Source organism: Orbus hercynius, assembly GCF_003634275.1.
Lineage (GTDB): Bacteria > Pseudomonadota > Gammaproteobacteria > Enterobacterales > Orbaceae > Orbus > Orbus hercynius.
In genome coordinates this window covers 852,968-968,310 of the sequence record NZ_RBWY01000001.1, presented here as the reverse complement: position 1 = coordinate 968,310, position 115,343 = coordinate 852,968, and the positions used below count along the sequence as shown (strand labels likewise).

General features: G+C 40.4%; 82 protein-coding genes, 1 tRNA gene and 1 pseudogene (2 of these 84 running past the window's edge). 45 read left to right on the top strand and 39 right to left on the bottom strand.

What is annotated here, in order from left to right; all coding sequences use genetic code 11:
* The 6 genes from DES39_RS04425 to DES39_RS04400 all read left to right on the top strand — a co-directional run.
* A protein-coding gene (locus DES39_RS04425) for an FAD-binding protein (protein ID WP_170143341.1) crosses the window boundary here: on the top strand, window positions 1-728 show its 3' portion. 598 nt of this gene lie to the left of the window's left edge; 728 of the gene's 1,326 nt are visible here — the last part of the coding sequence; its start codon lies off the left edge, out of view; its stop codon occupies window positions 726-728.
* Window positions 729-942: 214 nt separating this feature from the next.
* Window positions 943-1,890, top strand: a complete 948-nt coding sequence (locus tag DES39_RS04420) for a siderophore ABC transporter substrate-binding protein (RefSeq protein WP_121144527.1) — start codon at window positions 943-945, stop codon at window positions 1,888-1,890.
* A 4-nt stretch (window positions 1,891-1,894) separates the two neighbouring features.
* Window positions 1,895-2,860 (top strand): ABC transporter permease, encoded by a 966-nt coding sequence (locus tag DES39_RS04415; RefSeq protein WP_121144526.1) that lies wholly within the window; start codon window positions 1,895-1,897, stop codon window positions 2,858-2,860.
* Complete coding sequence (locus DES39_RS04410; protein WP_121144525.1) at window positions 2,847-3,830, top strand: iron chelate uptake ABC transporter family permease subunit; 984 nt, start codon at window positions 2,847-2,849, stop codon at window positions 3,828-3,830. The genes DES39_RS04415 and DES39_RS04410 overlap by 14 nt, the downstream gene beginning before the upstream one ends.
* 1 nt (window position 3,831) lies before the next feature.
* On the top strand, window positions 3,832-4,590 hold the full coding sequence (locus DES39_RS04405) for an iron ABC transporter ATP-binding protein (protein ID WP_121144524.1): 759 nt from the start codon (window positions 3,832-3,834) through the stop codon (window positions 4,588-4,590).
* Between the two features lie 239 nt (window positions 4,591-4,829).
* Window positions 4,830-7,004, top strand: coding sequence for a FepA family TonB-dependent siderophore receptor (locus DES39_RS04400; protein ID WP_121144523.1), 2,175 nt, complete (start codon window positions 4,830-4,832; stop codon window positions 7,002-7,004).
* A gap of 107 nt (window positions 7,005-7,111) precedes the next feature.
* On the opposite strand, the gene DES39_RS04395 is transcribed toward DES39_RS04400, so the two are convergent.
* From DES39_RS04395 to DES39_RS04365, 7 genes are all read right to left on the bottom strand, one after another.
* Window positions 7,112-8,944, bottom strand: a complete 1,833-nt coding sequence (locus DES39_RS04395) for an ABC transporter ATP-binding protein (RefSeq protein WP_121144522.1) — start codon at window positions 8,942-8,944, stop codon at window positions 7,112-7,114.
* Between the two features lie 458 nt (window positions 8,945-9,402).
* On the bottom strand, window positions 9,403-10,107 hold the full coding sequence (phoU, locus tag DES39_RS04390) for a phosphate signaling complex protein PhoU (protein WP_121144521.1): 705 nt from the start codon (window positions 10,105-10,107) through the stop codon (window positions 9,403-9,405).
* A gap of 76 nt (window positions 10,108-10,183) precedes the next feature.
* Window positions 10,184-10,951, bottom strand: a complete 768-nt coding sequence (pstB, locus tag DES39_RS04385) for a phosphate ABC transporter ATP-binding protein PstB (protein WP_121144520.1) — start codon at window positions 10,949-10,951, stop codon at window positions 10,184-10,186.
* Window positions 10,952-10,968: 17 nt separating this feature from the next.
* Window positions 10,969-11,832: a phosphate ABC transporter permease PstA gene (pstA, locus tag DES39_RS04380; RefSeq protein WP_121144519.1), complete on the bottom strand. Its 864-nt coding sequence runs from the start codon at window positions 11,830-11,832 to the stop codon at window positions 10,969-10,971.
* A gap of 1 nt (window position 11,833) precedes the next feature.
* Window positions 11,834-12,790, bottom strand: coding sequence for a phosphate ABC transporter permease PstC (gene pstC, locus DES39_RS04375; RefSeq protein WP_121144518.1), 957 nt, complete (start codon window positions 12,788-12,790; stop codon window positions 11,834-11,836).
* A 94-nt stretch (window positions 12,791-12,884) separates the two neighbouring features.
* The gene (pstS, locus tag DES39_RS04370) at window positions 12,885-13,919 is read right to left on the bottom strand and encodes a phosphate ABC transporter substrate-binding protein PstS (RefSeq protein ID WP_121144517.1); all 1,035 of its coding nucleotides are present in this window, start codon (window positions 13,917-13,919) and stop codon (window positions 12,885-12,887) included.
* 174 nt (window positions 13,920-14,093) lie between these two features.
* Complete coding sequence (locus tag DES39_RS04365; RefSeq protein ID WP_121144516.1) at window positions 14,094-15,053, bottom strand: aminoimidazole riboside kinase; 960 nt, start codon at window positions 15,051-15,053, stop codon at window positions 14,094-14,096.
* A gap of 209 nt (window positions 15,054-15,262) precedes the next feature.
* Between DES39_RS04365 and DES39_RS04360 the strand changes: the two genes are divergently transcribed.
* From DES39_RS04360 to DES39_RS04350, 3 genes are read left to right on the top strand one after another with little or no spacing between them, the layout of a single operon-like run.
* A complete protein-coding gene (locus DES39_RS04360; RefSeq protein WP_121144515.1) occupies window positions 15,263-16,516 on the top strand; it encodes an MFS transporter in 1,254 nt (417 codons plus the stop codon).
* Window positions 16,497-17,966 (top strand): glycoside hydrolase family 32 protein, encoded by a 1,470-nt coding sequence (locus tag DES39_RS04355; protein ID WP_121144514.1) that lies wholly within the window; start codon window positions 16,497-16,499, stop codon window positions 17,964-17,966. Before DES39_RS04360 ends, DES39_RS04355 begins: the two co-directional genes overlap by 20 nt.
* A gap of 2 nt (window positions 17,967-17,968) precedes the next feature.
* Window positions 17,969-19,144 (top strand): carbohydrate porin, encoded by a 1,176-nt coding sequence (locus DES39_RS04350; RefSeq protein WP_121144513.1) that lies wholly within the window; start codon window positions 17,969-17,971, stop codon window positions 19,142-19,144.
* An 82-nt stretch (window positions 19,145-19,226) separates the two neighbouring features.
* On the opposite strand, the gene DES39_RS04345 is transcribed toward DES39_RS04350, so the two are convergent.
* Window positions 19,227-20,228, bottom strand: a complete 1,002-nt coding sequence (locus tag DES39_RS04345; RefSeq protein WP_121144512.1) for a LacI family DNA-binding transcriptional regulator — start codon at window positions 20,226-20,228, stop codon at window positions 19,227-19,229.
* Between the two features lie 15 nt (window positions 20,229-20,243).
* Complete coding sequence (gene yccS / locus DES39_RS04340) at window positions 20,244-22,373, bottom strand: YccS family putative transporter (protein WP_121144511.1); 2,130 nt, start codon at window positions 22,371-22,373, stop codon at window positions 20,244-20,246.
* Between the two features lie 204 nt (window positions 22,374-22,577).
* Here yccS and DES39_RS04335 point away from each other — a divergent pair, with 204 nt between their 5' ends.
* The gene (locus DES39_RS04335) at window positions 22,578-22,907 is read left to right on the top strand and encodes a Grx4 family monothiol glutaredoxin (protein ID WP_121144790.1); all 330 of its coding nucleotides are present in this window, start codon (window positions 22,578-22,580) and stop codon (window positions 22,905-22,907) included.
* A gap of 66 nt (window positions 22,908-22,973) precedes the next feature.
* Here DES39_RS04335 and rnt read toward each other — a convergent pair whose 3' ends face one another.
* Window positions 22,974-23,606 carry a ribonuclease T gene (gene rnt, locus DES39_RS04330; RefSeq protein WP_121144510.1) on the bottom strand — a complete coding sequence of 211 codons (633 nt, stop codon included), beginning with the start codon at window positions 23,604-23,606 and terminating at the stop codon, window positions 22,974-22,976.
* Between the two features lie 168 nt (window positions 23,607-23,774).
* On the opposite strand from rnt, the gene dinB reads away from it, so the two are divergent.
* Window positions 23,775-24,839 (top strand): DNA polymerase IV, encoded by a 1,065-nt coding sequence (dinB, locus tag DES39_RS04325; protein ID WP_121144509.1) that lies wholly within the window; start codon window positions 23,775-23,777, stop codon window positions 24,837-24,839.
* Window positions 24,840-24,913: 74 nt separating this feature from the next.
* Here dinB and pyrE read toward each other — a convergent pair whose 3' ends face one another.
* Both pyrE and rph read right to left on the bottom strand, forming a co-directional pair.
* A complete protein-coding gene (gene pyrE, locus DES39_RS04320; RefSeq protein ID WP_121144508.1) occupies window positions 24,914-25,561 on the bottom strand; it encodes an orotate phosphoribosyltransferase in 648 nt (215 codons plus the stop codon).
* Between the two features lie 88 nt (window positions 25,562-25,649).
* Window positions 25,650-26,369 (bottom strand): ribonuclease PH, encoded by a 720-nt coding sequence (rph, locus tag DES39_RS04315; protein WP_121144507.1) that lies wholly within the window; start codon window positions 26,367-26,369, stop codon window positions 25,650-25,652.
* Window positions 26,370-26,533: 164 nt separating this feature from the next.
* Between rph and DES39_RS04310 the strand changes: the two genes are divergently transcribed.
* The 5 genes and pseudogenes from DES39_RS04310 to rbsR all read left to right on the top strand — a co-directional run bounded on the left by DES39_RS04310 (window position 26,534) and on the right by rbsR (window position 30,895).
* A complete protein-coding gene (locus DES39_RS04310) occupies window positions 26,534-27,400 on the top strand; it encodes a YicC/YloC family endoribonuclease (RefSeq protein WP_121144506.1) in 867 nt (288 codons plus the stop codon).
* 125 nt (window positions 27,401-27,525) lie between these two features.
* Window positions 27,526-27,876, top strand: a pseudogene (locus DES39_RS04305) (ABC transporter permease subunit); the annotation flags it as partial.
* Window positions 27,877-27,900: 24 nt separating this feature from the next.
* Window positions 27,901-28,791, top strand: a complete 891-nt coding sequence (gene rbsB / locus DES39_RS04300) for a ribose ABC transporter substrate-binding protein RbsB (protein WP_121144505.1) — start codon at window positions 27,901-27,903, stop codon at window positions 28,789-28,791.
* Window positions 28,792-28,903: 112 nt separating this feature from the next.
* A complete protein-coding gene (rbsK, locus tag DES39_RS04295; RefSeq protein ID WP_211324614.1) occupies window positions 28,904-29,827 on the top strand; it encodes a ribokinase in 924 nt (307 codons plus the stop codon).
* A gap of 60 nt (window positions 29,828-29,887) precedes the next feature.
* On the top strand, window positions 29,888-30,895 hold the full coding sequence (gene rbsR / locus DES39_RS04290) for a ribose operon transcriptional repressor RbsR (protein ID WP_121144504.1): 1,008 nt from the start codon (window positions 29,888-29,890) through the stop codon (window positions 30,893-30,895).
* 58 nt (window positions 30,896-30,953) lie between these two features.
* Here the strand turns inward: rbsR and zupT are convergent, their stop codons facing one another.
* The 3 genes from zupT to DES39_RS04275 are packed head-to-tail and all read right to left on the bottom strand — an operon-like array spanning window position 30,954 to window position 33,078.
* Window positions 30,954-31,748 carry a zinc transporter ZupT gene (zupT, locus tag DES39_RS04285; protein WP_121144503.1) on the bottom strand — a complete coding sequence of 265 codons (795 nt, stop codon included), beginning with the start codon at window positions 31,746-31,748 and terminating at the stop codon, window positions 30,954-30,956.
* A gap of 24 nt (window positions 31,749-31,772) precedes the next feature.
* On the bottom strand, window positions 31,773-32,333 hold the full coding sequence (locus DES39_RS04280; RefSeq protein WP_121144502.1) for a YggT family protein: 561 nt from the start codon (window positions 32,331-32,333) through the stop codon (window positions 31,773-31,775).
* Window positions 32,334-32,379: 46 nt separating this feature from the next.
* The gene (locus tag DES39_RS04275; RefSeq protein ID WP_121144501.1) at window positions 32,380-33,078 is read right to left on the bottom strand and encodes a YggS family pyridoxal phosphate-dependent enzyme; all 699 of its coding nucleotides are present in this window, start codon (window positions 33,076-33,078) and stop codon (window positions 32,380-32,382) included.
* An 18-nt stretch (window positions 33,079-33,096) separates the two neighbouring features.
* On the opposite strand from DES39_RS04275, the gene DES39_RS04270 reads away from it, so the two are divergent.
* Entirely contained in the window at window positions 33,097-34,059 is a 963-nt protein-coding gene (locus tag DES39_RS04270) for a type IV pilus twitching motility protein PilT (RefSeq protein ID WP_121144500.1), read from the top strand.
* A gap of 165 nt (window positions 34,060-34,224) precedes the next feature.
* Here DES39_RS04270 and cysK read toward each other — a convergent pair whose 3' ends face one another.
* From cysK to DES39_RS04250, 4 genes are all read right to left on the bottom strand, one after another.
* A complete protein-coding gene (cysK, locus tag DES39_RS04265; protein WP_121144499.1) occupies window positions 34,225-35,190 on the bottom strand; it encodes a cysteine synthase A in 966 nt (321 codons plus the stop codon).
* A gap of 152 nt (window positions 35,191-35,342) precedes the next feature.
* Window positions 35,343-36,428, bottom strand: coding sequence for a linear amide C-N hydrolase (locus tag DES39_RS04260; RefSeq protein WP_121144498.1), 1,086 nt, complete (start codon window positions 36,426-36,428; stop codon window positions 35,343-35,345).
* Window positions 36,429-36,633: 205 nt separating this feature from the next.
* A complete protein-coding gene (locus DES39_RS04255; protein WP_121144497.1) occupies window positions 36,634-38,154 on the bottom strand; it encodes a DHA2 family efflux MFS transporter permease subunit in 1,521 nt (506 codons plus the stop codon).
* 3 nt (window positions 38,155-38,157) lie between these two features.
* Window positions 38,158-39,333 (bottom strand): EmrA/EmrK family multidrug efflux transporter periplasmic adaptor subunit, encoded by a 1,176-nt coding sequence (locus DES39_RS04250; protein ID WP_121144496.1) that lies wholly within the window; start codon window positions 39,331-39,333, stop codon window positions 38,158-38,160.
* 402 nt (window positions 39,334-39,735) lie between these two features.
* On the opposite strand from DES39_RS04250, the gene DES39_RS04245 reads away from it, so the two are divergent.
* On the top strand, window positions 39,736-40,737 hold the full coding sequence (locus DES39_RS04245) for a YbgA family protein (protein WP_121144788.1): 1,002 nt from the start codon (window positions 39,736-39,738) through the stop codon (window positions 40,735-40,737).
* Between the two features lie 81 nt (window positions 40,738-40,818).
* On the opposite strand, the gene priC is transcribed toward DES39_RS04245, so the two are convergent.
* Both priC and yfbV read right to left on the bottom strand, forming a co-directional pair.
* Complete coding sequence (priC, locus tag DES39_RS04240) at window positions 40,819-41,361, bottom strand: primosomal replication protein PriC (protein ID WP_121144495.1); 543 nt, start codon at window positions 41,359-41,361, stop codon at window positions 40,819-40,821.
* A 35-nt stretch (window positions 41,362-41,396) separates the two neighbouring features.
* Window positions 41,397-41,834: a terminus macrodomain insulation protein YfbV gene (gene yfbV, locus DES39_RS04235; RefSeq protein ID WP_121144494.1), complete on the bottom strand. Its 438-nt coding sequence runs from the start codon at window positions 41,832-41,834 to the stop codon at window positions 41,397-41,399.
* A 221-nt stretch (window positions 41,835-42,055) separates the two neighbouring features.
* Here yfbV and DES39_RS04230 point away from each other — a divergent pair, with 221 nt between their 5' ends.
* The 4 genes from DES39_RS04230 to DES39_RS04215 all read left to right on the top strand — a co-directional run bounded on the left by DES39_RS04230 (window position 42,056) and on the right by DES39_RS04215 (window position 47,724).
* On the top strand, window positions 42,056-43,258 hold the full coding sequence (locus tag DES39_RS04230; protein ID WP_121144493.1) for an acetate kinase: 1,203 nt from the start codon (window positions 42,056-42,058) through the stop codon (window positions 43,256-43,258).
* A gap of 62 nt (window positions 43,259-43,320) precedes the next feature.
* Complete coding sequence (gene pta, locus DES39_RS04225) at window positions 43,321-45,462, top strand: phosphate acetyltransferase (protein ID WP_121144492.1); 2,142 nt, start codon at window positions 43,321-43,323, stop codon at window positions 45,460-45,462.
* 190 nt (window positions 45,463-45,652) lie between these two features.
* Window positions 45,653-47,236 carry a glutamine-hydrolyzing GMP synthase gene (gene guaA, locus DES39_RS04220; protein ID WP_121144491.1) on the top strand — a complete coding sequence of 528 codons (1,584 nt, stop codon included), beginning with the start codon at window positions 45,653-45,655 and terminating at the stop codon, window positions 47,234-47,236.
* A gap of 347 nt (window positions 47,237-47,583) precedes the next feature.
* Window positions 47,584-47,724, top strand: a complete 141-nt coding sequence (locus DES39_RS04215) for an entericidin A/B family lipoprotein (RefSeq protein WP_121144490.1) — start codon at window positions 47,584-47,586, stop codon at window positions 47,722-47,724.
* 387 nt (window positions 47,725-48,111) lie between these two features.
* Here DES39_RS04215 and DES39_RS04210 read toward each other — a convergent pair whose 3' ends face one another.
* The 3 genes from DES39_RS04210 to lolB form a co-directional block, all read right to left on the bottom strand.
* Window positions 48,112-48,855, bottom strand: coding sequence for a MipA/OmpV family protein (locus DES39_RS04210; RefSeq protein ID WP_170143340.1), 744 nt, complete (start codon window positions 48,853-48,855; stop codon window positions 48,112-48,114).
* A gap of 160 nt (window positions 48,856-49,015) precedes the next feature.
* Window positions 49,016-49,864, bottom strand: a complete 849-nt coding sequence (ispE, locus tag DES39_RS04205) for a 4-(cytidine 5'-diphospho)-2-C-methyl-D-erythritol kinase (RefSeq protein ID WP_121144488.1) — start codon at window positions 49,862-49,864, stop codon at window positions 49,016-49,018.
* 1 nt (window position 49,865) lies between these two features.
* Window positions 49,866-50,492: a lipoprotein insertase outer membrane protein LolB gene (gene lolB / locus DES39_RS04200; protein WP_170143339.1), complete on the bottom strand. Its 627-nt coding sequence runs from the start codon at window positions 50,490-50,492 to the stop codon at window positions 49,866-49,868.
* 176 nt (window positions 50,493-50,668) lie between these two features.
* On the opposite strand from lolB, the gene hemA reads away from it, so the two are divergent.
* From hemA to kdsA, 4 genes are all read left to right on the top strand, one after another.
* Window positions 50,669-51,952 (top strand): glutamyl-tRNA reductase, encoded by a 1,284-nt coding sequence (gene hemA / locus DES39_RS04195; protein ID WP_121144486.1) that lies wholly within the window; start codon window positions 50,669-50,671, stop codon window positions 51,950-51,952.
* Window positions 51,953-52,034: 82 nt separating this feature from the next.
* Window positions 52,035-53,120: a peptide chain release factor 1 gene (gene prfA, locus DES39_RS04190; RefSeq protein WP_121144485.1), complete on the top strand. Its 1,086-nt coding sequence runs from the start codon at window positions 52,035-52,037 to the stop codon at window positions 53,118-53,120.
* Window positions 53,117-53,953 (top strand): peptide chain release factor N(5)-glutamine methyltransferase, encoded by an 837-nt coding sequence (gene prmC, locus DES39_RS04185; protein ID WP_121144484.1) that lies wholly within the window; start codon window positions 53,117-53,119, stop codon window positions 53,951-53,953. The genes prfA and prmC overlap by 4 nt, the downstream gene beginning before the upstream one ends.
* Window positions 53,954-53,982: 29 nt before the next feature.
* Window positions 53,983-54,837, top strand: a complete 855-nt coding sequence (gene kdsA / locus DES39_RS04180; RefSeq protein ID WP_121144483.1) for a 3-deoxy-8-phosphooctulonate synthase — start codon at window positions 53,983-53,985, stop codon at window positions 54,835-54,837.
* A gap of 68 nt (window positions 54,838-54,905) precedes the next feature.
* On the opposite strand, the gene rraB is transcribed toward kdsA, so the two are convergent.
* Window positions 54,906-55,301, bottom strand: coding sequence for a ribonuclease E inhibitor RraB (gene rraB / locus DES39_RS04175; RefSeq protein WP_121144482.1), 396 nt, complete (start codon window positions 55,299-55,301; stop codon window positions 54,906-54,908).
* Between the two features lie 182 nt (window positions 55,302-55,483).
* On the opposite strand from rraB, the gene rnm reads away from it, so the two are divergent.
* The 4 genes from rnm to rluB are packed head-to-tail and all read left to right on the top strand — an operon-like array spanning window position 55,484 to window position 58,608.
* Entirely contained in the window at window positions 55,484-56,338 is an 855-nt protein-coding gene (rnm, locus tag DES39_RS04170) for an RNase RNM (RefSeq protein WP_121144481.1), read from the top strand.
* A 24-nt stretch (window positions 56,339-56,362) separates the two neighbouring features.
* Window positions 56,363-56,983: an L-threonylcarbamoyladenylate synthase gene (locus DES39_RS04165; protein ID WP_121144480.1), complete on the top strand. Its 621-nt coding sequence runs from the start codon at window positions 56,363-56,365 to the stop codon at window positions 56,981-56,983.
* A 21-nt stretch (window positions 56,984-57,004) separates the two neighbouring features.
* Window positions 57,005-57,709, top strand: coding sequence for a DUF3592 domain-containing protein (locus tag DES39_RS04160; protein ID WP_170143338.1), 705 nt, complete (start codon window positions 57,005-57,007; stop codon window positions 57,707-57,709).
* Between the two features lie 38 nt (window positions 57,710-57,747).
* Window positions 57,748-58,608: a 23S rRNA pseudouridine(2605) synthase RluB gene (gene rluB, locus DES39_RS04155; RefSeq protein WP_121144478.1), complete on the top strand. Its 861-nt coding sequence runs from the start codon at window positions 57,748-57,750 to the stop codon at window positions 58,606-58,608.
* Between the two features lie 87 nt (window positions 58,609-58,695).
* On the opposite strand, the gene DES39_RS04150 is transcribed toward rluB, so the two are convergent.
* Window positions 58,696-59,022: a YnfA family protein gene (locus DES39_RS04150; RefSeq protein WP_121144477.1), complete on the bottom strand. Its 327-nt coding sequence runs from the start codon at window positions 59,020-59,022 to the stop codon at window positions 58,696-58,698.
* Between the two features lie 259 nt (window positions 59,023-59,281).
* On the opposite strand from DES39_RS04150, the gene DES39_RS04145 reads away from it, so the two are divergent.
* A complete protein-coding gene (locus DES39_RS04145; protein WP_121144476.1) occupies window positions 59,282-59,563 on the top strand; it encodes a DUF6694 family lipoprotein in 282 nt (93 codons plus the stop codon).
* A gap of 213 nt (window positions 59,564-59,776) precedes the next feature.
* Here the strand turns inward: DES39_RS04145 and DES39_RS04140 are convergent.
* A tRNA-Arg gene (locus DES39_RS04140) sits at window positions 59,777-59,853 on the bottom strand.
* 171 nt (window positions 59,854-60,024) lie between these two features.
* Entirely contained in the window at window positions 60,025-61,986 is a 1,962-nt protein-coding gene (locus tag DES39_RS04135; RefSeq protein WP_121144475.1) for an FUSC family protein, read from the bottom strand.
* A 289-nt stretch (window positions 61,987-62,275) separates the two neighbouring features.
* On the opposite strand from DES39_RS04135, the gene msrA reads away from it, so the two are divergent.
* The 6 genes from msrA (at window position 62,276) to fabV (ending at window position 67,736) form a co-directional block, all read left to right on the top strand.
* On the top strand, window positions 62,276-62,806 hold the full coding sequence (msrA, locus tag DES39_RS04130) for a peptide-methionine (S)-S-oxide reductase MsrA (protein ID WP_121144787.1): 531 nt from the start codon (window positions 62,276-62,278) through the stop codon (window positions 62,804-62,806).
* Between the two features lie 22 nt (window positions 62,807-62,828).
* Window positions 62,829-63,368, top strand: a complete 540-nt coding sequence (locus tag DES39_RS04125) for a cytochrome b (protein WP_170143337.1) — start codon at window positions 62,829-62,831, stop codon at window positions 63,366-63,368.
* A gap of 17 nt (window positions 63,369-63,385) precedes the next feature.
* Window positions 63,386-64,402, top strand: a complete 1,017-nt coding sequence (gene lplA / locus DES39_RS04120; protein ID WP_121144473.1) for a lipoate--protein ligase — start codon at window positions 63,386-63,388, stop codon at window positions 64,400-64,402.
* 71 nt (window positions 64,403-64,473) lie between these two features.
* Window positions 64,474-64,914: a peptide-methionine (R)-S-oxide reductase MsrB gene (msrB, locus tag DES39_RS04115; RefSeq protein ID WP_121144472.1), complete on the top strand. Its 441-nt coding sequence runs from the start codon at window positions 64,474-64,476 to the stop codon at window positions 64,912-64,914.
* 35 nt (window positions 64,915-64,949) lie between these two features.
* Complete coding sequence (phrB, locus tag DES39_RS04110) at window positions 64,950-66,371, top strand: deoxyribodipyrimidine photo-lyase (protein WP_121144471.1); 1,422 nt, start codon at window positions 64,950-64,952, stop codon at window positions 66,369-66,371.
* A 162-nt stretch (window positions 66,372-66,533) separates the two neighbouring features.
* Window positions 66,534-67,736 carry an enoyl-ACP reductase FabV gene (fabV, locus tag DES39_RS04105; protein WP_121144470.1) on the top strand — a complete coding sequence of 401 codons (1,203 nt, stop codon included), beginning with the start codon at window positions 66,534-66,536 and terminating at the stop codon, window positions 67,734-67,736.
* A gap of 122 nt (window positions 67,737-67,858) precedes the next feature.
* On the opposite strand, the gene DES39_RS04100 is transcribed toward fabV, so the two are convergent.
* Entirely contained in the window at window positions 67,859-68,950 is a 1,092-nt protein-coding gene (locus tag DES39_RS04100; RefSeq protein WP_121144469.1) for a phospholipase A, read from the bottom strand.
* Window positions 68,951-69,189: 239 nt separating this feature from the next.
* On the opposite strand from DES39_RS04100, the gene dbpA reads away from it, so the two are divergent.
* The gene (dbpA, locus tag DES39_RS04095; protein ID WP_245959556.1) at window positions 69,190-70,569 is read left to right on the top strand and encodes an ATP-dependent RNA helicase DbpA; all 1,380 of its coding nucleotides are present in this window, start codon (window positions 69,190-69,192) and stop codon (window positions 70,567-70,569) included.
* Window positions 70,570-70,587: 18 nt separating this feature from the next.
* Here dbpA and dmsD read toward each other — a convergent pair whose 3' ends face one another.
* From dmsD to DES39_RS04070, 5 genes are all read right to left on the bottom strand, one after another.
* Window positions 70,588-71,196 (bottom strand): Tat proofreading chaperone DmsD, encoded by a 609-nt coding sequence (gene dmsD, locus DES39_RS04090; protein ID WP_211324611.1) that lies wholly within the window; start codon window positions 71,194-71,196, stop codon window positions 70,588-70,590.
* A 122-nt stretch (window positions 71,197-71,318) separates the two neighbouring features.
* Window positions 71,319-72,158 (bottom strand): dimethyl sulfoxide reductase anchor subunit family protein, encoded by an 840-nt coding sequence (locus DES39_RS04085; RefSeq protein ID WP_121144468.1) that lies wholly within the window; start codon window positions 72,156-72,158, stop codon window positions 71,319-71,321.
* Window positions 72,159-72,160: 2 nt separating this feature from the next.
* Complete coding sequence (locus DES39_RS04080) at window positions 72,161-72,775, bottom strand: DMSO/selenate family reductase complex B subunit (RefSeq protein WP_121144467.1); 615 nt, start codon at window positions 72,773-72,775, stop codon at window positions 72,161-72,163.
* 17 nt (window positions 72,776-72,792) lie between these two features.
* On the bottom strand, window positions 72,793-75,249 hold the full coding sequence (locus tag DES39_RS04075) for a DMSO/selenate family reductase complex A subunit (protein WP_121144466.1): 2,457 nt from the start codon (window positions 75,247-75,249) through the stop codon (window positions 72,793-72,795).
* 203 nt (window positions 75,250-75,452) lie between these two features.
* Window positions 75,453-76,349 carry a 1,4-dihydroxy-2-naphthoate polyprenyltransferase gene (locus DES39_RS04070; protein ID WP_121144465.1) on the bottom strand — a complete coding sequence of 299 codons (897 nt, stop codon included), beginning with the start codon at window positions 76,347-76,349 and terminating at the stop codon, window positions 75,453-75,455.
* Window positions 76,350-76,602: 253 nt separating this feature from the next.
* On the opposite strand from DES39_RS04070, the gene DES39_RS04065 reads away from it, so the two are divergent.
* A complete protein-coding gene (locus DES39_RS04065) occupies window positions 76,603-77,904 on the top strand; it encodes an NAD(P)/FAD-dependent oxidoreductase (protein WP_121144464.1) in 1,302 nt (433 codons plus the stop codon).
* Between the two features lie 195 nt (window positions 77,905-78,099).
* Window positions 78,100-79,158, top strand: a complete 1,059-nt coding sequence (locus DES39_RS04060; RefSeq protein WP_121144463.1) for an NAD(P)-dependent alcohol dehydrogenase — start codon at window positions 78,100-78,102, stop codon at window positions 79,156-79,158.
* A 174-nt stretch (window positions 79,159-79,332) separates the two neighbouring features.
* Here the strand turns inward: DES39_RS04060 and pepT are convergent, their stop codons facing one another.
* The 3 genes from pepT to DES39_RS04045 form a co-directional block, all read right to left on the bottom strand.
* The gene (pepT, locus tag DES39_RS04055) at window positions 79,333-80,574 is read right to left on the bottom strand and encodes a peptidase T (RefSeq protein ID WP_121144462.1); all 1,242 of its coding nucleotides are present in this window, start codon (window positions 80,572-80,574) and stop codon (window positions 79,333-79,335) included.
* Between the two features lie 12 nt (window positions 80,575-80,586).
* Window positions 80,587-82,131, bottom strand: a complete 1,545-nt coding sequence (locus DES39_RS04050; protein ID WP_121144461.1) for an AbgT family transporter — start codon at window positions 82,129-82,131, stop codon at window positions 80,587-80,589.
* Between the two features lie 102 nt (window positions 82,132-82,233).
* Window positions 82,234-83,250, bottom strand: a complete 1,017-nt coding sequence (locus DES39_RS04045; protein ID WP_170143336.1) for an FUSC family protein — start codon at window positions 83,248-83,250, stop codon at window positions 82,234-82,236.
* 306 nt (window positions 83,251-83,556) lie between these two features.
* Here DES39_RS04045 and DES39_RS04040 point away from each other — a divergent pair, with 306 nt between their 5' ends.
* From DES39_RS04040 to DES39_RS04015, 4 genes are all read left to right on the top strand, one after another.
* Window positions 83,557-85,284: a ShlB/FhaC/HecB family hemolysin secretion/activation protein gene (locus tag DES39_RS04040; RefSeq protein WP_425463981.1), complete on the top strand. Its 1,728-nt coding sequence runs from the start codon at window positions 83,557-83,559 to the stop codon at window positions 85,282-85,284.
* Between the two features lie 80 nt (window positions 85,285-85,364).
* A complete protein-coding gene (locus DES39_RS04035) occupies window positions 85,365-93,191 on the top strand; it encodes a two-partner secretion domain-containing protein (protein WP_121144458.1) in 7,827 nt (2,608 codons plus the stop codon).
* The gene (locus DES39_RS04030) at window positions 93,191-93,682 is read left to right on the top strand and encodes a DUF5376 family protein (RefSeq protein WP_121144457.1); all 492 of its coding nucleotides are present in this window, start codon (window positions 93,191-93,193) and stop codon (window positions 93,680-93,682) included. Before DES39_RS04035 ends, DES39_RS04030 begins: the two co-directional genes overlap by 1 nt.
* Before the next feature lie 432 nt (window positions 93,683-94,114).
* Window positions 94,115-94,606, top strand: a complete 492-nt coding sequence (locus tag DES39_RS04015) for a hypothetical protein (protein WP_121144455.1) — start codon at window positions 94,115-94,117, stop codon at window positions 94,604-94,606.
* 772 nt (window positions 94,607-95,378) lie between these two features.
* On the opposite strand, the gene DES39_RS04010 is transcribed toward DES39_RS04015, so the two are convergent.
* The gene (locus DES39_RS04010; RefSeq protein WP_121144454.1) at window positions 95,379-96,026 is read right to left on the bottom strand and encodes a DUF421 domain-containing protein; all 648 of its coding nucleotides are present in this window, start codon (window positions 96,024-96,026) and stop codon (window positions 95,379-95,381) included.
* A 575-nt stretch (window positions 96,027-96,601) separates the two neighbouring features.
* Between DES39_RS04010 and DES39_RS04005 the strand changes: the two genes are divergently transcribed.
* On the top strand, window positions 96,602-114,604 hold the full coding sequence (locus DES39_RS04005; protein ID WP_170143335.1) for a non-ribosomal peptide synthetase: 18,003 nt from the start codon (window positions 96,602-96,604) through the stop codon (window positions 114,602-114,604).
* Between the two features lie 103 nt (window positions 114,605-114,707).
* Here DES39_RS04005 and DES39_RS04000 read toward each other — a convergent pair whose 3' ends face one another.
* A protein-coding gene (locus DES39_RS04000; protein WP_121144452.1) for a LysR family transcriptional regulator crosses the window boundary here: on the bottom strand, window positions 114,708-115,343 show its 3' portion. 291 nt of this gene lie beyond the right edge of the window; the window shows 636 of its 927 coding nt (coding positions 292-927); its start codon lies beyond the right edge, outside the window; the stop codon is at window positions 114,708-114,710.

Below are 115,343 nucleotides of genomic sequence, written 5' to 3'. Positions count from 1 at the left end.
TGGATTGGCTCGAGCCGATTGCTCAGCAATTAGGATTAAGTTATGAGCAGACGCGCTTGGATCTGGGCTTTCGCATTGAAATGCATGGTCAGCAATTAGCTCCGTTACTGCAAAAAACGCTTGAAACGAAGCTGCACTACCAAACAGCGGATTATAGCGCGACAACCTATTGCATGAATCCAAAAGGGCGAGTTATTGCGAAATATCAAGAGGGGTTGGTCATGCCTGACGGCCAAAATAGTCATGAAGTCGGCCAAAGTCAAAATCTTAATTTTTCACTGTTTATGCCTAAATGGTTCGCAAGTCGCGATGAGGCTGACCATTACCTGACTACCACGATCGGCAATATTAATCAGCAACGAGATCGCATTGCTGCGCAGCGATTGGGTGATATTGACGATTGGTTTTCACAGCGAGTGCATGAGGTTACCCCAACCTTATCCGAGGCAACATTTGCCGAATTATCTTCGATGACACCGGATAATTATTTATCTTATACTTGTGATTTTTTGCGTGCCTTAGAGCGCTTATTAGGTGAACAAATTAGTGGTAATACGATTTTATATGCTATGGATAGTAAATCGTATGCACCGGTGATAAAAACGGATAGTCAATTTGTAACCGATATTGCCAATTTATTTATTATTGGTGATTGCTCTGGGATTAGCAGCTCGTTGTCGCAGGCTGCGGCGAGTGGTTTATGGGTTGCCGATCATATTGCAAGATAAATGCTTGTGGCGGTCTTATGTGGGCTATCATTTTCAACTTATTTCTAACTTAGACGATGTGAGTTATGCGTCAATAAATTGAGTAAGGTGCTTATTTATTCAACACATAATTCAACGAACGCGCAATACTGTTTTTATCAACCGAAAATTTTGTTATAGTTAGCATTCAATTGATAATGAGAATAATTCTTCTTTACAAACTATAGGTGTGATTATGCTAACTAAAGCAGCGACGATTGGATTGTCTTTGATGTTTGCTTTTGCTGTAACGGGCTGTGATAATAAAGATGCTGTGCCGACTGATCCATCAAGAAAAATGATAACTATCGAACATGAACAAGGCACTACCGCGGTACCTGTTGATCCTCAGCGCGTAGTTGTACTCAATACCGCAACGCTAGATACGATGGATGCCTTAGGCATTGCCATTACAGCGGTACCGCAAACCAGCGTTCATTTACCCGCATTCTTAAAAAAATATGAAGGCAGCGATTATGTTAATGCCGGCAGCTTTTTTGAACCGAACTATGAAGTATTAAGTAATTTAAAACCAGAATTGATTATTGCCGGTGGTCGTACCAATGATGCCTACGATAAATTAAGTGAAATTGCGCCAACGATCTCATTGACGGTGGATAATAAAGACTTTATTAATAGCATGGCGCAGCGTACACAGCAACTGGGTGAAATTTTTAATAAACACGCTGAAGCGACAGCGCTAATTGACCAATTTAAGCAAAAAATTCAATTAGTCAAAGACAAAGCGCAAAACCAAGGCACCGCGATGGTCATTATGATTAATGGTGGCAAAATGTCAGCATATGGCCCAGGTTCGCGTTTTGGTTTTATCTATGATGAACTGGGTTTTAAACCAGCAACGACCTTTAGTCAAACCGGTACACATGGTAATGTGGTCAATGCTGAACTATTATTAAGTGTTAATCCTGACTGGTTATTTGTACTTGATCGTGACAGTGCGATTGGTAATAACGAAGCGCAATCTGCGAAACAAGTATTAGATAACGCTTTAATGCACAAAACCAATGCGTGGAACAATAATAAAATTGTCTATTTAGACTCTTCAGCGATGTATATTGCCGGTGGTTTACAAACTTATAACCAATTATTAGATCAAATCAATCAGGTGCTTGATCAAGAATAGTGGTATGAAATCATCTTACTTTGTTATTGCTGTTATTATCGTGATAGGCTTGTCAATTACAAGCCTATTTACCGGTGTTAGCCATATCTCGCTCACCGCTTTGTGGTCGGATGCCGATATGCGCGATATTTTTTTCATTAGCCGGGTGCCTCGAACATTAGCACTATTGCTTGCCGGTAGCGCAATGAGTGTTGCTGGCCTCATTATGCAGTTACTAACCCAAAACCGCTTTGTTGAGCCGTCTCTGGTTGGTACCACCCAATCAGCTAGCCTTGGTTTGCTCGTCGTCTTAGTGTGGTTTCCCTCAGCATCGATAATTGTCAAAATGCTTACTGCTTGCGCGTTTGCTTTGGTCGGCACATTATTATTTATGCTTATTTTGCGTAAAATTGTGCTTAAATCAGCGCTGATTGTTCCGCTAGTTGGCATCATGCTTGGCAGTGTTATTAGTGCGATTACGATTTTTGCAGCGATGCATTATGATTTACTGCAATCATTAGGTGCATGGGTCAATGGTGGCGATTTTTCTGGCATGCTACAAGGCCGTTATGAACTGTTATGGGTAGTCGGCATATTAACATTACTCTCTTGTTGGGTAGCTGATAGTTTTACCGTTGCGGGCATGGGTCGAGAATTTGCGGTTAATGTTGGACTGAATTATCGCATGGTGATGTTAATTGGTTTATCGATGATAGCGCTAGTGACGGGTATTGTGATTGTGGTGGTGGGGGCGTTACCTTTTTTAGGCTTGATTGTACCGAATTTAATTAGCCTGATGATGGGGGATAATATTCGCAAAACAATCCCTTGGGTCTGCGTGTCAGGTGGAGGTTTAGTCTTGTTATGTGATATTGTCGGCCGAGTCATTCGTTATCCTTTTGAGATTCCCGCTAGTACCATTTTGGGGGTGATTGGGGCGATCATTTTTCTGTTTTTATTAATTCATCAAGCGCGTTATGTTAAGCATTAAACACTCCTTAAGGTTAAAGCCTGTGCAATTATCACCTAAACAGCGTATTGGCATACTCTTGCTATTTGCATTGATTATTATGGCGGTATTTATGACCATTAACCTTGGTCATAATCTGCACTATATTTTGGTGCGTCGTGGTTATATTTTATTTACCATGGTTATTGTCGCGTTTGCCGCCAGTATTGCAACGGTACTGTTCCAAAGTGTGACGCATAATCGTATTTTGACCCCGTCTTTAATGGGATTTGAAGCGCTGTTTATTTTGATTCAGACCATTATCGTGTTCTTTTATAATGAAACATCATCTTATTGGCTCTTTAGTATTATTAAATTTATGGGCGAATCATGCTTATTAGTGGCCTTTTCCGTCCTACTGTATCGTTGGTTATTTGCCTCAGTTAACTTTAATATTAATTTAGTGCTGATGATTGGGATTGTGCTGGGCACATTATTCCGCAGTGCGTCGACTTTGTTACAGCGGTTACTCGATCCTAATGAGTTTTCAATATTACAAAGTCGTATGTTTGCCACATTTACAAAGGCCACCCCAGAATTGATTTGGTTTTCAGCGGTGATCATCTTTTTATTTGGCTTTGTTTTATGGCGCAAACGCTATGTGTTTGATGTATTGGCGCTAGGGCGTGCTCAGGCGATCAATCTTGGGATTGATTATCGCCGCATGGTCACAACTACGCTATTATTAATCTCGATTTTAGTGGCTGTATCAACGGCATTAGTTGGACCGCTGACCTTCTTAGGATTGATGGTGGCCAATTTAGCTTATTTAATGGCGGGTAGCAGCCAGCATCGCTACCTATTGCCAACCGCCTTTTTATTAGCAGTTATTGCATTGGTGGGTGGGCAGCTAATTTTAGAATACGGCTTAAATATGGCTGGATCATTATCGGTGGTGCTTGAGTTTATTGGTGGAATTTTCTTTATCTATCTAGTATTAAAAAGGTTTTAATGTGATAACAATTGATAACATCGTAAAGCATTATCATGATGTAGTGATTTTAGACAAGATTACAACGACGATTGCTAAAGGCGGTATTACGTCAATCATCGGCCCAAATGGAGCGGGTAAATCGACCTTATTATCGATTATTGGTCGCTTATTATTTGCTGATTCAGGCACGGTTAGTGTCAATGGCTTGGATGTGGTGACAACAAAAAGTGCAAAATTAGCCAAGTGTTTGTCGATATTGCGTCAAGAAAACCAATTTAATAGCCGATTAACGGTGCAAGAGTTAGTTGGTTTTGGGCGTTATCCTTATTCAAAAGGGCGTTTGACGGTACAAGATCAAGAGAAGATAACCCAATCTTTATCATTTTTGAATCTACTTGATTTACGTCACCGTTTTTTGGATGAACTGTCAGGTGGTCAGCGTCAGCGTGCATATGTGGCAATGGTACTGTGTCAAGATACCGAATATGTCTTACTTGATGAGCCACTGAATAATTTGGATATGAAACATGCGGTTGCGATGATGAAGCAGTTAAGAAAAGCGGCTGATGAACTCAATAAAACCATTATTTTAGTGATTCATGATATTAACTTTGCCTCGGTGTATTCTGACAATATTATTGCGATGAAAAATGGCACGTTATGTTATCAAGGTACACCACAAGAACTGATGAAAGCAGAAATTCTGGAAGATATTTTTGATACACCACTGACCATCAAACAAATTGATGATCAGCTGATTGCAATGTATTATCGTTAATGAATCGGGTGGCTAAGTGCCACCTTGTGTTTAAAAATAAATTTTTGTTTTTATTCATATTATAATTATTTCGGTGCGAACAATTAATGTAATCTGCTGGTCGCGATTTTTTATGATTCTTATTGTCCTTCCCCCCAAAAAAAATTGTATTATTTACAATAAATGCTATTGATAATCATTATCATTAATACTAAGATAGTGGCTCTTTTCTCAGCCGCTATATTTAGGAGATGTGATACATGGCAGTTAGCGTTACCCCCCAAAGAAGTGTGTTATCTTACTTGTGCTCTTGCGCAATATTAAGTTTATTACCGTTTACTGGCTTTGCCGCTGAAAAAGAGGATGATGTCATTACGGTGACGGCGACCTCGGCAGAGGAGATGCTTAAGCAGCAGCTTGGTGCATCGATTATCACCAGTGAAGATATTGAAAATAGTCCGCCGGTCAATGACTTATCTGATATTATTCGTAAACAACCCGGTGTTAACTTAACCGGTAACTCTGCATCAGGTGCACGTGGTAATAATCGGCAGATTGATATTCGAGGCATGGGCCCGGAAAACACACTAATTTTGATCGATGGTAAGCCTGTAACTTCACGTAATGCTGTGCGTTATAGTTGGTCTGGTGAGCGAGATACGCGAGGTGATTCAAACTGGGTACCGGTTGAACAAGTTGAGCGAGTCGAAGTGTTAAGAGGGCCCGCTGCGGCGCGTTACGGTTCGGGCGCGGCTGGTGGTGTGGTGAATATTATCACCAAAAAACCAACCAACGACTGGAGTGGCGCTTTGTCACTGTATAGCGCCGTACCTCAGCATAGTCAATATGGTGATACTAAGCGTATTGGTATCAATTTGAGTGGTCCATTAATTGAAGATGTACTGAGTTTTCGTTTATACGGCAATTTGAATAAAACTGATTCGGATGATTATGGTATCAATGGCGCGGATAATATTGCTGGGCGTGAAGGGGTCAGAAACAAAGATTTAAACAGTTCATTTAGATGGGCTATTGCCGACAATCAATACCTCACCTTTGATGCAGCTTATAGCCGTCAAGGCAATATCTATACGGGTGATACGCAAAACAGTACAACCCCTATTGATCCTAATGATCACACCATTGCAAATTTAGCTAAATCGGGTGCGGAAACTAATCGGATATATCGGCAAAGCTATGGTTTAACTTATGACGGTTATTGGGATTTTGGTGAAACTAAGCTGACTTTCCAGTATGATAAAACCAATAATACCCGCTTTAATGAGGGGTTAACAGGCCGTATCGAAGGGGCAATTGGTAGTGATCTTGAATTTAATACTAGCCGTATGAAGAATTATTATCTAAACGGTGAAACGATTATTCCGCTTGAAAAATTTGTGGCGCAATCGCTGACGTTAGGAGCAGAGTGGACACGGCAAGAATTAGATGATCCCGCTTCTTCTTCTCAGGCTGATGCGTTAGGATTAGTGACAAAAGGCGATCGAGGTCAAACGGCGGCTAACACTACGAGTTTATATATTGAAGATAATATTGAGCCGATTGTGGGCACTAATATTATTCCTGGCCTACGTTTTGATCACCATAGCGATTTTGGTGCTAATTTTAGTCCAAGCTTGAACTTTTCACAAACATTAGGTGAATATTTTACTTTAAAAGCTGGGATCGCAAGGGCATTTAAAGCACCGAATTTATACCAATCGAATGATGGTTATTTATTATTAACTAGGGGTAATGGTTGCCCATTAACATCGACTACTGGACCATGTTATTTAGTTGGTAATTCTAACTTAGATCCTGAAATCAGTATTAATAAAGAGATTGGACTGGAATACCAGTACGAATCTTGGCAAGCGAGTTTAACTTATTTTAGAAATGACTATAAAAATAAAATCATTGCTGGTCAAACCATTTTAAATGAGATTGTTAATACCGGGACAAATTATAATATTACTCAGTGGGAAAACTCGGGTAAAGCGGTGATTCAAGGTTTAGAAGGTAATGTTAAAGTGCCGGTTTTAACCAATGTCAGTTGGTCAACTAACATAACCTACATGATTGAGTCAAAAGATAAAACAACTGGTAATCCATTATCAATTATTCCAAAATTTACCATTAACTCGATGTTAGATTGGAAAGTGTCTGATAAGCTCAGTACTTTCTTAAATTGGACCCAATACGGTCGACAAAAACCAATGGAGTATAAAACTCAGCGTGGTGTTACGCTTTCTGATGTCCAAGTCGGCTCATATGCGCAGTTTGCTATTGGGGTGAATTATCAGCTGATGAAGAACTGGCGTATTAATGGTGGAATTTCCAATTTGTTGGATAAACAAATTTACCGCGAAGCGAAAGGGGCAAGCACATATAATGAACCTGGTCGTTACTACTATTTAGCGACGACGATCTCATTTTAATTAATGTGTGCGTTAGTAAAAAAGCCACTGAACAATCATTCAGTGGCTTTTTTTATTGCCTTATATTGTGAGTTGCTAATGATATCATCAGCATCATCTGGTAAGGTTTATTCATCCCCTAAAAATCCGCCACTTTGGTGTTTCCATAATTGCGCATACAGGCCATTTTTTTGTAACAGTTCTTGATGGGTCCCTTGCTCAATAATTTGCCCTTTATCGAGCACAATCAGTCTATCCATTGCGGCGATGGTGGATAAGCGGTGCGCAATCGCAATCACCGTTTTGTTCTCCATCAATTTATAGAGACTGCCTTGAATCGCCAGTTCAACTTCTGAATCAAGGGCACTGGTTGCTTCATCGAGTAGTAAAATCGGTGCATTTTTAATCATGACTCTGGCAATGGCAATGCGCTGCCTTTGCCCACCCGATAATTTGACACCACGTTCGCCAACATAGGCATCATAACCAATGCGTCCTTTGGCATCTTTCAGCGATAAAATAAAAGCTTCGGCTTCCGCTTGTTTAGCTGCAAGGCGCATATGTTCTTCGCTAGCGTCAGGCTTGCCATATAGTAGGTTTTCACGCACTGAGCGGTGTAGTAGTGAAGTATCTTGCGTCACCATGCCGATCTGTGCACGCAGGCTATCTTGTGAGACGTCAGCAATATTTTGATTATCAACCATAATTTGGCCACTCGAGATATCGTACATGCGTAGCAATAAATTAATTAAGGTCGATTTACCTGCGCCGGAGCGGCCGACTAAGCCAATCTTTTCACCGGGCTTGATGGTTAAATTAAGCTGCTCAATAATCGCATTCTTATGATGATTATCGTAATGGAAGCAGACATTTTTAAATATGATCTCGCCTTGTGTCACCTGTAGTGTGTTGGCACTTGCTTGGTCTTGCACGGTTTGTTGTACTGAAAACGTATTGATCCCATCTTTGACGACACCAATATTTTCAAATAGTGAGGTCATTTGCCACATAATCCAGTGTGAAATGCCATTGAGCCGTAATGCCATGGCGGTTGCAGCAGCGATCGCGCCAAGGCCAACTATTGAATCTGCCCATAACCATAAGGCAATCCCAGCCGTGCTTAATAGCAAGCCAACATTGAGAAGATGGTTGACTATTTCAAAGCTACTGACCAAGCGCATCTGTTGGTTAACGGTATCTAAAAAACCATTCATCGACTCTTTGGCATAATTCGCTTCATTCCCAGCATGGGAAAACAGTTTTACCGTCATAATATTCGTGTAAGCATCAGTAATGCGTCCGGTCATTAGTGAACGTGCATCCGCTTGCTGACTGGCGACTTTACCTAATTTAGGCACAAAACAGATCAGCGCAATAATATAGCAGGCTAACCAAATCGAGAACGGCAGTAAAAACCATAAGTCAAAGTCTGATAAGACCAATGTCATAGTTAAGAAATAGATAATCGCAAAAACCAGTATATCAGCAACTAAAAAACATGTATCACGAACGGCTAGCGCCGTTTGCATCACTTTGGCGGAGACGCGGCCGGCAAACTCATCTTGGAAAAAACGCATACTTTGGCTTAATACCAAACGGTGCAAATTCCAACGTAAACGCATTGGAAAATTACCGGCCAATATTTGATGCTTGATGATGGTTTGCGCGGCGACCAGTATCGTACTTGCCAGAATGATTCCGCCAAGAATCAGTAGTACCTTATGCTCTTTACTCCACAGTTCATCTGGTGAAATCACGGTTAACCAATCGACTATTTTACCAAGCACGGCGAAGAGGAACGCTTCAAATGCACCATAAGCTGCCGTAAATAAAATTAATAATAAAATATAATGACGCATGCCTTTGGTTGCTTGCCATAAAAAAGCAAACAGACTTTTTTGGGCGATTTGTGGCGGCGTATCAGGGTAGGGCTTCACTAATTTTTCAAAAAATTTATACATAACAGACTTCCAATATAACGAATAACATTAGATATCATGATCATACACCATAATTTCAACCAAGACAGGGATATAATTGTATCCGCTGTTCACTATGATTGGTAATTGATGATGACGTTGTTATTTAAATCATATTGATTTCTTAAAGTTATAAAATAGTTACTTATTACGATTACATGGATTATTTCTTTAGGATAAAAATAAGCGCATAAGTGGAATAACAGATAAGCCTAATAACAATCATCACTCAAAATTATTAATAATAACGACACACATGAAAGGCTATAAATTACTTACTCAGCAAGTTATATTTTCATTGAGAGTAATGCTTTTGTAGTGCGATGAAAGGTATAATATTTAAGTCTCAAACCCCAATCCGCTAACAAGATTCCCAGCTATCTATCAAGTAGCAGAATATGATTGCTGCTACTTGATTTTGCGGTTTCATCCTTAGCGTGTTATTGGTTTAATAACGTTTCAATTACGTCATCACCAACATGCCGAAAATCTTGACCTTTAATAAAATAAAAAATCAATTCACTGATATTTTGGCAACGCGAGCTGATGCGTAAGATTGAACGTGCGCAATTAAGCGCGGTAATGATATTGGGAATTGAGCGCGGGTCGGCCATCATAAATGTCATATGCTGACGAATCACCATTTCATAATTTTGTGCAATACGTTTATCTTCTTTATACACTCGTACGGCCTCATTAAGATCCATACGGGTAAAGGCATCAAGCACATCTTGTAACATTTGAATCGCGTTATGCCCCATGGCGTCAAGCCCGGTTAAAATATCTTGTTGTTCTTGGGTAAAGCTCTGTTTCGCAATTTGGCAGATATCTTTAGCCGAGTCACCAATGCGTTCGAGTTCCATAATGGCTTTAATAATAACCATGATCAAACGTAAATCACTGGCGGTTGGCTGCCGTTTGGCGATAATTTTGACGCAGGCTTCATCAATTTCAACTTCCAACCGATTAACTTTTTGATCATTGTCAATGACCTGTTCTGCTAGCGTAATATCATGATTGCGTAGGGTGCTAATTGCATCGGTTAGCTGCTGTTCAACTAGCCCCCCCATAATCATAAGTTGAGTGCGAATATGCGCTAGATCAGCATCAAATTGCCCTGAAATGTGTTTGCCTAAGTAATCCATAGCTTCCTCTTGTCTCGATATGGGGGATCGTGTTACTTAAAATGATAAATCCGTGATTGTATAAAACCGTCAGATATCAGCCGTAGCGCCCAGTGATATAATCTTCGGTCTGCTTGTGGTGCGGCGCGGTAAAGAGATCATCGGTCGGACCATATTCCACTAGTTCGCCTAAATACATAAATGCGGTTGAATCGGAACAACGTGCGGCTTGCTGCATGTTATGAGTGACAATCAGCACGGTATACTCTGATTTTAATTCGCTAATGAGCTCTTCAATGCGGCCTGTTGAAATTGGATCAAGCGCTGAACATGGTTCATCAAGTAAGAGTACTTCAGGGCGAATGGCAATGCCGCGGGCAATACAGAGCCGTTGCTGCTGTCCACCAGATAAGCTATAACCGCTTTGTTGCAGTTTATCTTTCACTTCATCCCATAAAGCCGCTTTGGTTAGTGCCCATTCAACCCGTTCATCAAGCTCAACCCGCGATAATTTTTCAAATAATTTGATGCCAAACGCAATATTGTCATAAATGGACATCGGGAACGGCGTCGGCTTTTGAAAAACCATACCAACTTGTGCACGTAGTAGCGAGATATCGCGTTTATCGGTCAAAATATCGTGACCATTGAGTAAAATTTCACCGGTTGCATGCTGCTCCGGATAGAGTTGATACATTTTATTAAATGTACGTAGCAGCGTTGATTTACCGCAGCCCGATGGACCAATAAAGGCGGTCACCCGGTTGGCTTTAATATCGATCGCAATATTTTTTAGTGCATGAAACTTATCATAGTAAAAATTAAGATTATTGACTTGAATTTTTGTCGTTGCCAGTGTGTTCATGGGTAATCCTAATAAAGTTATTTTGCTTTTTGGCTAAACAGCAGTCTAGCCAAAATATTAAGGAATAATACAAATAAAGTAATGAGTAAGACGCCGACCCACGCCAGTTGTTGCCATTCAATAAATGGGCTCATGGCGAATTTAAAAATAGTCACCGGTAAGTTGGCAATCGGATAGGATAAATCGGTACTCCAAAATTGGTTTGATAGCGCAGTAAAGAGCAGCGGGGCGGTTTCGCCAGCAATTCTGGCAATCGCCAATAATACGCCAGTTACAATACCGGATAACGCTGCTTTAAGCGTGATTTTCATAATAACCCGCCAACGCGGAGTCCCAAGTGCATAAGCGGCTTCACGTAAGGTATTGGGAATTAATAACAACATATTTTCCGTCGTACGAATAATAATCGGTAGTTGAATTAGCGCTAAAGCGATAATACCGGCCCAACCCGAAAAATGGCCGACATGTGTTACAATAAGCATATAGACAAATAAACCAATAATAATCGATGGCGCTGACAGTAAAATATCATTAATAAAGCGGATAATGCTGGCCAACCAACGCTTTTTGCCATACTCAGCCAGATAAATGCCAGCAAGAATGCCAAGCGGCGTGCCAATCACTGTTGCCCAAACAATCAGTAAAAAGCTACCCATGATCGCATTAGCCAGTCCGCCACCTTCGGTATTGGGCGGCGGCGTCATTTCGGTAAAAACGTCAAATGATAAGCCGCCTAATCCTTTCTCAAAGGTTGAAAACAAGATCCATACTAGCCAAAATAAGCCAAAGGCCATGGTAATTAGCGATAACATAATGGCGATTTTGTTTTTGATGCGGCGCCAATTTTGTAATCGATGTGTTCTGGTATGATCGCTGTACATGCTATCGTCCCTCTTTTTTGTTTAATCTGGCAATTAATAATTTTGAACATGCCAGCACAACAAATGTAATCACAAATAAAATCAGGCCAAGTTCCATTAAGGCTGCTGTGTGTAAGCCAGGCTCTGCTTCGGCAAATTCGTTCGCAATGGCTGAGGTAATACTATTACCGGGCATAAACAGTGATAAACTTTCGAGCTGGTAAGTGTTACCAATAATAAAGGTGACGGCCATGGTTTCGCCTAAGGCGCGGCCCAGTCCTAACATAATGCCGCCAATAACGCCCTTTTTGGTATAAGGTAGCACCACATGACGCATGCACTCCCAAGTGGTGCAGCCAATGCCATATGCGGCTTCTTTCATTAACACCGGGGTTTGTTCAAAAACGTCACGCATCACAGAGGCGATATAAGGAATGATCATGATCGATAAAATTAAGCCTGCCGCTAAAATACCGATACCAAACGCTGGACCGGTAAAAAACAGATTAAGAATCGGGATGTTGGCAAATATGTCATTCATTGGGGTTTGGAAGTAATTAGCAAAAAAGGGTGCAAAGACAAAAAGTCCCCACATGCCATAGACAATACTGGGAATGGCGGCGAGCAGCTCGATGGCGATGCCCAGTGGGCGCTTTAGCCAATTGGGTGCCAGTTCAGTTAAAAAAATCGCAATGCCAAAACTGACAGGCACGGCAATCAATAGGGCAATAACGGAGGTCATAATTGTGCCATAAATCGGCACTAATGCCCCAAAATCTTGTGCTGGTACGTCCCATTCTTTATTCCATAAAAATGCTAAGCCAAACTGGTTAATGCTTGGCCATGCAGCAATGATCAACGATAAAATAATACCGCCAAGCAGCAGCAGGACAAGGATACCGGCCCCCTTGACCAAGCTGTCAAAAATAATATCCCCCCACTTAGAGGGGGCACGAAAGGTCTGTTTCATTTTCATCATCTACTTTCTAGTTAATTAAGCGCTTGCCGACTGCTATTATTTAGTGATTTTGTTGCTTGAGGCGATAAATCGGATTACCGCCTCACATCAAATATTAATTAATCGTTTTACCGGCTTGATCGGTAATCGCGGTTGACCAAGCGGCGGTAATTTTATTTATCACACCAGCCGGTAAGGTAGCATAATCGAGCGCGATAGCTTGTGCATCCCCCTTTTTATAAGCCCAATCAAAGAATTTTAAGACAGCTTGGCCTTTGGCAACGTCTTTTTGCTGGTTATGGATTAAAATAAACGTGGTTGAGGTGATCGGCCACGCATTGGCGCCCGGCTGATTAGTCAAATCTTGCGCAAATGATTGATCCCATTTGGCCAGCTCAGCGGCTGCACTAAAACTCGCTTCAGATGGGCTAACCAGCGTGTTATCAGCCGAATAGAGCTTAGTGTAAGCGAGGTGATTTTGCTTAGCATACGCGTACTCAACAAAGCCAATTGAACCCGGTAGGCGCTGAATAAACGCGGCAACGCCGTCATTACCTTTACCGCCAATACCGGTTGGCCATTTGACGGTGGTGCCAATGCCAATCGACTCTTGCCACGCCGGATTCACTTTGCTTAAATAGCTGGTAAATACAAATGATGTGCCTGAGCCGTCAGCGCGTCTGACCACATTAATGCCTAAAGCGGGCAAGGTGAGCGTTGGATTAAGCGCAGCAATTGCTGGATCGTTCCATTTGCTGATTTTACCTAAGTAGATATCGCCTAATGTTTTACCATTAAGAATGAATTCTCCCGGAGCAATACCGGGTAAATTGACCGCAATCACCACGCCACCAATAACCGTTGGAAATTGAAACAGCCCTTGCTCTTTAAGGACGGCATCTGCTAAAGGGGCATCACTAGCACCAAAATCAACTGTATTGGCATTAATTTGTTTGACGCCGCCAGATGAACCAATCGCTTGGTAATTCACTTTGACCCCGGTCTCTTTATAATAAGAATCGGCCCATTTGGCATAAACTGGCGCTGGAAACGAAGCCCCTGCACCAGTAATATTGGTGTCTGCGTAGGATGAAGCACTAAACAGAAATAATGATGAGATGATGGATGAAAGAATAATGTTATTTTTCATATCTGGTTCCTTAAATTGACACGACAATACCGCTTACAGTCATTAGCATATAAAAACTTTGTGACAGTAATATGACAATCGTTTATTGGAAAGGCAGGCACACAAAAAGCATAATTAATTATTATGCTTTTTGTAGAGAAGTTTGACGTATAGCGCGATGCTTGATAACAGGAATTACTTCATTTTTTTGCTATCAAGAGTTTTATTTTCAGAAATGAATTCTTGCAAATAGTGATTGGTTGGTAATGCTGTTAAGGCGCCTTTTTCGGTTGTTGCTAATGCTCCACAGGCACTGGCAATTGAAATAATGGTATCAACAATCGCAATATCGGTTGGAAAATCATAAATCGCAATACCACTGAGTAAACCGGCAACAAACGCATCCCCAGCGCCAGTGGTATCAATACTAGTTACTTTATAAGCACTATATTGATAACGTGCTTGATTCCATAACACGATCGAACCTTCACTCCCTTTAGTAATGATTTTTAAGGTGGCTGAATAATCTTTCTCAAGTTTATCTAACGCATTTTCCCAGTCATCACTTTCGGTCAACCAAAACAGCTCTTCATCGGATAATTTTAAGATATCAGCTTGATGGACAAATCGGGTGATAACTTGGCGCATTTCATGTTTATCAGCCCACATCTGTTCACGCAAATTAATATCAAAACTAATTTTTCCTTGCTGTGATTTGAGCGTTTTAATCGCGTGAGCAAGTGTTTCACGGCAGGTTTGGCCGACTAGTGCTAATGAACAAAAGTGCAAAATATCTTGTCCAAAGCTTGGTAACGCATCAACAGAAACAAATTGATCGGCGGAAGGTGAGACTAAAAAGGTAAAGCTACGTTCACCATTTTTAGCTAAATCAACCAATACCGTGCTGGTTTTGATTTTTGGATCAAATTCTAAGCTTTGTGAATCAACTTGATAACTTGCAAACGTTTCTTGCATAAAGTGACCGAATGGATCATCACCAACGCGACCAATAAATCCAGCAGGATTGCCTAATTTTGCAATCCCCACTGCTACATTAGCCGGCGCCCCGCCGGCACAAGCTTGATATTGCTTATTATCAAGAGGTAATAAGTCAACAACAGCATCACCTAAACACCAAATTTTTGTTTTTTGCATAATTAAATTCTTATTTGTAAGTAAAATTCGCTAATAAGTATCGGATAATTGTTTAAGATCGACAATAATTTTATGTTAAATTTATCGTTAAACGCTAATGTTAACGTTAACTTTCGTGATTAACATCACAAATTTTATATTAAATTATTCAAATTATATTGTTTAACGTTAACATTAGCACATAAACAATCAATGAAGGTTTGATCATTATGCAAAAATCAAGTTGGCAATACTATTTTTTACTGAGTGGGTTATTTTTCTTTTTCTTCTTCACTTGGTCTTCATCATTTTCACTTATTTCAATTTGGTTGGGCCAGACATTGGGTTTAAGTGGTATGAATACGGGCATTATTTTTTCAGCTATTTCAATTGTGGCACTGTGTTTACAGCCTTTGTATGGTTTTATTCAGGATAAATTAGGCTTAAGAAAAAATTTATTATGGGTGATTGGTTTTCTATTATTGATTTCAGGACCATTTTACATCTTTATTTATGCGCCTATTTTAAAATTTAATATTATTTTGGGGGCTGCGGTTGGTGGCTTATATATCGGGGCAACATTTTTTGCCGGTATTGGTGCATTAGAGTCATATATTGAACGAGTGAGCCGGATTGCTGGCTTTGAGTATGGTCGGGCAAGAATGTGGGGTTCACTAGGTTGGGCTGCGGCGACGTTCTTTGCCGGGTTCTTATTTAATATCGATCCCAATATCAACTTTGTTTTAGCCTCAATCTCTGCCGTGGCCTTTTTAATTATACTGTGCTTTATTCGTGTGGCTAAAATCGATGCGATGGGGCAGCTTGAGTATGGTAAAACCAGTCAGCTAAAAATCTCCGATGCTTTGGGGTTATTAAAGCAATCACAGTTTTGGGCATTGGTAATATTTGTGGTTGGCGTGAGTATGTATAACGTTTATGACCAGCAGTTTTCCGTTTATTTCTCTCATCAATTTGCAACCCAACAAGAAGGCAACAGAATGTATGGTTTTCTAAATTCGTTGCAAGTTTTCCTTGAAGCAGGGGGCATGGCTTTAGCGCCATTTTTAGTCAATCGTATCGGTGCTAAGAATAGTCTGCTGTTAAGTGGCTCAATTATGACGCTTAGAATCATTGGATCAGGATTAGTCGCTGGGCCAGTTTTGATTTCAGCTATGAAATTATTACATGCGGTTGAATTACCAATACTCCTCATTGCTATCTTTAAATTTATTTCAACCCGCTTCGAACATCGCCTATCGGCAACGTTATACCTTGTTGGATTCCAATTTGTTAGCCAAGTTTGTGCAAGCTTTTTAGCGCCATTGGCTGGCTATGGTTATGATCGTATCGGTTTTGCCGAGACTTATCTATTAATGGGATGTATCACCGGCGTATTTATGTTAATTGCCGCTTTTCTTCTTAAAGGAGATAAGCATATTAAATCAGTCATAAGAGGACAAATGAATGAAAGCATTGCTAGATAAAGGAAATCAGGCAGTTGATGAACTAGCCAAATATGTGAAAGATCGCTATTACCCAGCCTATCATATTGCTGCAAAAGCAGGATGGATTAACGATCCTAATGGATTGGTGTATTTCAACGGAAAATACCATGCCTTCTTTCAGCATTACCCTTATGACGAAAATTGGGGACCGATGCATTGGGGTCATGTCGTGAGTGATGACATGGTACATTGGCAACATTTGCCTATCGCACTTGCACCATCAGAGGATTATGATAAAGACGGATGTTTTTCAGGATCGGCAGTAGATGATAATGGCACGTTAGCACTTATCTATACTGGTCATGTTTGGTTAAAAGAAGCGGGCGATGATAGTGCGGTGCGTGAAGTACAGTGCTTAGCAATTAGCCATGATGGTATTCATTTTGAAAAACAGGGCGTGGTGTTAACACCACCCGATGGTATTATGCATTTTCGTGACCCGAAAGTGTGGAAACAAGATGGCCGCTGGTTTATGGTAGTTGGCGCAAGAGATGCTAATGATGTTGGTCAAGTACGTTTATACAGTTCAGCTGATTTACGTCAATGGCAGTTTGAGCAGATTTTAGCACAAACGGATGACCCTGATGTTTATATGATGGAGTGTCCTGACTTTTTCCCATTAGGCGATAGCTACATTTTAATGTTCTCACCACAAGGAATGAAAGCTAAAGGTTACCAATATCGTAACCGTTTCCAATCGGGTTATTTAGTGGGTAAATGGCAAGCGGGATCTGAATTTAAAATTACACATCAATTTGCTGAGTTTGATCATGGCCATGATTTTTATGCACCACAATCTTTTGAAGCAGCGGATGGTCGTCGCATTTTAATTTCATGGATGGACATGTGGGAATCGGCGATGCCGAGCAAAGCCGATAAATGGGCCGGTGTACTGAGTTTACCGCGTGAAACTATTCTCACTAAAGATGGTAAGGTGATACTAAGACCGATTAAAGAGCTTGAGTCGTTACGTAAAGATGAAAAAAAATTAACTAACCTTTATTTAACTAAAACGCAGCAAAATCTTGAACTGTGTGCATTACAAAGTGAGTTAATGGTTAATATTGATTTAACTCGCACGACGGCAGAAAGAGCCGGTTTAAAACTCGCTGCATCAGCTGATGGGCAACAAGCTGCATGGTTGTACATTGATAATCAGGCTAATCGTTTAGTATTAGATCGCACTTTAGCCGGTGAAGGTGTCGCTGGCTATCGCAGCATACCATTGCCACAAGGTAACACTTTAAAATTACATATTTTTGTTGATCACTCATCAGTAGAAGTGTTTATCAATGACGGTGAATATTCGTTTAGTAGTCGTATTTATCCAACCAATAATGATAGAACAATCTATTTGTTTGCAGAAAATGGTGATCTACTTGTGAATGATATTGAGTATTGGGCCTTACATAACATGTCGGAGAATTGAGGATGAAATACGCCCCTTTAGCTGTTAGTTTGTGTTGTTTATCTAGTTTACCTGCTATAGCATCAATTGATTTTGATACGCCGCAAGGTAATTTAAAACTTTATGGTGATGTTGAATTCAATGTTGATGTCGCAAGTAAAAAACGCCAATTGACCTCAACAAAAACGCAAGCCGTCAAAGACTTTGACGCTAGTGATATTAATCGCTGGGATGTTAATGGCCGTATTCTTATTGGTTTAGATGGCCGACGTGATTTAGATCAATATTATGCCGGATTTACTGTTCAGCCATTAGCGGATTTAAGTGGCAAAATGAATCTGGATGATGCGGCATTTTTCTTTGGTGAAGAGGCAAACTGGCAGTTAAAATTAGGGCGTTTTGAAGCCTATGATATGTTTCCTCTGGGGCAAGATACCTTTATCGAATATTCAGGTAATACCGCCAATGATATCTATGATGATGGTTTTGGTTATATTTACATGATGAAAGAAGCAAGAGGTCGCAGTAGTGATGGCGGTAGTATCCAATTGATTAAAGAACTTGGTGAAGTGAAGTTTGAACTCAACACAATGATCAAAGATGGTACTACGCTATTTTATGATGACAATTATCATGGCTATAAATTGAAAAATGATAAGAATGTGGTTTATTTACGCCCCGTTGTGTCATGGCGTAATGATGATATTGCTATCGCAGCTGCCGCTGAAACTAATGTTGTAAAAGATGCTTATGGTTATTATGACAGTAATGGTAAATGGCAAGATCAGTCAAAACGCAACGGTTATGGCTTAACAATGAGTTGGAATAGCGAAAATAACTGGAGTAAAGCAAACGAAGGGATGTTAGTTAATGTCAGTGTTGCTTATATGGATGCGGATCAAGAGACTGATTTTACCGCCGGCACTAATATTAATTGGCAGGGATTCTCTATCGGCTACATTTTTGCCAATAACAATATCAAACACTATAACACTGCGGCAACTGATCCATTAGATCTGATCGGCAAATATCGTATTCATACCGTCAATGCCTCTTATCTCATTCCAAATGTCATGGGAATGGATAATTTTAATATCTATTTGGGTACATACTGGTCAAAACTTGAACGGGATGAAAGCCAAGGTGATGGAAATGAAAACCGTTATGGTGCGAGAGTCCGTTTTAAATACTTCTTCTAGTATTGATTGATATTTCAAACCACCAGTTAAGTTATGCAATCAAGCAGACTTAACTGGCCCATCAAATATCACCTGAAGCTAATTACAATGATGAACGTTCTAAAAGCGGACAATTAATTTTATGCTCTTGGGTGTCACTCAATTGATTAATAATGTGCAGCGCGGCGTGTTCACCAATTTGGTAGTGCGGTAATTCAACAGTTGTGAGCGGCGGATAAAATAGCTGGCCAATTCCCACCATGTTATCATAGCCAAGTACCGCTATTTGCTGTGGAATACGATAACCTAGCCCTAAGAGGACCTGATAAACCAGCAAAGCGATTCGATCATTACCACAAATAATGATATCAAATTCCGATGTATCTTGGCTAAAGTAACGTTGGATAATTGCAATCGTTTCTAAATAGTGTTCATCGCCTAAATCTAAATTCAGATGATAAGAGCGAATTAAATCGAGGCTAAGTCCATTATCTTGCCAAGCTTGCTCAACCGCTTGACGACGAATTTTTCCTGCCAGGATAGTTGGCGAAAGATAAATACACAAGGGTCTGCGATAACCTTTAGCAATGATATATTCAATTGATGCATATTGACCTTGATAATCATCAGGAACATAGCTTGCAACCTTGATATCTGATGTAATACAGTTCGCTAGCACTAAATGCCGATCGTGCAACTTAGCCGGAATACTAATTTGCCTAAATCCCATTGAGGTAAAAATAATGCCCGTTGGGCGGTAGGATAAAATAGTATTAATAGCCTGCTCAGCGTCTTTATCATCAAATAAGTTCACCACTAAAGTATTACATTGATAAGTTTGGGCTGTTTTTTCAATACCTTGTAATAACTCTACCGAGAACGGCGTTGTTGCGGTATCAAGAGCGAGCACCCCAATCAATTTGGGGACCTTACGATCACCTCGAATTTTTAATGCGGATACGTCAGGTACATAATTTAGCTGGTCAATGGCCTTTTTTACATTAATGTAGGTCTCTTCACTGAGCTTATCAGGGCTATTGAGTGCGCGCGATACCGTCATCAGCGAAACTCCTGCTAATTTTGCTACGTCTTTTAATGAAGCCATAGTCTCCTCAGTGTATTAATTTCTTACTTTACTTAGCTGCTCAGCAAGTTGTGCTGTTTCAGGTAAAATATCCAAAATGAGTAAAAGCTGTTGTAAAACCAGACAATCATTATTATCCAAATCATGTGACTGTTTTTCGACAAGATGCGTGATAATATCGCGAATATGACTAAGATCTTTATCCATTTTTTGATTAGCATCAAGGATATTAATAATAATAACGCAGGCATCATCAAACAGCGAGAGGGTTTCAGGGTGAATCGGTTTATCGCGATGCACGGCCAATGTTGAAATATAACTAATTAAGGTATGATTTAAAGTTAAAAAACGAAAAGCTTGCTGAATCATTGCTTGATCGATATGCGGTTCTTTCGCCATGATACTGATGAGTGATGATAAGTCGGCATTATTTTCATGTACACTGCGCCTTATAACACGGTAAGAGGCATCATTACTTTTACCTGATAAATATTGTGCACCAATTATGGCTAAATAGTGACAATCGTCATGGCATGCCCGGCAAATGAGTGTGGGTAAATTACGAAATTTCCAGTCTGGCCATATAAAACTTACCGCGCACCAAGCGATAAAACAGCCAATGATCGTTGCAATAATACGATACGTTGCCACAGTTAAACTACTTTCACCCACTAAACCAAAACTGAAAAACACTAACAAGGTAATAAAGGCGGTAGCATAGGCATATTGTGAATTTTTAAATAGAAAAAACAGCCAGCCGCTGAGAATAATGAGCACTAATTGTGCCTGAATATTGGGTAATAAATAGGTGAGTGGTATACCAATGATAATACCACCGATTGTGCCCATCACCCGTAATCGCAAACGGAATTTAGTCGTTGAATAGTTTGGCTGACAAACAAATAAGCTGGTTAAAATAATCCAATAACCATGTTGAAGATCAGTTAGTTGAATGATGGCATAACCCACAAAAAAAACCAAACTCATACGCACAGCATGGCGGAAAAGTGTTGATTTCACGGTCAAGTTTTGCTTGATTCTCTGCCAGCAATCTTTAAATCCACCAAGCTTATCATCTACCAACTGCCTTTGGGTATATTGGCTTGACAACTGCTGTTCATTATTTATGTTTGATAATAACAGATCAATGCTGTGTAAATTCTTGAGTAAATGGTTTAAGGCATTTATTAGTTTGCTATCACCCTGATGACGCGTAATTGCATCTGCAAGATATCCGAAGTATTTTTCAAATGCGGGATTATGCTGATAAACTTGATTATATTTAATGCTAATGGCTAGCTGATAACATGCTTTGGCTTGCAGATTTAAAATACGCGCAAAGCGGAACAAAATATCGCTATGTTTAAACTGTTGACTCAGTGTTTCATAGCCGACATGTGTTGCATTGGCCCGTTCATGAATATCTTGCGCAACAAAATATTCATTGAGCATATTGCGTATATAGCTTTGACCACGATAACTTTTCAAACGATTAAACAGCGAGTGTTTAGTTTGATTTAAGGCATCAATAAGTTGATCATTGGCTTGAGCGAGTTGGGATAATTGCGATGTAAAGTGATTATTTTCATCGGGATCAAACAATGCCGCTTTGGCATCGAGATAGTTGCCGAGTTTACTAAATGAGATCGCTAAGCTTTGTTGCGTTGTTCTAATTGGCTGAATGAATGATTCTATAAAAACAACCACATTATACCAAATCGCGCCCAATAATAAATAAATGGATTGAGAATAGAGATCTTGATACATCTCATGACCAAGCATGGTATAAGCCGCAATGAGTAATGAACCAAATGCGATCACCGCATAACGTTGGCCTAGTGCACCAAGCATTGTAAACACGAATGTTGATATAACTAAGCCGACAATAAAAATGGCAGGATAAGGAAACAACAGCTGCACTGAAAATGTCGCTAATGAAAAACAAATCAAGGTAATGACTAAATTGATAAAACGATTTAGTAATCGGGTATCGATTTCAGTTAGCGCGGCCGCAACAACCCCAAGCGTTAACGGAATCACTGCCGTGATATCACCTAAATACCACGGAATAAATGTCGTACCGGTTAAGCTAATTAAAATACGTATACAATACAGTACATTACTGTGATAAAAAACCTGTCTTAAAGATAAGCGTAGTGTATTCACAATTTACGAATCTCAGTAATTAATATCATTTATTTTAGACTAAATTGCTTACAAAAAACAGGGTTAAATTGCGGAGTAATACTTAGCGTTGTAATTATTAAAAATAATAAATACAGTAATAGTTATTATCAATGAATATAATTGCTGATTTTTGCGTTAATATAGACACCTATTTATTTTGTAGGAATTGATTCTATCATGACAATGACAACACTCGAAAAAATCCAAACGCAGATTAGCGAAAATCCGATAATTCTTTATATGAAAGGATCACCTAAATTGCCAAGTTGTGGATTCTCGGCGCAAGCATCACAAATTTTATCTCAATGTGGTGCACCATTTGCTTATGTTGATATATTACAACATCCTGACATTCGTGCTGAGCTACCAAAATTTGCCAATTGGCCAACCTTCCCACAGCTTTGGGTTGAAGGTGAGCTTGTTGGTGGCTGTGATATTATGATTGAAATGTTCCAGTCAGGTGAATTACAAGCGTTGATTAAAGAGACAGCAAGTAAATATCAAACCGCATAGTGAATAAAACAACAGGAAATGCTCGCATTTCCTGTTGTTTATCATGCAATGACCACGCTATTTTAGCTAATCTTGATTGTTTTCAGTCAACGGCCAGCCACCTAGCGATTTCCAGCGATTGACCATTTCACAAAACAGCACGGCAGTTTTTTCTGTGTCATAAAGCGCAGAGTGAGCTTGCTTTTGATCAAAAGCAATATTAGCCGTTTCACAGGCTTTGGCTAATACCGTTTGGCCATAGACTAAGCCTGCCAACGATGCAGTATCAAAGGTGGCAAAAGGGTGGAACGGATTTCGTTTGGTTTTGCTGCGCTCAGCGGCGGCCATTAAAAAACCGTGATCAAAGTGAGCATTATGCGCAACAATTACCGCACGGTTGCAATCGGCCTCTTTAATGCCTTTGCGTACTAGCTTAAATATCTCCTCAATAGCAATATGCTCATCGACTGCGCCACGTAACGGATTATTCGGATCGATGCCATTAAAGGCCAGTGCTGAGGGGTCTAATATTGCCCCGGCAAATGGATTGACATGAAAATGAATTTTATCATCAATAACCAACCAGCCATCTTGGTTCATTTTTAGCGTAATGGCGGCGATTTCCAATATTGCATTGGTTTTATTATCAAAACCCGAGGTTTCAATATCAATCACAACAGGATAAAAGTTGCGAAACCGATCGCATAATTTATTCGACATAGTAGATTTAGGCACAATAATAATAACTTATTTATAAGACGAAAGCGGCTATTATGCCAGTAAACGTTAAAATAGGATAGTGATACTAAATCGATATAGTGATGAGCTGAATTTTAGAGTATAGTGTATATACATACAGTTTTATTGGGATTGGCGAACGATTGTAGTATGAATTTTGTAAAGAAAATTATTCATGTTGATATGGATTGTTTTTACGCCGCTGTTGAAATGCGTGACAATCCGCGTTATCGTAATCTTCCGATAGCCGTTGGCGGTGATCCCAAAAAGCGTGGCGTTGTGGCGACAGCGAATTATTCAGCGCGTCAGTATGGTATTCATAGTGCGATGCCAATGGCACAGGCGATAAAATTATGCCCCCATTTGACGGTAGTTGCTGGTCGTCATGTTGTTTATAAAGAGGTGTCTAATCAAATCCACCATATCTTTAAGCAGTACACACCATTTATAGAAGCCTTATCACTTGATGAAGCTTATCTTGATGTAACGCACTGCCCATTATTTCAAGGTTCTGCTACATTGATTGCACAAGATATTCGCCATAAAATTGCGCAAGAATTAAATTTGACGGCATCAGCTGGCGTTGCACCACTCAAATTTTTAGCTAAGATCGCCTCTGATATTAATAAACCCAATGGGCAATATGTTATTCCACCTGAGCAGGTCAGTGATTTTATTGCCAATTTGCCGCTGAAAAAAATTCCCGGCGTGGGACGAGTGACCGAGAAAAAACTCGCTGAACTCGGGTTAGTGTATTGCCGTGATGTATTGAATTTTGACTTGAGTCGATTACTTAACCAATTTGGCAAGTTTGGCCGAATCCTGTATGAACGCTGTCAAGGGATTGATGAACGAGAGGTGAATAATGACCGGCAGCGTAAGTCGGTTGGCGTAGAGCGCACACTGGCAACGGATATTCATACCTGGCAAGAGTGCTTACCGTTTTTTGATTCGTTATATGATGAACTTGAGCTGCGATTAAAGAAAGTGCGAGCCGATTGCACGATTGCCAGGCAAGGGGTTAAGTTTAAATTTCAGGATTTTCAGCTGACGACACAAGAACACATTTATACCAAACTCGATAAACATGATCTCATTGATCTTGCTTATCAAATTTGGCAGGAAAGACGTCAAGATCGGGGCGTTCGTTTGATTGGTTTTCACGTTACCTTAATCGATCCACAGCTCGATAAACAGTTATTATTAACGTTATAGTGGTCGTTTAATTTACGCTCTTAACTTATATTATTTGCAAAAATAAAGCGCCATTTGGCGCCTGGTTAACCGCATTAATTGCTGATGCCATAAACATCACGATACGCTTTAACTCGAGCGAGTTCATCGGTTTTACCATCTTGTTCAAGATAGCTGATTAAATCGGCTAAGGTGATGATCGAAATCACTTCACAGTGGTAATTTTGTTTGATTTCTTGAATCGCTGATAATTCACCGCGACCTTTTTCTTGACGATCTAAACTAATTAACACACCTGAGAGTTTGGATTGGTTATTTTCAAGAATTTGCATCGATTCGCGAATGGCTGTACCGGCAGTAATGACGTCGTCAACTAACATGACGCGTTTATACTCAATTGAACTGCCGACTAAATTGCCGCCTTCACCATGATCTTTGGCTTCTTTACGATTAAAGCAGTAAGGGACTTCAATATTATGGTGCTCAGATAATGCCACCACCGTTGCTGACACAATAGGAATACCTTTATAAGCGGGTCCAAAAATCACGTCATACTCAAGATTGGCATCGATCAGCGCTTCGGCATAAAAACGACCTAATAAAGCAAGGTCTTTTCCGGTATTAAAAAGTCCTGCGTTAAAAAAGTAGGGACTTTTTCGCCCTGATTTTAAGGTAAATTCGCCGAATCGTAATACTTCTCTTTCAAGCGCGAACTGAATAAATTGTCGTTTGTATGACTTCATATCATGTTTCTCCAAATCTTAACTTGTCATCACTACTCATCAATTTGAATAAAAAGAAAGCGACTAGGTCGCTTATTTATCATTTTTATCAAACAAGATTCAAGGCTGACTTTTGCGCTTGAATAATGTTACTAATTCCATTTTGTGCTAAATCTAATAACGTTAACAATTCGGCATGGGTAAACGGTACACCTTCAGCGGTGCCTTGTACTTCAATCATTTTACCATCAGCTGTCATGACGACATTCATATCGGTCTCGGCATTGGAGTCTTCAACATATTCAAGATCACACAAGGCTTTACCATCAACAATCCCCACAGAGACCGCGGCAATGAGTCCATGAAATGGGTTAGTTTTTAAGGCGCCTTTTTCTTGCATACGACTTAACGCATCGTATAGCGCAACACAAGCACCAGAAATCGATGCGGTGCGCGTGCCGCCATCTGCCTGAATGACATCGCAATCAACGGTAATGGTATATTCGCCTAACGCGTCAAGATCAACTGCGGCACGTAACGCGCGCGCGATAAGGCGCTGAATTTCCATAGTGCGGCCAGTTTGTTTACCTTTTGCTGCTTCGCGCTGCGTACGGCTATTGGTCGCTCTTGGTAACATGCCATATTCAGCGGTAATCCAACCTTTATTTTGACCTTTTAAAAAACGCGGTACACCTTCTTCGACAGTCGCATTACATAGGACTTTTGTATCGCCAAACTCAATTAAAACAGAACCTTCAGCGTGTTTGGTATAATGACGGGTAATTTTTATTGGGCGGACTTGTTCCGCAGTTCGGCCGGAAGGGCGCATCTCTATCTCCAATTTGATTGCTATTGCTTATGATACATTTGTATTACAGTATTAGGAGGACATTACAACAAGAATTTGTAATGTTTAGCCTAAGCTAAGAGCGCATTATACAGAATATATGATACAATGCCCAGCAACTTTTTAGACTTTAGGAATAAAGCATTATGATCCGCAGTATGACCGCGTACGCCAGAAAAGAAATCAGTGAGAGTTGGGGATTTGCCTCTTGGGAATTACGTTCAGTTAACCAACGCTATTTAGAGACCTATATCCGTTTGCCTGAGCAGCTGCGCTCACTTGAACCACTGATCCGTGAAAAACTGCGTAATCGCTTAACGCGCGGTAAAGTGGAGTGTAATTTACGTTTTGAGCTTGATTTGTCCAAGCAGCATCAAGAGCTATTACTCAACAAAGATCTGGCAAAGCAGTTATTACATGCCGCTAGCTGGATTAAACAGGAAGCGACTTTTGGTGAGATCAACGTGGCTGATATTCTACGCTGGCCGGGCGTGATGTCAGCTAAAGAGCAAGATTTGGATCTGATTTCACAACAACTTCTCGCGTTTCTTGATGCTGCCATTGATGAGTTTATCGTGGTGCGTGAGCGAGAAGGTCAGGCATTAGAAGCCTTAATTATTCAGCGCTTAGAAGGTATTACGGCTGAAATTGACAAAATCCGCCAGTGGATGCCACAAATTTTGCAATGGCAAAAAGACAAGTTACAAGCCAAACTTACCGAAGCTAATGTTGAACTGGAGTCAAACCGCTTAGAGCAAGAGCTGGTTTTAATGGCGCAACGAATTGACGTGGCCGAAGAACTCGACCGCTTATCCACTCACGTTAAAGAGACTTACACCATTTTGAAAAAGAATGAAGCTGTTGGTCGCCGCTTAGACTTTATGATGCAAGAATTCAACCGTGAATCGAATACCATTGCATCAAAATCGATTAACGCCGATGTCACCGCATCCGCCATTGAACTGAAAGTGTTAATTGAACAAATGCGTGAGCAGATTCAAAATATTGAATAACCCCCTCACCACACCACCATTTTAAGTACCAAACAAGCCCTGCAATAAAGGGCTTTTTTATTGGATTTGCTACCGCCGCCTTCTACCTTACCATCATTCACAGAACCTCATCCTCACTTATCTAAGCCGCGACGCGCTTATCGGGGATTAATGTTGACCGCGTGAAAATTACCGTTTATGCCATTAGCGGATTATTGTGTGCACTAGCGAGTATCATTGAAGTGGCCCGTTTATCTTCGGCGCAGCCTAATGCTGGCGTCGGTTATGAGATGGATGCGATTGCCGCTGTGGTGCTTGGTGGTACAAGCATGGCCGGTGGACGCGGTAAAATCATCGGCACGTTAATTGGCGCTTTGATTTTAGGATTATTAAATAACGGCTTAAATTTACTGGCAGTTGACCCTTATTATCAAATGATTGTTAAAGGCCTAGTCATTTTATTTGCTGTATTAGTCGACAATAAAACCACGAAATAGTGATTACCCATTTAGGAGCATACCATGAAATTCAAACCATTACTGACTTACGTTGCCTCGATGACGTTAGGCGTCGCACTGTCAACGCAGGCGTTTGCCAAAGATACCATTGCGCTGGTTGTCTCAACGCTGAATAATCCTTTTTTTGTCACCTTAAAAGAGGGCGCCCAAAAACAAGCCGATGAACTGGGTTATAACCTGCTTGTGCTTGATTCGCAAAATAATCCGGCCAAAGAGCTGGCAAATGTGGAAGATTTGATTGTGAAAGGCACGCAATTAATTTTAATTAACCCAACCGATTCTGATGCGGTAGGGAATGCTGTTGTTGCCGCTAACAAAGCCAATATTCCGGTTATTACGCTCGATAGAGCATCAAACAAAGGTGAAGTGGTCAGCCATATTGCGTCTGATAACGTGGCAGGCGGCAAAATGGCCGGTGATTTTATTGTGCAAAAATTGGGTCAGGATGCTAAAGTAATCCAATTAGAAGGAATAACTGGCACATCGGCGGCGCGTGAGCGAGGTGAAGGCTTTAAACAATCAATGAAGGCACACGATGTGACTTTACTGGCTTCACAACCGGCTGATTTTGACCGAGCCAAAGGGATGAATGTGATGCAAAATTTATTAACATCGCACCCGACAGTACAAGCGGTGTTTGCACAAAATGACGAAATGGCACTGGGCGCCATGCGGGCAATTCAAACGGACGGATTAAGCAATGTTTTAATTGTTGGTTTTGATGGCACCGATGATGGTATTAAAGCGGTTAAACGTGGACGTATGACCGCAACAGTTGCCCAGCAGCCAGCGTTAATTGGCGCCATTGGCGTTGCAACCGCCGATAAAGTGCTAACAGGTCAGACTGTTGAACGCGAGATTCCGGTCGAGCTTAAGCTTATTACCCAAGAGTAACACAAGCCGTAACGATGACGTCGTCATGGTCAATCATGGTCTTAATTGACCATGATTGATCGTGGCATCAGCCGGAATAGATAACTTATTACCAACATATGGAACCGCTATTATGGTTAAAAAATTAATTGTACTCGGTAGTATTAATGCCGATCACGTCCTAAACCTGCCACAATTTCCTAAGCCAGGACAGACATTAACCGGTAATCATTATCACATTGCGTTCGGTGGTAAGGGGGCTAATCAAGCCGTTGCGGCAGGGCGCGGGGGCGCCAATATTCAATTTATCGCGGCAGTCGGTGATGATGATATCGGTAAAACCATCTGTGAACAGTTAATAAAAGACCAGATTGATACCCGCTCTATTGCGTCGATCGCCAATGAAAAAACCGGCGTTGCGCTAATTTTTGTCAATCAGCAAGGTGAAAATGAGATCGGCATTTATGCTGGCGCTAATGCGGCGGTCACGCCAGATTATCTGCATGCTTATCAGCAAGATATTATCGATGCCGATGCAATTTTGATGCAGCTTGAAACGCCACTCGCCACCATTGCATCTGCCGTTAAGCTCGCTAAGCAGCATCATACCCAAGTGATTGTTAATCCGGCACCGGCACAAGCATTAACCGATGAAATCCTTAGCCATATTGATATTATTACGCCAAATGAGACAGAAGCTGAATCATTAACGGGCATTACTGTGAGCTGCGAGCAAGACGCGGATCGCGCCGCTAAGCAGCTGCACCAAAAAGGCATCAATACCGTGATTATTACGCTAGGCAGTAAAGGTGCTTGGGTGAGTGTTGCAGGCGTTGGAAAATTAATTGCAGGTTACCAAGTGCAAGCGGTTGATACGATTGCCGCTGGCGATACATTTAACGGTATGCTGGTGACTGCTTTACTGGAAGGCAAAACACTTGATGAGGCAGTAAAGTATGCGCATGCTGCCGCGGCGATTGCGGTGACGCGCACGGGCGCACAATCTTCGGTGCCGTGGCGTGAAGAGATTGAGCAATTTATGGTTCAGCATCGATAACCATTTTGCTATACTTTACTTTCGCTTACCAAGATTGAGATTCAACAAAAGGATGTGCTTTTGGCTACCATGAAAGATGTTGCAAAACTTGCCAATGTTTCAACATCAACCGTATCGCATGTGATTAATAATGATCGCTATGTCAGTCCGGCAATACGCAGTCGTATTGAGGCGGCAATCGCGCAGCTTAATTATACCCCATCGGCATTAGCCCGTAGCCTAAAGCGTCAAGAAACCCGCACCATTGGCATGCTACTGACGCGTAGCAATAACCCGTTTTTTTCTGAAGTGGTGCAAAGCGTCGAACGCAATTGTTATGAACTCGGTTATCAACTGATTCTTTGTCATACCGAAGGTGATAAGCAGCGGATGATTAACAATATCGGAACCTTATTACAAAAACGGATCGATGGTTTATTGGCGCTATGCTCCGAAACCCATTCGATTCCGGCCGAGATATTTTCCAGTTACCCATCATTACCGATGGTGATGATGGACTGGACACCTTTGTCTACGGCGTGTGATATTATTCGCGATAATTCGCTGCAAGGTGCCACAATTGCGGTGAACTATTTAATTGCTCAAGGATATGAGCGTATTGCCTGTATCACCGGGCCACTTGATAATACGCAGGCTCAGCTGCGTTTTAGCGGTTACCAGCAAGCGATGCAGCAAGCCGGCTTGACGATTTATCCGGATTATCAAGCTGAGGGCAATTTCCAGTTTGCGTCCGGTTATCAGGCCATGCAAACGCTGCTTGCCTTACCCAAGCGGCCTGAGGCGGTTTTTTGCTGTAATGATGCGATGGCTATCGGCGCTTATCGCGCGATTAATCAAGCAGGAATGGTAGTCGGTGAGGATATTAGCATTATTGGCTACGATGATATTGAGCTTGCTCTGTATCTTAACCCGCCCTTAACCACCATTCATCAGCCTAAAGATGAACTGGGTCAGCTGGCGGTTGAAACGTTGTTACACCGCATTCAACATAAAGACAGTGAGTCGCATGTACTAACCTTAACCCCGATCTTGACTGAACGGGCGTCGGTCAAAAAGCTACTACGCTAATATCGTTTAATCTATCTGGCTGGTTAGCAGTGAGTGATTAGCCGCAAAAATACGGCAATTAGCAATACTGTAATAAAATTAAGCTAAATCCCATCACCGTCATGCCGCATAAAATGCCAATACTTGGATTGCGTTTAGGATCCACTTCTTTGGCGAGTGGAATGAGTTCATCAACGGACAGGGCGACCATAATGCCGGCAACCGCTGCCATAATGCTGGCCATCAATGCTTGCGTAACATAACTACCTAGGGCTAAATAGGTCAAAACGCCGCCCAAAATTTCAGAGCAGCCCGATAAGCTTGCCCAAAATAGTGCTTGCCACTTTGATCCCGTTGCAATATAGATCGGTGCCGCAACGGCTAAGCCTTCCGGAATATTATGAATAGCAACGGCAAGCGCAATGCCGATGCCTAATTCTAAGTTAGCACTGGCGGTGACAAAGGTAGCAATGCCTTCTGGGAAATTATGTAGGCTAATGCCGAGTGTGAGTAGAATAGCGGTACGTTTGAGCTTCTCTTTATGGGATGATTGTACGCGCTGCATACATTCAATGTCACCACGTTCACAGGGTATATCTTGTGGATGATAATGCGGTAATAAGCTATCGATAGCAAAGTAGCCAAGTAAACCGGCAATAAACATGAAATAGCATAAAATTGGCGATACGGACGGCGTGCTGAGTGCGGCGGGTAACATCTCCATTAATGAGATTAACAGCATAATGCCGGCGGCAAAACCAAGCGAAAAACCCAGTAAACGCGCGGAGGGTTTTTGGGTTAAGATACCCAAAATCGCACCAATGAAAGTTGATGCGCCGGCTAAGATGGTTAAAATTAATGGCGTGGCACTCATGAATAATCCTTTTATGCTAAGGAACTAAATCGATACGATGCCCCACCATGGGCTAAAGAGAGACATCATGAGCATATTTAAGACGATTAGCGCAAAAACAAAAATCATAAATGATACGTCGATGCCGCCAATCGGTGGCACAATACGGCGTATTGGTGCAATCAGCGGTTCGGAAAGCTGTGCTAGCACATCCTCAAGAAACGATTGCCCGCGGCTCACCCAACTTAAAATAGCGCGAACAAGCAGTATCCAGAAGATCAGATGACCCAATGCGTTGACGGCAACCAAACAGCAATACAGCAAATATGTCAGGCTAAAATAAGGCGCATTGGTGGCAAAATAGAGAATAGTCAGGAGTTTGAGCAGCGATAATAGATACAGCACAATAAATGAGGCAGTATCAAATTTACCAATTGCTGGCACAAGTATTCTTAGTGGGCCAATAACAGGCTGCGTGACTTTGATGACAAACTGCGTAAATGGATTGTAATAGTTGACTCGAGTATATTGCATCCAAACCCGTAAAATCACTAAATAAATGCACAGGGTTAATAGCGTATTAACAATATAAAACAGTGGTGACATAGCAAACTCCTTTACGTGATATTGCAGCAATATATCATAAAAATCATCAGTTGTATTCTCTGGCGCCAAATATCGCTGAACCTATCCTGACCATTGTGCTACCTGCTAAAATCGCTGATGCCATATCATCACTCATGCCCATTGATAAGGTATCGATATCGGGGGCGGATTGTTGCAACTGTTGATACAGTGTAAACATCTGTTTGAACGCGATAAGTTGTTGTTCTGGCTCTATTTCTGCTTTCGGTATCGCCATTAATCCCCTTAATGTCAAATTGGGTAATGCTAAGATAGCCCGAGCTAGGGTTAACATCTCGTCAGGGTGAATCCCTGATTTGCTCTCTTCATGGCTAATATTAATTTGAATTAGTACATTTAACGGTGAGAGCGATGATGGGCGCTGTTCACTCAGTCTGTGTGCTATCTTTAATCTATCGATCGTTTGCACCCAATCAAAATGTTCGGCGACTATTTTCGTTTTATTCGATTGCAAAGGGCCAATAAAATGCCATTCCAGCGCAGTATCAGCATGATGCTGCTGAAAATATTGTACTTTTTCGACGCCTTCTTGCACGTAGTTTTCACCAAAAGCGCGTTGCCCAGCAAGAATGGCGTCTTCGATTAATGTACAAGGTTTGGTTTTACTGACAGCAATCAGTTTAATTTGCTTGGGATCACGATCGCACTGTTTGCTGGCATCGGTAATGCGCTCAGCGATGTGTTGTAAATTAGTTTGCATAGTCATAGTTTTTTCGGTGAATTAATGGAATCAATTTTAGCGTTAAGTGTATCGCAAAATGCATCAGATGTGCACCTTTCGAGTGGTGAAAAGGTGCTTATTCGGCAAAATGGCCAGCTAATACGATTAGAGAGCAACATTTTATCTTCGCATGAATTACACACGAAGCTCTATGGCCTGTTAAGCAAGTCACAGCAAATGAAAATGGCGCAAGATAAGCAGCTCGATTTTGCTTACCATCATGCGGTATATGGGCGATTTAGAGTGAATGTTTTTTACCAGCAACATGGCATTGCGGCGTGTTTACGGCTGATTAATCAGCAACCGCTGACACTTGATCAAATCTGTGCGCCAAAAATATTGCATACACTTGCACAAAAACAGCAGGGGCTAATTTTGATTACTGGCGCCACTGGGAGTGGTAAATCGACGACGTTATCCGCCATGATTAATGACATTAATCAGCATGCTGCTAAACACATTATTACCCTAGAAGATCCGATTGAGTTGATTTATCGCAATCAACAATCGCTGATTCAGCAACGCGAAATCGGCGTGCATTGTACGGATTATTTAGCGGGCTTAACCGCTGCACTGCGGCAAGATCCTGATGTGATTGTGATTGGTGAACTGCGCGATCAGGCAACTATGAGCACGGCGTTACATGCCGCGCAAACGGGTCACTTGATTTTGGCAACCCTGCATAGTCATTCTGCTGTGGCAACGATTAGTCGCATCATTGATGCTTTTCCTGAGCAGTCAAGGCATTTTGTTCGAACGCAATTAGCTGCGTCATTACAAGGAATTGTTTGCCAACGACTTTATCATCATACGCCGTCGGTCAGAAAAGCGAATTTTGAAATTCTGATCAATACGCCGTCGGTGAGTCACTTAATTCAAGAAGGCAAAATTAAGCAACTCGTTTCGGCAATACAAACCGGTGGTCAATATGGCATGCAGCTGTTTGAAATAGAGTTTGGGCAATAGTTTACGCCACCGCTTGAATCATAGTTTGCATCATCATAGCACTCGCATTGTGCTATCAATAAAAAAGGCACAACCCGTGCCTTGATGAAATAGGTGTGATGCTAGTCGCAACCGACAGCCAATAGACTTTTCAGGTCAGAGTGCTTAGCAAATCTGATTGATAACTTAGCCTAACTCTTGCTCGGTAAATAAGCCGCTAAACAAGTCGGTACTCAAATAACGTTCACCGGAAGACGGTAAAATAACCACAATGGTTTTATCTTTATTTTCCGGTAAGTTAGCCAATTTATCTGCGGCGAACACTGCTGCACCAGATGAAATACCAGCTAAGATGCCTTCTTTATCCATAATTTTACGTGCGGTATCAATGGCTTCTTCGTTGGAGACTTTTTCAACCAAATCAATTAAGCTTAAATCAAGGTTACCCGGAATAAAGCCCGCGCCAATCCCTTGAATTTTATGTGGCCCAGGTTGGATTGGTTCGCCAGCTAATGCTTGTGAAATGACAGGCGAAGTTAGTGGTTCGACAGCAACCGCCGTGATGGCTTTACCTTGGCTATTTTTAATATAACGCGTCACGCCAGTAAAAGTACCACCCGTACCAACGCCAGCAATGAAAATATCAACTTGACCATCGGTATCTTGCCAGATTTCAGGACCCGTAGTTTTTTCATGAATTTCAGGATTGGACGGATTACTAAATTGTTGCAGCATCAAATTATGTTTAGGATCGCTGGCAACGATCTCTTCTGCTTTGGCAATCGCACCTTTCATACCTTTAGCTGCATCGGTCAAAATCAAATTAGCGCCGAGTATTTTTAATAATTTACGTCTTTCAATACTCATACTTTCTGGCATAGTTAATGTTAATTTATAACCTCTTGCCGCGGCAACTGCTGCTAAGGCAATACCGGTATTACCACTAGTTGGCTCAATAAGTTCAACATCTGGGGTTAATAAGCCGCGTTTTTCGGCATCCCAGATCATATTTGAGGCAATACGACACTTTACACTAAAGCTTGGATTACGTGATTCCACCTTAGCCAGAATATTACCCTGCCCAAAATGTTTTAAACGTACAAGAGGGGTGTGGCCGATTGTTTGTGAATTATCATCAAATATTCTACTCATTATTAAATCCTCTTATTATCCGTATACGAAAAAATAGCATTAGCTATTTAACGAAAATTAACTGAGATGATTATAAGTCGTTAATGGTCATAAAGGGTACTAATTATTTGTTATAAGATTATACTCATTTGACATAAGTATAATCATTGACTTTAATAGTGTAATTGCTGTGCACTCAATCCTTGAAATACAAAGGGCTCACTGACTTTATATTGATCGGTGGCATTGCCAGAAAAAATATTACGCTGCTCTTTACCTAATGCGAGCACTTTAACTTGCCCGGTCTCAGCTGAAAAATCAATTTTACTTAAATCAGTCCAAAAGACATTCGGCGTTAATGCTGATTCAAAAAAGTACAGTTGGCGCTTATGGTCATAGACGGTGCGCCAGCGCGTTGACGAGATTTCAGGTGAGTCTTCGGTCGTTAGTCCATATGGCACGGAAACATTGCGTATGATACTAAAGACACTGGCAACAGCGGTATTGATATCGGTTTTTTTCGGCACGTTATTGACATAAAAAGAGGCTCTGGCAAAGCGGTCGGCTGCGCGGTTAGTGCCAGGCAAAAAGGCCAGTCCGCCAACATTTTGCCAATACTCTTCCATCGCAAGTTGTTTATCATAGGTCGGTGAATTGGTCATGACTTGATATTGCTTACTGTGATGAATTACCTGCTGACCATCAATGTATTCAATAATCGCACTATCACCGCTAGCGTCAGATAACGATAAATGCAAGGTTGCTAATCGCGTTTGCCCCGGTACATTATCGGTTAATACTGATAATGGTGTGTGCTCTAAAGATTCGACAGCCTCTGCAACGGTGGCAAAATTGTCTAGCATATACTGTGCCCAGATCGATACCGATAAACCATTATTGTTGGTAATTTCATTGGGGTATTGCGACTCGGCAAGCCAAAGTAAGTTGGCAACAAGGCCTTTTTCATTAACGCCATCGGTTGTCGATACATCATAGCCTGAAGCAATTACACTGCCGTATTTTGACGTCCAGCTGAGCGAATGCGGCCCAACAACGCCATCACGTGCCATGCCACGCGGGAAAATCCATAAATTGGTGGCAATTTCATCTTTCCAGTCCATTGAGCGGGCAGTAATAATTTGCTGATCTTCACCTAAGTAGACGATGCGAGTACAAGCCTGACTCAGTGGGGCTAAACCGATTAAGGCCGATAAGATCGTACTTGGCAAGATAGATTTCAAGTTAACAGGTTTCATCATTTCTCCAAAACTGAGGGAATAGGCCATCATACGTAATATTGTAATTGATTGATATTTAAGAATCGTAAAGTTTTATTGTACTATTGCTATAAGTATAGGTTAACTACGCTGCAAATGAGAAAACTTAAGTTAATAATAGCGATTTATCGGAGCTTTACCATGACGGTGAAAGCGCCAAATCAACCAAACTTACCCTGTCAGGTTTTTAGCCCATTGATTTAAACGGCGGCTTTGCAAACCAAATACTGATAATTAAGCCGATAAACACCCAACCACATAACCAGAAAATATCATTAGCCGACATAATTAAACTCTGCGCCGATATCTGTTCATTAATGTAGCTGGCTGTTTGGGTTGACGATAAGCCATGCTCAGCCATCTGATTAAAATACGCCACACTATTGGGATCGTAAGGCGTGATCGATTCGGTCAGATGAGCATGATGCAGTGAGGCGCGGTTTGCCCACAATGTGGTGGTGATTGAGGTGCCCACTGAACCGGCTAAAGTGCGGAAAAAATTTGATAAACTTGACGCCGAGGCTAAACGCTCAGCAGGTAAACCCGATAACGTTAAAATCGTCAGTGGCATAAAGAAGCAAGCAATTGCAATCCCTTGTATAAGCTGTGGCAGGGCAATGCCGGTAAAATCAATATTTAGCTCAAAGGTATAAGCTCGCCAAAAAAAGCAGATCGAATAAAACACAAACGAGGTGGTGATGACTGCGCGAATATCAACATGATCACAGATTTTGGCTACCGAGGCGGAGAGTAAAATTGGCAATAATCCGATTGGCGCAAGCGCAATACCCGCCCACGTTGCATTGTAGCTATAGACCTCTTGTAGTAACTGTGGCAATAACACAATTGCACCAAAGTACGCCATGTATGACAAGCTGGTTGAAATTGTGCCAATCGAGAAGTTTCTAATTTTAAATAGCGCCAGATCAACCACCGGGTTTTTGTTGTTCACTTCCCAAATCACTAAAAAAGTTAAGGTAATGACTGCAATGATGGCAAGGACGATAATTTCGTTAGAAGCAAACCAGTTTAATTCCTGACCTTTATCTAAAAAGACTTGTAAGCAGCCAACGCCAACCGTTAGCAGCGCCAAACCGATATAATTGAACGGGATTTTAACCACGGTCGATTCCATTGGTTTTAATAGGTAAGCGCCAAATAGTACAACGGCGATGCCAATTGGCACATTCATAAAAAAGATCCAGCCCCAGTTATAATTATCACTGATATAACCGCCTAAAATCGGGCCACATACCGGCGCTAAGATAATGGTCATTGACCATAGGGCTAATGCCATCTTTTGTAAACGAGCGGGATAACCGCGCAGCAAAATGCTTTGTGACAAAGGGATCACGGGGCCAGCCACCGCACCTTGCACGCAGCGGAAAAATAGCAGCATGCCTAAGCTATCTGAGATACCACATAAAAATGAAAATAGCGTAAATAAACCCGTTGCCCACAAAAAGACTTTAACTTCACCATAACGCTTGGCTAAAAAGCCAGTGAGGGCAATGGACATCGCATTCGATACCCCAAATGTGGTAATAACCCAAGTTCCTTCGGTATTTGATACGCCTAGGGAACCGGAGATAGTTGGAATCGCGACATTGGCAATCGTCGAGTCGAGCACTTGCATAAACGTTGCAAATGACAACAACACGGTCATAAAGACTAACTTAGTCCCTTTTAGCGGCTCAATGGTGCTCATAGATTACAGCTCCGCTGGTGCACGGTAGGTATTTAGCGTAATAATGTCATTAATCGTCTGATTGATTTCATTAAGGTTAAGCACCAAAGCTTGGCTGGCATAAAATGGTGTGGTTCTTGGTGAGCTAGCTAAGACTTGCCCTGAGGTATTATTTGCCTCAACAGTCACATTCATTGACAGGCCGATTCGCAGTGGATATTGTTTGACTTGCTGTGGATCTAGCTCAACTCTAACCGGTAAACGCTGCACCACTTTAATCCAGTTGCCGGTGGCGTTTTGTGCCGGCAGTAATGAAAATGCGCTTCCCGTACCCATATTAATACCGACGACTTTACCGTTATAACTCACATCATCGCCATAAAGATCGCTGGTGACGCTAACGGCTTGACCAATACGAATGTTTTGTAACTGGGTTTCTTTAAAATTAGCATCAACCCAGATCGGCTCTGCTGGCACAACCACCATCAATTGACTTTCAGCACTGACTTGTGAGCCCACATCGACATTGGTTCTGGCAATATAACCGGTAATTGGGCTGCGAATCGTTGTGCGTTGTAGCGTGACCCAAGCTTGACGTACTTGGTCTGCGGCTTGTTTAACGGCGGGCTGTTGATCTAAGGTGACACCATGGAGTAAAACTTGGTTAGCTTGGTATTGTTGCTTGGCAATTTCAACTTCTAGCTGGGCAAGTTGCATGGTTTGTTTGGCATGTTCAAGCTCTTCAACCGACACATCATCTTTTTGCCCCAGTGCTAAGCGGCGCTGATAATCTTGGGTTGCTTGTAGTAAGCTCACTTCATCCGATTTTATTTTTGATTGATACTGATCTGAATCAATATATAACACTTGCGTTTGGCGAACGGTGTTGGCCAGTGAATCAAGCGCTTGCTGATAGGCGAGCTTAGCATCGGTATCATCCAATACGACTAGCACATCGCCGGCGTTAACAAAATCGGTATTGGTCACATTAACTTGCGTGACTTTACCGGTTGTTTGAGCAATAACGGGTGATTGTATTCCCGATACGTAGGCATCATCCGTTGATATTTGATTACGTAATACGGCAAACCAATAAATGCCATACAGGCAAAAAATGACAATAAACACACCTGACGCGATAAGCATCCATCGATTGCGACGTTTTGGATTATCTTTTGGCGAGGTTGCTGGCATATTCATAAATCTTTATCTCTCTTTTTCATTGTGTTGTTAGATAAAAAGCGTTTTTTCAGGTGTAATCAAGGTCATAAGCAGTAAGTTTTCATGGGGCTGTATGAGCGATGGTTCATTATTATGCTGATTGCTTAAGCTATAATGATATGCAATATTTTGATAAAATATAGATTTTAAAGTGTCGAAAATCGACTTTTAACTTGTTTTATCATTTTTTTTACGATTAATTGTATGATTTTGGGATTAAGGGAAAAATCTATTACTGAGTGATGATTAAGGTACAATCTTAAGCAATAATCATTGACAGTATCTGCAAGTCACAGAGTGATTAGCGCGTTTTTAACTATACAGCAGGGTTGTTTTTCGCTAAATTATTAGGATGAATTGCACTGATATAACGAGATGGGTATGAAAGTTGATATACGTCAGCCAACGCGAGCAAGTCACAATCCGTTACGCATCGGAATTAGCCCGTGCCTGCTTGGCGATGCGGTTCGTTACGACGGTGGGCACAAACGATTGCCCTTGGCGGTTGAAACGCTGCAACCTTATGTTGAGTATCAACCAATTTGTCCGGAAATGGCAATCGGTCTGCCCAGCCCAAGGCCAACGCTCGGCTTATATCAGCAGCCAGATTTCAGTACGATTTTGCGATTTAATCATGGCGATGAGCAAAATATTCACCATAAAATCAGTCAGTTCTGCCAGCAAACCATTCCTAAGTTAAGGGCACTATGCGGTTATATCGTGTGCGGCAAGTCACCGAGTTGTGGTTTAGCGAATGCTAAATTATTGGATAATGAAAGTCATGATTTTATTGCCTTGACCGATGGCGTTTTTACCGCGCAGCTCAGGCAGCATTACCCTTGGATGCCGATTGAAGATCATCTTCACCTGGCGGATACGGATGTGCAAACCCATTTTATGATACGTATTGTGGCGTTATATCGATTAAATCAATTAGCTTTGCAGCCGCTTACTCGTCGAGCCTTACTGACATTTCATAGTCGCTATAAATATTTATTGCTCGCACACTCGCAGCCGCTATACCGGCAGTTAGGTCCATTTGTCGCTCAGATCGAAAAGTGGCAAGATTTAACTGCCTTTTGGTGCGAATATCGAGGTCGCTTCATGCAGTTATTGGCTCAGCCGGCAACATGCGAAAATCACACCAATGCATTGATGCATATACAAGGTTATTTTAACCGTCAGTTACCGGCGACTGAAAAACAGCAGCTCACCGAGGTAATTTTAGCCTATCGACAAGGGAAAACATCGCTGCGTGAACCAATTGATTATTTAAAAGCTTGTTTAGCAAGGTTTCCTGATGACTATATTGCTGACCAATACTACTTGCTTGACTATCCCGATCCTTTACTCAAAGGGCGTGATGGCGTATACAAAGAGTAAAAATTGATCGTCAGGTGAGCCTTATTATGGCCATTATCACTAAAATTGTTGCAATTATTGCTTTAATTAGTATGACTCAGGTTAACTAATAGCAGTGGTTTGCTCGATTTTTTGATCAATTTGAGATAAAGCGTATTGACAGCGTGCGATGCGACTTTCCAGTGTTGAAAGCTGTTTTCGATGTTCTACTGCATTAGCTAATGGCGTTTGTTGTAACTGGTATTTTAATGCTTCTAAGCGATTTAAATAACCCAAATTTCGAGCATATTGTTCATGCAGTGTGGCATGGTTATGGGCTATTTGTTCTGTGCTACGCAAAGTGTGTGTGGCAATTTCACGCTGTAGCGCATTGAGTTGGTTGACGATCAATGTCGATAAGAACACGATTTGTTCAAGGTGATCATTGTGGTTATCTTTAGCAATGAGCTGAGTTAATTTTTGAAAATTGTCATCGAGCTCTAACAAATAGGGTTGATAACCATTTAATAACACACCTTGATAGTGAAATAACTGTGCATCAAAACACGGTGCATGCAGTTTAGTATTGGCAAACGGTGCACACTGTGTTGATAATAATGTGATTTTATCTTTTAATACGGATAAAAACATATCGTTTTTGGTCACGAAATATCACCTTATAATTCAATTAAAATAGTGCGTTATGTGATCTGATTATCATCATCGCTGAGATAGCGGCTCGATAAGTCATATAACTGCATAAAATGCATCAAATTCATCTCATCTTTTTTGTCCGGTTTTGCTGCCAGTACACCGAGTTCGATCAATTTTTGTTTGGTGTGTAAATACCAAGGTAAAAGATTAAGCGGTAATGGCGTGTTGGCACGTTTCCCAAGCCATAAAACGCCATGAATTGGTAAACTGATAGCGAAAATACCGGTAATCACGGCGCTAACCATACCAGCACGCTGATAAAATTGCCACAAAAAGAGCAAAATAAGAAAAACTGGTAAATATTTAATCGCATATTTAATGGCTGAAATAATTTTAATTTCAGGAAAAGTGGGGGCTAAGTGCTTATCTGTTGGGCAGATTTTCATATAGCGCCGCCCCAGTTGAAATAACTTTATTAGATTCATTGCTTGAGGATTCCTCGACAATAATTATTTATTGCCTTACAATAGTGCCCACAAATTTTAGGAATTTTATTTTCTCTATTCTAACGATAAAAATAGAAGAGATCAAAATATAATCCCTGGGTAAAATGAGCCAATATCGGCTACATTGATAAGTATTTTATTTTAACAGTATCACCAATATGGTATTGGTGTATTTCTTTTATTTTAAAAAAGGGTTTTCTATGTCGAGCAATCTCGTTCTCGTTCTTAATTGTGGCAGTTCGTCACTAAAATTTGCCATTATCGATCCTGCAAATGGTGATGAATTTATTTCTGGTTTAGCTGAGTGTTTTAACCTACCTGATGCTCGAATCAAGTGGAAGTTAGATGGTGAAAAATCTGAGGCTTCACTCGGTGCGGGTGCTGCACACAGCCAAGCATTACAATTTATTGTTAAAAATATTTTTAGCAAAAAACCAGAACTGCTTGCCAATATTAAAGCAATCGGTCACCGAATTGTTCATGGTGGTGAAAAATATACGCAATCAGTTGTGATTGATAATTCTGTATTAAAAGGTATTGAAGATGCTGCAGCATTTGCACCTTTACATAATCCTGCTCATTTAATTGGTATCAAAGAAGCATTTGCCGCTTTCCCTCATTTAAAAGATAAAAACGTTGCTGTATTTGATACTGCATTTCACACGACTATGCCGAAAGAAGCGTATTTATATGCTCTACCTAAAGAGCTTTATGAAAAACACGCTATTCGTCGTTATGGTGCGCATGGAACAAGCCATTTCTATGTAAGCCGTGAAGCTGCAAAAATTTTAAATAAACCTGTTGAACAAACCAATGTTATCACTTGCCATTTAGGTAATGGTGCATCAATTACGGCGGTTAAAAATGGTGAATGCGTTGAAACGTCAATGGGCTTAACGCCATTAGAAGGCTTAGTGATGGGGACACGTAGTGGTGATATCGATCCTGCTATTATGTTCTTTTTACATGACAACTTAAAAATGTCTGTTGCTGATATCAATAATCTATTAAATAAACAATCAGGTTTATTAGGATTAACCGGCGTGAGCAGCGATTGCCGTTATGTTGAAGATAACTACGGTAAAGACGAAGGCGCGACCAATGCGTTAGACGTTTTTGTTCACCGTTTAGTGAAATACATTGGTGGTTATAGTGTATTACTTGATGGTCGCCTTGATGCTATCGTATTTACTGGCGGTATCGGTGAAAACTCAGGTGCTGTTCGTCAAAAAGTGATGGAAAAATTAAGCATTCTTGGTTTTGAACTAGACGAAGAGCGCAACCTTGCTGCACGATTTGGTAAAGGTGGGGCGATTAATAAAGAAGGGACTCGTTGTGCGTTGGTTATTCCAACTAATGAAGAACTCGTCATTGCACAAGATGCGGCACGCTTAACCGCATAATATGAAGGACAACCGCCTAGAAGAGGCGGTTTTTTTTAGATTGATATAGAGGAGTATAGACAATGGCTCGTACAATTATGTTAATTCCTACTGGCTCAAATGTCGGCTTAACGGGTGTTAGCTTGGGTGTCATTCGCGCAATGGAACGTCAAGGCGTTAAGATTAGTTTATTTAAGTTAATTTCACAGTCAGTACTCGGTTCTGACAGCCCTGATCAAACAACTAGCTTGATTCAAAGCAACACATCAATTCCAACCAATAAACCATTAAAAATGAGTTATGTGGAAAAATTGTTAGGGTTAAACCAACAAGACGTGTTAATGGAAGAAATTATTGCCCTTTATGCTGAAAGCAATAAAGATTCAGAAGTGGTACTTGTTGAAGGTATCGTACCAAGTTCGCATTATCCATTTGCTAATGAACTCAATTTTAGTATCGCTAAAACATTAGGCGCTGAAATTGTGTTTGTTATGGGGATGGGTAGCGATAAACCAGAACAGTTAAAAGAGAAAGTTGAAATCGCTCGTGCCAATTTTGGCGGTATCAAAAATGAAAAAATCATTGGTGTTATCGTCAATAAAGTGAATGCACCACTTGATGCACAGACACTTGTTAGACCTGATGTGGTTGATATTTATAATACCAATACGCCAAAATTTAATGCTGAAAAAATCACTATTGATGATTTAAAACCCCATAGCCCGTTACCGGTATTAGGTTGTATTCCATGGAATATCGATCTATCTGCATGCCGTGCTATTGATATGGCCAATCACCTTAACGCTAAAATTATTAACCGTGGTGAAATCAGTTCACGTCGTATTAAACACATTTCATTTTGTTCACGTAGCGTACCGAATATCATTTCTCATTTAATACCTAATGCGTTGTTAGTCACTTCAGCCGATCGTGCCGATGTATTAACGACCATTTCACTTGCTGTTATGAACGGCGTTGAGATCGGTGGGGTGGTATTAACTGGCGGTTATGATATTGATAAAAATGTTCATGACTTATGTAAACAAGCGTTTGATACTGGCTTACCAATTTTCAGTGTTGATACCAATACGTTCCAAACCTCAATTAATTTACAACGTTTTAATCTTGAAATTCCAGTTGATGATAAAGACCGACTTGATATGACGCAAAACTTTGTTGCTGACTACATTGATTCATCTTGGATTCGTTCATTAGCTGAACAAGATCTATCACGTAGTATTCGTCTATCGCCACCTGCATTTCGTTATCAATTAACTGAGCTTGCCCGTAAAGCACAAAAAACGATCGTATTACCAGAAGGCGATGAGCCAAGAACAATCAAAGCAGCCGCGATTTGTTCGGATCGTGGCATTGCAAGATGTGTGTTACTCGGTAATCCAGACGAAGTTAAACGTGTTGCCGCATCTCAAGGCGTAACGTTAGGACAAAATGTTGAAATTTTAGATCCTGAAGTGATTCGTGAAAACTACGTAGCACGTTTAGTTGAATTACGTAAAAATAAAGGCATGACTGATATTTTAGCGCGTGAACAATTAGCGGATAACGTGGTACTTGGTACGATGATGTTAGAGCAAGCGCAAGTTGATGGTTTGGTGTCTGGTGCGGTGCACACGACAGCGAATACCATTCGTCCACCATTACAATTAATCAAAACCGCGCCAGGTAGTTCACTTGTGTCATCCGTCTTCTTTATGTTGATGCCTGAACAAGTGTATATCTATGGTGACTGTGCAATTAATCCAGATCCAAACGCGCAAGAACTCGCTGAAATCGCTATTCAATCAGCTGATACCGCGATTGCGTTTGGTATTGAACCAAAAGTTGCGATGATCTCTTACTCAACAGGTAATTCAGGCCAAGGTGCTGATGTTGAAAAAGTGAAAGAAGCAACGCGTATTGCTCAAGAAAAACGCCCTGATTTATTAATTGATGGCCCATTACAGTACGATGCTGCGGTAATGCCAGATGTTGCTAAATCTAAAGCGCCTAACTCTAAAGTGGCAGGTCAAGCGACCGTGTTTATTTTCCCTGACTTAAATACCGGTAATACCACTTATAAAGCGGTACAACGCTCAGCGGATCTGATCTCTATCGGACCAATGTTACAAGGTATGCGTAAACCGGTTAATGACTTGTCACGTGGTGCTTTAGTTGACGATATCGTTTATACTATCGCATTAACTGCGATCCAAGCTACCCAATAATAATCGTCTGTTGTTAGGAAGTAGCATTAATTATATGAGGTGATATAATGTCGCCTCATATTTATTTAGGGTTTTTAAACATCGCATTTTAATGAAATGCGATGTTTAAATATCTTTAAATTGTAATTGAATCAAAAAATCTATTTTGATGTTGATTTTAGTCCACTTATTTTGCTTTAGGAAAATTTTAATGACAAAAGACATCCACCAACAACGCGTTTTAATTCTTGATTTTGGTTCACAAGTGACACAGCTGATCGCTCGTCGTGTACGAGAAATCGGGGTTTATTGTGAACTTTGGCCATGGGATGTATCTGAAGAGAAAATCAAACAGTTTAATCCTAAAGGGATTATTTTGTCAGGTAGCCCAGAAAGTACGACTGAAGCAAATAGCCCAAGAGCACCGGAATACGTCTTTAAGGCGGGTGTGCCGGTGTTAGGGATTTGCTACGGCATGCAAACGATGGCAGTCCAGCTTGGTGAAGGTGGTAAAGTCACAGCTTCAAATCAGCGTGAGTTTGGTTATGCCAAAGTTGAGCTAGTGAATTCATCACGCTTAACCGATGGTATCTTTGATAGCAAAAATAACGCGGGTATTGATGAGCTTGATGTTTGGATGAGCCACGGTGATAAAGTGACCGCGATTCCCGATAACTTCAAAGTTGTTGGCCGCACTGAGACTTGTCCGTTTGCGATTATGGCCAATGATGAAAAACAATTTTATGGCGTGCAATTCCACCCGGAAGTGACACATACTGTGAAAGGTTTAGAACTATTACAGCGTTTTGTGATTGATATTTGTCATTGTGAAAAACTCTGGACACCATCGTCAATTATTACTGATGCGATAGCCAGAATTAAACAAAAAGTCGGTAAAGATAAAGTGCTATTAGGTTTATCTGGTGGGGTTGATTCATCGGTGACGGCACTATTATTACATCAAGCAATTGGCGATCAATTAACGTGTGTCTTTGTTGACCATGGTTTATTGCGTTTAAACGAAGCGCAGCAAGTGATGGATATGTTTGGCGATAAATTTGGCCTGAATATCATTGCTGTCAATGCCGAAGAGCGCTTTATGAGTGCATTAAAAGGTGAAGCTGAACCAGAAGCGAAACGTAAAATCATTGGCCGTGAGTTTGTGGCAGTCTTTGATGAAGAAGCGACCAAACTTAAAGATGTCAAATGGTTAGCACAAGGCACCATTTACCCTGATGTGATTGAATCAGCGGCGGCAGATACTGGTAAAGCGCATGTGATTAAATCACACCATAATGTGGGCGGTTTACCAGAAGATATGAAAATGGGCTTAGTCGAGCCATTACGTGAGCTATTTAAAGATGAAGTGCGTAAGATAGGATTAGAGCTAGGCTTACCTTACGATATGCTATATCGTCATCCATTCCCAGGACCAGGCCTTGGCGTTCGCGTACTGGGTGAAGTGAAAAAAGAGTTTTGTGATTTACTGCGTCAAGCCGATGCGATTTTTATTGAAGAACTCTACAAAGCCGATCTTTACCATAAAGTCAGCCAAGCTTTCACGGTATTTTTACCGGTGCGTTCGGTTGGTGTAATGGGTGATGGACGTAAATACGACTGGGTTGTCTCGTTACGTGCGGTTGAAACTGTTGACTTTATGACGGCACATTGGGCACATTTACCATATGAATTCTTAGGCCGCGTATCAAATCGTATCATTAACGAAGTGAATGGTATCTCGCGTGTGGTGTATGATATTAGTGGTAAACCGCCTGCAACCATTGAGTGGGAATAATGCACTAGCGTTGTAAACCGTTTAAAATAACTAAAGAAGCCAGCTTTATCATGATGATAGCTGGCTTTTTTGTTATCTAGGATTTATCCCAATTGTTATTTACCTAATCTTGCTGCGTTTGGCGCTATTGCTGTTTATTCAATGACGGTGGCTTAAACTGTCAATCAAGGATGATTTATCATACCGAGCTAATTTCAACACATCGTCGAGAAGAGCGTAGCTATGCGGCCATTCGCAGTTAAAAAATTAAGTTAAAAATATGTTAAAGCGCATAAATTTGATTGTGACTTAGGCGCGAGTTTGTGAAGATACGCCGGAATATTATCGTTAAATAGGTGGATTACATTATGAAAAAAATGATTGTTATATTAGTTACATCGTTGGTATTTTTATCGGGTTGTAACACGATTGCTGGTGCTGGCGAAGATATCCAAGACGGCGGCAGCACGATCACCAAAGCGGCAGATGATGTTAAAAGCGCTCTATAATCACGCGTTAGGTTATTTGGTCGTTATACACCGCTATGGATACGCGATGTGATAATTGAGTCATCTTTAATTGTCATGCAGTTGCGCATATTGGCAATATTATTGATGCTAAACAAGGTATAAAAATAGCGTTGTCAAGCCTTGTGCGGTCAAGATCGGTGATTTTTTTTAGTAGTTAAAATTTAACCTTTTAGCTAGTCTTTTGACTTTATTAAATAAATCTGGGTTATAAACAGGTTTATTACCAGAAAATGTGTAAAACCGTGCATAGTTGATAAGGTGTTATGATCACAAAGTAAACGGTTGTTGTTTACATAACGGGTAATATGAGTCGGCCGGTGAGGAGAATAAAAACCGGTAAGGTATTTTTATTCTCCTACGTGTTAATTAGAATGCATACATAATACCGGCGGTAATTTCGCTGGTATTTGAACGGTTAACAATCGGACTTGATTTGACTTGGTTACCTAACAAGATGAAATCATATTCAAATACTGCTGACCACTTACTGGTGAAGTCATAAGTTGCCGTCAAGGTGGCATATGGCGTTACGCCACTATGTGGTCGGTAAGTGGATAAACCACTACGTAAGGATTCTTGTTCACTCACGCCGTAATAATACCGGTTATGCGAGCTATTAAACCATGTCACACCTAACTGTGGGATGATGGCCAACTTATTAGTTAATTGCGCATAAGCGGCATATTCCAAATCAACCGAAACGGTATTGCTATTATCAAGCACATCGGCTGCCACTTCGCCAGAAAACTGACCATAGGCGGTTGTCAGCGTGTAAGCGACCCCGCTTAATAGGGTCGATTTACGGCGGTCAAGTTGTTTAACTCTAACATCATCACTATCGGATGGTTTAAGTCCTAGTGATTGATAATCAAGGGTGATATCTACCTGTTGATTGCCATCTTGCCAAACGTGGACACCACCAGACGTCCCTGAAATAAACAGATATTTTGAGTCATAATTAATTAATGGCATGAGTGAAAAATCAGTACTTTTACCGACATAAGGTGATTGCGTCCACGATCCACTGACACCAATACCATTATCTTGCGCTGAAGCCATCACATAATAGGGCAACAGCAGACTCGCAATGGCGATAATTCTTTTTTGCATAGTATTCTCTTTGACATAGTGATATTGCATAGCGCGCTATTATTCACGCTATCTTTAATGGTAAGCAGTATAAAGGTTAATTAAAAAATCACAAAGCGCGTTATCCATTGCTAGTTCAGTGAGTTGTTATGTTTAGCATGGCAATGCATAAAATAGCGCATTAGCGGCATAATTGATTGATGCCTTTGGCGATAAAGCATACAACATCCTCGCCAGCAAGGTGCTGCTGTAGCTGCATAGCTTGCTCTTGTGTATTACATTCACTAAAAATACATGAGCCGGTGCCGGTTAAGCGCGTTGGCGCAAATTGAGATAATCGATTAATTAAATCATCAATTTGGGGATAAAGGGCGCGCACGGTTGGTTCACAATCATTATTAAATGGCGTTGTGAGCAATTCATCAATTCTTCTAGTGACGCTGTCACGTTTCAAACTGGGTGCATTAAAAATTTTGGCTGTGGCAATTTCGACATTTGGCTTGACCACCAAGTACCATTTTTCTGGCACATCAATAGCCACTAGCTCATCACCAATACCTTGCGCAAAAGCACTGAGACCAAAAATAAAAATGGGTACATCGGCGCCAAGTTTTTGGCCAATTTGCATTAAAACCGGCGTAGACAATCCAAGTTGCCAGAGCTGATTCAAGGCAATTAGGGTGGTTGCCGCATTGGATGAGCCGCCACCTAAGCCGCCACCCATCGGTAATTTTTTATCAATCGTAATATCGATACCGAAAGGCGGACGAAAATCAGCTTGGCTTTGCCGCATATAAGTAAGTAACATGTTTGCTGATTTGATAATTAAATTGTCGTCGTGTGGCACGAGAGTAAACTCGGTTTGTAAGCAAATTTTATCGTCTTGCCGACGGTCAAAATAGAGCGAATCACTATAATCGATAAACTGGAATAGGGTTTGTAAATTGTGATAACCATCAGCACGGCGACCAGTGATATACAAAAATAGATTTAATTTAGCCGGTGATAACCAGGCGCGTTTATCACACATATTAATTGAGTTTCCAATTATTAATGGTCATTTTCAGCTGATTTTGCTGATTAGTGAGTTCAATGACTGCCGGCAAATCAATCGTTTTATTGGCAAACGAGTAAGTATCATATTTGGTGATAGTCATTAACCAGGTTTGATTATCTTGCATCAACATTGTTTTACTGAGTCGTCCTTTGCTATCAAGAATATCTTTGCTTGGGTTATCTGATACACCTTTAAACCAATTGTGTAATGATTTGAATGGGATATTCATTCCAGTTAGTTTGGCGACTAAGCGTTCAACATTCTCATCAGTATATTTTTTACCATTACGATCAGTTAGCTCAGCTAAATAAGGGGTAACGGTTAATGAGAAAATTGAGGTACCAACCGGCGTAGTTAATTTTAATTGATATTGATTGTCTGAAATCTGATTGATAAAAAAGCGGCCATAATATTTGGTACTATCGGTAATATAAGATAAGCTGCCGGTCGCTTGATAGTTGATGAGCTGGGATAAAGCGGCTTGATGTGATTTATTCGCCAGCTGTTGACTTTGTTCATTAGGTTGATTGGCACAGGCAACCAGTAAAGCGCCAATCAATAACATGACAATGGCACGATAACCGTAAGAAAATAGACGCATTATTCTTTCACTATTTATGAAAATCATAGCCTTTATTATAACCAATAGTTGCAAACAAGGGAATCAATTGTATTTCACCGTGTGAAGCTGTTAACCTTTTCACTTTTTTTGTGTATAATTGGTCACAATAATAGATAAGATTGTCGTTTTAATCTAAATAAAGAAATCATTGAGCAATGTCTATCGCAATACTGGGTATTAACCATAAAACAGCACCTGTCGCATTACGGGAAAAAATCGCTTTTTCTCCTGATACTATTGATGGCGCGCTATATAGCTTATATCAACATCCATTGCTAAATGGCTGTGTGATTTTGTCTACGTGTAATCGTACTGAAATTTATGTCAGTTATGAGCATTTAACTGATTTGCCGCGTATCAAAGTTTCGGTCGAAGAGTGGTTAAGTCAATATCACCACATTACCCTCAGTGATTATCAAGATTCCCTTTATTGGTATGATGGTAAAGCAACGGCTGAGCACCTTATGCGCGTTGCTAGCGGTATTGATTCCATGATACTCGGTGAGTCACAAATTCTGGGGCAAGTTAAACAGGCTTATGGTTATTCACACCAAAATCAGTGCTTATCAAGTGAACTTGAAAAACTCTTTCAGCGTATTTTTCATGTTGCTAAGCGAGTTAGGACCGAAACGAATATTGGTTCAAATAGTGCGTCAGTTGCGTACTCGGCTTGCTTAATTGCCCGTGATTTGTTTCAGTGTGCATCATCGTTAAGCATTATGCTTGTTGGCGCGGGTGAAACCATTGAACTCATTGCTCGCTACCTTAAACCGCATAGTTTTAGTAAAATTATTGTGGCAAATCGTACCCGTGAAAAAGCATTAAAATTAGCAAATTTGATGGACGCTGAAATTATTGCTCTACCCGATATCGCGGTGCGCTTAAAAGATGTGGATATTGTGATTAGTTCAACAGCCAGTCCGTTACCAATCATCGGTAAAGGGATGGTGGAGCGTTCGATTGCCATGCGTAAACAAGCCGCGGTTGATAATCAAATGTTATTTATTGATTTAGCTGTGCCACGAGATATTGAAGCGGAAATCGCTGAACTTGATGGCGTCAATTTGTTTACCCTTGATGATTTACAAAAAACTGTTCAATCTAACCTTGAGCAGCGAGCGATTGCCGCAACAGAGGCCGAATACATTATTCAAGAAGAAGCTGAAGTTTTTATGGAATGGTTACGCTCACGTAATGCCGTCGACTTAATTAAGCAATATCGTGAAAATGCCGAGACAATTAAACTAGAACTGACCGATAAAGCGATTTCGGCACTTAAGCAAGGCGCTGATATTGATGAGGTACTGAGCAAATTATCGCATCAGCTGACCAATCGATTAATTCATGCCCCAACCCAAACTTTACTTCATGCGGCATCAATGGATTGTTGTGACTGCCTAAAAGTATTAAGTGATGGGCTTGGACTAAAAGAGCATTAGCATCACTAATGCCGAGCAGTTTGACTTTTTTATACAATTTTTATTTTACTGAATGACTCTATTAAAAAGGTACCCCCTTTATATGAAACCCTCAATTATTGCCAAATTAGAAGCACTACAAGAACGATTTGAAGAAGTACAAGCATTATTGTCTGATCCTAGTGTGATTGCCGAGCAAGATCGCTTTAGAGCGTTGTCGAAAGAGTATGCTCAGCTGACTGATGTGGTAAAATGTTTCGAACAGTGGAAAACCACTCAAGAGGATATAGAAACGGCTAAAATGATGCTATCTGATCCAGAAATGGGCGAAATGGCACAAGAAGAGCTCGATGAAGCGAAAGCCAAAATCGAGCATCAAGAAAGTCAGCTGCAAGTTCTATTATTACCTAAAGATCCGAATGATGAATATAACTGTTTCCTTGAAATTCGTGCAGGAACCGGGGGGGATGAAGCGGCTATTTTTGCCGGTGATCTAGCCAGAATGTACACCAAGTATGCTGAGTCAAAACGTTGGCGCACTGAAATTATGAGTTCAAATGATGGCGAGCACGGCGGTTATAAAGAGGTCATTTTGCTGGTCAGTGGTGATGGTGTGTATGGTAACTTAAAGTTTGAGTCAGGTGGTCACCGAGTTCAGCGTGTGCCCGAAACCGAATCTCAAGGCCGAATTCACACATCTGCTTGTACTATTGCGGTGTTACCAGAAGTGCCTGAAGCGGATTTACCGGAAATCAATCCGGCTGATTTACGTATTGATACGTTCCGCTCTTCGGGGGCGGGAGGACAGCACGTTAATACCACCGATTCGGCGATTCGAATCACCCATATTCCAACGGGCATTGTGGTTGAGTGCCAAGATGAACGTTCTCAGCATAAAAATAAAGCCAAAGCGATGTCGGTATTAGCTGCGCGTATTCAAGATGCTGAGCGGCAAAAACGTCAGCAAGAGGAGGCCTCAACAAGACGTAATCTACTTGGTTCTGGTGATCGTTCAGACCGGATTCGAACCTACAATTATCCGCAAGGACGCGTGACGGATCACCGTATTAATTTAACCATCTATCGCTTAGATGAGGTGATGGAAGGTAAACTTGAAATGCTTGTTGATCCTATTGTTCAGGAATACCAAGCTGATCAATTAGCAGCATTATCGGATCAAGATTCATGACATTTTTAACGTGGTTAAAGTATGCCACACAGCAGTTAAATGGTAGTGATAGCCCAAGGCGTGATGCGGAAATTTTGTTAGCATTTGTCACTGGACGCACTCGCACTTTTTTAATGGCTTTTTGTGAAACCACGTTAACTGAAAACGAATTAGCGCAGTTAAATGCCTATCTACAGCGACGTCAAGCCGGTGAACCAATTGCTTATATCACCGGTGTGAAGGAGTTTTGGTCGCTCAACTTCAACGTATCACCAGCAACGCTCATTCCTCGTCCAGATACTGAAAAATTAGTTGAGTTGGCATTAGAGTGTTTACCTAAAGTGCCTTGTGAAGTACTTGATTTAGGAACGGGCACTGGGGCGATAACGATTGCGATGGCAACTGAGCGGCCTGATTGTTTATTTACCGCGGTTGATAATAGCGCCGAGGCACTAAAACTTGCACAAGAAAATGCCAGACAAATTGGCGTAAATAATGTGTACTTTTCATTAGGCAATTGGTATAAATCAATCAAAGGACGTAAATTTTCAATGATTGTGAGCAATCCGCCTTATATTGAGCCAACGGACGTGCATTTATCTCAAGGTGATGTGCGTTATGAGCCGCGGACAGCACTTGTCTCTGAGGATAATGGGGTTGCTGATATTAAAATCATCGTCAAAGGTGCTACGAAACATCTTAACCAATATGGGTGGCTACTGATAGAACATGGTTGGAAACAAGGGGAAATCGTGCAAACTATTTTTAAACAACAAGGGTTTCAACTCGTTAAGACTTACAGCGATTATAGTGGTAATGACAGGGTGACTGTTGGCCGTTGGTTTAAGCCTTAATTTTTAATTACCAGAAGTGGGAAAATATTATGAAACAAAAGATTGTTAATATTGGCGAGATTAAAGTGGCAAATGATCTGCCTTTTGTGCTGTTTGGTGGAATGAATGTGCTTGAATCACGTGATCTAGCAATGAAAATTTGTGAGCACTATGTGACTGTGACGCAAAAACTCAAAATTCCTTATGTTTTTAAAGCCTCATTTGATAAAGCAAATCGCTCTTCTGTCCACTCTTACCGAGGTCCAGGTCTTGAAGAGGGGATGAAACTGTTTCAAGAATTAAAAACGACTTTTGGCATTAAAATTATTACTGACGTACACTCTGAAGAACAGTGTAAACCCGTTGCCGAAGTGGTTGATGTGATTCAATTACCGGCATTTTTAGCTAGACAAACCGATTTAGTGGTAGCGATGGCAAAAACGGGGGCAGTTATTAATGTAAAAAAACCTCAATTTGTCAGTCCAGGTCAAATGGGTAATATTGTTGAAAAATTTGAAGAAGCTGGCAATGATCAAATTATTTTATGTGATCGTGGTAGCTGCTTTGGTTATGATAATTTAGTGGTCGATATGTTAGGCTTTAACATTATGAAAAAAGTCAGCAAAGGGTCACCAGTGATTTTTGATGTAACGCATGCATTACAATGCCGCGATCCAATGGGATCGGCATCTAGTGGTCGTAGAGGTCAGGTGACTGAGCTGGCGCGAGCAGGCATGGCGATTGGCATTGCCGGGCTATTCCTAGAATCTCATCCTGATCCCGCTCATGCTAAATGTGATGGACCATCAGCGTTACCATTAGCAAAATTAGAACCATTTTTACAACAGATGAAAGCGATTGACGAGCTAGTGAAAAGCTTTGCCGAGCTTGATACTGAGAGCTAAGTTATTAATAAGTTTTCGTCAGTTGTTATGATTAAGTGCATCAAAAGATGCACTTAAATATTGCGTTGTTAGTGTAAAGTTTCTTCTTCATCATCTTCGTCGAAATCGCCGTCTTCACCATCTTCAAAGTACGTTCCCCAACCATCGTAATTAACCTCAAATTTAGTTGTTAATTCAATTAATTGTGCAATTTGCGCATTAATAAGTTCGGCATCTAATGGTACCTCTGCAATCACATCGCAGCAAACCACTTCTTGATTATCTTCATCATCCATATCTTCAGGATCAGTCACTTCATAACCCAATTTGAAAGCTTCGACGGCGACTTTTTCCAGTGTGTCAAAATCAGTAGCTGAAATATGATGTTCGATCAGATAAAGCGCATCAGGATCGCTACCGTCATTTAACAGCTCTTCAATGATTGAATAGGTATCTTGTTGGGCTGATTCAATTTTTGCTTGCATAATAAACCTGTATAAGATTAAAGATAGAATGAGAAATAACGAATTTTGTGTGCTATATTACACCCTAATTATCCAAAGAATCACCTTTTATTTATCCGGCGCTACTAGTTGCGATAATCGAGTCGTTATTATTTGACTTTAGTGCGCAATTATAGTGTAAAAAACTGAGAAGTATACTTTTAATGACTTGTTTGACAAAACTTTATGATCTGCATTCACATACTACCGCATCTGATGGCGTACTATCGCCTTGCCAGCTAGTGCAGCGCGCGGTAGACAATCAAGTTAACGTATTAGCCATTACTGATCACGATACCATTCAAGGTCTTGCACCTGCACGTGATTACATTGCTACGCATCAGCTGCCGCTTGAACTAATTAATGGTGTTGAAATTTCAACCTTGTGGAAAAATACTGAAGTGCATATCGTTGGTCTCAATATTGATACGCAAAACGCATCGTTAAATACGTTATTAACGGAGCAAGAAAATCAGCGTATTGAGCGGGCAAAGGCGATAGCTTATCGATTAAAAAAAGTCAGTATTGATAACGCGTATGAACAGGCTCAAATCTATGCCAAAGGGGATATTGTTTCGCGTGCTCATTTTGCCCGTTTTTTAGTAGCAAAAGGCTATGCTAAAGATATCAACCGTGCCTTCAAAAAATACTTAGGTAAATCGGGTTATGCTTATGTAGCACCTAAATGGACAAGCATTGATAACGCGATTGCTGTGATCCATCAATCAGCCGGACAAGCGGTATTAGCTCATCCCTCACGATATGACTTTACCTTGAGTAAAATGCGGACTTTAATGCACTATTTCAAAGAATGTGCGGGGGATGGAATTGAAGTATCACAAAGTCGACAAACATTAGATGATCTTAATTTACTGGCAAAATGTGCCAATGATTTTAATTTACTGGCATCACAGGGCTCTGATTTTCACGATGCGATAAGTTATTTGGATTTAGGTAAAACTCATCGTTTACCTGATAGTGTTACACCAATTTGGTATAATTGGCCTACTGCGGATTAATCAGTAATAACAAGAGATAATATTATGGCTCAAATGTTTTATATTCATCCTGATAACCCACAAACACGTTTACTTGAACAAGTGGTAAAAATATTAAAAGATCAGGGGGTGATTGCATTTCCAACCGATTCGGGTTACTCGATTGGCTGTTTATTGGATAACAAATCCGGTTTAGATCGTATTTGTAAAATTCGCGATCTCGATAAGCATCATAATTTTACCTTAATGTGTCGAGATTTATCGGAATTATCGGCTTATGCACATGTCGATAATTCTACGTTTCGATTACTAAAAAATAATACGCCAGGACGTTACGTGTTTATTTTACAGGCAAGCAAAGAAGTGCCACGGCGTTTAATGAATGAAAAGCGTAAAACAATTGGTCTGCGTATTCCTGAGAATAAGATTGACTTGAGTTTGCTAGAATTATTGGGTCAACCGCTTATGACAACCACGCTGATTTTACCAAAAGATGATTTTGCCCAGTCCGATCCAGAAGAGATTGAGCAACAAATTGGTCATCAGCTTGATGCCATTATCCATGGCTGTTATATCGGTGAGCAACCGACAACGGTAATTGATTTAACCAATGACTACCCCGATATTGTGCGCCGAGGTAGTGGTGATGCGAAACCGTTTGAATAAACGAGCTTATTTAGGATAATGATGAAAAAATCGTTTTTATTGATATTGGCGTTAGGCATATTATTGTTGGCCGCTACAGTATATTTATTTATGCAGCAGTGGTCTTTTGTCAATAATTCGCAGCAAACCGTTGCCAGCGTGATTGACTACCACTCTTCATTTTCTAGCTCAACCAAAGGTGAAAACAAGCGCTATTATTATCCGATTTTGACCTTTACTGATCAAACTGGGCAAACCGTCACATTTAAGTCGAATGTTGGGACAGTTGAACCAAGCTATCAAATTGGCGAACATATTGAGATCTTATATAATCCCGCTGAGCCAGATAATGCTGCGGTTAATAATTTTATGGCTATTTGGGGTGGGGTGATTGCACTAGGGTTATTTGGCATAATTTTGTTTGGTGCTGGGATCATATTCTTTTGGTTGAGCAGAAGAAAAAATAAGCTTAAACGTGATATGGTAAATAATGGTAGATGCGTTACTGCAACCATTGAGTCTGTCAAGATTGATAAATCAGTTAAAGTCAATGGGCGCTATCCATATGTAATAATGTGCTACTGGACAGATAGGCTAGCGCCTGATACTGTTTATCGTTTTAAAAGTGATAATATTTGGTGCAATCCAGAGCCCTATATAAACAAAGAGACAATACCCGTTTTTATTGATGAAAACAATCCGCATCGATATTATGTGGATATTGGCTTTTTATCCAATATAAAGTAAACAATCAAAGTGATACCTGTGAAGGTAACGAGGAAAAAATGAAAAAACTCAATGATAATACCGAAAAACTACAAAAAGTATTGGCGAATTTAGGTCACGGTTCCCGCCGAGAAATCGAAGCGTTAATTGCCGCCAAAAAAATCAGTGTCGATGGTAAAATTGCCACATTAGGTGATCGAATTGATGTGAGAACGCAACCGAAAATTCGAATCAGTGGTAACTTAGTGCCAGTAAGACCTAAAGATAAAGACGTTTGTCGTGTATTAGCGTATTACAAACCTGAGGGCGAAATCTGCTCAAAAAATGATCCTGATGGCCGTGCAACAGTATTTGCTAATTTACCGAAGTTAAAAAATGCGCGCTGGATCAATATTGGTCGCTTGGATATTAATACTTCTGGATTACTGCTATTTACTACTGATGGCGAACTGGCTAACCGCTTAATGCACCCACGCAATGAAGTTGAACGTGAATACGTGGTAAGAGTGTTTGGCGAAGTCACTGATCAACAAGTTTTTCAGCTGAGAAAAGGCGTACAACTTGAAGATGGTCCAGCAGCATTTAAATCGATTAGTGCACAAGGCGGTGCGGGACTCAACAAATGGTTCAATGTGGTTATCACCGAAGGGCGTAACCGTGAAGTAAGACGCATGTGGGAAGCAGTTGGAGTGCAAGTGAGCCGATTACTTCGCGTGCGTTATGGCAATATCTCGTTACCAAAATGGTTATCACGTGGAACTTGGACTGAGCTTGATCTGGCGGCGGTTAACTATCTACGTGATTTGGTCAGTTTATCAACTGAAGAGAAAACCTTCTTAAGTGTTGATCAGCAAAAGAAACCGACTAAACGTATTTATGCTAAGCGCCCAGCGGTTAATTTAAAGGCGAATAAAAAATAGTTTTTTATGTTGCCAGCTTTACGCTCAATTTATCTCAGCCTCAGCGTATCACTGGGGCTTTTTATTGTTCGAAAATTATCATTTTATTTATGGCGCACGCCAGCCTGAAATAATAATTGCAGTGCCAAGTAAAATGATCGCAGCACCAACAAAATCAAAACTAGACAATTTGACATTATCAACCACTCTAAGCCAAATGAGTGAAACGACAATATAAATGCCACCATATGTTGCGTAAATGCGGCCGCTCGCTTCCGGATGAAGCGTGAGAAGCCAAGCAAATGCCATAAGACTTAACGCTGCAAGCGTCAAACACCAAGTGGAAGCGGCTTTTTTCAAATAGATGTAAACAAAATAACAACCTAAAATTTCAGTTAAGGCTGTCAGAATAAATAATCCAATAATCTTTATCATAATTTCTATTATTCCAAAATAATAATTAACCGCTAGCGTTTATCACAAGCGACTTGATGTGATTGTTTTACGTTTTAGTGCAATATAACAGACTCAGTATAATTATTAAATCAATCGATCGATGGCTTTATGAAATGAACTAAAAAATGGCAGTTAATCTCTAACAGAAAACAAGATTGCAAGTATATGCAATGAATATATTTATGTTTACATTATACCATGTATAATGTGTCTGCTAAAATAATATAGGATAAGCATAATGATTAAGAAAATTATAGCAGTATTAGCAATGAGTTTTTTATTAGTCGCCTGCGGTGATAAGAAGATCGATGCATCAACAGAACAATCTTATGAACAATCAGTAAAAGAAATTGCAGAGACGTTAGATTCAGAACAAAAAGCCGCGTTTGCCGGTTCAATGCTTAAAATTAGTTTTGGGGCTTTCAATGAAGCAGACGGCGATGAAGACAAAGCGTTTGATATTTTAAAATCAAAAATTGATGGTAAAACGTATAAAGAAATTATCCAAATGACTAACTAAATAGTACAAACAAATTAACAACGGGCTCCCCAAAGGGGGCTTTTTTTATATTTATCGGCTGATTATTTACTAATTTGTATTATCATTATTAGTCATCGTAGCCAACGAAATGATAAATATCTATTAATCTAGATGCAGGGTTTTACTCGAACCTAAGGTTCGTCCAGTGCAGTATTAAGAACAGAGTGAGAGTATTTAGGGCAAGGATATTAATGGTGTCCCCTACAGGATTCGAACCTGTGACCTACGGCTTAGAAGGCCGTTGCTCTATCCAACTGAGCTAAGGAGACAAAAGTGAAATGTCTTAATGACGAGACGTATTATATAAAGCAATTTTTTTCAGTCAATTAATTTTAATCATTTTATGTTCATTCTATTAAAATATCAGCAATATGTGTTTGGTTCGCTGCGGTAATGTTAATAAGATAATAGGGATATTGCCGTATTATCTTATTGAGTCATTACTGGATTTTTTTATTGAGCTCGTTAATGTAATCAAAGAACGGCTGGCTTTCATTCAGTGAGTCCATTAGCATTTCAGCAATTCGACGTAATTCAACATTTTCAATGTGTTCAATTTGTTTATTGAGTTCGTTAATAATGGTTAAATTGCCTTTCGGTTTGAGCGATAAAATATAGAGAATCGTTTTAATTTGAATATAGCTGGTATGATCTAGCTCTGGGCGCTCAAGTTTGGCATGCAGCATGGTAATGGCATAACCAATATTGAGTGTTGATAATAAACCATTTGGCGCATTATCGCCAAGTTTACCCGCTCGGCTCAGGTGCAGCATTAGCCGCAGTAACTGACGGGTTGATTGTTCATACCAGTTTTTGCTTACCGCATCTTGCGCAGCAATAATGCGATCAAGATCGCGCTGTATCGATAATATAGCATTTAGCGCTTGTTTATCGGGTTTACGGGGTAGCAAAATAAAGATACCACTAATGATGCCAGCACAAAGAATATAAATCAAATCGGTACTTAATATCGTAAAGGTATCTGTAGCTGGCATACCGATATGACCGGCAAAAAAGAACGCCACATTACCATCAATTGCGGGAATGGCTGTTGTGGGGTGCGATCGGCAAATTCCACCAAAGATGAGGAAAGGAATCAATGTAGCTAAAAGCCAAAATTCACTCGTAATATAAGGCTGCACTAAAAAGCTATACACAATCGCCACAATGACACCACTTGATACGCCAATGAATAGCTTTGCTGCATTGACTTGAGGCAGCGGGAATGAACCAAACACAATGGCAAAAATCCCAATACCTACGGCTACTTGCTCAGCGAGCTGAGTGTGGCTAAAATAACATGATAGACTCACACAAAATACAATTGTACAGGTGATAGCGGCAATATTCATTGCCATGCGCCAATCTCGATGTGGTAGTAATAAGGTTGCAGTGTAATTTTGCTTATTAATATTTTGAGTTCTTTCGATATTATGGATTAACGCGTGTTCGGCGGCTAATAGCTGTTCGATGGTATAAAGTAAACGCTTGATCTCTGGTTTTAGCTGACTGTCATTTAACTGCCATTTTGTAAAAAAATCCGTATCTTCAAGATAAAATGGGTGCTTGTGACTCATCTGCTTAGATAAATTTAACAGCTCTTCGCTAAACTCAGGTGGTAGCACGTTCTCGCGTTCATTGCGTGTTAAGATCGCCCGACTTGCCGCCATGACATCAAGTGATGCCGCAATAACAGCATCAATATAACGCAGTTTGCGATTTTTATGCATAGAACCTGCTGCGGCAACAGCTGCATTGTCATTAATATCATTAATACTTGCCAACAGCGTTTGTTCGATGTCCTGGCACTCTTCTTTGCTATTTGAGGTGACGACCTGATTAGCATAAAAAATCACGTCGCTAGTGAGTAAATGGATACGCTGATAAAACGAACGTAGCGGAAATTTAGGGATAAAGAGCGCAAGAATAATCGTGACCACGATGCAGCCAATAAAGGTACATACCACACGCGAGATAGCTAAATGAATGGTATCATTTGGCCAGATAATGGCGGGAATAATAACAATCGCCGTCGTTAAGCCGGTGGTGAAAAAACCATAAGCAATGGTTCCTCTAAAAATATGTGAACAAGTTGTGGTGATACCAATTAATAGGGTAAAGACAATGAGCTGTAAAATGGGGTGAATGGGAATAAGTAAAATGGCAAACCCAATGGCTGCGCCGATAAAGGTCCCTAAAAATCGATAAATAGCTCGCTCTAGCACCAAGCCTCGCGTTGGCTGAAAGATCACCCAAGCTGGCATAGCAGCCCAGTAGGGATTTGGTAAATTCATCATCACTGCTATAAAAAAGGCAAACCAAGACGCAAAGGCTAAGCATAAGCCATAGTAGATTATTGAACGCGTAAAAATCGGTTTAGAAAAAAGAGGGATAAAGCGCATAATTGATTATTCTATTAATTCACTGATTGCTTAAAAAGCGTAAGACGGGATAGTATATGGCTGCATAATATACTCTTTTTTCTAGTGGCAATGAAGAAAATTATCATATTGAATGATGTTTTATTGTAAATTGATATTAATAAAATTGATGCAAAGCAAGAAGGCTAAATTCTCAGAGGTTAATGAGTGACAATTATCAGTATGACAATTAAAGACATTAGGCTAATTTGTGGTTAGAATAACAGGGCAGTGTATCTATCGGCCTTTAACTTAAAATGGGGTGAAAATGATGACACAGTTAGAAAAAGCAACGTTTGCTGGTGGCTGTTTTTGGTGTATGGTAAAACCGTTTGATCAATATGAGGGTGTGGTCAGTGTACTCTCTGGTTACACCGGTGGTGAGCTTAAAAATCCAACCTATCGACAAGTTTGTCAAGGTGATACCGGTCATACCGAAGCGGTTGAAATCACGTTTTGCCCAGATAAAATTAGCTACGAGCAGCTGCTCGACATTTTTTGGCAGCAAATTGATCCAACCGATGATAATGGGCAGTTTGCCGATCGGGGTGACAGTTATCGACCGGTGATTTTTTATCATAATCAAGCGCAACAGCACGCTGCGATAGCATCGAAGCAGCGTTTAGAGCAGAGTCAACGATTTACACAGCCTATTAAAGTTGCTATTGAACAGGCAACGTCATTTTATCCGGCTGAGCATGAGCATCAAAATTTTTATCAAAAACAACCGGCGCATTATAACCGCTATCGACAATTGTCAGGCCGTGCTGATTTTATTATTAAGCATTGGCATGACAAATAACTTTTATTACAGAGTAATGATTATGAATAATTATCCGACCTATTCAAGCAAGCAAAAATGGATTCATTGGATCAGTGCTATTTTAGTGCTAATTGTGATTACACTGCCGCTGGCCAAAGACAGCTTATCGCACCTGTTTGGTGGCAAAAATGAACTATTTACTTGGCATAAATCACTGGGGATTATCGTTTTTTGTATCACAATATGGCGTATCTATGTGGTAATTAAAGATGGTGTACCTGAAGTGTTGCCCAAACATGAACGATTTCAACGAATATTATCTAAAGCTGTACAAGGCATCATTTATCTGCTGCTGTTAATTTTACCGCTTTCGGGGTATCTTATGAGTGGTCGTTCGATCCATTTTCTGGGTTTGATTTCAATACGTAATTTGTCACTGAGCAATGATGTACATCGTTTTTTTCATTCGGTGCATATCATTGGGGCATATTTATTAATTGCCTTATTACTTTTACATATCGCAGCGGCTATCTATCATCATGTTTGGGTGAAAGATAACGTGTTGAAAGCGATGTTACCTAATCGCTGGTTTAATCATTAATCGATGAGAGCGACGGTATGTCTGTATTACGCTTATTAATGTCTCAATCTTATGATCCTTGGTTCAATCTGGCGGTAGAGGAAACCATTTTTAACCATATGCCGCCAAATCAATGTGTACTGTTTTTATGGCGTAATGATAATACGGTGGTTATTGGTCGGGCACAAAACCCATGGCGAGAGTGTAACACCAATAAAATGAGTGCTGATGGCATTAAGCTTGCTAGGCGTAGCAGTGGTGGTGGTGCGGTCTTTCATGATTTGGGTAATACCTGCTTTACATTTATGGCTGGTAAAGTGCACTATAATAAGGCGATATCAACCCAAATTATTGTCGATGCTCTAAACTCACTTGGATTGTCGATATTGGCAACAGGTCGTAATGATTTGGTACTGCAAACGCCTGATGGTGATAAAAAAATCTCTGGTTCAGCCTATAAAGAGACGCGCGATCGGGGATTTCATCATGGTACAATTTTACTTGATGCCGATTTGAATAAGCTAACCAATTACTTAAACCCTGATCCTAAAAAGCTGCAAGCTAAAGGAATTACCTCGGTTCGAGCCAGAGTCACTAATTTGAAAAATTATTTACCGCAGATTAGTCACGAGCTGGTTTGTCAGGCAATTATTAAGCACTTTGGTCAGTATTATGGCCAGCACGTTACAGCAGAATTAATTTCACCGGATCATTTACCTGATCTGCCGGGATTTTCCGAAATATTTGCTCGGCAGTCAAGCTGGGAGTGGAATTTTGGTCACGCACCATCATTTAGTCACCATTTAGAAGAGCGTTTTAATTGGGGCAATATTGATCTCCATTTTGATGTTGAACAAGGCATGATTAGCCGTTGCCAGATTTTTAGTGATAGTTTAACCCTTGCACCCATTCAGGTACTGGCTGATTTATTACCAAAACATCGTTACAATGTTGATGATGTCAATACGGTCCTCTTACAGACGATGGCACAATTTCCTGAATTTAACCATGAGCTACAGCAGGTGGCAAATTGGTTATTACCATCGATTCGATGAATTCAGCTGAGCACCATAATATTAGGTTATTATAACGTCATTTCTACTGACATAACTTTTTAGGAGTGAATATGAATCATGATAATAAAGTAAAACGCATCGCCCAGCTTACGCCCGTGCAATATTATGTGACGCAGAAAAATGGGACTGAGCCGCCGTTTGATAATGAGTTCAACTCACATAAGCAAGCCGGTTTGTATGTTGATATTGTCTCTGGCGAGCCGCTATTTAGCTCACTTGATAAATTTGATTCAGGCTGCGGCTGGCCGAGTTTTAGTCAGCCACTTGAGCCACAAAATATCACCCAAAAAGCTGATCTAAGTCATGGCATGAATCGTATCGAAGTCCGTTCATTAAGCGCTAACTCACATCTGGGTCATGTGTTTAATGACGGGCCTAAAGCACTCGGTGGCTTGCGCTATTGCATCAATTCTGCTGCTTTGCGGTTTATTGCCAAAGAGGATTTAGTTGAACAAGGGTATGGCGAATATTTAGCACTATTTGAAGCATAATACCGGATTGAACTCATCAACCGAAGGATAACTTTATGGCTACGCATTTAGTTTGGTTTCGTCATGACTTAAGAGTCACTGATAATACAGCACTGTATCAAGCTTGCCAAGATGACGATGCTCAGGTCATTGCTATTTATATTGCAACCCCTAAACAGTGGCATGAACACCACATGTCAGCACGGCAAGCATGGTTAATTGAGCAGCATATACAGCATTTGCAAAAGAGTTTAGCTGAGCTTAATATTCCGTTACTTTACCGGCAAACTGAGACATTTGACGAGGTGGCTCCGATCATTCAAGCCGTTTGTCAGCAATATCAAGTTAGCGATCTGTTTTATAACAAGCAGTACCAATGGAATGAACGGCAGCGTGATAAAGCGGTGACTGCGCATTTAGCTAATACTGATGTGCGTATTCAGGCGTTTGATGACGCCGTTTTCTTTGCGCCAGGTAGCGTGCTCACTGGCGCAGGCAAGATGTATCAAGTTTATACGCCATTTCGGCATAAATGCTGTGAGCAATTATCCAGCCAAAATACGACCGTGTATGCCAAGCCTAAAAAGCGTATATCGGCGGCGTTATCGGTTACTACCGATAGCATCACACCCTTTAGCTATACCACGCAACGCGTCGTCGATTTTCCTACTGGTGAGCCACGCGCCTTAAGCTGTTTGCGTGATTTTTGCCAAAAACACGTTGATCGTTACTTGCAGCAGCGAGATTATCCAGCGCTCGATGCGACGAGTCATCTTTCTGCTTATTTAGCGCTGGGCGTGTTATCGGTGCGGCAATGTTTTGCGCGTTTGCAAATGGAATACCCTGATCTCTTACACGCCACATCGAGTGGCGCATTTGGCTGGTTTAGCCAGTTACTGTGGCGCGAGTTTTATCTGCATTTGCTCTTTATGTATCCCAAACTATCCAAAAACAAACCGTTTATTGACTGGACCGAGCGTGTACAGTGGCGCGAGAATCAAGCCGATTTTGATGCATGGAAAAACGGCTTAACCGGTTACCCGATTGTTGATGCCGCTATGCGGCAGCTGAATCAAACGGGCTGGATGCATAATCGTTTACGCATGATTGTGGCAAGCTTTTTGGTTAAAGATCTGTTGATCGACTGGCACCGCGGTGAACACTATTTTATGTCCCAGCTTATTGATGGTGATTTAGCGCTCAATAATGGTGGTTGGCAATGGGCAGCATCAACCGGTACTGATGCTGCACCATATTTCCGTATATTTAATCCAACAACACAAGGTGAACGATTTGATCCTAATGGCCAATTTATTCGCCAGTATCTACCAGAATTAGCCTTGGTGCCTGATGAAGCAATACATCAACCGCATAAATGGGCGCAGTCGCATCAAGTGAAACTCGATTATCCAGCGCCGATTGTCTGTCATGCTAAGGCTAGATTGTACACCTTAGCGGCTTTTAAAGCCGCAAGATAGGCGGTTAACACAGAAGATCGTCCGTGAGTAGCGCATAATGCTCGGGATATGATAGAATTAGCGAGATTTAATTCAGTGCGCTTTTGTATGCATGAGTTTATTTTATGACTAATTTTGTATATAGTAGGGCACTTTTTTGAGAAACCAATTGAGATCGATATTATGATTATTAAACCTAAAATTCGTGGTTTTATTTGTACCACCACTCATCCGGTCGGTTGTGCTGAGAATGTTAACCAACAAATCGCCTATGTTAAGTCTAAAGGCAAAATTGCCAATGGACCGAAAAAAGTCTTAGTAATTGGTGCATCGACTGGCTACGGACTTGCCTCACGAATCACTGCCGCTTTTGGGTCTGACGCTGCAACTATCGGTGTGTTCTTTGAAAAACCAAGTTCAGAAAGCAAAACCGGCACAGCAGGTTGGTATAATTCAGCTGCGTTTGATAAAGCGGCTAAAGCTGCAGGTTTATATGCAAAAAGTATCAATGGCGATGCCTTTTCGAACGAATGCCGTGATACTGTCATTAATTTAATTAAACAAGATCTAGGCCAAATTGATTTAGTCGTGTACTCGTTAGCATCACCGGTGCGTAAAATGCCTGACAGTGGCGAAGTGGTGCGCTCGGTGTTAAAACCAATCGGTCAGTCTTATAAATCAGTTGCCTTAGATACCAATAAAGATGTGTTAATTGAAGCGACAGTTGAACCGGCGAATGAACAAGAGATTGCCGATACCGTTAAAGTCATGGGCGGACAAGATTGGGAACTTTGGATGAAAGCGCTTGCTGATGCAGGCGTGCTTGCTGACAATGCCCAAGCAGTTGCTTATTCTTACATCGGCACTGAATTGACTTGGCCAATTTACTGGCACGGTACACTTGGTAAAGCAAAAGAAGATCTTGATCGCGCTGCGCACATGATTGATAAACATTTATCAGCTAAGCAAGGTCATGCTTATGTTGCGGTGCTTAAATCGGTGGTGACTCAAGCATCATCAGCAATTCCTGTTATGCCATTATACATTGCGATGTCATTTAAAGTGATGAAAGAGATGGGCATTCATGAAGGTTGTATTGAGCAAATTCAACGTATGTTTGCGACCAAACTCTATGTTAATGGCCAAATTGAAACTGATGAAAAGCACCGTTTAAGATTGGATGATTGGGAATTACGCCCTGAAGTGCAAAACGCTTGCCAACAAATCTGGTCTAAAGTCACCGATGATAGTATTTATCAGCTAACGGACTACCAAGGCTATAAAGACGAATTTTTACGTCTGTTTGGTTTTGGTCTTGATGGCGTTGATTATGATGCAGATGTTAATCCTGATGTGCAGTTTGATGTGATTACCCTTAACGGCTAATCCTAATAAAAAAATAGTGCTGATTAAGGCACTATTTTTTTAGTGATGTTTTTACTGAGGCGTTTTACTCAGCTGCTTTAATCGCATATTTAAAATATCGGGTTGAGTGCTGGTTATGGTATTTACCGGCTCAGCGCAACACCAATCCCCAGTCTGTTCGTTCGTTTATTGTAATCGATAAGACTTTCACCATAACCGTTAAAATACTGCACGTAAGCAAATAATCCGGTATCCCATAATGGATAAGTCCAGTCGATTTGAATGGCACCTCGGTTATCATTGAAGCTTAGATTATTACGAATTAATAACCGCACCAAATGCTGCTGATAAGGCACAAAAACAGTCAGATCGCCATAACCTAAATAGTCTTCAATGTCACGGTTATCATCGTGCGCTTTATCTTCGGGAATTCTGTACCAAACACGCGGCACAAGGTAAGTATCATGATATTGAAAGTATCCTTCCAAATATAATCGATTCCATGATCGTGATTTACCTGCATCGTTACCTTGACCATTCGATTCATGTAAAAAACCAAATTGTGTGCCTTTTAAGCTGTTATTGAAGGCTTGACTTGGAATTTGAACATAGATCTCGGGTAAATAGTTAGTTTCTCTAAATGGCGAAGATTCTTCGGTGGTTTGCCACCAGCTACGCTGGGTATAGGCAAAGCCAATACGTTCATCAAAACCAAACTGATCGATAAATACATTCTTTTTGAGACTGAGTTGGAATGTGGTTTCAGTCTGTTTTCGGCCATCATCATGAGATTTAGCATCATAAGTGAGGGGCAAAATATAATTTGAGTGATAAGGTTTGAGACCAAAACTTGAATCTAGCGCTTTAAAAACGATATTACCACTTTGGTAATCTTGAGTGGTCGCAATGCGATCGCTTATCGCGGCTTGATGAGTTTGTTGCGCCACGTTTACCGGCATGGCGCTAGTTGGCGCTGTGGCAATAACGGTATCGGTCTGTTCGGTGAGCGCTGGACTATTTTGAGCAACTAACACGGTTTCTTGGGTTTGTAGTGACAGTTTTGCCGCTGTTTTATACCAGTACAACGCATTTTTGAGATCGTTCTTATTTTCATAAAATTCAGCAAGTTTGTAGGCAGCTTGACTATTTCCTGATTTAGCTTCATCTTCAAGAGTTGCCCCGAATGATGAAAATGAAATCACACTTATTAATGTGATTAACGCAATTTTGTTCAATTTACTGCCCTTAATAATAATGGTAAATCAATAAGCTGTTAGATATTGCCCACTCATAAATGATTAGTGAATCTGAGCCAACGCGATTATAATCAATATTAATCTAGACCAATAGTGATTTATTGGTTTTTTTTATAGTTTATCTATTTTGATTGATTGATTATTCATTGGCTATTGATAATCGTTATCAATAATAGACAAAATGTATATATCTTATCAATCAAGGAAAATTCGTCAATATGTCAACCGCACCAATGAGTTTTAATCAATTATCGTTAAATCCATTATTACTCGATAATTTGCAGGCGATGCAATATAGCGAAATGACGCCGATTCAAGCCTTAGCGTTACCGGCTATTTTAGCGGGTAACGATATTATCGCTAAAGCGAAAACCGGGAGCGGTAAGACTGCCGCATTTGGCTTAGGCGTGTTAAATGCATTGCAAGGGGATAATTATGCGATTCAAGCGTTAGTTATCTGTCCAACGCGAGAACTCGCTGAACAAGTGGCGAATGAATTACGCCGTTTAGCCCGATTAATGAGCAACATTAAAATTCTAACCCTGTGTGGTGGCTCGCCGATTGCGCAGCAATCCCATTCGCTTGAACATGGCGCGCATATTATTGTCGGTACGCCAGGGCGCTTAGTCGATCATCTACAAAAACAGACACTCAAACTCAATCAGTTGCGATTCTTGGTATTAGATGAAGCCGATCGCATGCTCGATATGGGCTTTGAAGAGGATATTACTCGCATTATTGCGCAGCTACCAAAACAGCGGCAAACGCTATTATTCTCGGCGACTTATCTTGAAGATATCGCTAAAATCAGCCAGAAAATTCAACATAATGCAGAGTTTATCGCCGTTGATGAAGTCAATAATCAAATTGCTCAATATTTTTATGAAGTCGATGAATCGCGCCGCGTTGCGACGCTCGCTAAGCTGCTAGCGGAACATCGGCCTAATTCTGCGATTATTTTTTGTAATACCAAGCAGGCTTGCCAAGAAGTGGAACAAGATCTCAATCGACTCGGTTTTAGCGTCATTGCGCTGCATGGTGATTTAGAGCAGCGTGATCGTGAGCAAGTGTTATTGCAATTTACTAATCAAAGTAAAGCGATTTTGGTCGCAACGGATGTGGCAGCTAGAGGATTGGATATTAAAGCGCTTGATTTAGTGATTAATTATCACGTTTCCTATGATCCACAGGTGCATGTGCACCGAGTTGGTCGAACCGGGCGCGCGGGCCAGATTGGTTTGGCACTAACACTCGTTGCCGCAAATGAAATGCCTAGAGCTAATCAACTTGAACAAGCACTTGAGATGAAACTCGATTGGCAACCCCTTGGCAATTTAAATTATGATAAATCGGCCATTGTTGTACCACAAATGCAGACCTTAGTACTAACGATTGGTCGTAAAAATAAAATCAGACCGGGTGATATTTTAGGTGCGCTTACCAAAGATGCTGGATTAGATGGCAGCGTGATCGGTAAAATCATCATTACCGAGCTGTATTCGTATGTCGCTATTAATAAAAAGGCTATCAATAAGGCGTTAAACTACTTTAAACAAGGTAAAATTAAAGGCAAAACGGTGCGAGCACGCGGTTTATAACGCGTGCCATTTGGGGCATTATTTATATAAATAATGTTTAGGAATAATCAAGCCAAACTCTGTGACTAAATGCGATAAATACTCATTGGCAATGATGGCTAAGGCTTGATAAAACGGGCTGATATCGGTTTGTGATAACAGCTCAAGATAGCGGGGTGCCCACGTCATAATGTGGTCACTGATGAGCGTTTTAGCGGCTGCAATTTGTTCGCCTTCAATTAATAAAGCCAGCGCCATTAGCATTAAGCCAAATTGATCTTCCGGTTCATTCATGCCAGTTTGTATTGCAATATGATGTTGGTGTAAAAACTGACGATAACGCAGGGTTGATTCCCCCATTAACAAATTCTCTTTATCAAGATACACCGATCCCCATGGCGGGGCAGGCATAAAGCCTTGTCCTTCAAATAATACCGAATATTGATAGCCAAGCTCAGGATCATTGACGTTGTCTTTTAAACGCTTACACAGCAGATCGATGGTAGCTAGGTTTGACCAGGCAAATAAGCTATCGATCTGCTCAAGCGCCGGTTTAAGATCGGTGGTCACTGCTGAATCTGGTGTATAGTAAAAAAAAGCGCCGAGTAGCCGGGCGGGAAGATTAAGGGTATTGATATCCAGACTCATATTTGATTACTCAATATATTGATTATGATGTTGATATTATGGCATAAACGTAAAAAAAAATCGTGAACAGAAATGATTTCATTCACGATTTTTGATCGTAGTTGTCACCGTTGCTCGTTTAATTACATCGGAATTGCCCAAAGATTATAAAAGGCGATACGACCACATAACTCGCCAGCCAGTGCTAAGATTAATGATAAGATATAAATACCTGACGCTTTATTGACTTTGAGTAGTGCAACAAAGGTAATGAGTAAAGCCAGGGCTAATAATCCGCATTGTAGATACCAAAAGCTATGCTGCGCTAACGCTAAATCAGGGGTAATTTGGCTGACAAAACCAATATACGATAATTTGGTGATAAGCACAGCCGCAATGCCGACAATAAAGAAGATAAAGCCGCTGCGCCGCAGGCCAAATGGTATCACTAGTGCGCCACCTAAAATCAACATTGAGGTGTACATCTGCATAGCGGTATACGGCGTATCCCAATTTTTAACCGTTGGTAGCATATACGTTGCCACTATCATCCAGACAAAGAACACACTGACGATCACTTGTAGTGCGGCAAGCAGCTTAGTGATAGCAGGTATTTGGTTGAGTTTAAGGACGATTTTTTTCAGCCAAGCGAATTTATTGCCGCGATTGGGTGGCGTAAAATAGGCGTGCAGTACATTGACAAAGGTGATACCAAATAGCACACCGAATGAAAAAATCTCGTTACTCATGGGAGAGCGGCCAATACCAAAAATGACATTCAATGCGCGTAAAGGATGGCCTAAATGCAAAGAGGCAATGCCCATACCGATTGCCATAATAATCAATGCCGCAATATTAATACGTTCAATTTTGATTAATCGTTGCGGTTCTTGGCTAATTAGATAGCATAATCCGGCGATAAGGACTGCGCCAGCGCCCATTTGACCAAAGATGGTAAAAAATACTAATGGTAATTCATGCATCGTTACACTTCCTCTGGGTTGAGTACGCGGCCAACCGTATCACCGCTGGGTTTAGCGTGCGCGTGAACATTAATCACGATATTTGGCTTGGTCAGTGAGGATTGAGGCAATGGCGCAATATCACGCTCATGACCATATTTTTCACGTAATACCGTGATATCATCAAACTCAAGGGCGCGCTGTGGGCATGAGTCAACGCAGACGGGCTTAAGTCCTTCGCTGACGCGTTCATAACAGCCGTCGCATTTTGACATCACTCGTTTTTGATGATCAAATTGTGGTGCGCCATAAGGGCAACGCATTTCACAGTAGCGGCAACCAATGCACACATCTTGATTGACGACCACTAAACCATCTTCAGTGCGTTTATGCATCGCACCCGTTGGGCAGCCATGGACACAAGTGGGTTCATCACAATGATTACATGACACGGATAAGTAGTAAGCAAAGGTATCATTTTGCCATAATCCATTGACTTGTTGCCAATCACCACCACCATATTCATAGACACGGCGGAATTTTGGGCCGATATCCAGATCTTTCTCATCCTTACAGCTTACCTGACATGTTTTGCAGCCGGTGCACTTAGCGGAGTTGATATAAAAACCGTATTGCATATTTATTTAAACCTCTTCTATAGGGATAGTGATTTAATTTCAACTAAATTGGTATGTTGTGGATTGCCTTTAGCTAAAACCGTTGGGCGCTGGGAAGTCAGACGATTGATACAACCACCGATATCCACTCCTTCTTTATTGGTTTTTGCCCAAGCACCTTGTGGCACCGCAAGCACACCGGGAATCACTCGTGGCGTGACTTTAGCAGGTAAATAGATGCGGCCACGGTCGTTATAAATTTCAACTAATTGTCCATGCGCAATGTTGCGAGGTTTGGCATCTACCGGATTAATCCATACCGCATCGGCTGACGCTTCTTTTAATTGCGGTAAATTGGCATAACTTGAGTGACAGTGTCCTTTGGTATGATAGCCAGTGAGTTGTAGCGGATACTTGGCTAAGCCCGCGCTATCTTCAACGCCTTCAATTGCTGGTAAGTAGGCTGGAATCGGGTACAGCTTATCTTGTTCATCGAGTTCCCACTCTTTAGCAATATTGGCTAAGGTTTCTGAATAGAGCTCGATTTTACCTGATGGCGTATTTAATGGATTATTGATCGGATCATCGCGGAAGTCTTTTAGCGCGACATACTTATCACTATCGGCAATACGTCTATCGATCACGCCTTTACCCTCTGTTTGTGCAAATGTCGGTAAATTAGGATTGATCTCACGTGTTTTCTCATAGCAAGTTTCGATCCATTGCTGATAGGTTTTACCGCCAGTAAACTCATCTTTTACCCCGAGTTTTTCGGCAATTTCAGCAAGAACATCATAAGTGACCCGATTTTCCCATAGCGGTTCAATCGCGGCTTGCATTCGAATTAAATAGTGATAGGCACCAGATTGGTAAGAGTTATTGATTAAATCACTGGTTTCAACACCTGATACATCCGGTAGCAATAAATCAGCATATTTCGCAGATGCAGTCATGTGCGTATCCCAGACAAGAATAAATTCACATTTTGATTCGTCAGCTAAAATTTGGTGAGTTTTATTTAAGTCAGAATGCTGATTACCAATCACGTTACTGGCATAATTCCATAAAAACTTGATACCGACATCGAGCTTATCTTTCCCCTTAATAAAGGCATTTTTAGCGGTTAAGTTTTCACCATCCTCAATCGCTTTAGTCCATAAAAAGACCGGAATAGTGACTTTAACCGGGTTTGACGTTGGCATGCCGGCAACCGGGTAAGGAACACTGCCTCCCCATGTACCAATGTTGGTACCAAGGCGACCAAAGTGACCGGTAATAATTGGCAAAGCCATAATCGCACGGGCGGCATGTTCGCCCGTTTGAGTTCTTTGTACGCCCCAGCCTTGTGAAATCCAAGCTGCATTGGCTGTCGCAAGCTCAAGCGCTAATTGGCGGATTCGATCAGCTGGAATACCGGTTAATTGCGCCGCCCATTCAGGTGTTTTAGCGGTGTTATCTTCACCCAAGCCCAGTAAATAAGACTTATAGTCACTGTGCGCTGGCGCATTTTGCGGTAGTGTTTTTTCATCCCAACCCACGCAGTAGGTCGCCAGCATTGCTTCATCAATTAAGTTTTGCTCAATAAAGGTATAACCAATTGCCGCAACTAACGCGGCATCAGTGCCAGGCTTAATTGGAATCCACTCAGCATCATAAGCCACAACGCTATCATTACAACGCGGATCAATGATAATCACTTTGGCCTTACTTTGGGCTAAAGCGTGGTACAGCTCGGTGACCTGTCCCCCGCCAGACATACGGGTTTCCGCGATATTTTGTCCAAACATCACTACTAAGTCAGAATGCTTGATTTGATCTAATAATGATTGCAGCTGTGTACCATAATTATTATTGGTTGGGCCAAATAAGTAAGGCTGAATGGTCATAATCTGAGCATCAGAATAGGTGCCGTGATAATCAACAAATCCACCGAGTGAATTGAGTAGACGTTTGCTTGCGGTGCGGCCACTTAAATTCGCGCCAGTGGTTCCTGAACCATATTGGAAAAAAATTGATTCATTACCATAAGTATTAATGGTGTATTGTAGTTTCTCGGCGAGCAAAGTGGTCGCCTCATCCCAAGAAATACGTTTAAATTTACCTTCACCGCGTTGACCTACTCGCACCATCGGGTATTTTAGTCGCTCTGGATTATAGGTACGCCAGCGCACTGAACGGCCGCGTAAACAAGGGCGAATTTGATGCTCACCAAATACGGCATCATTGATGCCATCTTCCGATGATATTTTAGTAATAATGCCATCTTTAACATGTACTTTTAATGGGCAACGGCTACCGCAGTTGACAAGGCAGGCACTGTAGCTGATTGTTTCTTGATTTATTGCGGCAAATGCTTCATTTGAGGGTTGCTCTGTTTGGGCATAAGCAAGGGGCATATTGAACTTATTAATCAGCGCGGCTGTCCCTCCGACTACCAGAGACCGCTGCAAAAAGCGCCGACGACTCGCATTTTGGGGGCTATTGTTATTATCCATTTGTCCTATAGTCCTATTTTTAATGTGGAATTAGCAATATGATAAACTGAAATCAAAATTGAGAAAATAGAAAAGTTAACCAATTGAAATTATTTTAATTTAATAGAAATGGGAATCATTTTTATTAAACTAAAACGCAATATGGATCGCTAAAGTGTTTAATAGGGGTGACACAATGTAGGAGACGGTTAATTTTGTAGATATCAGCTGAGCACGATACCTAAACAATACAGCACGTTAGTGAGCATCGCCAGTTTTACGGTGCTAAATAGTAGCGGCGCGATCGCGCTGGTACTTCGGTATTTGAATACCGCATGGATTTGCATCGCGGCAAGGGGCGCTACAATCACAAACAGATAGCTCCAGATTGTTTGCAGATAAGAGAAAGAAAAATGCGCTAATAAACAAAAGGCTAAAATCAGCAACAGTGCATGGTAATAGCAGCCTGCTTTATCTCCGATTAACACAATCAACGTGCGTTTATTATTTAATTGATCGCTATGGACATCGCGTAAATTATTAATATTGAGCACTGCGACCGATAATAGTCCGCAACCAATTGCCGGATAAAATAATAACCAGTCGATCTGTTTATTTTGTAAGTAGTAGCTGCCGAGAATACTCACTAAACCAAAAAAAATCAGCACAGATAAGTCACCAAGGCCTATATAACCATACGGTTTTTTACCAATGGTGTAGGTTATCGCGGCGATAATTGAGCAGCAGCCGAGTAAAATAAATTGACCAAATTCGATATAAGAGTCGCAGGCCAAACTCAATAAAGCAAAGCCACTGATTAAACATAAAATAATATTAATAATGATCGCTTGGCGTAGTTGTTTGAGAGTAATAAGCCCTTGTTGAATACCGCGTAGTGGGCCGAGCCGATCATGTTTATCGGCCCCTTTTATCGCATCGCCATAGTCATTGGCAAGATTCGACAAAATCTGTAATAGTGACGCAGTGAGTAAGGTCAGTAGCATAATCCATAGATTACAATGTCCATGCCAATACGCTAAGGCGTTGCCAACTAAGATGGTTGATAAAGCTAATGGAAGGGTTTTTAAGCGTAGACTTTCTATCCAGGGTACCAGTTTCATTTATTACTACTATAGATATTAATATGGTCATATAAGAATTTTCAGATAATAACAGGAATAAATCGACTATTCACTGCTTTTTGATAGGCATGACGTTTTATCACGACTCTTTAGGTTATTTTTACTCCAATTTATTACTTTTAACTCAACAAATACTTCTGCATTACGCTTAATCTGTATTATACTAGTCAACTATTCTCGTTATTATAAGTTAAGTAACTCGCTTAAGAGTCGATATCATAGGTCATATTACATGAAAAAAATCATTATTGTTGGTGGTGGTGCAGGTGGATTAGAACTTGTAACTCGCTTAGGCAATACACTAGGGCGTAAAAAACGAGCTCAAATTACACTTGTAGATCAAAACACCGTTCATCTTTGGAAACCGTTGCTACATGAAATTGCAACTGGTGCACTTAATGATCAAGTCGATCATATTAGTTATCAAGCCCACGCGTTACGCCATCACTTTACGTTTAAACACGCGACATTACTCAATATCGATCGTGATAACAAGCGTATTTTAGTCTCTGATGCTGATTTGATTGCACTTGGCTGTGAACAAACGCAAGTTGAGCTGGAGTATGATGCACTGGTGATTGCTGTTGGGAGTACATCTAATGATTTTGGTACCCCGGGCGTAAAAGAGCATGCTATTTTTCTCGATGATCAAAACAGCGCCATCGCTTTACGTCAGACATTACTTTCAACGTTTATCGGTTTCAATGCAAATTATGATTGTCAAAGCGCTGCTGATAAAGTAAAAATTGCCATTGTTGGTGGTGGCGCAACGGGGATTGAGCTCGCTTCAGAATTGCCACATATGATCAAAACATTAAATGCGCACGGTTATGCTAACCTAGGTACGCAGATGTTAGATATTACGCTAGTTGAAGCCGCTGATCGCATTTTACCGGCTTTACCTGAAAAAGTGTCCGCAGGTATTACTCAGTCGTTACAAAACATAGGTGTAAAAGTTCTGACTAAAACCATGATTGTTAAAGCGGATGAGCTCGGTCTGTATCCAAAAGAAGGTGAGGTGATTAACGCTGATATTATCGTTTGGGCAGCAGGTGTTAAAGCGCCTGATTTCTTAAATAATATTGCAGGACTTGAAACAACGCGAAATAATCAGCTCATAATCAAAACCACCTTACAAACAACGCGCGATGACGCAATTTTTGTCATTGGTGACTGTGCTTCTTGCAAGCAAGAAAATGGTCAATTAGTTACGCCAACCGCTCAAGCAGCGCATCAGATGGTCAGCGTTTGTGCTTACAACATTGAAAAATCAATGCAGGATCTACCGCTGAAGAAATTCAAATACAATGACAAAGGGATCATTATTTCGTTACAAGATACAGCACAAGGCGTTGTTACTATGGTTGCCGGTAAAAAATTATATGCTAAAGGCCAATTTGCGATGTTAATCCACCGAGTACTGTATCGTTTGCATTTAGGATTTGTGTTGGGCATTATCGGCTGCGTTCGTTTTACCTTAGCAACGCGAGTAGTCAAACGCGTTAAATCGACGTTACAGCTTGATAAAAAATAACGTTAACTCCATGATTGATAAAAGAGCGCAATGATTGCGCTCTTTTTTTATGCCGATTGTTGAGCGGATTAGGCAAAAAATTGCCACAATTGTATCTAGTTACACTGGCGTACTCGGTATAGACTAGTGATTATCAAATAGCGGTCTCTATTATTTGAGGCTGCTAGAATTCATTAATCAATAGGGAGAAGCGAAATGGCAATTAATGTGTTAGGGTATGGTGTGTTACAATCGAAAACTCCATTAGCACCATATCAATTCAAACGTCGTGAGCCACGTGCAGATGATGTTGTAATTGAAATTTTATACTGTGGTGTATGTCACTCTGATTTACATCATGTCTATGGCGATTGGCCAAGTCGTTATCCATTAGTTCCCGGTCATGAGGTGATTGGTCGCGTGATTCAAGTCGGTGACAATGTCACAAAATTTAAAGTGGGTGATCATGCTGGTGTCGGCTGTATGGTTGACTCTTGCCAGCATTGCCAACCTTGTCAGCACGGACTTGAGCAGTATTGTGAAGCAGGTAATACCTTAACCTATAACGATCATGATCGTCATGACCACATGCCAACATTTGGTGGTTACTCTGAAAAAATCATTGTGACGGAAAAGTTTGCATTAAAAATTGCGCCTAACATGGACCTAAAAAGCGCAGCGCCGTTACTGTGTGCCGGCATTACCACATGGTCACCGTTACGGCATTGGCAAGTGAATGAAAGCAGCCGAGTTGCTGTTGTTGGTCTTGGCGGACTAGGTCATATGGCGATAAAGTTGGCCAAAGGGCTCGGGGCTGAGGTCACGCTGTTTACGCGCTCAAAAGGTAAAGAGCTCGATGCAAAACGCTTAGGTGCTGATCACATCGTCTTATCTACCGATGCGCGGCAAATGGATGCAGTAAAAGGGCGGTTTGATCTTATTATCGATACTGTGCCAACGATTCATGATATCAATCCTTATGTCAATACCTTAGCATTAAATGGCACGCATGTTTTGGTCGGTTACCTTGGCGATCTCGATCCATTTTTAAATACCTTACCATTAATTATGGGACGAAAATCGGTTGCAGGATCGGTGATAGGTGGAATTGCAGAAACTCAGGAAATGCTTGATTTTTGTGCAGAGCATCATATTACTTGTGATATTGAGATGATCGATATTCAATATATCAATCAAGCTTATGAACGTATGCTTAAAAGTGATGTTAAATACCGTTTTGTCATCGATATGGCTTCGTTAAAACAAAACAAATAGCTAATTGAATCATCTGCTTAACGGGTGATGCATTATTTATGCTTGATATTACAAGTTGATGGTTAATTGAGTCGATAGATATTTACCGTTAAATAACATCATTAAAATGTTGCCCAAATATCACTAACGCCAGATAATCTGGCGTTAGTTTTTTTAGTTAGGCTAATGGCGGTATTAGCGCTTATCGATTTTAGCCGTAAGCTGACAGATTAACTCAGTCAGTTGATAGCTTTTGATAAAAGACTGCATTGGTAAAAACTCAAAATAGGCGTGAAAGTTATGCGCACCGGTAAAGTAGTTCGGCGTAAAAATGCCGCGAGCAGAGAGAGCCGAACCATCAGTACCTCCGCGCATTGCCAAGACTTTAGGGGTAATGGATAATGACTCCATCGCGTTAAAAATCAAATCAATTGCCGTGCGGTCTTGACCTACTGAATCGTGGATATTGCTATAGACATCGGTAATTTGATAGTCAATTTTGGCCTTGGGGTGGCGCGCCGCGATTAAGCTCACCACTTCACCAATATAGCGTTTGCGTGCTTCATAACTGGCTTTATCAAAATCACGAATCGAGAGTTTAATTTCCGCTGAATCAGGGTTACCGTGTAAATCGGTCACATAAAAATACCCTTCACGTCCTTCGGTGTGCTCTGGCGTGTCCTGTCTGTCAAAGCAGCTAATAATGTCATGAGCGACACGTAGCGGATTGACTAGCACATTTTTGGCTGACATAGGATGGGCGGTGACGCCTTTAATTTTGATGCTAACAGAAGCGGCATTAAAGGTTTCATATACCACTTCACCTAACTGACAGCAATCGATTGTGTAAGCAAAATCGACCGGGAAGCGTGTTAAATCCATGACTTTAGCGCCGCGCAGGCCGATCTCTTCATCGGGCACAAAGGCTACATAGATATCGCCATATTGCGCTGGATTTTGGCTAACGTGCTGCATCAATGTCATAATCACACTGACGGCGGCTTTATTATCGGCGCCAAGGACGCTAGTGCCATCGCTAAAAATAATATCATCACCGACATAGGCTTTTATCTCAGGGCGATCAGACACTCTAAGCCAAATATCTTGCTCGGCATTGAGGCACACATCATCACCGGTAAAGTGCTTTATTTGTGGTTTAATATCGGGGGAAAGACCAACATCGACCGTATCAAGGTGGGCAACAAAGCCAATTTTAGGGGCACTTGGATGCTGACCTTTGACATGAGCGATAAGCACGCTGTGCTCATCTAAATGGATATCGTCGATGCCCATATCACTCAGTTCGCTAGCGAGTAGTTTTGCTAACGTACGTTGTCCTTGCGTACTGGGAACGGCCGCGTTCGCAGCGCAACTTTGCGAGGTTACCGCCACATAGCGAAAAAAACGTTGTTGTAATTGTTGTGCTATTGATTGCATAGAAACCTCATTTTAGGGTGTTGGTGGAACGCTGTAGGTATAACTACTGTCAAAGCCAATTGGAATCTCAAATCCCCAATAAATAAATAGGGTTGCGACCAAGACTAACCAGATCCCAATCGAGAAGGGAATCATCATCGAGCACAGGGTGCCGACCCCAGCTTTGGAGCAGTATTTATGACAATAAGACAAAATCAAAGGGTAAAATGGAAACATCGGCGTACTAATATTCACCGCTGCGCTGATACGAAACGATGCTTGAGTTAATTCGGGTGATAAGCCAACCGCCATTAACATTGGCACCATAACCGGCGCCATAATTGCCCATTTTGAGGTTGCTGAGGTAATAATTAAGTTGATACATGATGATAACAAAATCATACCAATAATGGTTAACCAAGCTGGCATGCTTAGTGAGCGCAATAGATCAGCGCCGGCAATCGAAATTAACGTACCGATATTAGAGTGGCCAAATGAGTACAAAAATTGCGCTGCGATAAAACAGAACACAATAAATGAAATCAGCGATTTAGTAATGTTTTCCATTGAACTGGTGACATCTTTTGACGATTTAAATGTACCGGCAACAAAACCATATACTAAGCCTGGCACCGCAAAAAAGATAAATAGCAGTGGTACAATCGCTTGCATAACTGGCGCTGCCGAACTGGTTAAGCTGCCATTAGGTGCGCGGAACGGTGAACTATCTGGGTATAATAAAATCGCTAGTAAGGCAATCAAACCGATAATGGTAAAACCAGCCCAGCGAAAGCCTTTGGCTTCACTTGGTGAAATCTGATTTATATTGTCAGCTTGATCAACTTGACAATCAATCGGGCAGGTTTTATTTAACCAAGGCTCGACGATTTTTTCGGTCACAAACCAACAGACTAAAATCACACCAAACGTACCGCCAAGGCTAAAAAAGTAGTTACACAGTACATTGACGCTATAACTCGGATCAAGTAAGTGAGCGGCTTTTTCTGTGAAACTTTGTAAAATAGGATCGATTTGAGAGGGGGTATAGCTGGCGGTAAAACCACCGGCTAAACCCGCAAATGCCGTGGCAATGCCGGCTAATGGGTGACGTCCGCTCGCATAAAACATCAACGCCGAAACGGGCATTAAAATCACATAAGCAGAATCTGAAACGACATGGGCAACCACACCGACAAAGGCAACGGTTGGGGTTAACATTTTAGGTGAAATAAAGCTGAGCATTTTTTTAAGTGCAGTATTAATAAAACCACTGCCTTCAGCAATACCAATACCTAACGTTGCGACAATAGTGATACTCAGCGGTGGAAAGGTAATAAAATTACCGACCATTTTGGTTAAAAATGTCACAATCTCATCGTAATTAAACATATTAACAACGACGATGTTCTCTTTAGTGAGCGGATTGACGTAGTCAAATTGAACAAAGGATAATAATAACGAGAGAATCCAGCAAATAATTAAGGCGTACAAAAAAAGCATCGTAATGCTTGGCATGGCATTACCAACTCGTTCAATACGATTTAAAAATCCCTTATTTGGGCTAATACTATCAGCCATGATAGACCTATTCCTATTATAATAAATTTAAACGTTGGGGTATTTTATACGATAAAATAAAACATACAAATCTTATCATTTTGATTCAATGGATTTATTTTATTAGTCAGATACTCTCGGCGTTGACAATTCATCTTGTCGAATAGACTTTAATACTAAGCTGCCAAGTATCGCCATGCTACCGCCAATTAGGGTTTCGTACACACGTGAGTAAGGTAATAAGTAGGTGGGGTCTCGCCAGAATTCGGCTTCTTCAATCAGTAATAATACAAAAACGGTAATGGCAAAGGTTTTGAGAAGATAGTTTAATTGCAAAAATGTCGGCATTACAAAGATCACAATGGCAATTAACGCAATATCAAGAGCGGCGATTTTTAATAACAGCAAATGAAATAGCGCAAAAATCAATAATGCGCCGAAAACACAGCCCAAAAAACGTGATAAGGTGGTTTTGATAACGCTAACCTCGAGTGGACGCAGTAACACCACAAAGGTCAGTGGTGCCCAGTACACGCGGTATAAATCAAAGTAATCGGGAATTGCTAAACTCAAAAAGAGAAACAGGCTATAGATAAATGCCCGCAGTGCCAAGCGCTGATCACTCAGATAGAGATTTTTGGAAAATAAGCCATTCTTAAAGGCGCTGCTGTCATATTTTTTATGCTTTAAGATTGAGAGCATAAGCAAACTAATACTAATACCGGTTAAATAAGCCAGTGGCAAATCCGGACTGACGGAGGGTAAGGTAGTACCCATGCAAGCAAAGATCACAAAAAACGGCACAATGCGATCGACAAACACATCCTTATTGAAGCTGACATAGTAAAAGTAAGAAAAGATAAAAAGAAACAGATAAAATGGCACCGATAATTTTAATAAAAAACCAATCCCGCCACCGACCAGAATCAACGACAATAAAAAACCGATATAAAAAATATTGTTACTCTCTTCTTTAGCATGGTAAACAATATTGGTAAAAAATACCGTCAGCACGCCAAACATCGCACCGGTTATGCCAAATAGGCTGTAACAGATGGCAGAATTGATCAGCGCAGTGATAAAAAATACGCAGTTATCTTGTAAATGAATTGTTGGTAGAGTGGGGGTCAATTTTATCATTAGGCAGTTAAATTGCATTAAATCAGTGATGTTACGTCGGATTATAGCATAAATTACACACTAAAAATGTATCCCGATACGCTGTGTTAAGATTCGCATAATCAAGGACCATCGTGGGTAAGTTTAAGCGGGGCTGCGGAGTAAATCTGTTTGTTATAAAATCAGTATTTTTTATGATTTATCATCATATTAGCATGTAAGTGAAAAGTTGCATTAATGTTAATATCTTTAATTTATTTTGATTATTCAAAGAAGATAATAAAATCTTGTCGACATTTTTTTTCAGCTAATTTACAATCCCGCCAAATGATAATAAATTGTAAAGATATTGTGAAGAAAAAAATAATTTTTGCTCAATTAGCCATTAATCTATTGGTCGGGGGGTACGTTGCCAGTGCTAAAGCTGAACCGACCTTGACCGGCCAAGATCAAGCTATTAGCGATCAGCAGCTGATTTATCAGCAAGAGCGGCAAAAAGCCATGGAGCAAGCATTATCAAGCCAAGCGCCTGATATTCGTTTGCTGCCTCCTTTGCAGCGCACGCACACCATTGCATTTCCTGACGAGTTGCTCTGCTTTCCGATTGAGAAAGTTGAATTGATTGGCCGCGATCAGCTGCCTTATGTGATGCCGCTGTACGATCTTTCTCAGCAAGCACAAGGTCGCTGCTTAGGTGGTGAAGGGATTAATTTGCTGATGAGTGAACTGCAAAATCGTATTATTAGCTATGGTTATATTACTACCCGCGTGGTAGCCCCTGAACAGGATTTAACCTTGGGTAAATTATCGTTGTTATTGGTAAAAGGCACGGTAAGAAATGTCTATTATGCTGAAGGGAGCGATACCCATTCTAGTCTGCAAAGCGCCTTGCCGGTCACTAAAGGCAAGATTCTTAACCTACGTGATATTGAGCAAGGGCTAGAGAATTTGCAGCGTATACCAACCGTTAGCGCACAAATGCAATTAGTCCCGGGTGATGAAGTGGGCGAGAGTGATATTGTTATCACCCGTAATCAATCAAAATTTTGGCGCGTTGGGATTTCGCTTGATGACTCCGGCACTAAAGATACCGGGCGTTATCAGGGCGGCTTAACGCTGTATCTGGATAACCCATTAGGGATGAGTGATTCTTTTTACCTATCCGGTGGTCATGATCTCGATGGCGATAGCCAGTATGGTTCAAAAAACTATCTGTTTTCGTACTCGGTGCCAATGGGGTATTGGTTATTGAATACGTCACTGAGCAGTAACACCTATCACCAAACGGTTGCTGGTGATCCGAGTTATGAATACAGTGGCCGCAGTCGCAATACTAATTTTCAATTGAGCAGGGTTATTCACCGCAATGAAGCACAAAAAACCACACTCAGTTTTGGGGTTAATTTAAAAGAATCGCGCAACTACGTTGATGATACTGAACTTGACGTGCAGCACCGTAAGACCACCAGCTGGGTGCTAGGGATTAATCATCGTCACTATTTTGATAGCATCACCGTTGATGTTGGCGCAACCTATAATAAAGGGGTGCGTTGGTTTGGCGCAGAAAAAGCACCTGAAGAGTATAGCGGTTATGGCACAGCGCTATCTGATATTTTTAATCTGAGTTTATCAGTTGCCGCGCCTTTCCAGATTGCTGAGCAGCGCTTTCGTTATAATTTAGATTATCAAAGCCAGTTTACTCGCGGCGGTGACTTAACGCCACCGGAGCGCTTTTCGATTGGTAGCCGCTGGACGGTACGCGGCTTTGATGGTGAACTGACACTAAGCGCCGATAATGGCTGGTTTGTACGCAATGATTTATCTTGGACCACGCCACTCGATAACGAGCTCTATTTAGGATTTGATGTCGGTGAGGTCTCGGGCGCAAACTCTGGTTATTTACTGGGTAAACGTTTAGCCGGAGCGGCGCTAGGCTTACGCGGCACGCTATGGGGGGTGTATTACGACGGCTTTGCCGCCGTGCCAGTCCACAAACCCGATGGCTTTAAAACTGACGATGTGACATTAGGATTTAATCTCAATTGGAGTTATTAATCCGGCGAATGAAGCAGCCAACTGATGATATGAATAATAATCAATAATATTGAATGAAGATTTGAATAATAAGGTTAATTATGAACAAGCATTTTTATCGAATAGTATTTAATAAAGCGCGTGGTATGCTGATGGTGGTGGCTGACATCGTTAAAAGTCATCAAGGTAGCGGGCGCACGACACAAAAAGCACAAGCGATAAAACCAGACTCAAGCAAAGCGAGCAAAATCGCGCTCAATGGTATCACATTGGGTACTTATTTAGCTTTTGGTTGGGTCAGCTTAGTTCAGCCAGCGCAGGCTAATACGATTGTGGTTGATCAAAATGCGGATAAATCACAGCGGCCAATTGTGACCACCACAGCTAATGGTGTGACGCAAATCAATATTCAAACGCCGACCAAAGGCGGCGTGTCGCATAACAAATACACCCAGTTTGATGTAACTGAAAAGGGCGTGATTTTAAATAACAGTGCGCAAATGTCACAAACTGAGCTAGCGGGTTATGTTAAGGGTAATGATTTATTAACTTCAACTGGTGGTGCTAAGCTGATTCTTAATGAGATTAATGCCAAAAATGCTAGCCAGCTTAATGGCTATATTGAAGTTGCCGGTCAAAAGGCACAAGTTGTTATCGCTAATGCGGCCGGTATTACCTGTAATGGCTGTGGCTTTATTAATGCTGATAGAGCAACGCTAACCACCGGTAAACCTATCATGGAAAATGGCCAGTTAAAAGGCTATTTAGTTGAGCAAGGTCAGATCGCCATTAATGGCAAAGGCCTTGATAGTTCTCGGCAAAGCTATACTGATTTAATTGCGCGCACGGTATCGATTAACACCAGTTTATGGGGCAATGATGTGAGCGTGGTTGCCGGTAAAAACCGTGTGAGTGGCGATTTAAAGCAGATTGATAAACTGAGCGGTGATGATAACGACAAACCGCAACTGGCAATTGATGTGGCCGCCTTAGGCGGCATGTACGCTGGCAAAATTCAAATGATCGGTACCGAAAGTGGTGTGGGTGTGCATAATGCCGGTAACCTTGGTGCCAGTGCCGGCGGCATTACCATTACTGCTGACGGTAAGATTGTCAATAGCGGCGCGATTCAAGCTAAGCAAGATATACAATTAAGTAGCCAGCAAGATATTGATAATCAAAAACAAATTTACAGTAAGCAAAACGTTCAGTTAGTTAGTCATAAAAGTATTCAAAATACGGGTACGATTGTTGCGCAAAATAATATTGGCCTACAAGCCACAGAGTCGATTAATCATAGCAAGTCTAGCTTAGTGGCAGCTGGTGTTGATGAAAGTGGTAAATTAACTCAGCAGGGTAAAATTACTGCGCAAGGACAGGATATCGCTTTACTGGGTAAAACGTTAGCAACAAGCAATGTCGCCATTACCGCTGATCAATCGATTGATTTAAATCAAAGTACGTTAGTGGGTGGAAAAGTTGATATTAGCGCCATTGATGTGTCGATAGAATCGACTGTTATCAATAGCTCGGACTCACTTAATCTTGATGCTGAAAAGACAATCAATTCCTCTAACTCCGCTATTGCAAGCCAAGGCGATATTAGGGTTAATGCGACTGATATCCTTAATGACGATAGTACCTGGAATGCCCAGAAAAATGTTTCATTGAGTGCTGAGACCATTAATAACCAGAATACAAATATGGTTGCGTTTGGATCTATGACACAGACTGCTCAGGCAGAGCTGAATAATCAGGGCAGTAAGTTAAGTGCTAAAGGTGATATTAATCAAACCGCCAGTACCATTAATAATCAAGGTAGTGAACTATTATCCGAGCAAGCGATTCATCTAAATGCAAAGCAGATAGACAATGAACGTGCAACAATAAAAGCGCAGGGAATGGTGATTGAGCATGCTACTGATACTTTAAACAATCAATCATCCAACTTAGTTTCAGCTCAAGGTGTGACGCTGACAGCCAATGAGTTAATCATGAACCAAAGTCATATTACCTCTAATGGTTTAACTCATATTACCGCTAAGCAAATTGATAATGAAAATGCGGTGCTTTTAGGTGATGACATTACCATTGAGGCTGATTCACTGAGTGGTGGAGGTTCATTATCGGCCAGCAATAATATCGAACTTTCCTTAAAAAATGATTTTAATAATCAGGGTGAAATTAGTGCGAATAATGGGTTAGTAATTACGACAGAAAAGTCCATTACCAATAATAATAAATTGGTGGCGGGCAAGAGTGCGACAATAAATAGCAGTGAGTTGGTTAATCAGCAAGGTGCTGAAATTAGTGCCGATAATTTGATCCTTAATCACAATAATATAGAAAACCAAGGCCTAATTGATGGTGAAAATGTCAAAATTACCAGCCAGCAGCTTAATAATAATCATTCAGGTCGAATCTATGGTACTGATTTAGTTATTACCGCGCAAACGCTGAATAATATTGGCAATGAAACTCAGGCGCCGGTTATTGCCGCACGTAATAATTTTAACCTCGCAGTTGGGACGTTGAATAATGAAACGCATAGCGTGTTAATGAGCCTTGGCAATTTCACAATTGGTGGACAACTTGATGAAAGCGGTAAGGTTGTCGGGAGTGCTCAAACGATTAATAATCACTCCTCAACAATTGAAGCGCAAGGTGACTTAATCATTACCGCTCATGTTTTAAATAATATCAACGACAATATTAAGACAGAAGAAGTGTTGGTTGATAATAAAGATGTCAATGAATGGTCCTTTATTACAGCCCCCGATATTCGCTTCGATAATAAGGATATTACGGAATATTGTGTCGGCTGTGGTGGCTCAACGAACTATCGAGAGCTCAAAGTACTTGCCACTGGGCAAAAGGGCTCTAAATATAATCATTATATTTACACTCAAAAAACCTATGAGACTCAGGTCGTTGAAACCGACCCGAGTAAGATTATCAGTGGTGGCAATTTAACGCTAATCACCGATAAAATCTTAAATGATAATAGTCATATCAATGCCGGTCGTCAGCTTACCTTACAAGGCGAGCTGGAAAATAAAACTGTCGATTCAATTCAGCGTATTGTGAACTCGGGTACACGTGCTTATCGATACGATTATTATTCTAAAAAAGGACGTCATTATAGTCGAATTGAAACATACGCATATAATCCACTTGACGAAATCACGGCAATTGATTTAGGCCTGTCGAGTATTAAAGATAATACATCAATTGAAAGTAGTTCGGTTGATTTAAGTGGTCGCAGTGATATTGATAATGCCACTATTGGTAAGCAAACGGTGAACGTTGACACAGTTAGTACCGTGCTACCTAATACCTCTCTACCGAATAACAGCCTTTATACGGTCAATAAAGATACTGATAAAAATTATTTGATTGAAACCGATCCACGTTTCACGAATAAAAAGAATTGGCTGAGTTCTGACTATATGTTTGAGCAGCTAAAAGCCGATCCGAATAATCTTCAAAAACGCTTAGGTGATGGTTACTACGAACAGCAATTAATTAAGGATCAAGTTACTGCATTAACTGGGCAGCGTTATTTAGGCAATTACAGTAGCGATCTAGAGCAGTATCAAGCCTTGATGAATCAAGGGGTTGAATTTGCTAACCGTTACGGACTGACTATTGGTGTTGAGTTGTCTGACGCGCAGATGAAAGCCTTGACGACCGATATTGTTTGGATGGTGAGTAAAACGGTCAACATTGATGGACAAGATGTCGAGGTTTTAGTGCCACAGGTTTATGTGGTTAACCGGCCTGAGGTCAGTAGCGCAGGAGCGCTGGTCTCGGGTAAAAATGCTATCTTAACTAGCCAAGGTGATATTAAATCATCAGGCGCGATTGTGGCTAAAGATCAATTAGTGATTTCAGCTAATAATATTCAAAATCAGGGGGCAATACAAGGTGGCAGCGTCGCAATTACTGCGGTGGACTCGATTTTATCTAATGGTAGCATTTCAGCTGATTCCGCATTAACGCTCTCTGCGGGTAATGATGTGAATCTTATTAGTACGACTAGAACACAAGAACGCCAGACATCGCAAGGCCATGATATTCAAACTGTCATCGACAAGACATCAACGGTTAATGTAAAACAGGGGGATATGGTCATTCAGGCTGGTAATGATATTAATACTGCCGGCGCCTTACTCATTAATCAAGCTAAAGATGGCAATATCACTCTTAATGCCGGTAACAATCTGAATTTATCCTCGGTAACTACGCGAGATAAAATAGAGTACATCGCTAGCGACACAAACTACGTTAAATCGGATGCTACTCATGTGGTTGGTAGTGAAATCTATAGTCAAGGTAACGTTAACTTAAATGCAGGGAATGATATTAATGTTAATGCTTCAACAGTAAGTGCTGATAATGCATTAAACTTGGCAGCCAATAATATTAATATTAATGCGCAATCGTCTAATCGAGACGTTGATGCCCATTTAGTGGTTGTTAGCAAAGGTACTTTCTCTAAAACGAAGAGTACTTATGATTTAGATATGGATAATACGCTGCAAAACGGTAGTGCTTTAAATGGTAAAACCGTTGATCTCAATGCTAAAAAAGATATCACCGTAACAGGTAGCCAAATTGTCGGTACTAATGACGTGAGCATGGCGGCAGGTAATGATATTACCGTTAAAGCCGCACAAGAATCGTATTACCAAAAAGAGAATACAACAACGAAAACCTCAGGGCTAATGTCAAGCGGTGGGCTAGGGTTTAGTATTGGTAGTGAAAAAGAAAGTACCACAACGACCGATACTCAGCAAGGTTATGTGGGCAGTACGGTGGGTAGCACTGAAGGTAATGTGAGTATTCAATCTGGTAAAGACTTGTCGGTTAAAGGCAGCGATATTATCGCCAAGCAGGATATTAACCTTAAAGGTGACAATGTCACCATTGCAGCGGATGATTCTAAAGTTACGTACAAAGAAGAGTATAAGTATGAGAAAACCGGTTTAACGATTGCAATCACCGGCACCGCTGCTGATGTGTATGACGCCAAAAAGGCGATTGATAATGCTAAGCATAAAGATAATGATTCGCTGCTGGCGCTGCAATCGATTAAATCAGGTTTAACGCTTGCCAATGCAGGTCTTGATCTTTATGCAAAAGATAAAGATCTTTCTAGTTCAGAAGCCTCGATTGGGGTGAGCGCGACGTTTGGCACGCAAAAGACCGAGCGGGTTGAAAACCAAGAGCAGCATAATGTGGTGGGCAGTGGCGTGTCGGCAGGGCAAAATGTCACGATCACCGCCACCGGTAATGAGCAAAAAACAGCGGGCGATATCACGGTTATTGGTAGTGAAGTGAGAGCCGGTAATGATATTACATTAGATGCTAATCGAGATATCAATGTGATAGGTGCGGTCAATACGCAGCATAGTGATAAAGATGAGAAGCGCTATGGCGGCGGTATTGGTATCGGTATTGCTGCCGGTGGGAGTAACAGTGGCTTTAGTGTGACGGGTAATGCCAACTACAGTCAGGAGCGCGAAAATGCCAATGGTAGCGCGTGGAGTGAAGGCATTGTTGATGCTGGTAAAACGCTGACGGTAAGTAGCGGCAAGGATACCAACGTAGTGGGTGGTCAGCTTAAGGGTGACACGGTGAAGGCCGTGGTGGGTAATGACCTGACTATCCAAAGCCTGCAAGACACGGATAATTATGATTATGACAAGCTGTCCGGCTCGGTGAGTGGCAGTTATGGTACCAGTGGTGGCGGCTTAAATGTGTCACTGGACCAAACCAAGATGGAAAGCAACTGGGCGAGTGTCACCGACCAGTCGGGAATTTATGCCGGCAAAGGCGGCTTTGATGTCACGGTTGGCAATAACACTGATTTAAAAGGGGCGGTGATAGCGTCAAGTGCTGAGGATAAATCCCAGAATACACTCGATACCGGGACGATGAGTTTTAGTGATATTGAAAACAAAGCGGACTTTGATGTCAGCCATGTGTCAGTCAATATTGGCCTGAACTCAGGCAGTGGTTTAATGCCAACACCGGGTGCACCATCGATTTATCATAATGATGACAGCGCCTCAAGTACCACTAAGTCGGCGGTTGAAGATGGCACGTTAATTGTGCGTGACAGTGACAAACAGCAACAAAATGTGGATGAGCTAAGTCGTGATACGGCGAATGCCAATGACCCACTGGCGCAGATTTTTGATAAGCAGAAAGAGCAAGACCGGATGGATGCGCTGGACTTAGTGAAAGACATTGCGGCGCAGGCAAAAAATGTGGCACAAAAATACAGCCAGATAGCGGCGGAGCAGCAATATAACGATTTATCAGAGAAAGAGAAAGCGGATAAACGAGCTGCCGCGATTGAGTCGTTAGACCGATTAGGGCTGGCGCCGACAGAAGAGGCGATTGCGAACCAAATCATCAACCAGCTGGTGAACGATGGTGGTGTGGGTAATATGGGTGATGCCTTTAGCAAAGGGGTAGACGCTGCAAGCTCGATAATTTCAGGATTAATCACTGGCGATATTACTGGTGGGCTTGCTGGTGCCAGTGCGCCGTATTTAGCAGAGCAGATTAAGAAACAGACGACAGACCCGGTTACCGGTCAAGTCAATACCGCGGCTAACTTAACAGCTCATGCGATACTGGGGGCGGCAGTTGCGGCGGCGCAAGGTAACTCGGCACTGGCGGGTGGTACGGGCGCCTTGACGGGTGAAGCGATGGCGGATATTATTCGTAAAAACCTGTATGGTGAAAACAGCAAGGTAGAGGACTTAACGCAAGCGCAGAAAGAGTATATCAGTGCCCTTGCTCAGTTAGCATCAGGACTGGCGGTTGCCGCTGGTGGTGGTGACACGGGTGATGTGGGCACGGCAGTTGCGGGCAGTAAAAATGCGGTTGAGAATAATGAATTGCAACAACTTTCAGGTTTCAATAGAGACGATAACTTTGTTGAGATTTTTGATAAAAAGCATGAGGAAAGAATAGCGAAAATTGCGGCAGATACCTGTACATCAGGGATGAGTGCAGAAGCTTGTACGGGTAAAGTTAATGAAGTTATTCGGAAAGAATTTGATAAAGGGATTAGCCAACTTATTGAATTTACTACTCTAGCGCCAGTCGTTGGGGAAGCAGATGCGATTTATATCATCTGGAAAGGTCGAAGCTTATCAGGTGAAGAAGTTGACCGTTTATGGGGAATGTTAGGCGTATTCACTTTAGGCTACGGCCAAAAAGTGAAAATGGTTGATAAATTAGGGACAGAGCTTGTTTCTGCAAGTGGTAAAATAGTTAATAAGACGGATAATATTTTAAATCCAGCAGAGACAAATAATACAAAATCACCGTCTAATCCGGACTCGCAATCGAGTAGTGGTGTTACTAAGCCTGATGTGACCGATGCTGGAAAGGGGACGACGGGCACCGGAAGTAAAGCTGGAGAATACCTTGAAGACTTCAAACCATCACCAACACCAGCGGAATTAGTCCAGCAACAAGCCGGTAACGGTGGTCAAGTAACAATTAATACTGAGCATATTTTAAATGGTGAAATTAAAACGTATGCAAATGGTACAACAGTTGGTACAGGTGGACATTATTTAAAAGATCCAAATATCAAAGTAGATACGTGGACTGGTGCGGCAGATGCTAATGGTGTCACGAAAGGTTATATCTCTGTGAGAGATCCAGCAACAGGAAAATGGGTAGAAAAGAAAGCTGAAACGACTTTCTTTCCTGAAAATTGGTCTAAGCGTCAAACAGAGACAGAAATTAAGAGTGCTTTTGAAAATTCAAAGCCAAATCCTGATAATAAAGAAATGTGGCAAGGAACGTCTTCGAGCGGATTAAAAATGGAAGGTTATTATAAAAAACCAAATGGTACAGGTGCTACAGCATGGCCCGTTTATCAAGGAGTTAAGAAGTAATGTTAAATAAAAAAATAATATTTAATTGGAGCAAAACACTCGATATGTTCCGTCCATCAGGTTCTTTTTCTGATGAGAATATTAGACATAGACCAAAACAAGGTTATGGGATTATTGCAATAGCATCTTGGTTGTCATCAGATCTTCAATGTTCCATTAACTCAGTTAATATCTGGATAAGTAACTTGACTGATTTGGAAAACAGCCCTGCACCAGATGGTATGTTTGGTGTTGGTAATGCGTTTTGGGTTCTAATTACAGGTGATTATATTTTTATTGGTACAGAATATTCAGAAGAACAACAAATATTAATAACCAAAGAACAGCTCTTATATGTTTTAGAACAATATAAGGCCTTTTTAGAGGGAAACTATAAAGATCCTAATAACCCGCCTGATCCTATTGATGTCGAGTTTATTGCTGAAGGGCAAGAGGCTATTGATGTGTATAACGGGCTGGAAGGTTCTCATTTAGTTCCTTACGCTTGTTAATCAATATTCCCGATCTGATCTAGACCGGGGATATTATTTTTACTTTCTAGATCTGCATCGCAAGTTCAATAATTGACTTGTTCTGCTCAACTGTAATAATAACCGGTAGCTTGGCATAAAAACCTATCTGCTCAAGCCAGCTCTCCTTAATGGTGAGCTGGGTCTAAGGTTGGATTTTAGCCCCTGTGGCATGTAGCCAATGGTATACACTCATTGGTTGGCAGTGCGCTATTGTTTACTGCATTAGCCTTTTACTGCTTCTTTAGCTGCCTTGTTTTAACCAATGAACTCTTAGCCTGATGCTTTAAAATCTATACCAGATAATACCGGTAATTGGTACTGGGCTGGCAGCACTGCAGATAAAAGAAATTCTTTGACGTTACCAAATGATGTTAAATCTGCGTTAAAAAAACAACAAGGTTGGAAAATTAAATGATTATTGGTGATAATTTTTTTAAAATTGCAATTCAATTGGAATTTATGATTCCTTATTATTCATCACCTAGCGGTATGTTTAATTTTATTATTGATGAAAAAATCATTCCAGGGGAAAGTGTTACTATAGATCTTTATGTAACTATCTCATTTTTAAAAGACAGCATTAATGATGAGTCAATTCAAAATATACCTGATATTGGGAATATTAAGTTAAATGAATTAGATTTTTCAGAAGGGGCGCCTGATGGTGTCATTTGGTTAGATACTGGTGCTACAGAAATAAGTGGCCGAGGTTACTGGTTTTATTTAGGATTTAATGGAAATGAAGAGCGACTGATTTTTACTGTAGATGCGGGTGAAAATTATCAAGAATGTCGATATCCACGAGGTACGATTAAAAAATTGATTGATAGTTTACCTAATGTTAACGAACTTGAAATTATTCAACGAAATGAAATGATCATGCTAACAGATTTAAAAAAATAATATTACTATATATCAAGTTGGATTAACGCCTCGTCCATACAAAAGTTGGAGAGAAGCATTAGTAGTCGGTGCAGCAATAGGCACTATAAGCTCTGGTGTTGGATATTTTGGTGGTAAATGGTTGGAAGGCTCATTGCAGAAAATATTAAATCCAGTTTCAAAACAATATGAATGAGTACCTATAGGTATTTGGGCAATAATGAAACCAGCTCATCAAAGTTCGATTCCGGCTTGGGCTGGTGGCGGGTGTTCATATAGTCGACAATATAATAACGTTGCGAGGTTGCTCGCACGATGTCACCGTAACGTGTTCAATCTAGAGCATTGTGCGGTCACGGAATAATTATAGCGTAGTCAATTAGGTTACTAAACGTGACCGATTAGGGACGTCAGCCGTCCCTAATAACCCGCTCTCTCCCTGAACATAACGATAAACCCGTTATGTAACGGTCGAACTTAAGGTCAAGATCGACCTTTCCATAAATTATTTCTGTTGTTCTAAACTCCAATCAAGCCGGTCAGGATATTAGCTTAAGTGCCAATCAGGATGTGAATGTGATAGGTGCGGTCAATACGCAGCACAGTGATAAAGATTTATTGAGCTTAATGAAATGTGATTGATGCTTTGATAAATTGTTATGTATAAGCTATTTATCTTAAGTTAATGAGTCTGTGTAATGCCTTTTTTATTCAAAAAATAGGGACATTGATCGTAAAATTTATTTTTAAATCAATGCCCATCGTTATCTATTAAAAATCAGCATTTAAAACGTTATTGTTTTTTTTCGTCACTGTAAGGATAGATCCACAGTTTATTTTCATGCATTTCAGCCAAAAAGATATCATCTAATGTATAACCCTGTTTGGCCACTTCACCCATTAACCACTCTTCGGTTTTATCTAATTCTTTGAGATTGGATTGATTAATATCGCTATTTTCAATCATTGTAATGGCCATGTCGGTATCGCCTTTTTTGACGATGGTCATTTGGCCGTTATACTCAAACCAGACATTTTTGAGAGTATCAATATTGGGATAACCACGTTGATGTAATAGCATAATAAAGTCACGAGTAGAGAGTTTAGCTTTCGCAAAATTTTCAGACAGAATTTTACCGTTTTCCATTAATGAAATGGAGTTACCATCAACCGTATTTTTAACAATATTACGCTTAAACGATAAATAGCGAACAAGGAGTAACAATCCAGCCCATATGCTTGCAGCAATAATTAACACATACACACTAATTGCTGGGTTATAAAGTGGGCCCCCTATGATTGCCCCTAATACCACATTACCGACTTGATCGAGTGCTGAAATCGGCGCTAAGGAACCTTTACCAGAAAGGTTGATATAAACTAGTAAAATACAAAAAGCAACAGCCATTTTGATAACAATATTGAGATATATGGAATCCATTAGTGATTTCCTTTACTTAGTTATAGGTCCAAATAATATAATCAACAGATACAATCTTGGCAATACGAATCGAAATAATCAAATTTTATTTAACAGTTAGCTGTCGATTTGTGAGTGATATTTATCTGGCTGATAAGTCAATGAATGACAAAAAATATGAATAATTGATAAACGTCAAATTATTTAATATTAATATTCTTTCAGTAGATTGATTGAAAGTTGTTGTAAATTTATGTATTTTATCTGACTTAATGGTATAGGTAATCTGTTTTGGTATAATCATGAGCCCTTATAGATAAGAAAAATAGAGGGTAATCTGGGTATTTCTATAACAAAAATCAAATGAAAACATCATGATATTTTTAATGTGATGAAGTGTTTATCTGTTTTGATTGTTTTGTTCGAATTGTGATATAAACAATGTAGGGCTATTGTTATTGATTTAGTCACAGGTTGGTGTGTGTATTTTGAGTTCCTCTCATATCCTAAGCGATTACCTATTGCAATAAACTGGCTTAATTTCAAATTTGATTTGTTATTAAATATTCTGTCATTGATATATGGATATAAATAAGATGAAATCTATAAAACTTACGCCTTACCAATCTATTTTTTACTATGAGTGGTTAAATAATCCCAGCCGTAGTGATTACAATGTCGTTATTGATAATACGGTAACCGGAAAACTTGATCAACAGAGATATAATGACAGTTTTGAGCAATTATTAAACGAGCATTTTATTACCCGTCATGTGGTACAAGACACTGAACACGGTCTATGTTGGCAATTAATCGAGCCTGTAGTTAATTTAACCGTATTTCATGATCAGCCGTTAACTGATGAACAAATCTACGCCTTGGTTACTGAACCATTTGATTTACATCAGGGCCCATTAGTTCGTATTCATTTAATTAAGCTTAATGAAGAACGCTATCGTATGCTGTTTATCTTTCACCATATTGTTGTTGATGGTATCAGTACTGAGGAGATCTGGGATAAATGGCGTAAGCTTTATAATGGCGAAGTTTATCAAATCCCTTCTTTAGCTGAACAAACGATTATGCATCAAAATCTTTATCAGTATTTTGAATGTTTATTGTCGAATAATCGAGATGATATGCAGCATTTTTGGCAACAGCATCTGCAAAATTTACACGGTGTTGATTTGAGTTTTTTACAAACCAATCAACGTGACAATAAATCTCAGCCTCTCTCAACATTGACTGAGTATGTATTTAGTTTTGATGAAAATACGACTAAACAGGTTAATCGATTACGCCGACAATATAAAATAACACCTTATCTGTTTGGCCAACTAGTCATGGCAATTTTACTTAATAAAATGTCGAGCAGTAATGATATTGCGCTAGCTTATCCTATTGCTATTTTAGAAGGAAAGGCGCTGTTATACGGTGCTCATATTAATACCATGATTATTGATTATCGGTTTAATGAACAAACGACATTGGCATCACTTATTGAGCAGACTTTAGCATTTTATAAAGATTTAAAAACCAGTCATGCTAAATATTTACCAATTAATGAGATTATTCGCTGTAGCGGTGATTCATCAATATTAAATGTCGCTTTTGCTCAGACGTTCTATCGTGATCATGAAGCGGGCTTGATTGATGTTGAGAATGAGACGGTAAACCATGATTTTCAAGTGGATTTAGCAAGTAAATTACTTTTTGAACAGCAAGAACATAATCATCAAATTCATTATCGCATTCGTTTTGATCGTCACGTGCTTGATCGCAATTTGGTTAACAACTTCATGGGGTATTATCAAACACTTTTTGTCGATATCTTAAATAAATTAACGAGTGGTAATGGGCATGTTGCCATCGATGATATTACGTTAATCGATCCTGAATATGGTTTGACATTACCTATACCAAGTTGCGTTGCGCCAAACGTATCTCCCGATGTTGTGGCACAATTTGAATACATAGCGCACCAATTTCCTGAACGTTTAGCTATTGTTTATGATGATCAAACGCTTACTTATCAACAGCTTAACGAGCAAGCCAATCAATTAGCGCATTATTTAATTAGTCAATTTAAATTAAAACCTGATGATTTAATTGCCCTGTGCCTAGAAAAATCGACCTTGATGCCTATTTGTATTTTAGCGGTATTAAAATCGGGTGCCGCGTATGTGCCAATTGATCCCAATGTGCCTAAGCAAAGATTGGCTTATATATTGCAAGATACTCAAGCAAAAGTGCTATTAACTCAGCACTGTTTCATTGAGGCTTTAAATGAGATTAACGATAGCCAGACACTGTTTATCCCTATTGATAGGCCCGATTTTAACGCAAAGTTAAGCGATTACAACAATGAAAACCTTAATCAGCCGTTAAATCCTAACCAGTTAGCTTATATTATTTATACTAGTGGAACCACTGGCGTACCAAAAGGTGTGATGCTTGAACATCAAGGATTAGCTAATTTAGCGACGATGCAGGCACGTGAATTTGGATTGGCATTAAGCAACAAAATGGTCAAAAATTGCTTGTGGTATGCAAGCTATGTGTTTGATGCACACGTATCTGAGTTATTTACCGCAATAGCCAATGGGCATGTTTTACATATTCTGGCTGAACAAAAACGTTTAGATTTTCATCAGTTGGCTGACTATATTTCGGCTGCCAATATTGATATTGCAACAATTCCCCCTGCATTATTGCACAAAGATCTCTTATTACCATTGCAGACATTAGTTGTGGCGGGTGAAAGCTGTAATTTAGAAATTATGGAGCAATATCATCAACAAGGTACGTGCGTTATCAATGCTTATGGTCCAACTGAAGCAACGGTATGTGCGACTTTACATCATTATCAAATGGGGGATAATAATCTTAATATCGGTTTACCTCTTACCAATACTCAAGTACATATTTTAAATCAACGCTTAGAGCCAGTTCCACCTGGGGTAATTGGGGATTTATACCTCAGTGGTATAGGTTTGGCCCGTGGCTACTTAAACAATACCGAACAAACTGATCAAGTATTTATTACTCATCAATGTAATACCGCTGCACAAACCACAATCCGCTTATATAAAACCGGAGATTTGGCAAGGCAAATGCTTGATGGCACACTTGAGTATGCGGGGCGAAAAGATTTTCAAGTTAAAGTCCGTGGCTTTAGAATTGAGTTAGCTGAAATTGAAAATTGTTTGACACAAATGCCACAAATCAACCAAGCAATTGTTTTAGCACAGACATTAAAGTCAGGATTGAAGTGTTTAACCGCTTATTACCTTGCCACCTCAAAAATCGATGAATCAAGCATGGTAACGTATTTGAGTGAATATTTACCTGATTATATGCAGCCGAGTTATTTCGTCCACTTAACGCAATTTCCTTTAACGGTTAATGGTAAGCTCGATCGCACAGCATTACCATTACCCCAATTGTCGACACAAACACATTATCATGGGCCAACGAATGAAATAGAGGCAGCGCTATGTCAGATATATGCTCAAGTGTTAGCTTGCGATGTAGTGGGTATTGATGATGATTTTTTAAAGTTAGGTGGAGATAGCATCAGTGGTATTTTATTAGTCAGTAAAATACGTCACCAATTACAAGCCAATGTGAGTATACAAGATATTTTTAGCCATAAAACCGTTCGCTTGTTGGCTAAATGTGTCGCGGCTAGCCAAGTGGATCAAAATCCAGATATTGTTGCTGAAAAAGGCCAATTAACCGGTACATTCAAATTGCTACCCATCCAGCAGTGGTTTTTTGAGCGGGTTGAGCGGCGACAATTTTTAGATATCAATCATTGGAACCAAGCTTTTATACTCCATGTGCCTAAATTAGATCTGGCTAGATTACAGCAAAGTTTAACTTTATTGTTTAATTATCATGATGCATTGCGCATGATATTTAGTGTCGATACCGACGGCAATTATAATCAGCATTATCGTCAGGAAATCGGCGCGTTGCCGTTTGATTATATCCACCTTGCAAACAGTCAATACACTGAGCAGCAATTATTCAACCAGTGGCAATTAGGATTTGATATTAATCATGGCCCACTTTGCCATATTGGTTATATTGAGTCTAATGATTATAGCCATGCTAAGTTACATTTTGCATTTCACCATTTAATAATAGATGCAATTAGCTGGCATATTATTAAACAAGATCTGCATAAAATTTATCAGTATTTGACGGTTAATACTGATCGAGTTGTGAATGCTGTCGATATTTTAGGTGAAAAATCATCGAGTTATCGTCAATGGGTTGCACAGCTACACGATTATAGCCACGTACGTGACACACAAGATGAACAGACATATTGGTTAAATATCACCCAGAACATCGCTGCATACTGCCAGCACCTTAAACCATTATTTACACATAAACAGCTCAATTATCTGACGTTAACATTAGATAAAAGCGATACCGCAAATTTACAAACCAAAGTGCACCGCGTATTAGCAACGCAAATTAACGATATATTATTGGCAAGCTTTGTTAGTGCCTTTAAGGCATTTAGCGATATTGATGAACAATATATCACGCTTGAAGGACACGGGCGTGAATCTACCTCTACCCGCCTCGATATTAGCCGAACGGTGGGTTGGTTTACCAATATGTATCCGATACATGTGTCCGCTAATGCTGATATGTTAACGAATGTCGCGCATGTTAAAGATAGCTTAGCGGCGATACCTTATCGCGGAATAGGATTTGCCCCTTTATTTGGATATCGGCAAGAGATGCTTGCACCCATTAGTTTTAATTACTTGGGGCAGTTTGATGGGGCGAGTGAGCAAGACTGGACATTCCAGTTTGCTGACGTTGGGGAGAGTAGTTCTCAGCACAATTTGCTAACTAATTTATTAAGTGTCGACTGTGGCATTATTGGCGGCGAGCTAAAAATCAAATTATCTGCTTATCTTGACGATGTGATGCTAGCACAGTTTGCACAGCATTATCTCAATCACTTACAATTAACCATCGATCAATTATTAAGTGTCGACCGGCAATATTTAACCTTAGCCGATATTGATCATACGATCTCTGCATGTCAGCTCACAAAAATACAACATGATACTGAAGTCGAAGATATTTATTTAGCCAATAGTTTACAAGAAGGTTTTATTTATCATGCTATAAGTCAAGGGCAAGTTGATGATGCTTATCGTACACAGATGTGTTGGGATTATGATAATGCAATTGATGTTCCGGTACTCAAAACAGCTTGGCAGTTGCTACAAGGGCATTATGCAAGCCTTCGTTTACGTTTTAATTGGGATGAAGAGCTCGTGCAAATTATCGATAAAACCGCTGAGTTAAATTGGTCTTATCATGATATCACCGCTCAATCAGCACCGCAGCAACAGTCATTTTTAGCAGATTTACGTCTACAAGATCGTAATTTACCTTATGATCTAACGATTGCGGGATTATTTCGGGTCTATCTTATTAAACATTCCAATTTGCGATATAGCTGCATCTTTAGTACCCATCATGCCATTATCGATGGTTGGAGTAATCCCATTATCATTAAAGCCGTGCATGATATTTATCTTGCGTTGATCAGCGGGCAGAAAGTTACCTTAACGCCTAATAAATACTATCAAAATATACAACGTTATTTACAAAAAAATCGCGCTGAGCATTTAAGTTATTGGCAGCAATATATCAGTCAACAGCACACTCAGGAAGATTTGAGTTTATTACTCGCCGATCAGGCTAGAGGAACGATTTTAAGCCATTATAAACACATTACAACGCCAGTTAAAAAAACATTAGTGTTAGATAATCACCTCTACTATGATCTCAAGTCGATAACAACTGAGTATGCCTTAACCATGAATGCGATTTTGCAATATTGTTGGCATAAGGTGCTTAGTGTATATACTGGCAGCGAAAATACCCTTGTTGGGATGGTGGTTGCCGGTCGTAATCTTCCCGTTGACGGAATCGAAGAGACTGTTGGTTTACTGATCAATACCTTGCCATTAATTGTTGAGCATCAACATGCCAATTCATTATTAAATGCGATACAAGCTTTACAACGAGATATTCAAGAGGCAAATAGTCGTAGTAATGTCAACTTAGCAAGCTTGCAACAGTCAGGTGAACGTCTATTTAGCTCATTATTTGTTTTCGAAAACTATCCTATGCCTGAAAACTGTTTGGCCAATGCATTAAAGATCAATTTTCTGGGAGCAGAAGAAAAACAAGATTATCCTTTAGTGGTAAGTGTTCTAGAGCAAGAGCAGCAGTTAAATATTACGTTATGTTATGCAGGTGAACTGTTTGATTCCGCTCTTATTGATAGCTTGCTTGCTACATTTAAGCAAATTGTTAAGCAAATTGCGCACGACCCGCTAGAACAACATAATCATATTGATTACTTAGACGAGCAGCAACAGCAAAAAGTTATCTATGATTGGAATGAAACACACTGTGATTATTGTGCAGATCAAACGGTGGTCAGTTTGTTTGAGCAACAAGTTACGCAATCATCGGCGCATTTGGCGGTGATGTTTAATGATATTTCGTTAACTTATGCCCAGCTCAATGAACAAGCCAACCAATTAGCGCATTATTTGCAGATAACCCATCAAATACAGCCAAATGATTTTATTGGATTATATTTTGATCGCAGTGAAAAAATTGTTGTCAGTATCTTTGCCGTACTCAAGCTTGGGGCCGTTTATGTGCCAATGGATCCATCGGCGCCGGATGAACGAAATCAATTTATAATGTGTGATGCGAAAGCTAAAGTGATCCTCACGGAGCAAGCATACTATACAACATTGTGCCAGTTTAATTCAGCGGTCGTTGTGATTGATGATCCTAAGGTCATCAATGATATTTCAGCGCAGCGCACGAGCAATCCTATTCATCGTATTGATAGCGGCGATATTGCGTATTGTATTTATACCAGCGGTACAACAGGCAAACCTAAAGGTAACTTGATTAGTCATCAAAACATCAATCGTTTAGTGATTAACCCAAACTATACTGAAATTAACTCAAATGACCGTTTATTGGCGATTTCAGGTTACCAATTTGATGCGTCTATATTTGATATTTTTGGTGCATTACTTAATGGTGCGACGCTAGTACTGCTTGAGAAGCAAAAACTGCTAGACTTATCGGCTTTTAATCAGTTATTGGCAGATCGGCAAATTACACAGTTTTTTACACCAACCGCATTTTTTAATAGTCTCGTTGATGCTGAGCTAATTCACTTAGCCCAGATAGATACTATTTTTGTCGGTGGTGAAGCGCTATCGGTTAATCATGTCAATCATTTTAGAAAACGTTACCCTAACGTTAAGTTACTCAATGTGTATGGTCCAACTGAAACAACAACTTATGCAACCGCTTTTTTAACCAATCATCAAGTGGCAGAATTTAATGCAACGGTGCCAATTGGACGGCCCATCAGTAACACCTGCGTGTATATTCTAAATGAGCAGTTAAAGCCAGTACCTGTTGGTGCGGTAGGTGAGTTATATATCGGTGGTGCAGGGGTTGGGCAAGGATACCTAAACAAACCTGAATTGACTGAGAATGTCTTTATCTCTAACCCATTTCAGCGCAATACAAACAATCCAACAAATGATAATGCACGCATGTATAAGACCGGTGACTTGGTGCGATATCTTGCTAACGGGGACATTGAATATCTTGGCCGTAATGATTCACAAGTAAAAATTCGTGGCTTTAGGATTGAATTAGGTGAGATTGAATCACAGCTAATGACACATCCGGCAATTAAGCAAGCACTGATTGTGGCAAAAGAGAGTGTTCAGGGCGGCAAGCAACTTGTTGCTTATTATGTCGCTTTACATGCGATAAAACGTGAAGAACTATTTGATTATTTATCACAACGTCTGCCTGATTATATGCTGCCGGTTGCGTTTATTTATCTTGAAGCATTGCCGTTAACGATTAATGGCAAAATCGATCGCGCAGCACTTCCTACTGTTAATATCGATGATTCAGATAACTATGTTGCACCTGTTAGTATAACTGAGCATCAATTGACTGAGGTATATAGTGAACTGCTTGGTATAAATATTAATGACATTAGTGTTACGGCTGATTTTTTTAGAATGGGTGGCAACAGTATTTTAGCCATTAAACTGGCCAATCGTTTATCAACTAGGTGTAGTAAGTCCATTCATGTGGCTGATATTTTTAACTACAAAACGATCCGTTTGTTAAGCCAATATATTGATACGCTTTCTCAAGCTTCACTTAAAATCACCGTTTGTAATCCTGCGTCGATACAAGAACAAAAGCTGTCTTTTGCGCAAGAGCGATTATGGTTTATTGACAGCTATGAAGGGGGAAGTGATGCGTATAATATACCGTTAACCTTAGTGTTAAAGCGGCAAACCTCTTTAACTGTGCTAATAAAGGCATTAAATAAAGTCATCGAGCGACATGAAATCCTACGCACCGTCATTAAGACCAATAACCAAGGTGAGGGCTACCAACAGGTTTTGCCTGCTGAACTGGTCAAGATTTCACTTACTTGCCAAAAGTGTCACAATGCTAATGAACTCAACGATTATCTTAGCCTTCATGCGCACAATATTTTTGACCTGTCTGAGCAAATTCCTTTGTCAGTGCAAGCTTATCAGCTTGAACAAACGTGCTATTTAAGCTTAGTCATTCATCATATTGCCTTTGATGGTTGGTCAATTGAATTACTTAGTAACGAACTTAATCACTATTATCATTTTTATGATCAGCCGGGCAAGGTGCTTGATTTACCCGATATTCCGATTCAATATAAAGATTTTGCCCTATGGCAACGTCAGTATTTACAAGCAGATCAGTTACAATCACAAATGGATTATTGGCAATCGATATTACATGATTATCAACCCTTAAATTTAGCCCTTGATTATGTGAGACCGTTAAAGTTTGATTATCACGGTGTGGATATTCATTTCAATTTAACGTTAGAGACTAGTCAAAAATTAAGACAATTAGCCGCTCAGTTAAATGTGAGTTTATACACGGTGTTATTAAGCGGCTACTATTTGTTACTCAACGCATTTAGTAACCAATCTGATATTATTCTTGGTACACCTATTGCTGGCAGGCACTATCCTGGAATTGAAAATACGCTTGGTTTTTTTGTTAATACATTGGTATTAAGATCGCAAATCAACGCAAAAGATGGTGTGAGTGATTTTATTAAAGCAACAGCTCAGCATCTGGCTCAGGCGCAAGCTCATCAAGATTTACCATTTGAAAAATTGATTGATGTTTTACAGATCGATAAAGATGCCTCAAGGCATCCATTGTTCCAAGTCATGTTTGGTGTGCAATCGTTTGGGGCAATCGATGAATATGATTCGCAGTCATTATTTACGCCTTATCAATCACCAGAAATGCAATATCAGGTTGCTAAATTTGATCTTTCAACCATGATGGATGATAGTCAAGATTGTATTCGCGGTGTGTTTAACTATGCGACAGCGTTATTTAAGGCAGATACGATAACGAAATATATCAGTGTTTATCGTCATATATTAGATCAACTCAGTGAATTAGTGAGCACACAGCAGCAAATATGCCATGTAAATTACCTTACCACTGAGCAATATCAAACCATTATTAACGATTGGAATGACACTGATTGTGAGTTCTATGCCGATAAAACGATCGTTAATCTATTTGAAGAGCAGGTAACTCAATTTGCATATTCTCCGGCAGTGATGTTTAATGATGTGACGCTAACTTATGCACAGCTAAATCAGCAGGCTAATCAATTAGCACATTATTTGCAAACACACTATCAAATTCAGCCGAATGATTTTATCGGTTTATATTTAAATCGTAGCGAACAAATCGTGATCGCCATGCTTGCTGTACTCAAAGCCGGGGGGGCTTATGTGCCAATTGACCCCGATACGCCAAACGAGCGTAATGCTTATATTATCGATGATGCGAAAGTTAAAGCAGTCATTACACAAACATGTTATGAATCAAAAATTAAGCAATTTTCTCCTGATGTCGCACTGATTGTTATCGATCAGGATAATCTACATGAGTTAATTTCGTTACAGTGTCACAAAAATATCATTAGCAAAACTCAACCTACTGATTTGGCTTACGCAATTTATACCAGTGGGACAACCGGTCAGCCTAAAGGGACTTTAATTTGCCACTATAATGTTAACCGGTTAGTGATAAATCCTCGTTATACTGAGATTACGCCAAGTGATCGCTTCCTTGATATCTCCGGTTATCAATTTGATGCTTCAATTTACGATATTTTTGGTCCATTACTCAATGGTGCGAGTGTTGTTATCGCTGAAAAACAGCGCTTTTTAGACCTTGAACAATTTAATCATTTACTGGTTAATTATAAAATTAGTAACTGTTTTATTACGGCAGCATTCTTTAATATTTTAGTGGATGCCGGCGTTAAAAATCTCGGTTTGTTAAAATATATACTAGTCGGTGGTGAGGCGCTATCGGCTTACCATGTCAACCAATTTAGGCAACAATATCCAAATGTAAAATTAGTCAATGGCTATGGCCCAACGGAAACAACCACCTTTGCGGTGACCTACCAGATTAATACCGCTACTCAACCTTTCAGTGTGAATGTACCAATTGGGCGACCGATTAATAACACCTCATTGTATATTTTAGACCCTCATCTACGCCCTGTACCACTCGGTGGCATAGGGGAGCTCTATATTGGCGGAGAAGGCGTTGGATTAGGGTATTTAAATAATCCAGAATTAACGGCGAAAGTGTTTATTGCAAATCCATTCCAAAGTGAAAAACAGCGCACACAAGGTCGTAATGCACGGCTATATAAAACGGGTGATTTAGTTCGTTATCTTGATAATGGTATTGTGGAATATTTAGGGCGTAACGATTTTCAAGTGAAAATTCGAGGTTTTAGAATTGAGCTTGCTGAAATTGAGACACAACTCGCCAAGCACCCACAAGTCAAACAAGCATTAGTTATTGCTCGTAATAACTCGCACGGTGATAAACAGCTTATTGCTTACTATCTTGCTTTGCAACCGATTGAAAATCATCAGCTACAGGATTATTTGGCACAATTTTTACCAGAATACATGATCCCCGCAGCGTTTATTCAGCTAGATACTTTACCACTGACGCTTAACGGTAAAGTTAATCTTGCCGCGCTACCAACGGCAACACTTGTGGCCGATCGTCAACATGTTGCAGCGATGAGCATCACCGAACATCGAATTGCTAAATTGTTTAGCGAATTATTGGTGCTAGATACTGACAATATTAGCATCAACGATGACTTTTTTAGATTAGGTGGCAACAGTATTTTAGCCATTAAACTTGCTAATCGAATTACCAATAGTTGTCGTAAATCAGTGCATGTTGCTGATATTTTTAACTACAAAACCATCAGTCGACTAAGTCAGTATATTGATAAGATAGCTAGTCAGCAACGCGCCATTCTACCGCAACAAGTTGATTGTGTAGAACAGCAATTATTATCATTTGCGCAAGAACGTCTATGGTTTATTGATCGCTACGAAAGGGGAAGTAATGCTTATAATATTCCATTAGTATTACAGCTTAATCAACAACTTTCACTGATAACTTTAACGCAAGCGTTAAATAAAATCCTTGAGCGCCACGAAATATTAAGAACCATCATTAAAACGAATAGTGCGGGAGAAGGTTATCAACAAGTTTTACCAATGGAGCGCGTTAAACTCAATATTGAGCATAAAAAATGTCAGCATATCGATGAGTTAAATCAAGCGATTACAACGCATATTCATCAAGTCTTTGACTTAGCAACAGATACACCTTTATCGGTACAAAGTTATCAATTATCTGCGCAGACGTATCTAAGCTTAGTCATTCATCATATTGCCTTTGATGGGTGGTCAATTGATCTGCTCATTAAAGAGCTTAACTATTATTATCTGTTATTTAATGCATCAAAGTCCGAGCCAGATCTTCCGGCCGTTGCGATTCAATATAAGGATTTTGCCTTATGGCAGCGCCAATATTTGCAAGGTGAGCATCTCCAGACTCAGCTCGATTACTGGCGCAATAAGTTACAAGATTATCAACTGCTAAATTTACCGCTCGATCACCCAAGGCCGAAGCTAATGGATTATCGCGGTAACGATATTCACTTTAGTTTAACACTTGAAACGAGTCAGCAACTCAGACAATTAGCCGCGAATTTGAATGTCAGTTTATACACTGTATTACTCAGTGGTTATTATCTGCTATTACAAGCTTACAGTAATCAATCCGATATTATATTAGGTACGCCAATAGCGGGTAGGCAGTATGCGGATATTGAAAATACCATGGGCTTTTTTGTTAATACTTTAGTATTGAGACGTGAAATTGATGAATACATGCCACTTGCAGATTTTATCCGTACAACGGGTCAGCAACTGATTGAAGCACAGCAGTATCAGGATTTGCCCTTTGAAAAGTTAGTTGATGCCCTAAGCACCACACAAGATCCATCTAGACATCCTATTTTCCAAGTTATGTTTGGAGTACAGTCATTTGGTTCATCAATCAATGATTGCCAATCCGAATCACTCTTTACCACTTATCAAACGGATTGTGCACAGTATCAGGTAGCAAAATTTGATTTAACCACCATACTTGACGATAGCCAAGACGTCATTAAGGGATTTTTCAACTATGCAACGGCGTTATTTAATCCTGAAACAATCGCTCGATATATTGAGGTATATAGCGATATTTTGAAGCAAATGGGCGAGGCTTACTTACAGCAACAACCTATTAGCCAATTACGCTACCTTAACGATTCAAGTTATGACAAAGTGATTCATCGTTGGAATCAAACTCAACTTGATTATCCATGTGATAAAACGATCGCGCAGATGTTTGAAGTGCAAGCCGCACGAACACCTGACAATATTGCGGTTGTTTACGAAAATTGCCGCTTAACTTATCAGCAATTAAACGAACGTGCGAATCAATTAGCGACTTATTTAAAACAACAATTTCAGATACAGCCTGATGATTTAGTGGCTATTTGTCTAGATAAAACTGAGCAGCTTATTGTCAGTATGTTAGCTGTACTTAAAGCGGGTGGCGCTTATGTACCACTAAGTCCTAAATTGCCGTCAGAAAGGCAAAATTGGATAGTTTATGACACTTGTTGTAAAGTGGTGATGACATCCTCACAGCATATTGATGCATTAAGCAAGTCCCTTAAAACGACAACGACGTTATTAAACTTAGATGATATTGATGTTCGGAATAACTTAAACACTATTGATATCAATAACTTAGATTGCTCAGCTACAGCCAACGATTTAGCGTATATTATTTATACTAGTGGCACGACCGGACGACCTAAAGGGGTGATGATTGAGCATCATTGTGTTATTAATGCAACTTATATTCAAAGATCTGTTATGGGACTCGCGGCATGCGCCGTTGATACTACCACTCAAAATATATTATGGTACTCTGACTATACATTTGATGCCCATGTGCTAGATGTGTTTACGACGCTATTAACCGGAAACTGCCTGCATATCTTTGCTCAAGATAAATGTTTAGATCTACAGGCACTTATTGAGTATGCTACCGAACAACATATCAATTATGCTTTTATTCCGCCGGCTTTATTGGATAAAACCACCATTATCCCAATTGATAAAATATTGCTTGGGGGGGAAAGTGTGTCACAGCAAATTGTTGACCATTACTTGGCTAATAAGCGGCAATTAATCAATGCGTATGGTCCAACTGAGGCAACGATTTGGGTAACTTACCACCATTATCGATCGGGTGATATCAATAGTAATATTGGTAGGCCAATTTATAATGCGTCGGTTTATGTCCTTGATAGGCAGTTACGACCCGTTCCGGTTGGAGCTTTTGGTGAGCTCTATATTGGTGGGGTCGGAGTAGCAAGGGGCTATTTGAATAATAGTGAGCTCACTCGCCGTGTTTTTATTGATAATCCATTTCAGAGCGAAATACAGCGATTAAACGGCCATAATTGCCGACTTTATAAAACAGGGGATATTGTCCGTTATCTTGAGGATGGTAGCCTTGAATATATTGGTCGTAATGATTTTCAGGTCAAAATTAGAGGCTTTCGTATTGAATTGGCTGAAATTGAAGCACAATTAATTCAATATCAAGTGGTTAAACAAGCGCTGGTGCTGGCTTGTGATAACGCTCAAGGCGATAAACAGCTGATAGCTTATTACGTCGCTGATGAATCAATTCAAACGGATGATTTAATTGTTCATCTTAAACAGTCACTGCCTGAATATATGATCCCAGCGTCGTTTATCCACCTTGAGGAATTACCTTTAACGCTTGCAGGTAAAGTTAACCGCTCCCAGTTACCCGCGGTAAGTTTTAGTCCAACGACAACATGCGTTAAAGCGGTAACTCAAACCGAACATATTGTGACCGAGGTTTATAGTCAGTTACTTGCGTTGCCAACAGATTCTATCAGTATCACGGATGATTTTTTTAGGATGGGTGGTAACAGTATTTTAGCCATTAAACTCGCAACTCGGCTTGCTGATAAAACAGCTAAAGCGGTGCATATTGCTGATATTTTTCATTATAAAACCATTCAAGCAATCAGTGAGTATATTGATAGCGCAGTGAGTTCTCAGTTGGTAATCAAAGCTCCACAAGTTAAGCAAGCGCAAGATCAATTGCTATCTTTTGCCCAAGAACGCTTATGGTTTATTGATAATTATGAAGGGGGGAGCTGTGCTTATAATATTCCGTTAACATTGCAGTTTACTCAAGATATTTCATTTACTGTGTTAGCGAAAGCGCTTAATAAAATTGTGCAGCGGCATGAAATCCTACGTACGATTATAAAAACGAATATAGATGGTGTTGGTTATCAATATATTTTATCTTCAGACAGTGTGCATATTGCACTTGATCCTATCTTATGCCAAACGACGGCTGAATTAAATGCACAGATGACGGCGCATATTAATCAGATCTTTGATTTGACCAAGCAAATTCCATTGTCAGCACAAAGTTATCAGCTTGGTGAGATATGCTATCTGAGCTTAGTCATTCATCATATTGCTTTTGATGGTTGGTCTGTTGATTTATTGATGAAAGAGTTAAATCACTATTATCATTTCTTTAGCAGCACAGATAATCAAGTCGAGCTTGTACCTGTCAATGTTCAATATAAAGAGTTTGCATTATGGCAGCGGCAATATCTACAAGGCGTGCGTTTACAATCACAGCTAGATTATTGGTATAATAGATTAGTTGATTATCAGCCATTAAATTTACCAGTTGATTATCCTCGGCCAAGCCAGATTGATTACCGTGGCGCTGATATCGGCTTTCATCTAACGCTTGAGACGAGTCAAAAACTTAGACAACTGGCGGCTGATTTGAACGTAAGCTTATATACGGTACTATTAAGTGGATATTATTTATTCCTTAGAGCTTATAGCAATCAATCCGATATTATTCTAGGTACACCAATTGCAGGTAGACATTATTCTGGCATTGAAGATACGATGGGATTTTTTGTCAATACGTTAACCTTACGGCGTGAAATTGATCCAGATCAAAGTGTAATTGATTTTATTCAAGCAACGGGGATTTTGCAGCATGAAGCTCAACAACATCAAGATCTTCCATTTGAAAAATTGGTAGAAGCACTGAAGATTGAAAAAGACACATCACGGCATCCGCTATTTCAGGTCATGTTTGGATTACAATCTTTCGGCGTTATAGACCAAAATGAGGCTAAATCAATATTCATGCCTTATCAAGCTAGTTCGGGTTATAATATTGCTAAATTTGATTTATCGACCATGCTTGATGATAGCCAAACAATAATCAGCGGTAATTTTAACTATGCGACATCATTATTTAAAGCTGAAACGATAACCAATTATATCAATGTTTATTGCTATATCCTCGATCAGCTCAGTGAGTTAGCGAATCGAAATCAAACGATTAAGCAATTACGCTATCTTGATGAGGTTAACTATAACAAAGTTATTATGCAGTGGAATCAAACTAAACAAGATTATCCGCATAATAAAACGATACATCAAATGTTCGAAGAACAAGTCATTAGAACGCCGGATAATATTGCTGTGATTTATGAGGGAGAAGGATTATCCTACCGTCAGTTGAATGAACAAGCCAATCAGTTAGCCGCGTATTTAAGGGATAATTTTGCCATTCAAGGTGATGATTTGGTGGCACTTTATTTGGATCGATCACTATTTATGCCGATTGCAATATTAGCAATTTTGAAGTCGGGTGGGGCCTATGTGCCGATTGATCCGTTAGCACCAACAGATCGATCTCGTTATATTTTAACTGATACTAAGGCGAAGGTTATCTTAACGGTGACGGCATGTTATGATAAATGCCTCTCTTTGGTAGCGGCAGATCAATGCGTGGTCGATTTGCAATCAACAGCGATAATTGCACAGGTTGCTCGTTATACAGCTAATCATTTGAGCCCTATCGCAACGGCAAATAATTTAGCATACGTTATCTATACCAGTGGAACTACCGGCAATCCGAAAGGTGTAATGCTAGAACACAGGGGGGTGATTAATCGGATTCTTTGGATGCATAAAGCGTATCCAATCAACCCGCAAGATCGGATTTTACAAAAAACCAATTATACCTTTGATGTCTCAGTCTGGGAGCTATTTTGGGCGAATTGGTATGGTGCATGTATCGTCTTTTCCCATTCAGAGCATTATAAAGATAATGTATATTTAGCAACATTAATTGAGTCTGAGCAGGTTACGGTACTGCATTTTGTACCATCAATGCTCGTTGCATTTGTTGAAACAATCGCAGCACAGCCATCACTACAAGCTAAGTTACAGAAATTAAAGTACTTATTTTGCAGTGGTGAAGCACTGAACTTATATGAAGTGCAACATTGCCATCGATTATTACCAAATTGCCAAATACATAATCTATATGGACCTACTGAGGCCACCGTTGATGTGCTATATTACGATTGTAACGAGCCAGGTATTAAACAGGTGTTAATTGGTAAACCGATTGATAATACATCAGCCTATGTATTAGATGACTGCTTGCAAGCGGTACCCTTAGGGGGCATTGGAGAGCTTTATGTAGGCGGAGATGGTGTTGCACGAGGTTATTTACATAATCCAACACTCTCGAATGAACGTTTTATTGCTAATCCTTTTCAAACAGCACAAGAGCTGCAACAGCAGTATAATAGCCGTATTTATAAAACTGGCGATGTTGTTCGCTACATGCAAGATGGTAATATTGAGTACCTTGGGCGTAATGATTTTCAGGTTAAAATACGCGGTTATCGCATCGAACTCAATGAGATTGAAGCCTGTTTGATGAACTATTTTGCCATTAATTATGCGGTGGTTATTGCCTATGAGCGATCAGTAAAAGATAAGTATCTTGTTGCTTACTATGTGGCTAATTGCGAGCTCGATACGCAAGAGATTATGTCACATCTACGTCAAAAATTACCTGAGTATATGATTCCAACGGCCTTTGTACATCTCGATGCGCTGCCAGTCACATCCAATGGTAAACTCGATAGGAAACAACTTCCTAAACCTGAATTGACACACTCGGTTGTGCATGTCTCACCTGAAAATGAGCACGAAATGATATTAAGTGAAATCTTTGCTGATACACTCAATATTGCTGTTGGTGAGATTAGTATGACGCATAATTTCTTTACATTAGGCGGCAATAGTATTTTGGCAATGAAGCTCAATAGCCGTATTAATCAAGTATTTCAAGTCAAGTTGTCTTTAGTTGATATTTTAAATGCGCATACGATAAAAGCATTGGCAATCAAACTCAGCACCACCGATAAGTTGGTGTTTAATCCGGTTATTGCGATGTCAGCCATAACCGATAAACCACAATTATTTATGATTCATCCTGGAATGGGAGGGTGCTCGGTTTATTTATCATTAGCTAATCGATTAGCCCATCATTACTGTTGTTATGGTGTGGATTCTTATAATTTTTATCATGAAAATAAAATTGATCACATTTCGCAATTAGCTCGCTATTATTTGTCGTATATCGATAAAATTTGTGATTTTAATCAACCAATTACATTATTAGGTTGGTCGCTAGGCGGACAAATTGCATTGGAAATAGCGACGATGTTAGAGGCTAGAAACTTTACGAACATCAAAATATGTGCGCTAGATACTTGGCTACTTAATCAGGATGATCTTAATGAGGATAGGCCGAATATTGATTTAGATCAGTTAATGCTAGAATTAAATATTCCTAAATATTTGCGGGCTAATGTTGTGTCAGTTGCAGATGTTGATATGAAGCTCTCTTTACAACCGTTATCAGCTAAACTGAAATATACCAAGGTGCTTTTATTTAAGGCTATGCAAGAAAAAGGATTTGGTGCGTTACATCATAAGTATACCTTTAATAATATTGATGCTTACCTTTACTCAGCCGAGCAATTACGTGTGGTGCCATTATCAACCGATCACTATAAAATTCTCGAAAAAGAACAGGAGATTATCGATCAATTACTTAATGTCCTTAAATGAAACCGTGATAAGTCGAGTTGATTAATCACGTTAAATTGCCATATTGATAATCTTTATCAATATGGCTAAATTCTGTTAGTCAACGGGTCAGTCTATCATCTAATTAAGATCTGGTCTTTGTCTGCACTTGGCATAATGCGTCGATGAGTAGGCGGAGCAATGGTTGAGATTCGCTGCGATTGGGATAATAGAGATAATAAGGGGGATAAGTGGTTCGCCAATTTGGTAATAATTCGATCAATTGCTCTTTTTCAATCTCATCGTTGATCATCGTTTTTGGTAACCAAGTAATACCTAAACCGTCAATGGCTGCTTTGACTTTTAATCGAGCATTACTCAAAACGATTGCGAAGTTTGGGTTGAAATGAAGAAGATTTTTATGTGATGACGTTGATGCGGTGACGTCAGTGAGATCCCAGGCCATGACTTTTTCATTAGAAGGTAAACGCATGCTAATACAGCGGTGCTGATATAATTCTAATGGTGTTTGGGGGATACCATATTTGTGCAGATAATCTGGCGAGGCGACAGTAATCATCTGTAACGGTTCAGTGATTTGCTTTGCAATCATGTCTTGTGCGACATGATTCCCTAAACGAATACCAATATCATAGCGATCTTTAACAATATCTGACCGGGCATAATCTGTGGTAATTTCTAATTGAATATGAGGAAAGTTTTTAGCAAATGCAGCTAATTTATCCCATAATAGAATATTAATCGCATGTTCAGTACCATT

Bases quoted from the DNA above. Each gene is read 5' to 3' on its own strand.
- DES39_RS04420 (WP_121144527.1), top strand. From the start codon at position 943: ATGCTAACTAAAGCAGCGACGATTGGATTGTCTTTGATGTTTGCTTTT.
- DES39_RS04415 (WP_121144526.1), top strand. From the start codon at position 1,895: ATGAAATCATCTTACTTTGTTATTGCTGTTATTATCGTGATAGGCTTG.
- DES39_RS04410 (WP_121144525.1), top strand. From the start codon at position 2,847: ATGTTAAGCATTAAACACTCCTTAAGGTTAAAGCCTGTGCAATTATCA.
- DES39_RS04400 (WP_121144523.1), top strand. From the start codon at position 4,830: ATGGCAGTTAGCGTTACCCCCCAAAGAAGTGTGTTATCTTACTTGTGC.
- DES39_RS04395 (WP_121144522.1), bottom strand. From the start codon at position 8,944: ATGTATAAATTTTTTGAAAAATTAGTGAAGCCCTACCCTGATACGCCG.
- phoU (WP_121144521.1), bottom strand. From the start codon at position 10,107: ATGGATTACTTAGGCAAACACATTTCAGGGCAATTTGATGCTGATCTA.
- pstB (WP_121144520.1), bottom strand. From the start codon at position 10,951: ATGAACACACTGGCAACGACAAAAATTCAAGTCAATAATCTTAATTTT.
- pstA (WP_121144519.1), bottom strand. From the start codon at position 11,832: ATGTACAGCGATCATACCAGAACACATCGATTACAAAATTGGCGCCGC.
- pstC (WP_121144518.1), bottom strand. From the start codon at position 12,790: ATGATGAAAATGAAACAGACCTTTCGTGCCCCCTCTAAGTGGGGGGAT.
- pstS (WP_121144517.1), bottom strand. From the start codon at position 13,919: ATGAAAAATAACATTATTCTTTCATCCATCATCTCATCATTATTTCTG.
- DES39_RS04365 (WP_121144516.1), bottom strand. From the start codon at position 15,053: ATGCAAAAAACAAAAATTTGGTGTTTAGGTGATGCTGTTGTTGACTTA.
- DES39_RS04360 (WP_121144515.1), top strand. From the start codon at position 15,263: ATGCAAAAATCAAGTTGGCAATACTATTTTTTACTGAGTGGGTTATTT.
- DES39_RS04355 (WP_121144514.1), top strand. From the start codon at position 16,497: ATGAAAGCATTGCTAGATAAAGGAAATCAGGCAGTTGATGAACTAGCC.
- DES39_RS04350 (WP_121144513.1), top strand. From the start codon at position 17,969: ATGAAATACGCCCCTTTAGCTGTTAGTTTGTGTTGTTTATCTAGTTTA.
- DES39_RS04345 (WP_121144512.1), bottom strand. From the start codon at position 20,228: ATGGCTTCATTAAAAGACGTAGCAAAATTAGCAGGAGTTTCGCTGATG.
- DES39_RS04335 (WP_121144790.1), top strand. From the start codon at position 22,578: ATGACAACACTCGAAAAAATCCAAACGCAGATTAGCGAAAATCCGATA.
- rnt (WP_121144510.1), bottom strand. From the start codon at position 23,606: ATGTCGAATAAATTATGCGATCGGTTTCGCAACTTTTATCCTGTTGTG.
- dinB (WP_121144509.1), top strand. From the start codon at position 23,775: ATGAATTTTGTAAAGAAAATTATTCATGTTGATATGGATTGTTTTTAC.
- pyrE (WP_121144508.1), bottom strand. From the start codon at position 25,561: ATGAAGTCATACAAACGACAATTTATTCAGTTCGCGCTTGAAAGAGAA.
- rph (WP_121144507.1), bottom strand. From the start codon at position 26,369: ATGCGCCCTTCCGGCCGAACTGCGGAACAAGTCCGCCCAATAAAAATT.
- DES39_RS04310 (WP_121144506.1), top strand. From the start codon at position 26,534: ATGATCCGCAGTATGACCGCGTACGCCAGAAAAGAAATCAGTGAGAGT.
- rbsB (WP_121144505.1), top strand. From the start codon at position 27,901: ATGAAATTCAAACCATTACTGACTTACGTTGCCTCGATGACGTTAGGC.
- rbsK (WP_211324614.1), top strand. From the start codon at position 28,904: ATGGTTAAAAAATTAATTGTACTCGGTAGTATTAATGCCGATCACGTC.
- zupT (WP_121144503.1), bottom strand. From the start codon at position 31,748: ATGAGTGCCACGCCATTAATTTTAACCATCTTAGCCGGCGCATCAACT.
- DES39_RS04280 (WP_121144502.1), bottom strand. From the start codon at position 32,333: ATGTCACCACTGTTTTATATTGTTAATACGCTATTAACCCTGTGCATT.
- DES39_RS04275 (WP_121144501.1), bottom strand. From the start codon at position 33,078: ATGACTATGCAAACTAATTTACAACACATCGCTGAGCGCATTACCGAT.
- DES39_RS04270 (WP_121144500.1), top strand. From the start codon at position 33,097: ATGGAATCAATTTTAGCGTTAAGTGTATCGCAAAATGCATCAGATGTG.
- cysK (WP_121144499.1), bottom strand. From the start codon at position 35,190: ATGAGTAGAATATTTGATGATAATTCACAAACAATCGGCCACACCCCT.
- DES39_RS04260 (WP_121144498.1), bottom strand. From the start codon at position 36,428: ATGATGAAACCTGTTAACTTGAAATCTATCTTGCCAAGTACGATCTTA.
- DES39_RS04255 (WP_121144497.1), bottom strand. From the start codon at position 38,154: ATGAGCACCATTGAGCCGCTAAAAGGGACTAAGTTAGTCTTTATGACC.
- DES39_RS04250 (WP_121144496.1), bottom strand. From the start codon at position 39,333: ATGAATATGCCAGCAACCTCGCCAAAAGATAATCCAAAACGTCGCAAT.
- DES39_RS04245 (WP_121144788.1), top strand. From the start codon at position 39,736: ATGAAAGTTGATATACGTCAGCCAACGCGAGCAAGTCACAATCCGTTA.
- yfbV (WP_121144494.1), bottom strand. From the start codon at position 41,834: ATGAATCTAATAAAGTTATTTCAACTGGGGCGGCGCTATATGAAAATC.
- DES39_RS04230 (WP_121144493.1), top strand. From the start codon at position 42,056: ATGTCGAGCAATCTCGTTCTCGTTCTTAATTGTGGCAGTTCGTCACTA.
- pta (WP_121144492.1), top strand. From the start codon at position 43,321: ATGGCTCGTACAATTATGTTAATTCCTACTGGCTCAAATGTCGGCTTA.
- guaA (WP_121144491.1), top strand. From the start codon at position 45,653: ATGACAAAAGACATCCACCAACAACGCGTTTTAATTCTTGATTTTGGT.
- DES39_RS04215 (WP_121144490.1), top strand. From the start codon at position 47,584: ATGAAAAAAATGATTGTTATATTAGTTACATCGTTGGTATTTTTATCG.
- DES39_RS04210 (WP_170143340.1), bottom strand. From the start codon at position 48,855: ATGCAAAAAAGAATTATCGCCATTGCGAGTCTGCTGTTGCCCTATTAT.
- ispE (WP_121144488.1), bottom strand. From the start codon at position 49,864: ATGTGTGATAAACGCGCCTGGTTATCACCGGCTAAATTAAATCTATTT.
- lolB (WP_170143339.1), bottom strand. From the start codon at position 50,492: ATGCGTCTATTTTCTTACGGTTATCGTGCCATTGTCATGTTATTGATT.
- hemA (WP_121144486.1), top strand. From the start codon at position 50,669: ATGTCTATCGCAATACTGGGTATTAACCATAAAACAGCACCTGTCGCA.
- prfA (WP_121144485.1), top strand. From the start codon at position 52,035: ATGAAACCCTCAATTATTGCCAAATTAGAAGCACTACAAGAACGATTT.
- prmC (WP_121144484.1), top strand. From the start codon at position 53,117: ATGACATTTTTAACGTGGTTAAAGTATGCCACACAGCAGTTAAATGGT.
- kdsA (WP_121144483.1), top strand. From the start codon at position 53,983: ATGAAACAAAAGATTGTTAATATTGGCGAGATTAAAGTGGCAAATGAT.
- rraB (WP_121144482.1), bottom strand. From the start codon at position 55,301: ATGCAAGCAAAAATTGAATCAGCCCAACAAGATACCTATTCAATCATT.
- rnm (WP_121144481.1), top strand. From the start codon at position 55,484: ATGACTTGTTTGACAAAACTTTATGATCTGCATTCACATACTACCGCA.
- DES39_RS04165 (WP_121144480.1), top strand. From the start codon at position 56,363: ATGGCTCAAATGTTTTATATTCATCCTGATAACCCACAAACACGTTTA.
- DES39_RS04160 (WP_170143338.1), top strand. From the start codon at position 57,005: ATGAAAAAATCGTTTTTATTGATATTGGCGTTAGGCATATTATTGTTG.
- rluB (WP_121144478.1), top strand. From the start codon at position 57,748: ATGAAAAAACTCAATGATAATACCGAAAAACTACAAAAAGTATTGGCG.
- DES39_RS04150 (WP_121144477.1), bottom strand. From the start codon at position 59,022: ATGATAAAGATTATTGGATTATTTATTCTGACAGCCTTAACTGAAATT.
- DES39_RS04145 (WP_121144476.1), top strand. From the start codon at position 59,282: ATGATTAAGAAAATTATAGCAGTATTAGCAATGAGTTTTTTATTAGTC.
- DES39_RS04135 (WP_121144475.1), bottom strand. From the start codon at position 61,986: ATGCGCTTTATCCCTCTTTTTTCTAAACCGATTTTTACGCGTTCAATA.
- msrA (WP_121144787.1), top strand. From the start codon at position 62,276: ATGACACAGTTAGAAAAAGCAACGTTTGCTGGTGGCTGTTTTTGGTGT.
- DES39_RS04125 (WP_170143337.1), top strand. From the start codon at position 62,829: ATGAATAATTATCCGACCTATTCAAGCAAGCAAAAATGGATTCATTGG.
- lplA (WP_121144473.1), top strand. From the start codon at position 63,386: ATGTCTGTATTACGCTTATTAATGTCTCAATCTTATGATCCTTGGTTC.
- msrB (WP_121144472.1), top strand. From the start codon at position 64,474: ATGAATCATGATAATAAAGTAAAACGCATCGCCCAGCTTACGCCCGTG.
- phrB (WP_121144471.1), top strand. From the start codon at position 64,950: ATGGCTACGCATTTAGTTTGGTTTCGTCATGACTTAAGAGTCACTGAT.
- fabV (WP_121144470.1), top strand. From the start codon at position 66,534: ATGATTATTAAACCTAAAATTCGTGGTTTTATTTGTACCACCACTCAT.
- dbpA (WP_245959556.1), top strand. From the start codon at position 69,190: ATGTCAACCGCACCAATGAGTTTTAATCAATTATCGTTAAATCCATTA.
- dmsD (WP_211324611.1), bottom strand. From the start codon at position 71,196: ATGAGTCTGGATATCAATACCCTTAATCTTCCCGCCCGGCTACTCGGC.
- DES39_RS04085 (WP_121144468.1), bottom strand. From the start codon at position 72,158: ATGCATGAATTACCATTAGTATTTTTTACCATCTTTGGTCAAATGGGC.
- DES39_RS04080 (WP_121144467.1), bottom strand. From the start codon at position 72,775: ATGCAATACGGTTTTTATATCAACTCCGCTAAGTGCACCGGCTGCAAA.
- DES39_RS04075 (WP_121144466.1), bottom strand. From the start codon at position 75,249: ATGGATAATAACAATAGCCCCCAAAATGCGAGTCGTCGGCGCTTTTTG.
- DES39_RS04070 (WP_121144465.1), bottom strand. From the start codon at position 76,349: ATGAAACTGGTACCCTGGATAGAAAGTCTACGCTTAAAAACCCTTCCA.
- DES39_RS04065 (WP_121144464.1), top strand. From the start codon at position 76,603: ATGAAAAAAATCATTATTGTTGGTGGTGGTGCAGGTGGATTAGAACTT.
- DES39_RS04060 (WP_121144463.1), top strand. From the start codon at position 78,100: ATGGCAATTAATGTGTTAGGGTATGGTGTGTTACAATCGAAAACTCCA.
- pepT (WP_121144462.1), bottom strand. From the start codon at position 80,574: ATGCAATCAATAGCACAACAATTACAACAACGTTTTTTTCGCTATGTG.
- DES39_RS04050 (WP_121144461.1), bottom strand. From the start codon at position 82,131: ATGGCTGATAGTATTAGCCCAAATAAGGGATTTTTAAATCGTATTGAA.
- DES39_RS04045 (WP_170143336.1), bottom strand. From the start codon at position 83,250: ATGATAAAATTGACCCCCACTCTACCAACAATTCATTTACAAGATAAC.
- DES39_RS04040 (WP_425463981.1), top strand. From the start codon at position 83,557: ATGATAATAAATTGTAAAGATATTGTGAAGAAAAAAATAATTTTTGCT.
- DES39_RS04035 (WP_121144458.1), top strand. From the start codon at position 85,365: ATGAACAAGCATTTTTATCGAATAGTATTTAATAAAGCGCGTGGTATG.
- DES39_RS04030 (WP_121144457.1), top strand. From the start codon at position 93,191: ATGTTAAATAAAAAAATAATATTTAATTGGAGCAAAACACTCGATATG.
- DES39_RS04015 (WP_121144455.1), top strand. From the start codon at position 94,115: ATGATTATTGGTGATAATTTTTTTAAAATTGCAATTCAATTGGAATTT.
- DES39_RS04010 (WP_121144454.1), bottom strand. From the start codon at position 96,026: ATGGATTCCATATATCTCAATATTGTTATCAAAATGGCTGTTGCTTTT.
- DES39_RS04005 (WP_170143335.1), top strand. From the start codon at position 96,602: ATGAAATCTATAAAACTTACGCCTTACCAATCTATTTTTTACTATGAG.